The sequence below is a fragment of the Variovorax sp. AB1(2024) genome, assembly GCF_037482385.2.
GTDB lineage: Bacteria > Pseudomonadota > Gammaproteobacteria > Burkholderiales > Burkholderiaceae_C > Variovorax.
Genome location: NZ_JBBHKP020000001.1, coordinates 2,709,381 through 2,824,723, shown reverse-complemented (window position 1 = coordinate 2,824,723; position 115,343 = coordinate 2,709,381). Strand labels below are relative to the sequence as shown.

Genomic DNA, 115,343 nt, shown 5'->3' with positions numbered 1-115,343 from the left:
CTGTCGCTCATCGCCTTCATCGGCGGCGGCATCGTGGGGGCGCTGCTGCTGTTCCTGCGGCTGCGCGGCGGCAGGTTCGCGAACAAGGCCGTGGGCCTGTACGTGCAGCTCTTCCAGGGCACGCCGCTGCTGATGCAGCTGTTCCTGGCGTACTTCGGCATTGCGCTGTTCGGCATCGACGTGTCGGCATGGACGGCCGCCAGCGTGGCGCTCACGCTGTACACCAGCGCCTTCCTCGCCGAGATCTGGCGCGGCTGCGTGGCCTCGATTCCCAAGGGGCAATGGGAAGCCTCGGGCAGCCTGGCGCTGAGCTTCGGCGAGCAGATGCGCCACGTCATTCTTCCGCAGGCCGTGAAGATCGCCATCGCGCCGACGGTCGGCTTCCTGGTGCAGGTCATCAAGGGCACGGCGCTGGCCTCGGTGATCGGCTTCGTCGAACTCACCAAGGCCGGCAGCATGATTTCGAACGCCACCTTCAAGCCCTTCGTGGTGTTCAGCTGCGTGGCCCTGCTTTATTTCGTACTGTGCTTTCCCGTGAGCCTGTACGCCAAGACCCTCGAGAGGAAAACCCATGGCCGCCGTGCTTGACGAATCGCAACAACAGCCCGCCACCTCGGTGGGTGCGCCCATCGTGCGCATCACCGCGCTGCGCAAGTCCTACGGCACCAACGAGGTGCTCAAGGGCATCGACCTGGAAGTCAAGCGCGGCGAGGTGATCGCCATCATCGGCAAGAGCGGTTCGGGCAAGAGCACGCTGCTGCGCTGCATCAACGGGCTCGAGGTATTCCAGGAAGGCTCGCTCACCGTCGACGGCAAGCCGCTGCTGCATGAAAGCGCCATGGCCATGCGCGAGCTGCGCCAGCGCGTGGGCATGATCTTCCAGAGCTTCAACCTGTTCCCGCATCTCACGGTCGGCAAGAACGTGATGCTCGCGCCCACGCTGGTGAAGAAGCGCGCCGGCCTTGAAGCCGCCTCGCAGGCGCGCAAGCTGCTCACGCGCGTCGGCCTGGCCGAGAAGTTCGACGCCATGCCCGACCAGCTCTCCGGCGGCCAGCAGCAGCGCGTGGCGATTGCCCGCGCGCTGGCGATGGAGCCGGCGGTGCTGCTGTGCGACGAGATCACATCGGCGCTCGACCCCGAATTGGTGGGCGAAGTGCTGCGCGTGGTGGAGTCGCTGGCCGACGAGGGCATGACGCTGCTGATGGTCACGCACGAGATGAGCTTCGCGCGCAAGGTCAGCGACCGCGTGATCTTCATGCACCAGGGCCGCGTGCACGAGATGGGACCGCCGGCGGAGCTGTTCGGCAACCCGCAGACGGCCGAGCTGAAGCAGTTCCTGTCGTCGCTGCACGACTGACTGATCGAGGGGCGCCGCGCGGCATGGGCTATCCTCCGCCCATGGCCTGCCTGCACATCGCGTCGATTATTCGCACCATTCCAAAGATGGTGGGTTAGCGCGCGGTTCCTCTACAGACTTCACGCCATGCAACCCGCCCTACGAGGCGGGTTTTTTGTCTCCTGGGGTTTTCTTCAAGACCACGACAGGAGATCGAACGATGTCATCGAACCCCACCCGCCCCGTAGTTCGTACCGTGCTTCACATGGTCTGCGGCAAGATCGCCGCGGGCAAGTCGACCCTCACCCAGCGCCTCGCGGCCGAGCCAAACACCATGCTCATCAGCGAAGACGCCTGGCTCGCCACGCTGTACCCGGGCGAGATCCGCGAGCTGCCCGACTACGTGCGCGCATCCGGCCGGCTGAAGGCGGCGATGGCCGACCACGTGGCGGCACTGCTTGCGGCCGGCGTGTCGGTGGTGCTCGACTTTCCCGCGAACACTGTCGCCAACCGGGCCTGGGCGCGCGGCATCTTCGAGAAGGCCGGCGCAGCGCACAAGCTGCATTTTCTGGACGTGCCCGATGAGGTCTGCAAGCAGCGGCTGCGGGCGCGCAACGCGTCGGGCACGCACGCCTTCGAGACTTCGGACGCCCAGTTCGAGCTGATCAGCAGCCACTTCGTCCCGCCCTCGCCGGACGAAGGCTTCGAGGTGGTGCGCCATGCCTGAGCCGCTAAGCTCAGGCTCCATGCAGATCGAGCAAGCCCGCCCCGAGGAAGCCGCCACCGTCGCGGCCGTATTGAATGAAGCCGCGCAGTGGATCGCCGCCGAAGGCCGTCCGCTGTGGACGGCCAGCGACATCGCCCCCGAGCGCATCCGGCGCGACACCGAGGCCGGCGGCTACTTCATCGCACGCAACAACGGTGAGGTGGCCGGCGTCGTCCGGCTCGACCTCGAAGACCCGCACTTCTGGCCCGAGATCGAAAGCGGGAGTTCAGTGTTCGTGCACAAGCTGGCGGTGCGCAGGGCGTGGGCCGGGCAAGGCGTGCCGGTCGCACTGCTGGGCTTTGCGCGCGAGCATGCGCGCCGACTCGGCCGGCCCTGGCTGCGGCTGGACTGCGTGGCCGACCGTGCGCCGCTGCGTGCGCTGTACGAAGGCTTCGGCTTCTCGCTGCACAGCGTGGTCCACAAGGGCGAGCGCGCGTTCGCCCGCTTCGAGCTGGCCGTGCCGCCGCTCGCCGAATAGCCTTTCGACCGGCGCCGCGCGGCGCCCTGTCTGGCTGCGCGCCGCCGCGCCATGGCGGATTTGTCCGACCGATACCCCGCCCGACTTCTGCTAGCTTCCCGGGCTGGCGGCAAAACGGGTGACAACGGGCGAACGGCCCCAGGCGGTAGAAAGCAGCGCGCATGCTCAACGGCACATCGACAACGGCATATCCCTTCCTGGCGGGCGGCGGCGAACTCGCCGGCCTGATCGCCGGCTTCGACTGGGCCGCCACCGGGCTCGGCCCGCTGGAGACCTGGCCCGGCCACATGCGCAGCGCGGTGTCCATCATGCTCAGGTCGGACGTGGCCATCGCCACGCTGTGGGGCGAGCACGGCGTGCTGATCTACAACGACGCCTACGCCGCGTTCTCGGGCATCCGGCATCCCCAGGTGCTGGGCATGCGCGTGCGCGAGGCCTGGTCGGAGGCGGCGGCCTTCAACGACCATGTGCTGAAGGTCGGCCTGTCCGGGCGGACCCTGAGCTTCCAGGACCAGGAGCTGGTGCTGAACCGCCGCGGCGTGGCCGAGCAGGTGTGGATGAACCTGAACTATTCGCCGCTGCTGGACGACCACGGCAACCCTGTGGGCGTGTGGGCGCTGGTGATCGACACCACCGCCAAGGTGCAGGCCGAGCGCCGGCTGCAGGACGACCGCGCGCGCTTCGCGCAGCTGTTCGAGCAGGCCCCCAGCTTCATGGCCATGCTGGAGGGGCCGCAGCACCGCATCGTGCTGGCCAACCCGGGCTACCTGCGGCTGGTCGGCAACCGGCCGGTGGTCGGCCTGCCGGTGGCCGAGGCGCTGCCCGACGCGGCGGCCCAGGGCTACGTGGCGCTGCTCGACAAGGTGTACCGCGACGGCGAGGCCTTCACCGCGCACGGCTCGCGCTACGACGTGCAGGTGGAGGCGAACGGGCCGGTGCGCGAGTGCTATGTGGACTTCGTGTTCCAGCCGATCCGCGATGCGTCGGGCGCGGTGTCGGGCATTTTCGTGGAGGGCGTGGACGTCACCGCGCGCATGGCCGCGGAGGCCCGGCGCGCGGCGCTCGCCGACTTCACCGACAAGCTGCGGGGCCTGCGCAGCGCGGCCGACGTGGGCCTGGCGGCGGCGGAAATGCTGGCCGCCACGCTCGGCGTGAGCCGCGCGGGCTACGGCAGCGTCGACCACGACACCGGCGAACTGCGGGTGGAACGCGACTGGCACTCGCCCGACTGCGACTCGCTGGTCGGCGCGCTGAACCTGGGCGACTACGGCTCGTTCGTCGACAGCCTGCGCAACGACGAGTTCGTGGCCGTGCCCGACGTGCGGCTGGACCCGCGCACGGCCGCCACCGCCGGCGCGCTGGAAGCACGGCACGCCCGCGCCTTCATGAACGTGCCGGTGGTGGAGCAGGGTCGCCTGGTGGCGCTGCTGTTCGTCAATCACCTGCACGTGCGCGAATGGACGCCCGAGGAAGGCGCCTTCATGCGCGAGATTTCCGCGCGTACGCGCACCGCCGCGGAACGCGTGCGCAGCGAGGCCGCGCTGCGCGAGGCCAACGAGTCGCTGGAGCTGAAGGTGGCGCAACGCACGCAGGAGCTGATGGAGGTCGAGGCCCGGTTCCGCCAGGCGCAGAAGATGGAGGCCATCGGCCAGCTCACCGGCGGCATCGCGCACGACTTCAACAACCTGCTGGGAGGCATGAGCACCAGCCTGCAGGTGCTGGAAAAGCGGCTGCAGCTGCAGAAGTTCGACAACGCCGGCCGCTACATCGGCATGGCGCAGGACGCGGTGCGCAGGGCCGCCTCGCTCACGCAGCGGCTGCTGGCCTTCTCGCGCCGCCAGACGCTGGACCCCAAGCCGACCGACGTGAACCGGCTGGTCGCGGGCATCGAGGAGATGGTGCGCCGCACCGTGGGCCCCTCGGTGGTGGTCGAGGTGGTGGGCGCGGGCGGGCTGTGGCTGACGCGGGTCGACGCCTCGCAGCTGGAGAACGCGGTGCTCAACCTCTGCATCAACGCGCGCGACGCCATGTCGCCGCACGGCGGGCGCCTGACCATCGAGACGGCCAACAAGTGGCTGGACGACCGCAGCGCGGCCGAGCGGGAGCTGCCGCCGGGGCAGTACATCTCGGTGTGCGTCAGCGACACCGGCACTGGCATGACCAGCGAGGTGGCGGCGCGCGCCTTCGACCCTTTCTTCACAACCAAGCCCATGGGCCAGGGCACCGGGCTGGGCCTGTCGATGGTGTACGGATTCGTGCGGCAGTCGGGCGGGCAGGTGCGCATCTATTCCGAGCCCGGCGCGGGCACGACCATGTGCCTGTACCTGCCGCGCTTCGTCGGCGAGGCCGAGGCCGACCTGCCGCTGCCGCAGCCGGCGGCCGATCACCGCGGCGAAGGCGAGGTGGTGCTGGTGGTGGAGGACGAGGCCACCATCCGCGCCATCGTGGCCGAGGAGCTGGAAGACGCCGGCTACCGCGTGGTCTCGGTGGCCGACGGCGCCGCCGCGCTGAGGATGCTGCAGTCGGACGAGGGCATCGACCTGCTGCTGACCGACGTGGGCCTGCCCGGCGGGCTGAACGGCCGCCAGGTGGCCGACGCGGGCCGCGTGACCCGCCCCGGGCTGAAGGTGCTGTTCATCACCGGCTACGCGGAGAATGCGGCCGTGGGCAACGGCCTGCTCGAATACGGCATGGAAGTGATCACCAAGCCCTTCGACGTGGCCGCGCTGGTGGCCAAGGTGCAGGAGATGATCGAGCGCTGAACCCTCCCGGCACAGCACCCGGGCCCGCCCAGGCTGTGGCAAGCTCGCGAGCCGCATGACGAACCGTATGACATTCCGCTTCCCACCCTCCCCGTCGTTCCCGACCCTGTCCGCGCGCCGCCGGATGCTGCGCGCGCTGCTGGGCGCCGCGGCCCTGCAGGCGCCCTTCGCGGCGCTGGCCGGCTTCAACTTCTTCACCAGCGAATACACCGCCACACGCGACGAGCTGCAGGCGCAGATCGCCAGGCGCTTTCCGGTGGCCGAGCGCTACGCGGAGATCTTCATGGTCGGCCTGCGCGATCCGCAACTGGGCCTGGACGCACGCAACAACCGCGCGGCCATCACCGCCACGCTGACCATCGCGAGCCCCCTGCTGGCCGCATCGCCGGTGCAGGGCGTGGTGTCGGTCAGCAGCGCGCTGAAGTACGACGCCGCCACGCGCGCGCTGCGGCTCGACCAGCCCAAGGCCGAGCGGCTCGAGCTGCAGGGCGTCGAGGGACGCGACGCCGAGCGGCTGCAGAAGATCGGCGCGGTGGTCGCGCAGGAACTGCTGCAAGGCCAGGTGCTGCGCAGCTTCACGGCCGACGAGCTGACGGTCGGGCGCAAGACCTACGAGATCGGCGACATCACCGTGTCGGACAACGGCATCAAGGTGCAACTCAAATGAAGATGAAATTCACCCTCCTCGCCGCCACCGCGCTGCTCGCCGCCGGCTGCGCAGCCATCTTGCCCACGGCCAAGCAGCATTTCGACCTCGAGGCCCATCGCGGCGGCCGGGGCCTGGCGCCCGAGAACACGCTGGCCGCGTTCGACAACGCCATCGACCTGGGCGTGACCACGCTCGAACTCGACATCGGGCTCACGGCCGACGGCGTCGTCGTGATCTCGCACGACACCTCGCTCAACCCCGACCACACCCGCGACGCCAGCGGCGCCTGGCTGGCGCCCAGGAGCGGCGCAGCGATCCGCTCGCTCACGCTGGCGCAGCTGCAGACCTACGACGTGGGCCGGCTGAACCCGTCGAGCAACTACGGCAAGCAGTTCGCGCTGCAGCAGCCGCGCGACGGCGAACGCATTCCGACGCTGGCCTCGCTGTTCGAGCGGGTGCAGGCGCGCGGCGCCAATGCGGCCACGGTGCGCTTCAACATCGAAACCAAGATCGATCCGAACAAGCCCGGCGAAACGGCGGCGCCCGAGCCGATGGTGCGCGCGCTGCTGGCCGAGATCGACAAGGCGAAGATGGCCGGCCGGGTGACCGTGCAGAGCTTCGACTGGCGCACGCTGGCGCTGGTCGGCCAGCTCGCGCCGCAGCTGCCGCGCGCCTATCTCACCACGCCGCGCACGCTGCAGGACCCCCGCTGGACCGCCGGCCTGGCACTTTCGAACTTCGCCTCGGTGCCGCAGATGGTCAAGGCCGCGTCGGCCAACGGGACCGGCCCGGTGATCTGGTCGCCGGCCTACGCCGACCTGTCGCCCGCGGTCATCAAGGAGGCGCAGAAGCTCGGCATGACCGTGCTGCCCTGGACCGTGAACCAGCGCGCCGACATGCAGCGCCTGATGGACTGGGGTGCCGACGGCATCATCACCGACTACCCCGACATGCTGCGCGACCTGATGCGCGAACGCGGCCTGGCGCTGCCGCCGCCCGGAAAGGCCGCGCCATGAGCCGCGAAATCGCCACGGCCCAGCTCGACGCCCTGGCCGCGCGCATCGCGGCGCTCGGCGGCAGCGGTGGCGGCCCGGTCACCGCCCTGTCCGACGAGGCACGCGGCAGTGCCGAGCTGCTTGCCGCACTGCCGCCGCGCTACGGCGAGGTGCTGCTGAACCTGCTGGACCGGCTCGAGTCGAGCGCGCTCTTCAGCGAGGAAAGCTGCTCCTTCAGCCAGAAGGACCTGCTCGACAACCTGAAGGTGTGGGCCGACAAGGCCCGTGGCCAGCTGGTGGCATAAGTCGCCGGTTTATCATCCCGCCCCATGCGCACCCTGCTGCTCGCCTTGATGATCGCCCTGCTGCCCATTCGCGGCTGGCTCGGCGACGCCATGGCGGTGGAGATGGTGCGGCACTCGCTGCCGGCGGCCTCGATGGCAACGGCGGCCACCCAAGCCCATTGCCATGAGGCAATGGAGGCGGCGGAAGCCGGCGACGGCATGGACCACATGGCCATGTCCATGGCCGACCACCACGCCGGCTCGCAGCACAACGGCAGCGACAACGACGACGCCGGCCACCAGGGCTGCGGCACCTGCACCGCCTGCCAGGTCTGCCACACGGTGGCACTCGGCGGCATGCCCCTCGTCGACATCGTGCACAGCGCGCCCCAGGCGCCGCCTGCCGCACACGCGACCCGCTTCGCCAGCGCGGAGCCCGCCCCGGGCCTGAAGCCGCCCATTTCCTGATCTCCCTGCCCGTAGTCCGTCCGCAGTGAGCCTGTCCCGGCTCGCGGCGTCCGTCGTATTGCTCATGGAGATCGAGCGTGAACCCCAATATTGGCCGGCCGCCTGCCGGCCGCGATTCCCCTTCTTCCGTTTCATTCGTCCGCACCGCGGCCGCGCTGGCCGCGGCGCTGGTGCTGGCCGGCTGCGCCAGCCTCTCGTCCGACGGCGGCAGCGCCGACGTGCAGGCGCTGACGGCCGGCAATCCGCTCGTGGCCGGCGCCGCGGCCCAGCGTGCGCCCGACGAGGCCTCGCGCAAGCGCATCGGCGAACTGCTCGCACGGCCGCTGGATGCCGAATCGGCCGTGCGCATCGCGCTGGTCAACAGCCCGCGCGTGCAGGACGCCTTCGCCACGCTGCAACTGAGCGACGCCGACCGCGTGCAGGCCGCGAGCCTGCCGAACCCGGTGCTCGCCTTCAGCCGCCTGCGCGAAGGCAGCGAGCGCGAGTTCGAGCGCATGCTGAGCTTCAACGTGGTGGGCCTGCTCACGCTGCCGTGGCAGGCGCGCTGGGCCGGCCAGCGGCATGAGTCGGCCAAGCTGCAGGCCGCGCAGAGCGTGCTGGTGCTGGCCGCCGACACCCGCCGCGCCTGGGTGCGCGCGGTGGCCGCGCAGCAGAGCGTGGCCTACCTGCGCGACGCGAAGGAGGCCACCGAAGCCGGTGCCGAACTCGCGCACCGCATGGCCAGGGCCGGCAACTGGAGCGCTCTGCAGCGCACGCGCGAACAGCTCCTGCTGGCCGACGCCTCGGCGCAGCTCGCTCGCGCGGAACAGTCGGCCGTCGCCTCGCGCGAACAGCTCACCCGGCTGCTCGGCCTGAGCGGCGGCGACACCGCCTACACCCTGCCCGACCGCCTGCCGCCGCTGCCCGATGCGGCGCCCGAACTCGGCGACGTGCAGGCGCTGGCGCTGCGCGACCGGCTCGACGTGCGCTCGGCCACGGCGCAGAACGCGGCGGTGGCCGGCTCGCTCGGCCTCACGCACGCCACCAGCGTGATCAACGCGATGGAGCTGGGCGTGGTGCGCAACACGAAGTTCGACAACGGCGCGGACCGCTCGCGCAGCACCAAGCGCGGCTTCGAGCTCGACCTGCCGGTTCCGGTCTTCGACTGGGGCCAGGCGCGCAACGGCCGCGCCGAGGCGCTGTATCTGCAGTCGGCCGCCCGCGTGCGCGACGTGGGCGTGCTGGCCGCGAGCGAGGCGCGCGAGGCATGGCGGGGCTGGAACACCGCCTATGCCATCGCCCGCCGCTACCGCGACGAGGTGCTGCCGCTGCGCAAGCAGGTCAACGAGGAAATGGTGCTGCGCTACAACGGCATGCTCGCGAGCGTGTGGGAGCTGCTCGGCGAAACCCGCGCCAGCGTGCTCGCGGTGAACGCGGGCATGGAGGCGCAGCGCGACTTCTGGCTGGCGGACACCGACCTGCAACTGGTGCTCACCGGCAGTTCGCCCGGCGGCATGACCGCGCTGCAGACCGCCGCGTCCAGCGAGACGCCAGCGGCGGGAGGCCACTGACATGAACCGTCGCAACTTCTTCGCGGGCGCGGCCACGGCCGTTGCCGCCACCACCGTGAGCCGCGTGGGCATGGCCGCATTGCCCGAGCCGGTGTCGCAAGGCTCGACCGCCACCGCGCCGCCGCTAGAGCCGCCCAACGGCCGGCACTACAACCCTGTCGTCACGCTCAACGGCTGGACGCTGCCGTGGCGCATGAACGCCGGTGTCAAGGAATTCCACCTCGTCGCCGAACCCGTGGTGCGCGAGATGGCGCCCGGCTTCAAGGTCAACATGTGGGGCTACAACGGCCAGTCGCCCGGCCCGACCATCGAGGTGGTCGAGGGCGACCGCGTGCGCATCTTCGTGACCAACCGGCTGCCCGAGCACACCACCGTGCACTGGCACGGCCAGCGCCTGCCCAACGGCATGGACGGCGTGGGCGGCATCACGCAGCCGCACATCCCGCCGGGCAAGACCTTCGTCTACGAGTTCACCGCGCGCCGGCCCGGCACCTTCATGTACCACCCGCACGCCGACGAGATGGTGCAGATGGCGATGGGAATGATGGGTTTCTGGGTCACGCATCCGCGCGAGGCCCGCAGCCATCCGCTGATCGAGCCGGTGCAGCGCGACTTCTGCTTCCTGCTCGGCAGCTTCGACGTGGAGCCCGGCAGCGCCACGCCCAAGGTCAACACCATGACCGACTTCAACATCTGGAGCTTCAACAGCCGCGTGTTCCCAGCCATCGACACGCTGAACGTGCGCCGCGGCGACCGTGTGCGCATCCGCGTGGGCAACCTCACGATGACCAACCACCCCATCCACATCCACGGCCACGAGTTCGAGGTGACGGGCACCGACGGCGGCCCGGTGCCGCGCACCGCGCGATGGCCGGAGGTGTCGGTCGACGTGGCGGTGGGCCAGATGCGGCAAATGGAGTTCATTGCCGACGAGGAAGGCGACTGGGCGCTGCACTGCCACAAGGCGCACCACACCATGGGCCCGATGGGCCACGAGGTGCCGACCATGATCGGTGTCGACCAGAAGGGCGTGGCCGAGAAGATCCGCAAGCTCGTGCCCGACTATATGGTGATGGGCGACAAGGGCATGGCCGACATGGGCGAGATGGAGATGCCCATTCCCGACAACACCGTGCCGATGATGACCGGCACCGGCCCCTTCGGCTCGGCCGAGATGGGCGGCATGTTCACGCTGCTGAAGGTGCGGCGCGACCAGAAGCCGGGCGACTACCGCGACCCGGGCTGGTTCAGGCACCCGGCGGGCACCGTCGCGCGCGAAGTACCGGGGGCGAACGTGCCGCCGGCCACGCGCAGCGCCCCTGCCTCCAAGGGCGGCGGCAACAAGACCGACGCCAGCGTGCGCAAGCCTTCGGGCCACGGCGCGCACGACCACTGATCTCTTTTCCTGGAACCCACCTCATGAACAAGACACTCGCATCCATCGCCGCCTGCCTGGCGCTTGCGGCAGCCGCCACCGCCGCGCAGGCCCACGAGGCCCACGTCGCCAAGCCGCAAGGCGCCGCCACGCCCGCACCCGAACAGAAGCCCTGGGGCATCGCGGGCAAGGCCGGCGCGGTGAAGCGCACCATCGACATCGCGATGGCCGACGACATGACCTTCACGCCCTCCGTCATCGAAGTGCGAGAAGGCGACACCGTCCGCCTGCGCCTGAAGAACCGCGGCAAGGACCTGCACGAACTGGTGCTGGGGACCACCGCCGAGATCGAGGCGCACGCGGCCATGATGAAGAAATTCCCGGGCATGGAGCACGACGAGCCGTGGATGGTGCACGTGCCCCCGGGCAAGACCGGCGACATGGTCTGGACCTTCAACCGCGCCGGCGATTTCGACTTCGCCTGCCTGGTGAAGGACCACTACGAACTCGGCATGGCCGGCCGCGTCCGCGTGCTGCCCGCCGCCGGCAAATCCTGAAGGAGAAATCATGCAAAGAAGAAAGCTGCTGCTGGCATTGGCGTCCACTGCCGTGCCGTTTGCCGCCACGACCGCGATGGCCGCGGCGCCGATGGTCGAGATCTGGAAAGACCCGAACTGCGGCTGCTGCCAGGACTGGGTCAAGCACCTCGACAAGAGCGGCTTCGCCACGCGCGTGCACGACGAAGGCAATACCGCCGCGCGCACCCGCCTGGGCATGCCCGCCAAGCTGGGCTCGTGCCACACGGGCCTCGTCGGCGGCTACGCCATCGAAGGCCACGTGCCAGCGCGCGAGGTGCAACGGCTGCTCAAGGAAAAGCCCAAGGCCGTCGGCCTCGCCGTGCCCGGCATGCCGGTCGGATCGCCCGGCATGGACGGCCCGGCCTATGGCGACCGGCGCGATCCCTACGACGTGCTGCTGGTGCTGGCCGACGGCAGCACGCGCGTCTATCAAAGCTATCGCTGAACCAACCGCCTACCGAAGAAAGCAAACTCATCATGAAAAAACTGTTCACCGCACTCTCCGCCGCCCTGCTCGCCGCAGCCGCCTTCGCGCAGGCTGCATTGCCTTCCGTCGAGGGCGAGGTCCGCAAGATCGACACCGATGCGAAGAAGATCACGCTGAAGCACGGCGACATTCCCAACCTCGAGATGACGGGCATGACGATGGTCTTCCGCGTGAGCGACCCCGCGCTGCTCACCAAGGTGAAGCCCGGCGACAAGGTGCAGTTCACGGCCGACAAGGTCGACGGCGCGCTCACGGTGCTTTCGATAGCGCCGGCGAACTGAGATTCGCCGGCCGGCTTCAGGACTAGAAGCGTCCCGGATCGAAGGGCGCCAGCGGTATCTCCGCCGCAACGCCAGCGAGCAACTGCGCCGCCAGCCGCCCCGTGCGCGCCGAGCCGCACAGGCCCACGTGGCCATGCCCGAAGGCCAGCACGATGTCGGTGCTGGCACCTGACGGGCCGATGCAGGGCAGCCCGTCGGGCAGGCTCGGGCGATGCCCGAGCCAGTGCTTCACGGAAGGCGCGCCCGGCGCGGGCCGTGCAAGCGTCGGAAACATCGACTGCAGATGCTCATGCAGGATTTCGGCACGGCGCCAGTCGGGCTCCGCTTCAAGGCCCGCGATCTCGACCTGCCCTGCCGCGCGCAGGCCGCCGTCCATCCAGTGCGCGATGAGCTTGCCGTCGGCCACCATGGTCGGCGTGCGCGGGCCCGCCTTGGCGTCTTCGACGACCACGTGGTAGCCGCGCTCCGACTCCAGCGGCACCGCGGAGCCAGCGGCCGCGGCCAGCGCGCCTGAGCGGGCACCGGCGCAGATGGCGGCGCCGTCGCAGGCGATTTCGCCGGCCTCGGTGCGCACGGCACGCAGCCGGCCGCCCTCGATGCGAAACCCCGTTGCGCGGGCGGCGACCCGTTCGGCGCCCGCATCGAGCGCATGCTGCGCCAGGGCCGCCACGTAGGCGCCCGGGTTGCGGCAGTGGCCGGCCTCGGGCACGAAGATGCCCAGGGTGTAGCGCGGATCGAGATCGGGTTCGCGGCGGCGCAGTTCGTGCTCCGGCCATTCCTCCCACTGGATGCCGACGCGCCGGCGCACGCGCCAGCCCAGGGCATCGCCGTCGAACTCCGCGCGCGAGCGGTAGGCGTGCAGCAGCCCGCGCCGCTCGATGAGCTGCGGCACGCCCGCTTCGGCAGCCAGTTGCGCGTGCAGCGCGGGCGCGTCGGCCAGCAGCGTGCGCAGTGCGTCGGCGGTGCGCTGCACGCGCGCCTCGGTCCAGCCCGAGGCCAGGTAGCGCAGCAGCCATGGCAGGGCCCGAGGCAGGTAGCGCCAGCGCAGGGCGAGCGGCCCGAGCGGGTCGGCCAGCCAGCCGGGCACCTTGCGCCAGGCCCCCGGCAACGCGGGCGGCACCACCGAATGCGACGACAGCCAGCCGGCGTTGCCGTAGCTCGTGGCATGCGGGCCGCCCGGCTCGCCGGGCTCCACCACCGTCACGCGCAAACCCGCGCGCAGAGCCTCGATGGCGGTGGCGCTGCCTACCGCGCCCGCGCCGATCACCACGACATGACGGCTCCCGCCGTCGGGGGAGAAACTTCTTGCAACTGTCATGGTGCTGATCGTAGAGGGTGCGGTCTCATAATCGGCCGCCATGCCAGCCTCCTCTTCCAACTCTTTCGCCTCTTCCCATTCCGCCGGTTCCATCACCGACGTCGCCGGCATCGAAGTCGGCCATTTCTCCGACACTCGCCGCCCCACCGGCTGCACCGTGATCATGGCGCGCGACGGCGCGGTGGGCGGTGTCGACGTGCGCGGCGCGGCCCCCGGCACGCGCGAGACCGACCTGCTCGCGCCCGGCAACCTGGTGCAGCAGGTGCATGCGGTGATGCTCGCGGGCGGCAGTGCCTGGGGCCTGGCCGCGGCCGAAGGCGCCATGCGCTGGATGGAAGAGCGCGGCATCGGCATGGACGTGCGCTTCGGCACGCTGCCCATCGTGCCCGCCGCCGTGCTGTTCGACCTGCCGATGGGCGATGCGCGCATCCGCCCCGACGCCGCGGCCGGCTATGCCGCCTGCGAGGCCGCGAGCACGGCGCCGCCCGCCGAAGGCAACGTGGGTGCAGGCTCCGGCGCGCTGGTGGGCAAGCTCTTCGGCGTGCACCGTGCGATGAAGGGCGGCATCGGCACCGCGTCGGTCAAGGTCGGCGGCGTCACGGTGGGCGCGCTGATCGCGGTGAATCCGCTGGGCGACGTGATCGACCACAACACCGGCCAGCCCGTGGCCGGCGCGCGCACCGAAGACGGCAAGTCGCTGCTCGACACCCGCCGCGCCCTGCTGCGCGGCGACAGCCCCAAGCCGCTGCTGGCAGGCACCAACACCACCATCGGCGTGATCGCCACCGACGCGGTGCTGACCAAGGTGCAGGCCAACCGGCTCGCCATGGTCGCGCACGACGGGCTGGCGCGCTCCATCAACCCTGTGCACACCATGAGCGACGGCGACACGCTGTTCGCGCTGGCCACCGGCCGCATGCCGCTGGAAGGCAACGCACCGGGCATGACGGTGCTCAGCACCATGGCCGCCGAGGCGGTCGCCATCGCCACGCTGCGCGCGGTGCAGGCGGCGCGCGCGGTGACGGTGGGCGAGCTGCACATTCCCTGCGCGGCGGACATGGCAGCAACGCGCGGCTGACACTTCACGAGAAGACCACCATGGCGTTCCCCCGGACCTTGAAGCTCATCCTGCTGTCGATCCGCGACCTGATCGCCTCGGCGGGGCCGATCGTGTTCATCGTGATCGGCCTGCTGGTCGCCGCCTACTGGTGGCTGCAACCGCAACCGCCCAAGCACGTCACGCTCGCCACCGGCCCCACGGGCAGCGCCTATGCGCAGTTCGGCAAGCACTATGCGGAAGCCCTCAAGCGCGCCGGCATCGAGGTGGAGCTCAAGCCCACCTCGGGCTCGACCGAGAACCTGCAGCTGCTGCGCACCGGCGGCGCCGACGTGGGCTTCGTGCGCGGCGGCAGCGCCGACCCGGTGGCGGACGAGCAGGCCGGCCTGACATCGCTCGGCAGCCTGTTCTACGAGCCGATCTGGCTCTTCTACCGCGCCGATTCGGCACAGAAGATCGACCGCAAGACCGGCACGCTGACATCGCTCACGCAACTGCGCGGCCTGCGCGTAAACGTCGACCTGCCGGGCAGCGGCCTGCCGGACATCATGGAGCGCATGCTCAAGGCCAACAAGCTCGGGCCCGGCGACCTGCTGCTGTCGAACCTCGAGCAGGCCGCCGCCGCCGAGGCGCTGCAGGCGGGGCTGCTCGACGCCATCGTGCTGTCGTCGGCGCCGCAGTCGCCGCAGGTACAGCACCTGCTGCGCTCCGACGACATCAAGCTCATGGACTTCGGCCAGGCCGACGCCTATTCGCGCCGCTTCCCGTTCCTGTCGGCCGTGACGCTGCCGCGCGGCGTGGTCGACCTGTCGAAGGACCTGCCGCCGCACGACGTGTCGCTGCTGGCCGCCACCACCTCTTTGCTGTCGCGCGACGAAACACACCCCGCCCTGCGGCAGCTGTTCGCGCAGTCCGCGCAGACACTGCACAGCGGCGCCGGCTGGTTCAACCGGGCGCGCGACTTTCCCAACACGCGCACCAGCGAGCTGCCGGTGAGCCCCGAAGGCGACCGCGCCATCAACGGCACGCCGCCGGCCTGGCAGCGCTACCTGCCGTTCTGGGCCAGCAACCTGATCGAGCGGATGTGGCTGGTGCTCGGCGGCCTGCTGGTGCTGATGCTGCCGCTGAGCCGCGTGGTGCCGCCGCTCTACCAGTTCCGAGTGCGCCGCCGCGTGTTCCGCTGGTATGCGCGGCTGCGCGACATCGAGGCCAAGGTCGATGCGCACAAGGGCGAAAAGAAGGCGCTGCTGGACGACCTCGACCAGCTCGACCGCACCGTCAACAAGGTGGCCGTGCCGCTGTCGTATGCCGACGAGCTCTACGCGCTGCGCAACAACATCTACGCGGTGCGCAAGCGCGTGCTCGCGCGAGGCATGCCGGAAGCCGAACCGGCGGCGGCCGCAACGAACAATGCCGGGTGACGGCAAGGCGCTTTCGGGCCGTCGCGCCTGCTGGTGGCCCTCTCAGATCAACGACACCGCCGCCCTGCGCGCGGGCTTCAACGAAGCGCTTGACTTGGAGCGCACTCTAATTTCGAGAATCAACGCCATGGAAACCAGCCTGACCATTGCGGAAGTCGCGAAGCGAACCGGCCTCACGGCCTACACGCTGCGCTACTACGAGCGCATCGGGTTGATTGCCGCGGTGCCGCGTGCGCCGGGCGGTCAGCGGCGGTATGCGAGCGCCGACATGGACTTGCTGGATTTCCTGTTGCGCCTGCGCGAGACCGGCATGTCCATCCAGGGCATGCAGGCCTTCGTCAGGCTTCGAAGCCAGGGGGACGCCAGCGTCGGCGAGCGGCGCGAGATGCTCGAGCAGCACCTTGCCGAAGTTCAGGCCCGGGTGGCGGCGCTGCAGCAATCCATGCAGGCGCTGTCGCTCAAGATCGGCCACTACCGCAAGGTCGAGAAGACGAAGAGGCGTCCTCCTCCATCGGGCAAAGCCCGGGAAGGAAAGACGAGCAATGACGAACACACAGAACCAGGGCCACGACGACAACCTGCGCTACACGCGTGGCCTGGCCAAGCTCCAGGAGATCGACGGTGAAGGCGGCGTCAACGTGGTCGAGAGCCTGGCCGGCATCGCGCCCGACTTCAGCCGCCTGCTGATCGAGTTTCCGTTCGGCGACATCTACTCGCGCCCTGGCCTCGACCTTCGCGCCCGCGAGATCGCGACGGTGGCCGCGCTCACCGCCATGGGCAATGCCGCGCCGCAACTGAAGGTGCACATCCAGGCCGCCCTGAACGTCGGCGTGACGCGCGACGAAGTGGTCGAGATCATCATGCAGATGGCCGTGTATGCGGGCTTTCCAGCGGCATTGAACGGCCTCTTCGCCGCACGCGATGTGTTTGCCGCGGACGATGAAAAAAGCGCGCGGCCCCTTGCGGAACCGCGCGCTCTTGCCGAAGCGGCCGAAGCCGCCTGAGCCTTACTTCAGGGCTTTGTAGCGCATGCGCTTGGGCTTGGCGCCTTCTTCGCCAAGGCGCTTCTTCTTGTCGGCTTCGTACTCCTGGTAGTTGCCGTCGAAGAAGGTCCACTGGCTGTCGCCTTCGGCGGCCAGGATGTGGGTGGCGATGCGGTCGAGGAACCAGCGGTCATGGCTGATCACCATGACCGTGCCGGCGAACTCGAGCAGCGCGTCTTCGAGGGCGCGCAGGGTTTCCACGTCCAGGTCGTTCGACGGTTCGTCGAGCAGCAGCACGTTGCCGCCGGCGATCAGCGTCTTGGCCAGGTGCAGGCGGCCGCGTTCACCGCCCGACAGCGTGCCGACCTTCTTCTGCTGGTCGGCGCCGTTGAAGTTGAAGCGGCCCGCATACGCGCGGCTGGCCATCTGGAACTTGCCGACGTTGATGATGTCCAGGCCGTTCGAGATGTCTTCCCACACGGTCTTCTGGTTGGCCAGCTCGTCGCGGTGCTGGTCGACGAAGGCCATCTTCACGGTCTGGCCGATGACGACCTCGCCCGAATCCGGCTTTTCCTTGCCCGCGAGCAGCTTGAACAGCGTCGACTTGCCGGCGCCGTTCGGGCCGATGATGCCGACGATGGCGCCCGGCGGAACGGTGAAGCTCAGGTTGTCGATCAGCATGCGGTCGCCGAAGGACTTGCTCACGTTGTGGAACTCGAACACCTGCTGGCCCAGCCGCTCCGCCACGGGAATGAAGATTTCCTGCGTTTCGTTGCGCTTCTGGTATTCCATGTCGCTCAGCTCTTCGAAGCGGGCGAGGCGTGACTTGCTCTTGGCCTGGCGCGCCTTCGGGTTCTGGCGCGACCACTCCAGTTCCTTCTTCAGCGCCTTGGCGTGGGCTTCTTCGCTCTTCTGCTCCTGCGCCAGGCGTTCGCCCTTCTGCTCGAGCCAGGTGCTGTAGTTGCCCTTCCAGGGAATGCCGCGGCCGCGGTCCATTTCCAGGATCCACTCGGCCGCGTTGTCGAGGAAGTAGCGATCGTGGGTGATGGCCACCACGGTGCCCGTGAAGCGCTGCAGGAACACTTCGAGCCACTCCACCGATTCGGCGTCCAGGTGGTTGGTCGGCTCGTCGAGCAGCAGCATGTCGGGCTTGCTCAGCAGCAGGCGGCACAGCGCCACGCGGCGCTTTTCACCGCCCGACAGCACGCCGATCTTGGCGTCCCAGGCCGGCAGGCGCAGGGCGTCGGCGGCAATTTCGAGCTGGTGTTCGGAATCGGTGCCGGCGGTGGCGATGATGGCTTCGAGCTGGGCCTGCTCGGCCGCCAGCGCGTCGAAGTCGGCGTCTTCGGCGCCGTAGGCGATGTACACCTCTTCCAGGCGCGCCTTGGCGGCGAACACCGCGCCCATGGACTCCTCGACCGATTCGCGCACCGTGTGCTCGGGGTCGAGCTTGGGTTCCTGCTCCAGGTAGCCGATCGTCATGCCCGGCATGGGCAGTGCCTCGCCCTCGAATTCCTTGTCCACACCCGCCATGATCTTGAGCAGCGTGGACTTGCCCGAGCCGTTCAGGCCGAGCACGCCGATCTTGGCGCCGGGGAAAAAGGACAGCGAAATGTCTTTCAAGAGCTGCCGCTTGGGCGGCACGGTCTTGCTGACACGGTTCATCGAATAGACGTATTGAGCCATCTGGGAGTAGTTACCTTGGGTACAAAGATTCGGGGGAAAGCGCGGGCGCCAGAAAAGCACGTTCGGGCGCGGCAAACCACCGATTATCGACTCATGCGACAATAGTCTCAGTTGCCGGGTCCAGTTGCCCGCAACACCGGCTCTCTGCCGGGGACGAAGAAAGCTCCATCCAACAACCCTTTCGCGAGGGCGGACTTTCCGGCTCCCACCCCTGACCTTCATCTGCCTTGACTGGCTCGGCGTCAACAAGACGCCAAGCGGGCCGATGCCACTGCGCCGTGTATGGCGCTTATTGTTTCCAATGAATTTTGACGAACTGAAGCTGGCCCCCGCCATCTTGAAGGCTGTGCACGAGCACGGCTACGACTCGCCCACCCCCATCCAGGCGCAAGCCATCCCCGCGGTGCTCGAAGGTCATGACCTGCTGGGCGGCGCACAGACCGGCACCGGCAAGACCGCCGCCTTCACGCTGCCGATGCTGCACAAGCTCAGCATGAGCCGCAGCGCCACCAACAAGTTCGGCGGCGTCGGCATCCGCGCCCTCGTGCTGACCCCCACCCGCGAACTCGCGGCCCAGGTCGAAGAGTCGGTGCGCACGTACGGCAAGTACCTGCAGCTCGACTCGACCGTGATCTTCGGCGGCGTCGGCATGAACCCGCAGATCAGCAAGCTCAAGAAGGGCGTTGACATCCTCGTGGCCACCCCCGGCCGCCTGCTCGACCTGCAGCAGCAGGGCATGCTCGACCTGAGCCAGGTCCAGATGCTGATCCTCGACGAAGCCGACCGCATGCTCGACATGGGCTTCATCCACGACGTGAAGAAGATCCTGGCCCTGGTGCCCAAGGAAAAGCAGAGCCTGCTTTTCTCGGCCACCTTCAGCGACGAGATCCGCGACCTGGCCGCCACGCTGCTGAAGAACCCGCAGAGCATCCAGGTCACGCCGCGCAACACCACCGTGCAGCGCATCACCCAGGTGATCCACCCCGTGGGCCGCGGCAAGAAGAAGGCGCTGCTCGCGCACATCATCAACGAGAACAAGTGGAGCCAGGTGCTCGTGTTCACGCGCACCAAGTTCGGCGCCAACAGCGTGGCCGAATTCCTCACCAAGAACGGCATCGAGGCGATGGCGCTGCACGGCAACAAGAGCCAGAGCGCCCGCACGCAGGCGCTGGCCGGCTTCAAGAGCGGCGACATCCGCGCGCTGGTGGCCACCGACATCGCGGCCCGCGGCATCGACATCGACGAGCTGCCGCACGTGGTGAACTACGAGATCCCGAACGTCAGCGAAGACTACGTCCACCGCATCGGCCGCACCGGCCGCGCCGGTTCGAGCGGCGAGGCAGTTAGCTTCGTGTGCCTGGACGAAGAAGGCTTCATGCAGGAAATCGAACGCTTCACCAAGCAGACGATTCCCGTTCAGATCGTCGAGGGCTTCGGCCCCGAGGAAGGCGAGCGCGCCGAGCCCATCGCCATGGGCCGCCAGACGATCTGGGGCGGCGCCGGCCGTCCGCCGAGCCGCGACGTGATGCAGGCTGCCGCCAAGGCCGCCCGCACCGAGATGCTGCAACGCATCCGCGAGAACAAGGCCGGCCAGGGTGGCGGCAACGGCGGTGGCGGCGGCAATGGCGGCGGTCAGCGCCGCGGCGGCGGCCAGGGCCAGGGCGGCGGCCAGGCCCGCAATGCCAACGGCGGCGGACAAGGCCAAGGCCCGCGCGGCCCGGGTGCCCGCGCACCGCAAGGCCGCGGCCCGCAAGGTCCGGCACGCGCACCGCACCATGCGCCGCATCAGCATCAGCAAGCCCCTCAGCCGCATGACGAGCGCCAGCCGCGCCATCACGGCAACAGCCACAGCCCGACGCAAGCCAACCAGGTCGCGCACCTGCGTGCCGAAGCAGTCGCAGGCGGCGCGGGCCAGCCGGATCCGTTGCGCACCAGCGTCGACCACATGGGTGGCGGCCGCGGACGCGGTCGTCCGGGTGGCGGCGGCGGTGGCTACGGCGGCAACCGTTCGGGCGGCGGTGGCCGCTCGGGTGGCGGCGGTGGTGGCTATGGCGGCGGTGGCGGCCGTTCCGGTGGCGGCGGTGGCCGTTCCTTCGGCCGCTGAGGCTGGAGAAAGCACACGCATCCGGGCGGCACGCCTGTCCGGAAACAGAGCAAGGGCACTTCGGTGCCCTTTTTCATTGGTGGTGCGGCACCGCCCTTGCCCGGGCCACAATCGTTACGCCATGCAATACATCCCGCCCAACTACGCCACCCTCTTCGTCGCCACCTGCAACCTTCTCAATCTCGCGAACCCGAACCGGACGTACTACGAGAACCAGGACGCCTACAACGAGCGTGAGTACGAGCGAAAGATCGACTGGACCGGCGAGCGCTTCCAGGCGCTCAACGCCGACGTGCTGGCGGTGCAGGAGGTGTGGGACGAGGCGGCACTGAAGGCCGCCATCGCCCGCAGCGGGCTGCGCTACGACTTCGTGTCTGTGCCCGGCGCCGAGAACACGCCGCCGCCCGGCAGCCCCGCCGGCACGCCCGCGAGGCCGGGGGCGCAGGGCACGCCGCGCGTGGGCATCGCGACCCGGCTGAAGGTGGACGAGGTCCGCTCCTTCGTCGACTTCCCGCCAGGCTTCGGCGTCGAGGTGCCGGGCCTGGGCGCGCACACGCGCTTCGAACGCCCGCCCCTGCTGGTCACGGTGCGCATGAAGCACGGCCAGCAGGTGCATGTGCTCACGGTGCACCTGAAGTCCAAGCGCCCGAAGTTCCTGCAGGACGCCCAAGGCAACCACCTGGAGGACCGCGACGACCGCAAGGTGGGCGTGATGGCGTCGCTGCGCTCGCTGCTGATGCGCGGCGCGGAGGCCGCGGCCCTGCGCTGCATCGTCATCGACCTGCTGCAGGGCACGAACGTGCCGCTCGTGGTGATGGGCGACTTCAACGACAACCCGCACAGCGTGACCACGCAGCTTGTGGCGGCCACCTCCGAAGTGGCCTACGACAAGGCCGCGCGCGACGTGGCGCTGTTCAACGCCTACGAGATGCAGGGCGAGTCGGCGCTCAAGAAGGACGTGGCGTACTCGCACATCCACCAGGGCTATCCGGAGGTGCTCGACCAGATCCTGGTGAGCGAGGAATTCGTCGCCACCAGCCGCCACAGCCTGGGAGACGTGCGGCGTGTCGACTACTTCAACGACCACCTGCACGAGGGACGCGACCGCTCGCGCTCCGACCACGGCTTCGTGCGCGCCCTGCTCAGGCTGCGCACGGACTGAACCCGGGCCGCTCGCTCAGCCCATGCGGCGGCCGGTCTGCCGGTCGAACAGGTGCACGCGCGGCGTGTCGATCGCCAGGTTGACGATCTCGTCGGGCCGGGCATCGACGCGGCCATGCACCGCCAGCACCAGGCGGGACTCGCCGACCTGCACCAGCAGTTCGGTCTCCGCGCCCGTGGGTTCGACCACGATCACCTTGGCCGCCACCGACTGCGCTCCGCCGCCGAGCGTGATGTCGCCGGGCCGCACGCCGTAGTGCACCGGCTGGCCATCGGGCGCCGATGTGATGGCCGGCACCGGCCAGCGCGCGCCCTGCGCCTCGACCCAGCACTCGCCGCCCGCGCGGCGCACCGTGCCCTCGATCACGTTCATCGACGGAGAACCGATGAACTGGGCCACGAACAGGTTGTCGGGCCGGTCGTACAGGTCGAGCGGCGTGCCGATCTGCTCGACGATGCCGTCATGCATCACCACGATGCGGTCGGCCATGGTCATGGCTTCGATCTGGTCGTGCGTCACGTAGACGGTGGTGGTCTTCAGCCGCTGGTGCAGCGCCTTGATCTCCGCGCGCATGGCCACGCGCAGCTTGGCGTCGAGGTTGGACAGCGGCTCGTCGAACAGGAACACCTTCGGGTCGCGCACGATGGCCCGGCCCATGGCCACGCGCTGGCGCTGGCCGCCGGAGAGCTCGCGCGGATAGCGGCCGAGCAATGCGTCGAGGTTGAGGATCTTCGCGGCGCGCGCCACGCGCTCTTCGGTCACCGACTTCTCGGCGCTGCGCAGGCGCAGGCTGAAGCCCATGTTCTCGCCCACCGTCATGTGGGGATACAGCGCGTAGCTCTGGAACACCATGGCGATGTCGCGGTCCTTCGACTCGAGGTCGTTGACCACGCGGCCGTCGATCATGATCTCGCCGCCGCTGATGTCTTCCAGGCCCGCGAGCATGCGCAGCAAGGTCGACTTGCCGCAGCCCGAGGGGCCGACCAGCACCACGAACTCGCCGTCGGTGATGTCGAAGCCCAGGCCCTTGATGATCTGGACCTTGCCGAAGGATTTCTGGATATTGCGAAAGGAAACGGATGCCATCGTGTTGTCCCTGAGTCGTTCGTTCAGCTCTTGACGGCGCCGGCGGTAAGCCCGCCCACCATGTAGCGCTTGAAGGTGTAGTAGATCGCCGCGGGCGGCAGCGCGTAGATGAGGCCGGTGGCCATGAGCAGTTCCCACGGCGAGTCGTCGGCCGAGAGGAAGTTGCCGAGCGCCACGGCCAGCGTCACGCTCTTGTCGTTGGACAGCAGCAGGAAGGCGTAGAGGTACTCGTTCCACGCCAGCAGCAGCGAATAGGTGCCCACCGCCACCAGCGACGGCACCATCAGCGGCAGGTAGACCAGGCGGAACAGCTGCAGCGGCGAGGCGCCGTCCATGCGCGCGGCCTCGTCGAGCTCATAGGGCAGCTTGTCCGACGCCTGCTTGAGCACCCAGATGCAGTAAGGCGAGGCGATGGTCACCATTGCCAGGATGAGCGCCCACTGGCTGTTCAGCAGCCCGTAGTTGCCCATGGTCTTGTACATGGGCACGGCCAGGAAGGCCGCCGGAATGAAGTACGTGAACAGCGCCAGGTTCATCACCGTGCGGCCGCCGCGCACCCGCAGCCTGCTGATGGCGAAGGCGGCGGTGGTGGCCACGAACAGCGTGAGCGCGCCCACCGACAGCGCGATCACCAGCGAGTTCCACAGCTGCAGCCAGAAGTGGTCGAGGTAGAAATGCTTCTGCTGGAACACGATGCGGAAGTTGTCCAGCGTCGGGTTCTTGGGCCACAGGTGGCCCGAGGTCGCGGAGTCCTTCGACGAGATCGCGAACAGCACCATGTGGTAGACCGGTATCAGCGTCCACAGCAGCACCGGAATGCCGATGAGCAGCAGCTTGGCCTCGGTCGCCATGGCCTTGGGGGTCCAGCGTTTCATTTCGAGAGCCTCTTCATCATGAAGTACACGAGCGGCAGCACCAGAGGCAGCGCCACCACGATGGATGCCATCGACAGGTCGACCTGGTCGAGCCGCAGGTAGCGGATGCCCAGGGTCGCGAGCACGTGCGTCAGGTCGGCGGGGCCGCCACCGGTGAGCAGGTACACGCTGTTGAAGTCGCCCAGCGTCCAGATCATCGAGAGGATGAGCGAGGTGATGTAGAGCGTCTTGAGCGCGGGCCAGCTCACGAAGCGGAATTTCTGCCACGACGAGGCGCCGTCGACCGAAGCCGCTTCATATTGCTCGGTGGGAATGGCCAGGCGGCCGGCCACGAGGATGAGCGTCCAGAACGGCAGCGACTTCCAGATGTGCACGATCATCGCGAAGGCCAGCGCCAGCGAGGGATCGTTGAGCCAGTTGGGGCCGTCGGCGCCGGTCAGGCGGAAGATGGTGCTGTTGATCACGCCCCACTCCGGGTTCAGCATGAAGCGGATCGACAGGATGGTGGGAATCGAGGGCATGGCCCACGGCAGGATGAAGATCGCCGCGACGATCTTGATCCACCAGCGCGAAGTGACGAAGAAGCCCGACAGCACGAGTGCCACGACCATCTTCAGGTTGATCGCCACGACCAGGAAGATGGCCGTGTTGATCACCGAGCGGAAGAAGATCGGGTCTTCGACCAGCTTCACGTAGCTTTGCGGATGGCGGGCGAGCCAGAGCCCGTAGCCCACCGGGTACAGCACGAACACCACGAACACCAGCAGGTAGGGCACGACCATGACCGCGCCCCAGAACTGCCAGCGCGCATGCCGCGCTCCGGGATTGACGACAGGCGCCGGTGTGGTCGGCGCGGCGGCGGTGGCAGTGGCGCTCATGGTGTGCAGCTGCTGGTGTTGACGGGTGCCGTGCGTGCGCGGCCTACTGACCCGCCACCGTCTTGATGCGGGCGATCATTTCGTCCACGGCCTTGTCCACCGGCACCTTGTCGGTCACGACGCGGCTCATGGCCTTGGCCCAGACGTTCTCGTTGTTCAGCACGGTGAACTTGTAGTTCTTGGTGAATTCGAAGGTCACGGTGCCGGCGGCGTACTGGTTGTAGACCGAGAGGCGATGCGGGTCGGCCTTCCAGAAGTCACGCTGCTGCGCGGCCTTGGTCACGGGGAACCAGCGGCCCAGCGAGCCCTCGACGTAAGGCGTGAGGTTGTCCTCCTGCATCAGGAAGGCGACGAACTCCTTGGCGCGCGCCTTGTTCTTCGCGTCCTTGAACACCACGCCGGTCTTCACCGCGGTGCGGTAGACCATCTTGCTGCCGTCGGGCTTGCTCGGGAAGCCGGCCGTGCGGATGCGCTCGGTGTAGTTCTTGCGCGCTTCCTCGCGCTGCTCCGGCGTGAGCGAGGCGTTGGTCGAGTCGTCGAGCCACTTGGCTGCAATGGAGATGGTCGCGTTGTGCGTCATCACGGTCGTCTTGTTGTGGAACGCGACGTTGTTGTCCGGGTCCTTCCAGCTGGTGGAAGAAGGCGGCGTGCAACCCTTGGTGTAGGGCGCGGTGTAGTCGGTCATGGCGCCGATCAGGCCGGTGCGCACCTTCGGATCGTCGACCAGCAGCTTGCCGTTGTCGTCGACCAGCTTGACGTTGTAGGCGTCCATGAAGGTCAGGAACGAATAGAAGGCGTCGCTCGAATCCACGCCCATGGGCTGGCCGATGCCGAAGGTGCGCTTGCCGCTTTCCTTGCGGCTGGCGGGCTGCACCTTGTCGCACCAGAACGACCAGTACTCCTTCCAGGTGGCCGGGATGTCCGACTCCTTGAAGCCGGCCTCGGCCAGCATGTCGCGCCAGTACTCGATGTGCATCGTCTGCTGCTTGATCGGGAACGCGTAGTAGGCCTTGGCCTTGGTCTGGTCGTTGTAGAGGTACGTGGTTTCCAGCGTGTTGGGCGCGAAGCGGTCCTTCATGGGCGTGAGCACGCTGCTGATGTCCTCCAGCTTGCCGTCGTAGGCCCACTTGCCGGTGACCTGGAAGTCGTACACGTCGGCGTAGGCCACGTCGGGAGGGCTGCCCGAGTCGAGCGCGGACACGGTCTTGGGGATCATGTCCTGGATCGGGTACTGCGACAGCTCGATCTTGACGTTCTTGTTCTTCTCCTCGAACTTCTTGATGGCGGCGAACAGTGCGTCGTCCTCCGCCTTGTAGAAGCCCTTGACCCACCAGACGGTGAGCTTCTCCTGGGCGGCGGCATTGCCCGCCGCTATGAGGCCCAACGCGACCAGCGTCGGCGCGATCAGCGATTTGACGAGTTTCATGCTTGTTGTCTCCTTCTCTTCTTCGGTGGAATCGGCTCGGGCGCGAGCCAGGGGTGAAAGAACCGGATGCGAACTGCGGGAAAACGCGTGGTCGGCGCCGAAGCTGCTAGCTGGCCTTGAGCCTGGGCGGCGGCCGGCTCAGGCGCGGCAGCCTGCGGCGCGAGCCGAGCACGTCCTCGATGTCCTGCCGCGCGCCGTCGATGAGGCGGATGATGGCCAGCTCGGCCTTCGCGGGGTCGTGCGCGATGACGGCGTCGAGCACCGCGCGGTGCAGGGGCAGCGACAGCGCGGGACCGTCGGGCTTGGTGGTCGATATCTCGAAGCTGGTGCGAAGCAGCGCGTTGAGCACCTTGCTCATCTGCGAGAGCATGCGGTTGCCGGCGGCGGAAAGCAGCCCGTTGTGAAAGCGCAGGTCGAAGGCGACGTACTCGCCGCCGTTCTCCACGGCCTCTTTCATGCCCGCGTAGGCGGCCTCGATCTCCTCGATGTCTTTCGCGCTCGCACGTTCGGCGGCAAGCCGCACGGCCGCGGGCTCGACCACGCGGCGCAGGTCCTGCAGGTCGCGCAGGAACTCGGGCGTGAGGCCGGCGCGCGCCTGCCAGGTGATGACGTCGGGGTCGAACCAGTTCCACTTGTCCTTGGGCAGCACGCGCGTGCCGACCTTCGGGCCGGTGACGATCAAGCCCTTGGCCGCCAGCGACTTGATGGCCTCGCGCACCACGGTGCGGCTCACACCGAGTTCCTCGCCCAGCACGGGCTCCGCGGGGATCGACGCACCGATGGCGTAACGCCCCGACACCACGGCTTCACCGAGCAGCTCGAGCGTTCGACCGTGGATGTTCTTGATCATGAGCGATGTGAATTCCGGTATCCCGCCAATCCAAAAAACAGAGGCTCTGGCAGGCTCTCCGCGCTTATCATATGATGATTGAAACTGCAGCCCGGCAGGACAAACCCTGAGGTTTGTCACCACAAAAACGGTACTCGGAGACAAACCCCATGAGCACGATCCCCAAGAAGAAACCCGGCGAACTTCGCAGCCAGCAATGGTTCGGCCGCAACGACCGCGACGGCTTCATCTACAGAAGCTGGATGAAAGGCAAGGGCGTGCCGCACGACCAGTTCGACGGTCGTCCGGTCATCGGCATCTGCAACACGTTCAGCGAACTCACGCCCTGCAACTCGCACTTCCGCACGCTCGCCGAGCAGGTGAAGATCGGCGTGTACGAAGCAGGCGGCTTCCCGCTCGAGTTCCCGGTGATGTCGCTCGGCGAAACGCTGCTGCGGCCCACCGCCATGCTGTATCGCAACCTCGCGAGCATGGACGTGGAAGAAAGCATTCGCGGCAACCCGCTCGACGGCGTGGTGCTGCTCATGGGCTGCGACAAGACCACGCCCGCGCTCATGATGGGCGCCGCCAGCGTCGACCTGCCGACCATCGGCGTGTCGGGCGGCCCGATGCTTTCGGGCAAGTGGCGCGGACAGGAGCTCGGCTCGGGAACCGGCGTGTGGCAGATGAGCGAACAGGTGCGCGCCGGCACGCTCAAGCTGCAGGAGTTCTTCGAGGCCGAGAGCTGCATGCACCGCAGCCATGGCCACTGCATGACGATGGGCACCGCGAGCACCATGGCCAGCATGGTCGAGTCGCTGGGCATCGGCCTGCCGGGCAATGCGGCCTACCCCGCCGTGGACGGCCGCCGCAACGTGCTCGCGCGGCAGGCGGGCCGGCGCATCGTCGGCATGGTGCATGAAGACATGAACATGTCGAAGATCCTCACGCGCGAGGCCATCGAGAACGCGATCAAGGTCAACGCGGCCATCGGCGGCTCCACCAACTTCGTGATCCATCTGCTGGCCATTGCGGGCCGCATGGGTGTCGAGCTCACGCTCGACGACTTCGACCGCCTTGCCGCCGAGCTGCCTTGCCTGGTGAACCTGCAGCCGTCGGGCCAGTACCTGATGGAAGACTTCTGCTACGCGGGCGGCCTACCGGTGGTGATCAAGGAAATCGCCGACCACCTGCACAAGGATGTTCTCACCGTCACAGGCCAGAGCCTGTGGGAGAACGTGAAGGACGCCGAGAACTTCAACCCGCAGGTCATCCGCACCCAGGCCGAGCCCTTCAAGGACAAGGCCGGCATCTGCGTGCTGCGCGGCAACCTCGCGCCCAACGGCGCGATCATCAAGCCCAGCGCGGCCACGCCGGAGCTGCTGGTGCACAAGGGCCGCGCGGTGGTGTTCGAGAGCGCCGAAGACCTGCACAAGCGCATCGACGACGAGAGCCTGGACATCGACGAGCACTGCGTCATGGTGCTGAAGAACTGCGGCCCCAAGGGCTACCCCGGCATGGCCGAGGCAGGCAACATGCCGCTGCCGCCGAAGGTGCTGCGCAAGGGCATCACCGACATGGTCCGCATCAGCGACGCACGCATGAGCGGCACGGCCTACGGCACGGTGGTGCTGCACACGGCTCCCGAGGCCGCGGCCGGCGGACCGCTGGCGTTGGTGCAGGACGGCGACATCGTCGAACTCGACGTGCCGAACCGCAGGCTGCATCTGCATGTGAGCGACGAAGAGCTGGCGAAGCGGCGCGAGAAATGGGTTGCGCCCAAGGCACCGCTGGATTCGGGGTACTGGAAGCTGTATGTCGACACGGTACTGCAGGCCGACCAAGGGGCCGACCTTGCTTTCCTGCGTGGGCGTCGCGGGTCTTTCGTGCCGCGCGACAATCACTAGCCACTAGGATTCAGGCTGGTTGCTGTTCGGGGGTGCGATCGCGCCGACGGGGTGCCTTGCTCCGCGAATGTCCCCCGGGGCTTCGCCCCTCCTCCTTTATTTCGCTGCGGGGAGTACCCGGCGGCCTGTGTGCACGCCCTGAACAAAAACACGACAAGACAGACAAGGACAAATGAAGAGACTGGTAGCCATCGACTGGGGCACGAGCTCCCTGCGCGGCGCCTTGCTGGATACCGACGGCAAGGTGCTGGAAGAACGCAGCGACGCGCGCGGCATCCTCACCGTGCCTGAAGGCGGATTTCCCGAAGTCTTCGAGACGCTGTTCGGCGACTGGATGCGAGCCGAAGGCACCCGCTGCCTCATCTCCGGCATGGCCGGCAGCAAGCAGGGCTGGGTCGAGGCGCCCTACTGCGCCTGCCCCGCGGGGCGCGTCGAAGTGGGCCGCAAGATCATCGACATCCACGCCATTCCCGGCAAGCGCATTGCGATCGTTCCCGGCCTGAGCGACGAGCATGACGGCGTGCCCGACGTGATGCGCGGCGAGGAAGTGCAGATCTTCGGCGCCATGTCGATCACCGGACTGGACGACGGCGTCTTCGTGCTGCCCGGCACCCACAACAAGTGGGCCACGGTCAGGAAGGGCCGCGTGACGGGCTTTCGCACCTACATGACGGGCGAGTTCTATGCATTGCTGAGCCAGCACTCGATCCTCGCCCGCACGCTCGACGCCGCTGCGCCGCTCGACGAAGCCGCCTTCCTGGAAGGCGTGACCCGCTCGGAGAACGGCCACGGCCTGCTGCACAACGCCTTCGGCGCGCGCACGCTGGCGCTGTTCGAGCGCATGCCGAAGCAGGAGCTTGCAAGCTACCTCTCGGGCCTGCTCATAGGCGAAGAGCTGCGCACGCAGTCGTTGCAGGCGGTCGGCGAAGTGGTGCTGATCGGCTCGCCCGCCCTCACCCAGCGCTACACGCTCGCGCTGCGCGCCACCGGCGTCACCACGCGCACGCTGGGCGCAGAAGCCACCTGGGCCGGACTGCACGCGCTGTCCGGCTTTCTCGACACCGACAGAACTGCAGCCGCATGACCACTCCCCTAGAAAAATTCAACGCCGCGATGCGCGAGCTGCCCCTGGTGGCGATATTGCGCGGCCTCACGCCAGCGGAAGCGGCGAACGTCGGCGACGCCATCGTCGAGCCCGGCTTCCGGCTGCTCGAAGTGCCGCTCAACTCGCCGCAACCGCTGGAGAGCATCGCGCTGATGCGCAAGCGCTTTCCGCAGGCGCTGGTCGGCGCCGGCACGGTGCTCGGCGCCCAGCAGGTGCGCGACGTGCACGCGGCCGGCGGCGAGCTGATCGTCTCGCCCAACTACAACGCCGATGTCATCGCCGAAGCCGCACGGTTCGGCATGGTCTGCCTGCCGGGCGTGATGACGCCCACCGAGGCCTTCGGCGCGCTGGCGGCCGGCGCCACCGGGCTCAAGCTGTTCCCGGCCGAGCTGGCCTCGCCCGCCGTGGTGAAGGCGCTGCTGGCGGTGCTGCCGGCCGGCACGCCGGTGATGCCCGTGGGCGGCATCACGCCCATGAACATGGCCGAATGGCGGGCGGGCGGCGCGGCCGGCTTCGGCATCGGCTCCGCGCTCTACAAGCCGGGCAAGCAGGCCGCGGCGGTGCGCGATGACGCGAAGAAATTCATCGCGGCCTGGACCGGAGTGATCCAGGCCTGACCCCCGGCCAACCCACAAGAACCAGGAGAAACCCCCACGATGTCCGCCGATTCCGATTACGCCAGCCCCGCGGTCCGCAAGCTGCGCGAAGACCTCTCGCTGGCCCTTCGCGCCGCCGCGCACCACGGGCTTTCCGAGGGCGTCTGCAACCACTTCAGCGTGATGCTGCCGGGCGCGCAGGACCGCTACCTCATCAACCCGCGCGGCCTGCACTGGAGCGAGATCGGCCCGGACGACATCGTGCTCATCGACGTGCACGGCGAAGTGCTCGCCGGCCGCCACCGCGTGGAGCCCACCGCCCTGTTCATCCACGGCGCGGTGCACCGGCTCACGGGCCATGCGGTGGTGCTGCATTGCCACATGCCCTACGCGACGGCGCTCACGATCACGGTCGACCGCGCGCTCGACCCGACCTCGAGCCAGAACGCGATGCGCTACATGAACCGCATCGCCATCGACGCCGAATACAACGGCCTGGCGCTCGACGATGCCGAGGGCGAGCGCATCGCCCGCGCCATGTCGGGCAAGGACGTGGCCTTCCTGGCGAACCACGGCGTGATCGTGGCGGGAGGCACCATCGCCCACGCCTATGACGATCTCTACTACCTCGAGCGCGCCTGCCTGCACCAGGTGATCGCGCAATCGACTGGCCGCCCGCTGGCGCCGGTCGATGCGAAGCTGGCCGCGCACGTGGCGGCACAGATCCAGGGCGAACGCGAACAGTCGGACCTGTTCTTCGAGGCGCTGCGCCGCATGCTGCCGGCGCCGCGCGGCTGAGCGTCCGGCCTACGTGCCATGGGGCCGAAGGCCTGCCCGCGGAGGTGATCCGCGGCGCAAATCTGCTTCAAAATTGTGTCCAGCTCGCGCTGCGTCCTACGCGCACGGGCTTACAGCTCTTCATCCGATTTCGCTCCAGCCTTACAAGAACTTCACACTGGGCCGCGAGGATGAGGCTTCGAAAACACAAGTGGGGATCAGAGATGAAAAAGCTTACTTTGGCATTCGGTGCAGCAGCCTTGTTGTCGCTGGCCGCATTCACCGCACCGGCCCAGGCACAGCCCGCCGGCAGCTTCATCCAGGCGCAGGTCTACGTGGTGCCGCCACCGCCGCCGCGCCCGCGCTACTACGCACCGCCGCCTCCGCCGCGCTACTACCACGCCCCGCGGCACTACCACGGCAATGACCGCTACTACCGCGACCGCCGCTGGGACGACCGCCGCCATGGTCGCCGCGACAACGACGGCGACGGCGTGCCCAACCGGTACGACCGCCGGCCGAACAATCCGTATCGCTACTGAGGGCCCGAGCCCTTATCGGGCAGGCGCCGCCGCATAGGGCGGCGCATCGCTCGACAGGCCCTGCTTGAGCTGCCGGGAGACCGCGTCGGCCAGCACCTCGACCTTGCCCGCCTCCACGCCCTCCAGGGCCTGCCGCGCGACGTCGTCGGGCGAGGCCTTGGAACCAGGCACGTGCGCGGCCATGTCGGTGTCCATGAAGGCCACGTGCAGGCTCGTGACCTGCGTGCCCTGCCCCGCCAGTTCGTTGCGCAGGCCGTTGCTCAGCGACCATGCGGCCGACTTGGTGGCGCTGTAGGTCGCCACGCTCGGGAAGGTGGTCCAGCTCAGGGCCGACAGCACGTTGACCACGGCACCGCCGCCGTTGGCCGCGAGCACCGGCGCAAAGGCCTGAGTCATCGCCCAGGGACCGAAGAAATTCGTTTCGAATTCCGCGCGCGCCGCAGCCATTGCATCGGGCGAACCCAGCAGGCTGGAGCCGCGCGAAATGCCCGCGTTGTTGACCAGCAGCGATACATCGCCGCAGGCGCGCACGGCCGCCTCGATCTGCGCGGGCTGCGTCACGTCGAGCGCCACAGGCGTCACGCCGGGCAGCGTGACGGAGCTGGGGTCGCGCGCCGCGCCGTAGACCTTGCGCGCGCCCGCGGCCAGCGCCGCCTTCGCAAAGGCGAGGCCGAGGCCGCGATTGGCGCCAGTGATGAAGACGACCGAGTCCTTGATCTGCATGATGTGCCTTTGTGTAGAGAATCGTCAGAAGAAATTGCGGCTTCGCTTCAAGCCTGCGCCACGCGGCGCAGCAAGCCGCTGGTGGTGCGCGGCCAGCCCACCCGGCCGAACCACGCACCGCCCGCGATGGCCGATGCGATCACGATGCCGTAGACCACCAGCGCAACGCCTTGCGCCGCGAACACGCCCGTGAGCCCGCCGCCCCAGCGCAGCGCCAGCCACCCGCCAGTGCCGGCCACCGCGAGCCGCGCGATGTTGCCGAGCACCGGCCACAGCAGCCGGCCCGCGCCCTGCGATGCGAAATACAGCACCAGCCCGACGCCGAAGAAGCCGTAGAGCGGCCCCACCACGCGCAGGTAGTGCGCGCCGGTCTCGAGCATTGCAGGGTCATTGCCGAACAGCAGCAGCCACGGACGCGGGAACAGCGCCGCCGCGAGGCCGATGGTCTCGGTCAACGCAAAGGCCAGCGCCGCGCCGGCCCAGGTGGCGCGCAACGCGCGTTCGCGCTGGCCCGCCCCCATGCAGGTGCCGACCATCGCGACCAGCGGTGCGCCGAGGCCGAACACCAGCGGCACCAGCAGGTACTCGAGCCGCGAGGCCGTGCCGTAGCCGGCCAGCGCGCCCGAGCCGAAATGCCCGGTGAGCGCGGTCGCGATGCCGATGGAAAGATTGGTGGCCACGGTGGACACCGCACCCACCAGCCCGATGCGCAGAATGTCGCGGAACAGCAGCCAGCGCAGCTTGAGCGCGGCCAGCGTGGGCCGCAGCAGGCTGCGCGGCGAACGCAGGTAGACGATGAGCGCGATGGAGCCGAGCAGGTAGTACAGCAGCAGCGCCATCGCGCCGCCGGCGATGCCCATGCCGGGCAGCGGGCCGATGCCGAAGATCAGCAGCGGCGACGCCGGAATCAGGAAGACCACGCCCACCACCGTCACGTTGGCCGGCACCGACATGTTGCCGGTGCCGCGGATGATGGCCGATAGCGAGTTGAACAGCCACACCAGCACCGCGCCCGAGAACACCCAGTGCGAGTAAGTGAGCGCGGCTTCGAGCGCCGGCCCCGTGCCGCCCATGACCCCGTAGAGCCAGCGCCCGCCCAGTATCAACGCGAGCGTGAAGCACAGGCCGAAGCCCAGCGCGATGACGATGGCGTGCCACACCAGCGCATCGGCATCGGCGCGGCGGCGCGCGCCGAGCGCACGGGCGATGGACGAGGCGATGCCGCCGCCCATCGCGCCGCTGGAGGTCATCTGCATCAGCATGACGATGGGGAACACGAGCGCCATGCCCGCGAGCGCGTCGGTGCCGAGCTTGCCGACGAAGTAGGTTTCGATCAGGCCGACGGAGGCCTGCGCCACCATCACCAGCACGTTGGGCGCGGCCAGGCGCAGCAGCGTGGGAACGATGGGCGCCTCGAGCAGGCGGCGGGTGCGCGGGTCGAGTTCGGCGGTGTTGCCGGGAGCGGTCATGGCGGGGCCTCGATGGGTTCGGGTCAGGCGCGTGCCGCGGCGGGCGTCACGGGTGTGCCGGCCTTGGCGGCCGGGCGGCGGATCATCATCACGATCAACGCGGCCACCAGGCAGGCCGCGCCGGCTGCATACAGCGCGGGCGTGTAGGTCAGCAGCAGCGTGCGTGCGAAGCCGGCGCCGTAGGCGGCCGTGGCGGCGCCCAGCTGGTGCGCGGCAAAGACCCAGCCGAACACCAGCCCCACCTTGGCGGGACCGAAGGCGGCGCCCGCGAGCTTGACGGTGGGCGGCACGGTGGCGATCCAGTCGAGGCCGTAGAACATCGCGAAGATGCCCAGGCCGTAGATGGTGAACTCCGAATGCGGCAGCCAGAACAGCGAGAGCCCGCGCAGGCCGTAGTACCAGAACAGCAGCTTGCGGTTGTCGTAGCGGTCCGACAGCCAGCCCGAGAGGATGGTGCCGACGAAGTCGAAGGCACCCATCATCGCCAGCACCGACGCGGCGGGCACGGCGCCCATGCCGTTGTCGCCGCACAGCGAGATGAAGTGCGTCTGCACGAGGCCGTTGGTGCTCAGGCCGCAGATGAAGAAGGTGCCCGCCAGGATCCAGAAGGTGCGGTTGGTCGAGACTTCCTTCAGCACGCGGAACGGCGTGGCGAAGTTCATGGCGGGCGCGGCGGCGGCGGGCGCGGCCGGCTGCGTGCCGGGCTTTTCACCGTAGGGCAGCAGGCCGATGTCGGACGGACGGTTGCGCATCAGGCACAGCGCCAGCAGGCCGATGAGGATGCTGCCGATCACGATCGGCACGATGGCCGAGCGCCAGCCCCAGTGCTCGATCATCCAGGCCGCGAAAGGCAGGAACGCCAGCTGTCCCGTGGCCGAGCTGGCCGTGAGCATGCCGATGACGAGGCCGCGCCGCGCCACGAACCAGCGGTTGGCCACCACCGCGCCGAGCACCAGCGCTGTCATGCCGGTGCCCAGGCCCAGCATCAGGCTCCACAGCACGAACAGCTGCCACAGCTGCGAAGCCATGGTGACGAGCGCCATCCCCAGGCCGACCAGCGCGAGGCCGGTGCAGATGACCGCGCGCAGGCCGTAGCGCTCCATGAGCACCGCAGCGAACGGGCCCATCAGGCCGAACAGCGCGAAGCGCAGCGCGAGCGCCGACGAGATCTGCTCGGTGCTCCAGCCGAATTCCTGGCCGAGCGGCTTGAGCATGGCCCCCGGCAGGCCCAGCGCGGCCGACATGGTCAGCATGGTCAGGAAGGTGATGGCGGCGACGATCCAGCCGTAGTGGATGCCGCGGCGCTGCAGCCATGCGGAAACTTGGGTTGCGAACATGGGACCTCGGATGTTGGAATGCGATGTAGAGGACGAAGAAAAAAACGGGGGCAGCGCGCGGCCATGCGCGTGATGTAAATGGGTGGGGAAAAAGCGGTGGGTGGGGGAATCAGTCGTCGGCGTCGGGTGCGTCGTCGGCGCCCAGCAGTTCCATCGACTCGTCGATCAGCAGGTGCAGCGCCAGCACGCGCTCCACGCCCAGCAGCGCATTGAGCTTCTGCTGCGCGGTCTTCCAGTGGCCCAGCGCCTCGCGCCGCTTGGCTTCGCCCTCTGGCGTGACCTGCACCAGCCGGCTGCGCGCATCGGCACCGGCGGTCTGCGCCACGAAACCCGCGGCGATCAGCGGCTGCAGGTTGCGGCTGAGCGTGGAGGCGGTCATCTTGAGTTCGGCAGCCAGGTCGACCGGGCGGCAGGGGCCGATGCGGGCCAGGTTCGACAGCAGCGAGTATTGCGTGGTCTTGAGGCCGCTTTGCGAAACCTCGGCGTCGTAGTGCTGCGAGAGGCGGCGCGACAGCTGGCGCACCTTGAAGCTGGTGCAGCCGCGGGGCTTGGTGGGGATGTCCATGGGATATTATTGTATGTGCAACTATTGCATATGCAATCAACACCGCTCCGCAAAGCCCCCAGAAGGAACACAGGCATGACACAGAACCCCAACCAGCTCGAAGGCTGGATCGCCGAAGAACGCCGCATCACCGAGCGCCTGGACGCCGGCCCCGGCCCCGGCCTCGCCCGCCCCGAGCAGATCGCGGGCAAGACCGGCCTCGAAGTGATGCAGGCCATGCTGGCCGGCGAGATTCCGTACGCGGCCATCGCCAAGACCCTGGACTTCACGATCGTGGAAGTGCGCGCCGGCGTGGCCATCTTCCAGGGCACGCCGCTGCCGCAGCACCTGAATCCGCTGGGCACCATCCACGGCGGCTGGGTCGCGACCATGCTCGACTCCGCCCTGGGCTGCTCGGTGCACACCATGATGCCGCCCGGGCGCGGCTACACGACCGCCGAGCTGGGCGTGAACTACGTGAAGGGCCTGACGCCCAAGGTTCAGCGCGTGCGCGCCGAAGGCAAGGTGATCCATTGCGGCAAGCAGCTGGCCACCGCCGAGGCCCGCCTGTACGGCCCCGACGGCACGCTGTACGCGCACGCAACCACCACCTGCCTGGTGTTCGAGCTCCCGCCGGCGCGCTGACCCCGACCTGCCCGGAAGCGGAGTAGGCCTTCGACCTGTAAGTCCAAAGGCGTCGGCCTTCGCACGCCCAGTGATAATTATTCTCATCGCCGCCGCTGCCGAGGCAACAGGCGCCGACGTTTCCAGAATATTTCACAGCCGCTTCCCGGAGGATTTCTTCATGTTCACCGAACGCAAAAGCGTCCGAGGCCGCGCCGCGCGCGCACTGTTCAGCGCCAGCGCCGCCTGGCTGGCCGTTGCCGCCCTGCCCGCGCAAGCCGCGACCGACGAACTCACGCTCTACACGACGCGCGAGCCGGCGCTGATCCAGCCGCTCATCTCGGCCTTCAGCGCGCAGAGCAACATCAAGGTCAACACCGTGTTCGTGAAGGACGGCCTGCTGGAACGCGTGAAGGCCGAAGGCGTGCGCTCGCCGGCCGACGTGCTGATGACGGTGGACATCGGCAACCTCATGGACCTGGTGGACGGCGGCGTGACGCAGCCTGTGAAGTCGGCCGCCCTCGAATCGGCCATTCCCGCCAACCTGCGCGGCGCGGACGGCCAGTGGTTCTCGCTCTCGATGCGCGCGCGCGTGCTGTACGCCGACAAGAGCCTGCCGATCAAGAGCTTCCGCTACGAAGACCTGGCCGACCCGAAGTACAAGGGCAAGGTCTGCATCCGCGCCGGCCAGCACCCGTACAACACCGCGCTGGTCGCCTCGCTGATCGCGCACGACGGCGAAGCCAAGGCCGAGCAGTGGCTGCGCGGCGTCAAGGCCAACCTGGCGCGCAAGGCCACCGGCGGCGACCGCGACGTGGCGCGCGACATCCTGGGCGGCATCTGCGACGTCGGCCTGGCCAACTCCTACTACGTCGGCCAGATGAAGAGCGCCAAGGAAGGCACCGACGCGCGCAAGTGGGGCGACGCCATCAAGGTGGTGCGCCCGACCTTCGCCAACGCCAGGAGCGGCGGCACGCACGTCAACATCAGCGGCGCGGCCGTGGCCAGGAATGCGCCGCAGCGCGCCAACGCGGTCAAGCTGCTCGAGTTCCTGGTGTCGGAACCGGCCCAGGCGCTCTACGCGCAGGCCAACTACGAATACCCGGTGCGCAAGGGCGTGGCGCTCGACCCGATCATCGGCCAGACCATCGGCGAGCTGAAGGTCGATCCGCTGCCGCTGACCGAGATCGCCAAGTACCGCAAGCAGGCCAGCGCGCTGGTCGACAAGGTCGGCTTCGACCAGTGACTTCGACGGAGCCGGGCAATCCTTGCCGGCAATTGACTGAATGAGCTTCCTGCGGCGCCGGCCGCCGGGCCTGCACGCCGCGGGCCCGGCCTGGCGCTGCGCGTCTTTCCTGATCGCCGTCGGCGTGCTCGCCCCGGTGGTCTCGCTCGCGTGGATCGCATTCGGCTCGGGCGTCGGGCATTGGGGGCCGTTGCTCGCGCACGTGCTGCCGCAGGCGGCGCTCAACACGGCCTTGCTGCTGGCCGGCGTCGGCACGCTGGTGCTGCTGATCGGCACCGGCTGCGCATGGCTGGTCACGGCGCACGACTTTCCCGGACGCGGCGTGCTGCACTGGGCGCTGCTGCTGCCGCTGGCGATGCCGACCTACATCGTCGCCTTCGCCTACCTCGACCTGCTGCATCCCATCGGCCCGGTGCAGGGCGCCATTCGATGGATGCTGGGCTTCGACAGCCCGCGCCAGTTCCGCCTGCCGGACCTGCGCTCGATGCCCGGCGCGATCTTCGTGCTGGGCTTCGTGCTGTACCCCTACGTCTACATGACGGCGCGCGCGATGTTCATGACGCAGCCGGCCCACCTGATGGAAGCCGCGCGCATGCTCGGCGAGAACCGGCGCGGCGCATTCTTCCGCGTGGCGCTGCCGCTCGCACGGCCGGCGCTGGCAGTGGGCCTGAGCCTGGCACTGCTCGAGACGCTCAACGACATCGGCGCCTCGGAATTCCTCGGCGTCAACACGCTCACCGTGGCGGTCTACACCACGTGGATCACGCGCTCCGACCTCGCAGGCGCCGCGCAGATCGCATGCGCCATGCTGTTCATGGTGGTGGCGCTGGTCTGGCTCGAACGCAACGGCCGGCGGCACCAGCGCTTCGGCTCCGCGCAGCGCATGCGCGCCGTGCAGCCACGCCGTCTGCGCGGGGCCGCGGCATGGGCTGCGACCGCCGCCGCCGCGCTGCCGGTGCTGATCGGCTTCGTGGCCCCGGCGCTGTACCTCGTCTGGGAAAGCGCCAAGCGGCTGCGCCAGGGCGGCGGTATCTCGCAGGGGCTGCTCGCGAGCCTGGGCAACACGCTGGCGCTGGCGGCGGGCGTCACCCTGACGGCCGTGGCCGCGGGGCTGGTGGTCGCATGGACCGCGCGCACGCAGGGCTCCGGCATCAACCGCGCGCGCTGGCAGGCGCGCGTCGCCACGCTGGGCTATGCGGTGCCGGGAACGGTGCTCGCCATCGGGCTGCTGACGCCCGCGCTGACCCTCGACGCGGCGCTGGCCACCGCCTTCGGTTGGCAGGGCCTGCCGCTGATGGCCGCCGGCGTGGTGCTGGTGGTGGCCTGCACGATCCGTTTCCTGGCGATGCCGGTGGGCGGCATCGAGGCGGGTCTTTCGCGCATTCCTCCGGCCATCGAGCAGGCCTCGCGGCTGCTCGGCGAAACCACGGGTGGCACGCTGCGCCGCGTGCACCTGCCGCTGCTGCGCCCCGCGCTCGCGGCCGGCGCGCTGCTGGTGTTCGTCGATGCGATGAAGGAATTGCCCGCCACGCTGCTGCTGCGGCCCGCCAATTTCGACACCCTCGCCACCTGGCTCTACGCCGAGGCCGCGCGCGGCACCTACGAGGAAGGCGCGATTGCCGCGCTCGGCATCGTGCTGGCCGGCCTTCTGCCGGTGGTGCTGCTGGCGCGCAACCAACTGGGTACGCCCGCTGCCACTTTCAGTCCGGATGCCCCATGAGTTCTTCGCTGCACCTCGATTCGCTCAGCCTCGCCTACGACACGCCGCGCGGCCCGCACACGGTGGTCGACGGCTTCTCGCTCGCGCTGGACGCGGGCGAAATCGCCTGCCTGTTCGGCCCCTCGGGCTGCGGCAAGACCACGGTGCTGCGCGCGATTGCGGGCTTCGAGCCGGTGCGCGCCGGCACCATCCGGCTGGGCAGCGTGCTGCTGTCGTCCAGCCAGGTTCATCTGCCGCCGGAGCAGCGCCGCGTGGGCATGATGTTCCAGGAGTACGCGCTGTTCCCGCACCTGTCGGCCGCGAAGAACGTGGCCTTCGGGTTGCGCCGCATGCCTCGCGCCGCGCAACATGAGCGCGTGGCCGAAATGCTTGCGCTGGTCGGCCTGGCAGACGCGGCGGAGCGCTATCCGCACGAGCTTTCCGGCGGCCAGCAGCAACGCATCGCGCTGGCCCGCGCGCTCGCGCCCTCGCCCGCCCTGCTGCTGCTAGACGAGCCTTTCTCCAACCTCGACGGCGGCACGCGCGAACGCCTGACGGCACAGGTGCGCGGCATCCTGAAGCAGGCGGGCCAGACGGCGATCCTGGTCACGCACAACGAGACCGAGGCGCAAGCCATGGCCGACCGCATCGGCGTGATGCACGGCGGGCGCATCACGCACTGGCAAGGCACCGCGGTGGCTTAGCACAAGGGCGTCTTTTCTCGAATGGGCTTTTCGGGAAAAGGTTGTTCGGCCCCGCAAGAATCGCGGCGAGCCGAAACACCTCTTCGAGAACGGAAAGCCCCATGTCCCCGACACTCACCCTCGTCAGCCACCTGCTGTGCCCGTACGTCCAGCGCGCCGCCATCGCGCTGCATGAAAAAGGCGTGCCCTTCGAGCGCGTCATGATCGATCTCGCGAACAAGCCCCAGTGGTTTCTCGACATCTCGCCGCTGGGCAAGGTACCGCTGCTGAAGGTGCGCCGGCCCGACGGCTCCGAGGCCGTGCTGTTCGAGAGCAACGTGATCTGCGAGTACCTCGAAGAAACGCAGCCCGGCGCGCGCCTGCACCCCGAAGACCCGCTCGCGCGTGCCCAACACCGCGCTTGGATGGAGTTCGGATCGGCCATCCTCGCCGACCTCTGGGGCTACGAGACCACTCAGGACGCCGCCGTGTTCGAGCAGAAGCGCCTTGCACTCGCAGCGAAGTTCGAACGCTTGGAAGCCACGCTCGGCGACGGCCCCTATTTCGCGGGCAGCAGCTTCAGCCTGGTCGACGCGGTTTTCGCGCCGGTGTTCCGCTACTTCGAGGTGTTCGACGCGATCAGCGACTCGCGCGTGTTCGACGGCAAGCCCAGGCTCAACGCATGGCGGCAGGCACTCGCGGCTCGCCCCAGCGTGCGCGATGCGGTGGTGCCCGAGTATCCGCAGCACCTCATGGCCTTCCTGCAAAAGCACCAGGCCCACCTGCTGACCCTGGCGGCTTGATCGCCGCGCGCGGAGGCCGACAATAGCGGCCTCCCCCTTCATGACTACAAGGCACCACGAGATGCGACTTCTTCACACCATGCTGCGCGTCGGCAACCTCCAGCGCTCCATCGACTTCTACACCAAGGTGCTCGGCATGAACCTGCTGCGCACGTCGGAAAACCCCGAATACAAATACAGCCTCGCCTTCATCGGCTACGGCAAGGGCAACCCCGACCAGGCAGAGATCGAGCTGACCTACAACTGGGGCACCGAGAGCTACGAACTCGGCACCGCCTACGGCCACATCGCGCTCGGCGTGCCCGACGCCTACGCGGCCTGCGAAAAGATCAAGGCGGCGGGCGGCAACGTCACGCGCGAAGCCGGCCCCGTCAAGGGCGGCACCACCGTCATCGCCTTCGTGACGGACCCCGACGGCTACAAGATCGAGCTGATCCAGCGCGACGAAGGCGCCGCCGGCGGCGGCCTGCGCTGAACCCGGGCGTAGCTGCGCCATGCCAGGCACGAAGAAGGCCACAGGCACGATCCGCCATGTCGCGCTGCTTCGCGGCGTGAACGTCAACGGCATCACGATCAAGAGCGCCGAACTGAAGGCGCTCTTCGTCGAACTGGGCTTCGGCGCGGTGCGCACCGTGCTCGCCAGCGGCAATGTGCTGTTCGACACCGACGAAAGCGACGACGACGCATTGCGCACCCGCATCGAGCAGGCCCTGCGCAAGCGCTTCGGCTACGACGCATGGATCGTGCTGCTCGCGCAGAAGACCATGGCAGCCATGGCCGCGGACTACCCCTTCGAACGCATCGACGACGAGCGGCATCCATACCTGGTGTTCGGCTCCGACGCCGCCATGCTCGACGAGATCATCGAGAAGGCCGGCACCGTCGATGCCAAGGTCGAGCGCCTGAAGCGCGGCAAGGGCGTGCTGTATTGGGAATGCCCGCGCGGCGAAAGCACCGACACGCCAGTCGCCAAGCTGCTGGCGAAGACCCGCTACAAGTCGAGCACCACCGCGCGCAACCTGCGCACGGTCGAGAAGCTGCTCACGGACTGATCAGCAGCCCAGCAGGTCGGCCAGCTCATTGATGTCGCGCGCATGCAGATGGTTGTCCGGCTGCGGCGACACGTCCTTCGGCCTGGCGCGGCCGAACTCATGCGGGCGCTCGATGTACGCCGTCTTCAGGCTGCAGGTGCGCGCGGCGGCCAGGTCGTCGTGGTGCGCCGCGGCCAGCATCACTTGGCCGGGCGTGGCGTCGAACACGCCCGCCACGCCCAGGTAGGTGCGCGGGTCGGGCTTGTAGGCCTTGAACACCTCGGCCGACAGCACGCAGTCCCAGGGCAAGCCGGCGCGCTTGGCCATTTCGGTGAGCAGGCCGATGTTGCCGTTCGACAGGGTGCAGATGGTGAATTTCTTCTTCAGGCGCGTGAGTCCGGCCACCGCGTCGGGCCAGGCCGGCAGCCGGTGCCACGCGCGGCTCAGTTCGCGCTTGGCGGCGGTGTCGAGGCGGTCGGCCAGGCTGAAGTCGTGCAGCACCTGTTCGAGCATGCTCAGGTGCAGCTCGTCGAGCAGGGTGAAGCCGCCCTCGCCCGCGGCGATGCGCTCCATCACCGCCTTCATCGCGGGCTGGTAGCCCGCGCGCCACGCCAGCGCGAACGCGGCGCCATCGACACCCGGCAGCGCGCTCTCGGCCTCGGCCGCAATGCCGCTGTGCCAGTCGACCACCGTGCCGAAGACGTCGAACGCGATGACCTTGAGGTCGCTCGCGTCGAACCCGGCGCGCATGGTCAGCGCGGCAGCTGGCTCGCGGCGCGTGCCAGCTGCTCGATGCGGGCCCAGTCGCCGTCGCGGATGGCGTCGGTCGGCACGATCCACGAACCGCCCACGCAGGCCACGTTCGACAGCGCGAGGAACTCCGCCGCGTTGCCCGCGTGGATGCCGCCCGTGGGGCAGAAGGTGACGTCTCCGAACGGGCCTTGCCAGGCCTTCAGCATCGGCAGGCCGCCCGCCTGTAGCGCGGGGAAGAACTTCAGCTGGGTGTAGCCGTCTTCCTGCGCGGTCATGATCTCGCTGCCGGTGGCCACGCCGGGCAGGAGCGGCAGGCCGAGGTCGTGGCAGGCCTTGCCGACGGAGCGCGTGTAGCCCGGGCTCACGCCGAACTTTGCCCCGGCCAGCGCCGACGCCTGTGCATCGGCCGCGCTGCGGATGGTGCCCGCGCCGGCCACGGCCTCGGGCACTTCCTTGGCGATGGCCTCGATGCACTGCAGCGCTTGCGGCGTGCGCAGCGTGACCTCGAGCATGCGGATGCCGCCGGCGACCAGGGCGCGCGCGAGCGGAATCGCGTCTTTCACGTCGTTCAGCACGATGACCGGGATGACGGGTGCGTCACGCATCACGTCGAGAGGGGTGAGTTTGTCTGTCATCTCATGGCTCCATAGATTTCGTACAGCCCGCAGCCTGGAACTGCGCAGGGCTCGATTCCAGAAACACCGCGGAACCGGCTTTGCCGGGCCGCTGGTGTTGCCCCCGGTAGGGGGAAGGCGAAGCGACACGAAGTGCGCGCAGCCTGGGGGCGAGCCTGATCACAGCCATGAGCAGGCTCCTTCTTCTGCAGTCAATGCGTTTCTGCGCATGCCGGCGAACAGCTCGCGACCTAGGCCGCGTCCGTCGGCGTTGCGCTGTGCTTCGGGCAGCGTCGCGATTTCGCGCGCGGCCCATTCGTCTTCGGGCAGCAACACGGCGAGCGTACCCGCCAGCGAGTCCAGCCGGATCACGTCGCCGTCGTGCACCTTGGCGAGCGGGCCGCCGGCGGCCGCTTCGGGTGACACATGGATGGCGGCCGGAATCTTGCCCGACGCGCCGCTCATGCGGCCGTCGGTTACCAGCGCCACGCGGAATCCCTTGCCCTGCAACACCGACAGCGGCGGCGTGAGCTTGTGAAGCTCGGGCATGCCGTTGGCCTGCGGGCCCTGCCAGCGCACCACGCAGACCACGTCGCGCTCAAGCTCGCCGGCGGTGAAGGCCTTGTGCAGCGCCGCCTGCGAGTCGAACACGCGCGCGGGTGCTTCGATGACATGGCGGTCGTCCGGCACCGACGACACCTTGATGACGCTGCGGCCCAGGTTGCCGCTCAGCAGCTTCAGGCCGCCGGTGGCGCTGAAAGGGCTGCTCACCGGCCGCGCGACGGCGTCGTTCTTCGACGGTGCGGCGGAGGTCCAGCGCAGCTGCTCGCCTTCAAGCTCGGGGACGTTGGCGAATTCGCGGATGCCGCCGGCGCGCACGGTGAGCACGTCGCCGTGCATCAGGCCGGCGTCCACCAGTTCGCCGATCACGAAGCCGGGGCCGCCGGCCGCCTGGAATTCGTTCACGTCGGCGCTGCCGTTGGGGTACACGCGGGTCAGCAGCGGAATGATGTCGGAGAGCCTGGAGAAGTCGTCCCAGTCGATCACGATGCCGGCCGCGCGCGCCACGGCCACCCAGTGGATCAGGTGGTTGGTGGAGCCGCCCGTGGCCAGCAGCGCGACCATGGCGTTGACGATGCAGCGCTCGTCGACCATCTCGCCGATGGGCGGGCACTGGAAGGCAGCCTCGCCGGCCTTGCCCAGCACCGTGCGCACGGCCTCGCGCGTGAGCGTTTCGCGCATCGCGTCGCCGGGCTGGATGAAGGCCGTGCCGGGCACGTGCAGGCCCATGGCCTCGAGCAGCATCTGGTTGCTGTTGGCGGTGCCGTAGAAGGTGCAGGTGCCCTGCGTGTGATAGGCCGCCATTTCGGCGTCGAGCAGCCCCTGGCGGCCGACGAGCCCCTGCGCCGCCTGCTCACGCACCTTCGACTTGGCGCCGTTCGACAGGCCCGAGGGCATGGGGCCGGCGGGCACGAACACGGTCGGCAGGTGGCCGAAGTGCAAGGCGCCGATCAAGAGGCCCGGCACGATCTTGTCGCACACGCCGAGCATCAGCGCGGCGTCGAACATGTCGTGCGTGAGCGCGATGGCGGTGCCCATGGCGATCACGTCGCGGCTGAACAGGCTCAGCTCCATGCCGGGCGTGCCCTGCGTGACGCCGTCGCACATGGCCGGCACGCCGCCGGCCACCTGCGCGGTGGCACCGAGGCGGCGGGCCTCCTGCTTGATGATGTCGGGGTAGCCCTGGTACGGCGCGTGGGCCGAGAGCATGTCGTTGTAGGCGGTGACGATGCCGATGTTGGGTGCGCGCTCGGCCACCACGCGGAATTTGTCGTTGGCCGGAATGCCGGCCACGGCGTGCGCCACGTTGGCGCAGCCCATGCGGTCAGAGCCGCGGTCTCGGTTGCGGATCTCGGCCAGCTGGGAGAGGTAGGCGCTGCGCGGCCCATGGCTGCGCTCGCGGATGCGATCGGTGACGTCGCGGACGGTGGGGTGTGTGCTGCTGCTCATGGGGATAGTGGCTCTTGCTGCGTGTCGCCGGGGCGACTGTGGGCCTGGAGGCCCATGGTACCAAGCCGGGCGCCGCGGGCTGATGAAATCAGGACGCCGGGCGATACGAATTTACTCAGTCATGCCCCACGAGGCGGCGCGCATGAAAAAAGCCCGGCGGACCGGGCTATTTTTGGCTTGCGAGGGTGGCAAGGCGGTCAGTCGACCAGCTTGACTTCGACGCGGCGCGCTTCCGCGTTGTTGCCGGTACCGGCGGTGACTTCGGGCTTGTGCAGGTCGACCTTGGCGGCCGGAACGCCCAGGCCCACGAGCACGTCGCGCACCATTTCGGCCCGCTTCCTGGCGAGCTGTTCGTTGATGGCAGCGTCGCCGGTGGTGTCGTGGAAGCCGGAGATCACCGCCTTGCGGCCGCTTTCCACGCCCTTGATGACCGCGGCCAGCGCCTCGGCGGCGCCGGGCGCCAGGTCGGCGCTGCCGGTTGCGAAGTAGAAGTTCACCACACCGTTGACCACGCGGATGCTGGCGCCGTCGGGGATCGTGACCGTCACCGTCTCGGTCACTTCGGCCAGCTTGGGCTCCGCGCCGGGCGCGGGCGCCGAGATCACCACCGCCGGCGGCTTGGCGGCGGCCAGCGCGGCGGCCGGGCTGTGCGACTTGTGCCAGAGCACGATGCCGATCACGAAGAAGATCACGAGAGCGATCAACGCCATCAGGAAGCCGAGGATGAAATTTTGCTGGCTGTCGTCGTCGCTCATTGCGGGTCTTGCTCCGTAGGAAAGGGGACGGTAAATAATGGTGCGGTGAACCATGATCACGAAATTGTAGGCTCCGGCCCCGGCACGCCCGTGTCGGACCCGGCGCCAAATCCCGGTCCGCCGGGACTCGACCCCATGCCCAAGCCCCTGCGCGACCCGCAACCGATGCTCGAACGCGCCATCGCCGACTGGGGCGGGCATGAGGATCTGTGGCTGTTCGGCTACGGCTCGCTGATCTGGCGGCCCGAGTTCGACTTCATCGAGCGGCGCCCGGCCTGGGTGCGCGGCTGGCACCGGGCGCTGAAGATGTGGAGCCGGGTCAACCGCGGCAGCGTGCAGGTGCCCGGCCTCGTGTTCGGCCTGCTCTCGGGCGGCAGCGTGCGGGGCATGGTGTTCCGGGTGCCGAAGGCCGAAGGGCTCGATACCTTGCGACGGCTCTGGCTGCGCGAAATGCCGACCGGCGTGTACGACCCCAAGTGGCTGCGCTGCGGCACGGCCGAAGGCCCGGTGCGGGCGCTGGCGTTCACGCTGTCGCGGCGCAGCCCCAATTTCACGGGCGAACTCAGCGACGACCACTACCGCCACATCTTCGCCAACGCGGTGGGCCGCTACGGCACTTCGCTCGACTACGCCCAGCAGACGCTGGCGGAACTGCGCCGCCACGCCATCCACGACGCGGCGCTGGCCCGGCTGGTGGCGCTGGCCTCGGCGCAAGAGCAGCAAGAGCAGTCCGCCGCCGATTGCGGCGCGCCGCAGCCTCCGGTATATGTTCCAGGGTCTGCAGACAAACCCTCCCACCCCTCTTCCGGACCGTCCAAGGAAAACACATGAACCATCGTCGTCTCTCCGCCATTGCCGCCGCCCTGGCCGCCAGCGCCGTACTCGCCGCCTGCGGCAGCATGGGCGGCAAGCCCAGCACGGTCGTGGAGCTGGTGCCGACCGGCGCGATCACGCCCAACCCGACCCGCGGCACGGTGACCTTCACCGCGCTGGACCACGGCGTGCGCGTGTCGGGCGAGGTGCGCGGCTTGGTGCCGGGCAGTGAGCACGGCTTCCACATCCACGAAAAGGGCGACTGCGGCAACAACGGCGATGCCTCCGGCGGCCACTTCAACCCCACAGGCGCCACGCACGGCAAGTTCGCCGCGCCGGGCAGCCATGCCGGCGAACTGCCGAGCCTGGTGGCCGACGCCGGCGGCGTGGCGCGCTTCAGCGTGGAAGACCACTCGATCTCGCTGACCGACGGCACCCCCAACAACGTGATCGGCCGCGCGCTCGTCGTTCACCGCGACCGCGACGACTTCACGACCCAGCCTTCGGGCAATTCCGGTCCGCGCATCGCCTGCGCAGTGATCACGCGCTGAGCCTGCCCGGCCCGGCGAGCCAGAGCGCCTCGGCGTGCGCCAGGGCCTCTGGCGTGTCGATGTCGGTCACCACGCCGATGTCGTGCACCGGCAGGTCGAGCACCGAATCCGCCGCGCGCATCGCGCGCAGAACGGGCGATGCGCCAAGGGGCCCTTCCAGCGCCGCGAGCTGCGCATGGCAGGCGGCCCCGAAGCCGACCGGGTGGCCGCGCTCTCCGCGGTATTGCGGCTGCACCGCCCCCACGCCGGTGCCCAGCGCGGCCGCCACAGCCCGCAGCGTTTCGGCCCGCACCAGCGGCAGGTCGCCCGGCAGGATCAGCCAGCCGGCGGCATCGGGCGTGGCCCGCACCGCCGCCGCGATCGAATCGCCCATGCCGGGGTGCCCGGCATCTTCCAGGTGCCACGGCAGTCCGCTGGCGCACACCGCGTCCAGCGTGCGGGCCAGCACCGGCTTGCCGGCCAGCGGCGCCTGAAGCTTGGAGCCCGTGCCGCCGGCCGCGATGAAGCGTTCGCCGCGGCCCGAGGCCAGCACGATCACCACCGGGGAATTCGCCTTGTTGGTCGTCATGGGCGGAGTATGTGCGCAACAATCCTGTCATGACTTCCCCTCTTTCCAATGACGCGCTGGCCGCGCTGCGCAAGAGCTACGAGCGCGCCGAACTCGGCGAGGCCCACAGCGAAGGCGATCCGCTGAAGCAGTTCGAACGCTGGCTCACCGAGGCCATCGACGCGCAGGTGCCCGAGCCCAACGCGATGACGCTGTGCACCGTGGGCAGCGACCTGCGGCCGTCGAGCCGCATCGTGCTCATCAAGGGCTGCGACGCGCGCGGCATCGTCTGGTACACCAACTACGAGAGCCGCAAGGGCCGAGAGCTGTCGGGCAATCCGTATGCGTCGCTGCAGTTCCATTGGGTCGAACTGGAGCGCGTGGTGCGCATCGAGGGCCGCGTCGAGAAGGCCGGCGCCGACGAGAGCGACGCCTACTTCGCCAGCCGCCCGCTCGATTCGCGCATCGGCGCCTGGGCCAGCCCGCAGAGCGAGGTGATCAGCGGACGCGACGTGCTGGTGAAGAACGCGGCCCTGTTCGCCGCCAGGCACCTGCTATCGCCGCCGCGCCCGCCGCATTGGGGCGGCTACCGGCTGGTCCCTGATCGCTGGGAGTTCTGGCAGGGCCGCAAGAGCCGGTTGCACGACCGGCTGCGCTACCGGCTCGAAGGCGCGGACTGGGTGCGCGAGCGTCTCGCGCCCTGAGCCGCATCGCCAGGCCTTGCTTCAGGGCAGCCACTGCACCCAGACCATCACCAGCGTCAGCGTGCCGAGGGCCAGCACCGTCGACACCGCGACGCTGGCCGTCACCAGGTCTTCGGCGGTGCGATAGCGCTGCGAGAACAGGAACACGTTGGCGCCGATCGGCAGCGCCGCGGCCACCACCATCACCGTGAGCGGAATGCCGCGCACACCCAGCGCCCAGCCGATGGCGGCCACCAGCAGCGGGTGCAGCAGGTTCTTCACCAGCGCCTGCGTCAGCGCGCCGCGCCAGTGCCGCCCGATGGGCGTGAGCGCAAGCGTGATGCCCACCATCACCAGCGCCACCGGTCCGAAGGCCTGCCCCAGCAGCTGGATCGGCTTGTCGATGACCTCGGGCATCACGAGCCCGGTCTGCGCGAACAGCAGCCCGGCCAGGATCGGCAGCGGCACCGGATGGATGATGGCGTTGCGCAGCGCGCGCAGCACGGTGCGCGCCATCGAATGTTTCTGCGCGCCGCCGTCGGCCGCGTGCTCGCGCGCCACCGCCAGCTCCAGCACCACCGTGGCGCTGGTCAGCAGCACCAGCGAGTGCAACGAAATGAGGGTGAGCAGCACCACCATGCCGTCTTCGCCGTAGGCCAGGCCGATCAGCGCGATGCCGATCATCACGGTGTTGCTGTAGGTGTTGGCGAGCGCTATCACGGCCGCCGTGCGATTGAAGCCGCGCAGCGCCATCGTGCCCGCGAACAGCAGGCCCGAGGCGATGAAGTACGCCGCCACCGGCTTGAGGCTCAGCTGCTCGACGTGCACCGTGCTCATCGCACGGAACAGCAGCGCGGGCGCGAGCAGCAGGAAGATGAGGTTCGACAGGTCCTTCACCGCATTGCCGCCGATCCAGCGGCGCCTTCCGGCAAGGTACCCCGCGGCGATGAGCAGGACGACGGGAAGAAGCGAGGAGATGACGAACGAATTCACCCGGCGAGGATAGCCGAGCGTTTTTGCTCCTTCCCCCTCCGGGGGAAGGCTGGGATGGGGGCAGGCGGCGCTTGTACGAACCACGGCTTCATCCCAAGCCGCTAGCCCCCACCCCTGCCCTCCCCCAGAGGGGGAGGGAGCGAGGCAGGGTCAGAACGTCACGCGCAGCCCGACCTTCAGCGTCCGCCCCGGCAGCGGGGCATTCGGGTACACCGTGGTCGTGAGGATCGATGTCGGGCTGTAGGCGAGCTTGTTGGTGATGTTGTCCACGCGCGCATACCAGGTGAGGTTCGCGCGCTGCACCTTCATGCGGTACGTGATGGCCGCGTTCCACAGCGTGTACGCATCGGTCTCGCGCGCGCCCACGTTGGGCACCCGGTGCTGCGCGGCGTTGTAGTCGAAGCCCAGTCGCGCGGTCCACGGGCCGTTGCCGTAGGCCAGCGTGGCGCCCAGGCGCAGCGGCGCGATGCGCGGCAGCGGCTCGCCGGTGTCGAGGTTCTTCGCGCGCACGATGTCGCCGCGCCACTCCAGGTCGAGCGTGCCGGCGTCGGCCATGCGTGCGAAGCCGTCGGCGCCCAGCAAGCGCAGGTTGCCGTTGGCCTCGATGCCGGTGAAGCGCGCGCGCACGCCGCCGTAGAGGTATTCGGCGAGCGTGTCGGGCGTGCCGGGCTCGGCCACGTTGCCTTCCGAGTCCAGCTCGCGGCCCGAGGCGGTCAGGCCGATGTAGTTGCGAAAGCGCGTGACATAGGCGTTCACGCGGGCCGTGTTGGGGCCGTCTTTCCACTGCGCGCCTAGGTCGAAGCCGGTCGACTTTTCCTTCTTGAGCGTCGGGTCGCCCACTTCCCATGCAGCCGTGGCCACGTGCGGGCCGTTGGCCAGCAGCTCGTAGTCCTTGGGCGCGCGCTCGGTGTAGGCGATGTTCGAGGTCAGTTGCCACTGCGGCGCGAGGTTGACCAGGGCACCGAACGCGGCGCTGTGCGGGTTGAAGGTGCGCTCGCCGACGGCGAAGCGCGTCACGCTCGGGTCTTCCGGGTAGCCGAGCGAACGCACGCGGACCCGCTCGGTGCGCGCGCCGAAGCTCAGGCGGCCCCACGAGGTGCCGTATTCCTCGTGCAGGAACAGCGCGGTCGAACGCGTGCGGCTGTGCGGCGCGAAGGCTTCCTCGCCGTCGGCTGCGAAACGGTTGGTCTCGCTGCTGAAGCCGACCAGGCCCTCGAAGTTGCCGATCTTCCGGTGGCGCGCCTCCAGGCGCAGGTCGTTGCTCACGTTGGAGAATGCGGTGCCCGGCTCGCGGCCCTCGAACTCGGTGTGGCGGTAGTTGGTATGGCTCAGCTTCGCGTGGATGCTGCTGATGAAGCCGCCCGGACGCCACTCGCCTTCCAGCGCCTGGCGGTCGGACTTCATGCCGATGGTCACGTCGTCCTCGGCCACGGTGCCGTAGGTGCTGCGGTAGGTGCTGACCGACGCGCCGACCCAGCCCTGGTCGAAGAACACCGTGCCGCCGAACGCGCCGCCGTGCGCCTGGTTGGCGGAGTTGCAGATCCTGCGCGCCATCCACGGCGAGCCCGGCTTGCTGCACTCAAGGGTGATGGGCACCGACACGTCTTTCGAGTCGCGGTTGAAGGCATCGACGTGCACCGCGATGCGGTCGTTGCCGCCCTCGAGCAGCACGCCGCCGCTCTTTTCCTTGTTGCCGGTGGCATAGCCCAGGTCGGCACGGCCGCCGAAGCCGTTGATGGGCTCGGACGGAATGCGGTTGTCGATCACGTTGACCACGCCGCCGACGGCGCTGCCGCCGTACTGCAGCGCCGAAGGGCCGCGCAGCACCTCGATGCGCTCGGTGACCAGCGCATCGACCGGCACCGCGTGGTCGTAGCTCAGCGCAGAGGCGTCGGGCGCGCCGCCGCCGTTCTGCAGGATGCGGATGCGGTCGCCGTCCTGCCCGCGGATGCTGGGCCGGCTCGCGTTGGGGCCGAAGTAGCTGCTGCTCACGCCCGGCAGGTTGTTCAGCGTTTCGCCGAGGGTCGATTCGGAGCGCAGCAGCAGCTTGTCGCCCGACAGCGAAGTCGTCGGCGCGATGAGGTCGCTGGCGCCGAGCGGATTGCCGGTGACGGTCACTTCGCGAAGGCTCGCGTCATCGGCGGTGGAAGGCGCAGGCGCGGTCTGCGCGTTGGCCGCACCCGCCAGCGCGGCGAGCGAAAGAACGGCAGCGCCGATGGCGTTGCGACGGAAATTGGGGATCATGAAAAACACTCGTTGAAATCAAGGGGCGACCGGCCGCCACCCGCGCGAGGCAGGTGGAGGCAGCGTCGGAACACGTGAGAAATCAGCGAGCGAAGGGTGGACCGCGTGCATCGAACAGCACGATCCAGCGGGCGATGGCTTCGCCCTGCAGGTAGGCGAAGGTGGCCGACGGCAGCACCATCGGCAACACCACCAGCGGCACGCCGGGCATGCTGAAGCCGTGCGACAGACGGTCGTACAGACGGCACTCGGCGTCGGTCTTGTCGCCGAACAGCGCATGGATCCAGCCATGCCGCTGCGCCGGCTCGTGCCTTGCCGAGGGCTCGGCCGCGACGGTCGCAGCCGCCACGGTCCACGCGCGGTCGCCCGGCACGTGGAGCGTGGCATGCACGAGGCCGAGCGTAGCCGTCACCCACACTGCGAAGAGCAGCATGAGTGCGACGGTGCGCGACAGCCTCGGGTTCATCATGCGTGCCAAGCCTGCATCAGAAGTGCGTGGTCATGCTCACGTACAGGCTGCGCCGCGTGCCGTACTGCGGCGCACCCACGCCCACGCCGGTGCCGTCGCGCAGCAGGTAGCTCTTGTCGAACAGGTTCAGGATGGCGATGCGCCCGACGATGTCGCCGCCCGACGGCTCCTTCCAGGTGTGCGAGTAGGCGGCGTTGACCACGGCGTAGTGCGGCAGCGCCGCGCTGTTGGGCGCGCCGCCGTCGGGCGTGCGGCGCAGGCCGCTGCCGAAGATCAGGTCGCCGCTGACCTGGTTGTCGCCGAAGCGGTAAGCCGCCCCGCCCGATAGCGTGTAGGTCTGGTCGTGGTCCAGGTACACGTAGTGGTTGGCGATGTAGCTCAGCTCGTCGGCGCCGAACAGCGACTGGCTCGACACGATGTTCTTGCCCATCGCCTTCTGGTAGGCGAAGTTGGCGTAGGCCGACCAGTGGTCGTCGTTGTAGCGCGCCGACAGCTCCAGCCCGCGCGCGAAGCCCTTGGCGTAGTTGAACGGCGACAGGATCAGCGCCTGGCCGAACTGGCCTTCGTCCAGCAGGTTGGAGATGTTCTTGTAGTACACGTCGGCCGACAGCGACAGGTTGTCGTTCACCTTGTGGTCGAGGCCCAGGTCGAAGTAGTGGGTGCGCTCGGCCTTCACCGGGTCGGAATTGGCGATCTCGGGCTGGTTGGTGGTGCCGGCGTAGAGGTTGATGCTCTGCTGCGAAGCCAGCTCCTGCGGCGGTGGCGTGAAGTAGCGCGCATAGCCCGCGTGCAGCGCCGTGTCCTCCGAGAGCTTGTACGCCAGGTTCAGCCGCGGGCTCCACTGGTGCTCCCTGGTGAACGCGTCGACGCTGTCGTAGCGCAGGCCGTAGTTGAAGGTCAGCCGGGGGTCGATGCGCCATTCGTCCTGCACATACAGGCTGGCGAGCTGGCCGACCTTGCCGGAGTTGTCGTTGATGAGCACCGGCGTGTTGCCGGCCTGCGCGCCGCTGTCGTCGACCGGGAACACGTTCACCGCATTGATGCTGCGCGTGCTCTGGCGCGTGTAGGCGCCGCCGAAGCGCAGCGTGTGGGCGTCGTTCAGCTTGTACGACGCATCGGCCTGCAGGCCGTTCGACGAGTTGGAACGCAGGGTGTCCGACGCCACGCCGTTGTAGATCAGGTCGCCCACGGCGTCGGGCAGGTAGTGCAGGTTCGAGTACTGGTGGAAGGCCGAGATCTGGAAATCCAGCGCGCCCACGGTCTTCTGGTAGGACAGCGCGACGAAGCGCGTGGCCTCGGTCTGGCGCTCGCGCACGTCGGAAGACGGCAGGCCGTTGTAGCCCGTGCCCAGGTCGCTGTAGCCGGCCAGCGAGAAGGCCGGTGTCTGGTTCGGGTTGGTCGGGATCTGGAACTTGCCGTTGTAGGTGCCGAACATCAGGCCCAGGCGGGTGTCGGCGTCGAGGTAGTAGCTCAGGTTGCCGAAGGTCTTGCCCTGCCGCGTGCGGTCGTTCTGTGCGTTGAGCGTGGGCTGCGGGTTCTCGATGCCGTTGGTGTTGGACACCAGGCTGCCCGACAGGTAGTAGCTCAGGTTGCCGGTGGTGCCGTAGACGGACCCGCTTTCTTCCAGCGTGTTGTGGCTGCCGAAGGTGAAGCCGAGCGAGCCGCCGGGCTTGCCGAAGCCCTGCTTCGTCTGGATGTCGACCACGCCGGCGGTGCGCAGGCCGTACTGCGCCGGCAAGGCGCCGGTCAGGAAGTTGACCGAGTCGATGTAGCGCGTGTCCAGCGACTGGCCGAAGCCCGAGATGCCCTCGGGCAACTGCACGCCGTTGACGCGGTACTGCACGTTGCCGTGGTCGTCGCGCACGTGCAGCGAGCCGGAGGCCTTGGAGTCCTTGGCCACGCCGGGCAGGGTGAGCAGCACGTCGTCCAGCGGCGTGGCGTCGCCCTTGCCGAGCGCGTCGATGGCCGCGCGGTCGATGCGATAGACGGTCGCGCCGACCTCGGGCGAGAGCTCCATGCGCGCTTTCTTGAGGCGCTCGGACTGGATCTCCACGGTGGACAGCGTTCCCTCGGCGCTGCTGGGCGCGACGGTGGTCGTGGTGGTGGTGCTCGCGTCCTGGGCGAAGGCCGACCAGGACAGCAGGGAAAGAACGGCAATGCCAACGGCACTGCGACGGAAATTGGGAATCATGAATGGGCACTCGTTGAATCGATGAACGATCCGCAGCCGCCCGCTCGATGCGGGCAGCTACGGCCGGAACACGGAGGGATTCAGCGAGTGGAAGGCGGACCGCGCGCGTCGAACAGCGCGATCCAGCGGGCGATGGCCTCGCCCTGCAGGTAGGCGAAGGTGGCCGAGGGCAACAGTATCGGCAGCACCACCAGCGGCACGCTGGGCGCCGTGGAGCCGTGCTCCAGCTGGTCGTACAGCCGGCACTCGGCATCGGTGTGCTCGCCGAACAGGCTGCCCAACCCATGGGCCGCATGCTTGTGCACGCCGCTCTGCGATGCCTGCTGCACCTGCACCGCCGCCGCGCCCTGCGAGAGGCCCGGCACGTGCAGCGACCGGTGCATGACCCCGAGCGTGCCCGCGATCCACAACGCGAACGCCAGCGCGACGATCAACGCGCGCGACGAACGGGAGGGCGACTGGCGGGCGATGTGCACGGGTCGGGGGCCGATCAGGCGATCAGGCCTTCAGGCGCGAAGCGAAGGTCTTCTGGAACTTCTCGACCTTCGGGCCCACGACGAACGCGCAGTAGCCCTGGTTCGGGTTGTTCAGGAAGTAGTCTTGGTGGTAGGCCTCGGCCGTCGAGTAGTTGTCGAGCTTCGCGACTTCGGTGACGACCGGCGAGCGGTAGGTCTTGCTGGCCTCGATTTCGCGGATGACCTCTTCGGCCACCTGCTTCTGCGCGTCGTCGGTGTAGTAGATGCCGCTGCGGTACTGGGTGCCGACGTCGTTGCCCTGGCGGTTGAGCGTGGTCGGGTCATGCACCACGAAGAAGATCTCGAGGATCTCGCGCAGGCTGATCTGGGCCGGGTCGAATTCGAGCTTCACCACCTCGGCATGGCCGGTGCGCCCGGTGCAGACCTGCTCGTAGGTCGGCTTGACGACCTGGCCGTTGCAATAGCCCGACTCCACGTCGAGCACGCCCTGCACCCGGTCGAACACCGCCTCGGTGCACCAGAAGCAGCCGCCACCGAGCACGATGGTTTCTGTGGGCGACGATGAAGAGGTCATTGCACTGCTCCGGAAGGTTGGAAAAAGACGAACCCGATATTGTCGCGGCTTGACGTGACAGATGCCGCTCACTACATTACTAACCCGCGAGTCATTAAAATCATGCCCACGCCCCGATCCTTTGTCGACAAGATCTGTCCGGTCCGCGCCAAGCGCGAACGCCGGAAAGAAGCGCGCCCCGGCGAATTGCTGGCAGCCGCGCTCGACCTGTTCGTGGAAAAGGGCTTCGCCGCCACCCGCTCAGAAGAAGTGGCGGCAAGGGCCGGTGTTTCCAAGGGCACCCTCTTCCTGTACTTCCCGAGCAAGGAAGAGCTGTTCAAGGCCGTGGTCATGGAGAGCCTGGGCGGCCGATTCAATGAGTGGAACGCCGAATTCGAGGCGTTCGAGGGCACCTCGGCCGAAATGCTGCGCTACTGCATGAACGTGTGGTGGGAACGCGTCGGCATGACCAAGGCCTCGGGCCTGACCAAGCTGATGATGTGCGAGGGCTCCAACTTCCCCGAGCTCGCGGAGTTCTACCGCCGCGAGGTGGTGCGCCCCGGCCACGACCTGCTGCGGCGCATCCTGCAGCGCGGCATCGACCGCGGCGAGTTCGCCAAGGTCGACATCGACCACGCGATCTACTCGGTGGTCGCACCCATGGTCTTCCTCATGCTCTGGAAGCATTCGGCCATGGTCTGCGTCGACGGCGCCGCGACGCTCGACCCCGAGAAATACCTCGCGACGCAGGCCGAAACCGTGCTTTACGGCCTCACCGTTCGCCCCGGAGACAAGGCATGAAGCATCTCGCAAGGCCGACCGGGCCGCGGGTGTCATCGGCGCCACCTAAAATTGAAGGTTTGTCCTGAGCCCACTAGGAAAGCCACGCCATGAACCCCACCCCCACCCTCGAGCGCTTGCGCTTCAACATGATCGAACAGCAGATCCGCCCCTGGGATGTGCTGGAGACCGACATCCTCGAACTGCTGGCTGAAATCCACCGCGAGGACTATGTGCCCGACGAGCACCGCACCCTGTCGTTCTTCGACATGGAACTGCCGCTGCTGGACGGCTCCGTGCCCGGCGAGATCATGCTGTCGCCCAAGGTCGAGGCCCGCACGCTGCAGGACCTGCACATCCAGAAGCACGAATCCGTGCTCGAGATCGGCACCGGCTCCGGCTTCATGGCCGCCCTGCTCGGCGCCCGCGCCGCCCAAGTGCTGTCGCTCGAAATCAACCCCGTGCTGGCCGCCCGCGCCGCCGAGACGCTGCGCCGCAACGGCGTGACCAACGTCGAGGTGCGCCACGCCGACGGCTCCGTTCCCCTGGCCAGCGGCCCGAGCTTCGACGTGATCGTGCTCAGCGGCTCGGTCGCGCGCATTCCGCAGAACCTGCTGGGTTCGCTGAAGGTCGGCGGCCGCCTCTCGGCCATCGTGGGCGACGAACCCATGATGCGCGCCCACTTCGTCACGCGCACCAGCGAAAGCAAGTGGGACACCATCCAGCCCTGGGACACCGTGGCCCCGCGCCTGCTGAACTTCCCCGAGCCCTCGCGCTTCTCGTTCTGAGCGGACGGCAGCCATGATCGACCAAGTCCGCCCCGCCGACCTCGCCGCCTGGTTCGCCCAGGATGCCGACGCCGCCCCGGTTCTGCTCGACGTGCGCGAGCCCTGGGAGCTGCAGACGGCGAGCGTCGCGCCCCAGGGCTTCACCCTGGTCGCGATCCCGATGAACGAGATCCCCGGGCGCCTGGCCGAGCTGGGCGAAGGCAAGCGCATCGCCTGCCTCTGCCACCACGGCGCGCGCAGCCAGCGCGTGGCCGCCTTCCTGAGCCAGAACGGCTTTGCCGACCTGGCCAACGTGGCCGGGGGCATCGACGCCTGGTCCTCGCACGACCCCACGGTCCCGCGCTACTGATTCTTTCTCCAAGGACGTTCAATGCCTTCCAGGCCCCGGCTCTCGCCATTTTCCGCAGCGCTCGCAAGCACCTTCGCAGCACTGCTCGCATTGCCGGCCCAGGGCCAGACACTGAACGAACTCTATGACGCCGCCCGCAGCTACGACGCCACCTACCAGGGCGCGCGGGCCCAGTACGACGCCAACGTGGCGCGCGCCGCGCAGGCCAAGGCGGGCATCCTGCCGGCCGTGGGCCTCACGGCCGGCGTGACGCGCAGCGACATCGAGATCGACACTCTCACGGGCGCCGGGCGCGGCACCACCACCCCGCGCGACTTCAATACCCAGAACGTCGGCATCAACGCCACGCAGCCGCTGTACCGCCCGGCCAACTGGGCCACCTACGAGCAGGGCAAGCGCCAGGCCGACATCGCGCAGGCGGTGTTCACCATTGCGGAGCAGGACCTGATCGTGCGCGTGAGCCAGGCCTACTTCGACGTGCTCGCGAGCCAGGACAGCCTGGCGCTCGTGCGCGCCCAGAAGGTGGCCGTGGCCGAGCAGCTGGCATCGGCCAAGCGCAACTTCGAGGTCGGCACCTCGACCATCACCGACTCGCGCGAAGCGCAGGCCCGCTACGATCTGGTGATCGCGCAGGAAATCGCCGCCGAGAACGACCTGCAGGTCAAGAAGGTGGTGCTCGACCAGCTGGTCGGCCGCCCCGGCAGTGTGCCGGTGCCGCTGGCGGTGCCGGTGGTGCTGCCCACGGCCATGCCCGCGGACATCAACGCCTGGGTCGCGCAGGCCGACGAAGCGCACCCCGCGATCAAGCAGGCGCGCCTGGGCGTCGACGTGGCCGGGCTCGAAGTGGAGAAGGCCAAGGCCGGCCACAAGCCCACGCTGGACGCCAACCTCGGCTACAACGTCACGCGCAATCCGACCGGCACCACCACCAGCACGGTGGGCACGCGCGCAAACGCGGCCACGGTCGGCGTCACCTTCAACCTGCCGCTGTTCGCCGGCTTCGCGACCGAGAACCGCATCAAGGAAACGCTGGCGCTCGAAGACCAGTCGCGCAGCGTGCTCGAAGGCACGCGCCGCAACGTGGCGCAGGCCACGCGCGCGGCGTACCTCGGGCTGGTCTCGGGTGCGGGGCAGGTGAAGGCGCTGGAGGCCGCCGAATCTTCCAGCCAGAGCGCGCTCGATGCGAACCGGCTGGGCTACCAGGTGGGCGTGCGCATCAACATCGACGTGCTGAATTCGCAGAGCCAGCTGTTCCAGACCAAGCGCGACCTCGCGCAGGCGCGCTACAACGTGCTGCTGGGCAACCTGAAGCTGCGCCAGGCCAACGGCACGCTGACCACCGACGACATGAATGCGATCAACGCCACGTTGGCCAGCAACGCCGGCGTGCCGGCGGTGCCCTCGGCCACCGCGCCCGACCGGTTGCAGCAGCAGCAGCAACCGGTGGTGCCGCCGAGCATTCCCGTGATTCCGCCGGTGCCGGTGCAGCCGTTCAATCCGCCCGCACCGACGATGCCGACGCCGCCCGTGCCGCCGGTGATCCTGAATCCGCCGGTTCGCTGAGGCATTCGTCTTTCTCCCTCCCCTTCCGGGGGAAGGAGCAATGCGGGCCCGGTCAGTCCAGCGTAGGTTCCGCGCGCGGCGGCTGGTCTTCTTCCAGCGGCGCGTTCACGGTGTCCACGGGATCGGCAGCCTGCGCGATCGCCAGCACCGCTGCCGCCGTGCGCTCGGCCGCTCCGCGGTTCGACGACGCAAAAGCCTGCGCGGCCTGGGCCATCGCCGCGCGGCGCTCGGGGTTCTCGACCAGCTTCAGCGCCGCCGTCACCGCCTGCTCCATGCCCTCGACGCGCAGCGATGCGCCCGCGGCCAGAGACAACTGCGCCGCCTCCGCGAAGTTGAAGGTCGACGGCCCCATGACCACCGGGCAGCCACAGGCCGCAGGCTCGATGAGGTTCTGCCCGCCCAGCGGCTCGAAGCTGCCGCCGAGCAGCGCCACGTCGGCCAGGCCGTAGTAGAGCGCCATCTCGCCCAGCGAATCACCGAGCCAGATTTCCGATTCGGCCGGCTGCCCCGCCGCGCTGCGCCGCGCCACCGCGAAGCCTTCGGCCTCGATCAGCGCCGCCACCTCGTCGAAGCGCTGCGGATGGCGCGGCACGATCATCCATTGCACCTCGTGCACACGCTTGGCGATGGAGCGCACCGCGCCCTGCTCCGGCGGCACCGGCGAGGTCGCGCCGAAACGCTTGAGCACTTCGAGCAGCATGCGCTCTTCGCCGTCGCGCGAACTGGCGAGCACGACCATCGGCCGCGGCAGGTGCTCGCGCAGCGACATGGCCGTGGCGAGCTGCCGGGCGTCGGGCGTGGCGTCGAACTTGAGGTTGCCGTACACACCGGCCACCTTGGCGCCGAGCGACACGAGCCGGTGCGAATCGGCCTCGGTCTGCGCCCACACGGCGGCAAGGGCCGAGTAGGCGGGCCGCGAGAGCCAGGCAAGGCGCTCGGCGGCCGCCAGCGATTTTTCATTCAGGCGCGCATTGGCCAGCACGAGCGGAATGCGGCGCTCGGCGCAGGCGGCGGCCATCTCGGGCCAGACCTCGGTTTCCATCAGCACGCCGATGCGCGGCTGGAACTTGTCGAGAAAGCGCGCCACGGCGCCCGGCGTGTCCCACGGCTGCCAGACCTGGGTGTCGCCCGGCTCGAGCAGCTTGGCGCCCTCCTCGCGGCCGGTGGCGGTGCCGTGCGTGAGCAGGATCGGCACGCCCGGATACTGCCGCCGCAATTCGGCAATGAGGATGGCGGCCGCGCGCGTCTCGCCGAGCGAGACCGCATGCACCCAGCACTGGGCATGGCCGGTGATGGACTCGTCGTAGCGGCCGAAGCGCTCCTCGACGGCCACGCCATAGCCGGGCTCGGCCACGGCACGGCGCCGCAGCTTGCGGCGGACCAGCGGTTGCACAGCGGTGGTGAAGACGCCGTAGAGGCGCAGCAGTAGCGAACGCACAGGCTCAGTGGGCGGCTGCCGCCAGTTGGGCGTCGGGCTTGGCGGTACGCAGCAGCGCCAGCATCTCGGCCTCGATGCGCTTGAGCGCGGCATCGGTCTGGCCTTCGAAGCGCAGCACCAGCACGGGGGTGGTGTTCGACGCGCGGATCAGGCCGAAGCCGTCTGGCCAGTCGACGCGCAGGCCGTCGATGGTCGACACCTTGGCCGGCGCCGCGAAATCGGCGCTCTTCACGAGCTTGTCGACCACCGCGTGGGGCTCGCCCTCGGCGCAGGCCACGTTGAGCTCGGGCGTCGAGAAGCTGGTGGGCAAGGCATTGAGCACCGCGCTCGCGTCGGGGCTCTTGCTCAAAATTTCCAGCAGCCGGCAGCCCGCATAGGTGCCGTCGTCGAAGCCGAACCAGCGCTCCTTGAAGAAGATATGCCCGCTCATCTCTCCGCCCAGCGGCGAATCGACTTCCTTCATCTTCGCCTTGATGAGCGAGTGCCCCGTCTTGTAGATCATGGCCTTGCCGCCAGCCGCCTCGATGGCCGGGGCCAGGCGCTGCGAGCACTTCACGTCGAAGATGATGGTGCCGCCCGGCACGCGCGACAGCACGTCCTGCGCGAACAGCTGCATCTGGCGGTCGGGGAAGATGTTCTGCCCGTCCTTGGTGACGATGCCCAGGCGGTCGCCGTCGCCGTCGAAGGCCAGGCCCAGCTCCGCGTCGCCCGAGGCCAGCGCGGCCATCAGGTCCTTGAGGTTCTCGGGCTTGCTCGGATCGGGGTGGTGGTTGGGGAAGTCGCCATCGACCTCGCTGAACAGCTCGGTCACTTCGCAGCCTATGGCGCGGAAGATGGCCGGCGCGGTGGCACCCGCGATGCCGTTGCCGGAGTCGACCACGATCTTCATGGGCCGGGCCAGCTTGATGTCGCCGGCGATGCGCTTCACGTAGGCCTCGGTCACGTCGACCTTGCGAACGCTGCCGCCGGGGGCGAGCTGCGCGGTGCCGGCTTCCATGGTCTTGCGCAGGCCCTGGATCTCTTCGCCGTAGATGGCGCGGCCGGCCAGCACCATCTTGAAGCCGTTGTAGTCCTTGGGGTTGTGGCTGCCCGTGACCTGGATGCCGCTGGAGGCCAGCGTGTGGGCCGCGAAGTACAGCATGGGCGTGGTGACGGCGCCCACGTCGATCACCTCGATGCCGGTTTCCACCAGGCCCTTGATCAGCGCTTCGACGAGCATCGGGCCCGACAGACGGCCGTCGCGTCCAACGGCCACCGACTTTTCACCGGCGGCGCGGGCGGCGCTGCCGAAGGCCCGCCCGAGTGCTTGCGCCACTTCGGCGTCGAGAGTGACCGGCACGACGCCGCGAATGTCATAGGCCTTGAAGATCGACGCGCTGAGCTGCATGGAATGCGGTTTCCTGCTGGTTTTGTAAACGGGCCATTGTAGGCAACGCCCCGGGGTGCCACATGTCCGAAAACGGCCAGTTGAAACGAGTCGAAACCGTATCATTTCCCCATGCCTTCCACCCACGCCCCCACCGAAGCGCTCGAGAGCGACGCCTGCTACCTGGCGATGAAGACGCACGACGCGCGCTTCGACGGGTCGTTCTTCACCGCCGTGACCTCCACCGGCATCTATTGCCGGCCGGTCTGCCGCGTCAAGCTGCCGCGGCGCGAGAACTGCCGGTTCTTCCGCCACGCAGCGCAGGCGGAGGCCGCGGGCTTCCGTCCCTGCCTGCGATGCCGTCCGGAGCTGGCGCCGCGCGCGGCCAGCTGGTCGACCGAGGACGCCTCCCGCATCCTCGCGCTGCAGGCCGCGCGGCTGATCGACGAGCCCGATGCATGGTCCGAGGACGGCCCCGGCGCGGCGCAGATCGCGGCCCGCCTGGGCGTGAGCGACCGCCATCTGCGCCGCATCTTCGAGGCGCAGTTCGGGGTGTCGCCGCTGCAGTACCTGCAGACGCGCCGCCTGCTGGCCGCCAAGCAATTGATCGCCGACACCCGCCTGCCCATGACGCAGGTCGCACTGGCCAGCGGCTTTGCGAGCGTGCGGCGCTTCAATGCCGCATTCGTGGAGCACTACGGCCTCAACCCGAGCGCACTGCGCCGTGCCGGCGGCGCGGCCGTGGAGAACGGCGCGGGCCGGGCCATCGAGGTGCGGCTGGGCTTCAGGCCGCCCTACGACGACAACGCCATGCTCGGCTTCTTCGCGCGCCGTGCGCTGCGCGGCATCGAAGTGGTGGCCACGGTCGACGGCAAGGAGCCGGCCAAGGGCAGCACGCCCGCCTATGTGAAGCTGGCGCGCACCCTGCGCATCCAGCAGGGCGGGCAGGCGCATGCCGGCTGGCTGCAACTGCGCTTCGACCTCGAGCGCGAACAGGCGCTGCTGTCGGTCAGCGACTCGCTGGCCGCTGTGCTGCCTATCGTCATCAGCCGCGCCCGCGCGCTGTTCGACCTCGACGCAGAGCCGATGGCCATCAACGCCGCGCTGCATGCGGCCTTCCCGCACGGCGACGGCCTGCGCGTGCCCGGCGCGGTCGACGGCTTCGAGCTGGCGGTGCGCGCGGTGCTGGGCCAGCAGATCACGGTGGCCGCGGCGCGCACGCTGGGCTCGCGGCTGGTGGCGGCATTCGGCGAAACCATCGCGACGCCCATCGAAGGACTCGACCGGCTGTTTCCCACGCCGGCCGCAATCGCCCAGGCGAGCGGCGACGCGCTGGGCCAGCTCGGCATCGTGCGCCAGCGGCAGGCCGCCCTGCAGGCCATCGCCCGCGAGGTCGCGGACGGCAGGCTGGCGCTGCATGCGGGAGCCGACGTGCCCTCGACCATCGCGGCGCTGCAGGAACTGCCCGGCATCGGCGCCTGGACCGCGCAGTACATCGCGATGCGCGCACTGCGCTGGCCCGACGCCTTCCCGGCCGGCGACGTCGCGCTGCAGAAGGCGCTGGGCGTGACCACCGCCCGCGCCGCCAGCGAGGCCTCGCAAGCCTGGCGCCCCTGGCGCAGCTATGCGGTGCTGCGCGCATGGCACGCGCCTTCGGCGCCCTCCACTGCTACCGCGGCCACGGCTGCGTCTCCCCTCATCACCACGGCAGGCCTCACCGCCTGAAATGCCATGAAGTTCAAGAGCAAGCTCATCTACACGTCGCACATCGACACGCCGCTGGGCGGCATCACGATGGCGGCCACCGACCAGGGCCTGGCCGGCGTCTGGTTCGACCAGCAGCGCCACTGGCCCGACACCACGGGCTGGATCGCCAAGGACGACCACCCCGCGCTGGTGGAAGCGGCCGCGCAGCTGCGCGACTACTTCGCCGGCAAGCGCGACCACTTCGACATGAAACTCGACCTCTCGCACGGCACCGCGTTCCAGCAGAGCGTGTGGCAGCAGCTGCTGACCATTCCGGCCGGTGCCACGCTCACCTACGGCACGCTGAGCGCCAAGCTCGGCAACCCTACCGCGGTGCGCGCCGTGGGCGCGGCCGTGGGGCGCAACCCGATCAGCGTGATCGTGCCCTGCCACCGCGTGCTGGGCGCCGACGGTTCGCTGACCGGTTACGCTGGCGGGCTCGAACGCAAGACGGCCCTCCTCGAACTGGAAGGCGCGCTGTAAGGCAACCACCAGGAAGAACGAAAAAAGCCGCATGAGCACAACGAACAACAACATTCCCGCCAAGGCCGTCGCGCCCGCCAACTCCGCAGCATGGCTCGTCGACCTGGTACTGCTGGGGGCACTCTGGGGCGCATCCTTTCTCTTCATGCGCATCGGGGCGGCGGAGTTCGGCGCCCTGCCGACGGCGGCCGTGCGGGTGGCGATCGCGGCGCTGTTCCTGCTGCCCATCGCACTGCTGCGCGGACAGGGCCCGGCCATCGCAAAGCACTGGAAGGCCAGCTTCGCGGTCGGCGTCTTCAACTCGGGCATGCCGTTCGCACTCTTCTGCTTCGCGCTGCTGACCATCAACACCGGCCTGGCCGCGGTGCTCAACGCCACCACGCCGATGTTCGGCGCACTGGTGGCCTGGGCCTGGTTCCGCGAACGGCCCGCGGGCTCGCGCATCGTGGGCCTGGTGATCGGCTTTGCCGGCGTCGCGATGCTCGCGAGCCGCAGCGCCGGCCTGCATGCGGGCGCCACCGGCCATTCGGCGCTGTGGGCCGTGCTCGCCTGCCTGGGTGCGTGCCTGTGCTACGGCATCTCGGCCAGCGCCACGCGCCGCCACCTGGGCGGCGTGCCGGCCCTGACCACGGCCACCGGCAGCCAGATCGGCGCCACGCTGTTCCTGGCCATCCCCGCCTTCTGGCTGTGGCCTGCGCAGATGCCGAGCCTGCGCGCATGGCTCGCCCTGCTGGCGCTGGGCATCGCCTGCACGGGCATCGCCTACATCCTGTTCTTCAGGCTGATCGAACGCGCCGGCCCCGCACGCGCACTGACTGTGACCTTCCTGGTGCCGGTGTTCGCGCTCTTCTACGGCGCGGTGTTCCTCGACGAGCGCATCACGCAGTGGATGCTGATCTGCGCGGTCGTCATCGTTTGCGGCGTGGCGCTGTCGACCGGCATCGTCAAGCTCGGCCGGCTGCGCAAGGCCCCGGCCTGAGCATCCCGCCGCACGCTCAGGAAAAGGCGCTGGCCACCACGTTGACCGACAGGGCCAGCACCAGCATGTTGAAGGTGAACGACAGCACGCTGTGGATCAGCGTGATGCGGCGCATTTCCTTCGACGTGGCCTGCACGTCGGAGACCTGCGAGGTCATGCCGATCACGTAGGAGTAGTAGAGAAAGTCGAAGTAGTCGGGGGCGTCGTCCTTGCCCGGAAAGTCGAGGCCGCCGTCGGGCCTGCCGCTCTTCTGGTCGATGTAGTAGCGGTGCGCGTAATGGAACGCGTAGATCGAATGCATCATCAGCCACGACCCAGCGAGCGCCACCAGCCCGAGCGCGACGTGGGCGGCACGCTCCCAGCCGTCGAGCTGCTTGACCTCCTGCAGCAGCATGGCGATGGCCACCACGCTCACGCCCACTGCCACAAGCATCGACACCAGGATCACCACGTTGGGCTGGTCCAGCGACTGCGCGCGCTCGCGCGTGCGGCGCGCGTCGAAGGTTTCGGCCAGCCACCAGGTGAGCACCTGGTAGACCAGCACGCCGGCACACCATCCGGCCAGTCCGCGCGCCATGCCGCTCATGGGCCATGGCACCAACGCGACCGCGGCGCCCGTGAGACTGCCGTAGAGAAGACGCTGGGGCCCGGTGGTGGTGGAGAGGTGTTCGCGCATGCGGCGACTGTAGCGCCGCACACGTGCCCGTGACGGCAAAAAACTCGCGCATTCGGCGACCATCAAGAAAGTCCTACACACGCAGCCGCCGAGCGCGCATGTAATTGATCACGCGCTTCCACTACCTTGCCGGCCGCCCTAAGAGAGCTGCCTTGGAATGCGCATGCGCGAGGCTTTTCTTTTCCATCTGAAGGATCCATTTTCATGTTGCAGCTTCATTCCCGTCCTTTCGACTGGACCGTCCGCTTCGGCGCCATCGGCGCGCTCATCGGCACAGGATTCCTGTTCGCCGCCGCGCCCGCACTCGCCGATCCGTCGCCGGCGCTCGACCGTTTCAGCTTCTCCGTGGGCGGCTACAACGCCGACCCCAAGTTCAACGCTTCCGTCAACTCGCCCTACGGCTCGCTGCAGTCGGGCGACATCAAGCCCGGCCGCGTGACCATGCCGCGCGTCAGCGCCGACGTGCTGCTCGGCGACAGCCAGGGCATTTCCTTCGATTACTACCAATACAAGCGCGACTACTCGGGCGGCATCGCGAGCAACAACAGCTTCGGCAGCTTCGGCTCGCTCAACACCTTCGGCAACGCCAACATCAGCACCAAGCTGGACTTCGCCAAGCTGTCGTACAAGTGGTGGATCGGCAGTGGCAACACGGTGCTGGGCCTGGGTGCCGGCGCGGCCTATTACCGCGCAACGCTGGGAGCGAGCGCCAGCGCAGTGGTCAACGGACAGGTCGGCACGTACAGCCAGAGTTCGAGCGACAACGCGATCGCGCCGCTGCTGGAAATCGGCGTGCGCCATGCCATCACGCCGGACCTCCGGCTGTTCGCAGACGCCTCGGGCGTGTGGAAGAACGGCGGCCGCTTCCACGGCAACATCTACAACGCCTCCGCGGGCGTCGAGTGGTTCCCGGTGAAGAACGTCGGCTTGGTGCTCGCCTACAACGTGACCAACATCGACCTCACCCGCGACGCCGACTTTGCGGACACGCGCCTGAAGGTGCGGCTGCAAGGCCCGTCGGCTTTCCTGAAGGCCCGCTTCTAGGCAACGCCCCAGCGGCTGCGCACAGCCAGTCTTCGCAAGACGCGACGCGGGGGCCAGCCTTAGGCTGCGCCCCAACGAACGAAGAACGGAGACACAAGCATGCCTGCAGCCACCACCACGGCCGTCACCGGCCTCGCGCCCTCGTCGGCCCAGCACCTTCACGCGCGCATTTCACGCGTAACCCTGGGCGACGTGGTCCATCGCTCCGCGCGCCGCTTCGGCGAGCGCACGGCGCTGATAGAGGGCGAGCATCGCCTCTCCTACCGCGCGCTCGACGCGGCGTCGAACCGCTTTGCGCACCACCTGCTGGGCCTCGGCCTCGCCAAGGGGGCGCGCGTGGGCATGCTGTGCAACAACTCGACCCAGATGGTGATCGCCATGCTGGGCATCCAGAAGGCCGGGCTGGTGTGGGTGCCGATCAACACCGCGCTGGCGGTCGACGCCATCGGCTACATCCTTGCGCACGCCGAAGTGCGGCACGTGGTGATCGACACCGCGCTGCACGCGAAGCCGGAGCTGCGTGAACTGCTGCAGGCCACGGGCGTGTCTCCCCTGCTGTGCGTGCTCGACGGCGACACGCCGCCGCCGGGCCTGGCGACGGTGCCGCAGGCAATCGCGCAAGGGCCCGAGACGCTGCCCGACGTGGACATCGACAGCACCGACCTCGCGCTCATCATGTACACCAGCGGCACCACCGGACGCCAGAAGGGCGTGATGCATTCGCACGCTTCGGTGCATTCGGTGCTGCTCAGCAACATGGTCGAATGGGGCAGCAGCCCCGAGCGCGCCGATGTGTGGAGCAGCGTGCTGCCGCTGTTCCATTGCGGGCAGCATACGGTGCTGATGTCGGCGCTGTCGGTGGGTGGCGCGGTGGTCGTGCTGCGCGGCTTCGACCCCGGCGCCATGCTGGCCGCCATCGAGCGCCACAGGATCACCGTGGCCGTGGGCCTGCCGATGATGTACGGCGCGCTGCTGGCCCATCCGCAGCGCGCCACACGCGACTTGTCGAGCCTGCGGCTGTGCGTGTATGCGATGGCGCCGATGTCGCGCACGCTGCTGCTGCGCCTGCTCGACGAGTTCTGCCCCAGCTTCGCGCTGGTGTCGGGCCAGACCGAGATGTATCCGGGCGCCACCATCTTCGAGGCGAGCGAGCAGCGCAAGCGCTTCGGCTCCTACTGGGGCGTGGGCACGCTGGTGAACGAGGTCGCGGTGATGGGCGACGGCGGCGAACTGCTGCCCCCAGGGCAGGTCGGGGAGATCGTCTTTCGCGGGCCCAACGTGATGCTGGGCTACTACAAGGACCCGGAGGCCACCGCCAATGCCCAGCGCTTCGGCTGGCACCACTCCGGCGACCTCGGCAGGATGGACGACGACGGCCAGCTCATCTTCCTCGACCGCCTGAAGGACATGGTGAAGTCGGGCGGCGAGAACGTGCCCTCCATCAAGGTCGAGGAAGTGCTGCTGCGCCACCCGGGCGTGATGAACGCCGCCGTGGTGGGCCTGCCGCACGAGCACTGGGGCGAGGCCATCACCGCCTTCGTGACGCGCCGCCCCGATGCGCCCGCGGACTTCGACGAAGCCGCGCTCACGGCGCACTGCAAGGAGCACCTGGGCGGCTTCGAGGTGCCCAAGCAGATCATCTTCCTGGCGGCATTGCCGATGACGTCCACCGGCAAGATCCAGAAGTTCGAGCTGCGCAAGGCGCACCAGGACAACTACACGCGCGGCTGACCGGCGGCCTGCAGCAGCGTCGCGCGCACGTCTTTCTTCAGCACCTTGCCCACCTTGGAGCGCGGCAGGTCGAGCCACACCTCGATCTGCTTGGGCGCCTTCACGCTGCCTATGCGCGACTTGGCGAAGGCCTTGATCTCTTCCACGTCGACCTGCCGCCCGGCATGCAGCTGAAGCACGGCCACCACGCGCTCGCCCCACTTCTCGTCGGGCAGGCCGACCACCGCGCTGTCCTGCACGTCGGGGTGCTGCATCAGCGCCTGCTCCACCTCGGCGGAGTAGACGTTGAAGCCGCCGGAGATGATCATGTCCTTGGCACGGTCGACGATGTACAGGTAGCCGTCGGCATCGAGGTAGCCGATGTCGCCCGTGTGGTGCCAGCCGAAGCGGCTCGCTTCCTCGGTGGCGCGCGGGTCCTTGTAGTAGCCCTGCATCACGAGCGAGCCGCGCACCACGATCTCACCGCTCTCGCCGGCGGGGAGCAACGCGCCATCGCCGTTCATCACGCCCACCTGCACCAGCGGGCCGGGCCGGCCGGCCGATGAAAGCCGATGGCGCGCCACGGTGCCGTCGGCATTGAAGTGCTCGCGCGGCGACATCATCGAGATCATCATCGGCGCCTCGGTCTGGCCGAAGAGCTGCGCCATGACGGGGCCGATCTTGTGCAGCGCCTCCTCGAGCCGCGCGGCCGACATGGGCGCAGCGCCATACCAGAAGCATTGCAGCGAATCGAGCTGCGCCGAGGCGAGCAGCGGATGCTGCAGGAGCATGTAGATGAGCGTGGGCGGCAGGAAGGTGTGGGTGATCTGGTGCGACTCGATGAGCCCGAGGAACTCGCCCAGGTCGGGCCTGGGCATGATCACCACCCGCCCGCCGAGCGCCATCACCGGCAGGCACAGCACGCCGGCCGCATGCGTGAGCGGCGCAAGCGCCAGGTAGGCGGGCCGGCCTTCGAAGGGATAGCCCATGAGCGTCAGCGCCGACATCGCCTCGAGGTTGCGGCCCGACAGCATCACGCCCTTGGGCTGACCGGTGGTGCCGCCGGTGCCGGCGATCATGGCCACGTCGTCGGGCGGCGAGATGTCGATGGGCGAGTCGTCCAGCCCTTCGAGCCAGTCTTCCAGCGAGGGCGCGAAGGGCTGCCGCCCGTCGAGGCAGACCAGCGCCCGCAGCCTGGGCAACTGCGGGCGCATCTGGCCGACCATGTCGGCGTAGTTGCCGTGGAAGAGCAGGCACGTGCAGTCGAACGCATCGAGCACGAAGGCGTTCTCGCTCGCCTCGTTGCGTGGATTGACCGGGCACCACACGCAGCCCGCGCGCGAGATGCCGAACACCGTGGCGAAAGCCGTCGCGTCGTTGCTCGAGAGCACGGCCACCTTGTCCCCCGGCCGCACGTCGGCGCGCTGCAGGCCGCGTGCCACGCGCCAGCTGATGCGCTGCACCTGGGCATAGCTCAGGTCGGTGGCGCCCAGGGTCAGGCACGGCGCATGGGCACCCAGCTGGGCGCCCTTGTCGAGGTAGTCGACGAGGCGCATGGCGTCAGCCCAGCCGCGTGAGCGCCGGCTCCTGCACCAGCCCGAAGCTGCGCAGCGCACCCAGCAGCTCGCGGTGCCCGAAGGCCTGGCAACCCGAGGCGAAGCCGGCCCGCCTGGGCGGCTGCTGCAGCAGCGAGGCGGCGGCATAGGCCTGCAGCAAGCCGGTCTGCTTGTAGTTGCAGTTGCCGAAGATCACGCAGTGCACACGGCCCAGCGGACCGGAGGCATGCACCGAATCGACGGACTTGTTGATGCGCGGGTTCTCGCGCGGGGGCATGGTGTTCATCACGCCCGCCGCCGTCTTGGCCAGCGCGGCATAGCGGTCTTCGTCGTTCATGCCCTCGGTGGCCTTGAGCGCGGCGGCGACGATCTGCGGCACGCCCTGCATCAGCGCCTTGTTGAAGACGCCGCCGAGCACCTTCACGTTGGCCACGCGCGGATCGCGCTTGAACCACACCGGGTGCGACGTGCCGCCCCACGGCAATGCCAGCGCCGCCTCGTGCTGGCCCGGAATCGACAGGTGGTACAGGCCGGCGTCGGGTTGCCATTCGACGTACTCGTTCTGCTCCAGGTAGTAGGCCTTGGACGTGGCCGCATTGACCAGGATGGTCTGGGTCGACGCGATGGTGGGGCTGCCGCCCCAGAACACGGCGATGTCCAGCGTGTCGAGCCCCGGCGTCTCCAGGCACAGTTGCGCCGCGATCTCGCCGGTGGTGTACATCTGCGCCAGGCCCGGCGAGAGCAGCAGGCCGGCCTTGGCGAACCTGTCGCCCCATTTGCGCTCCAGCGTGATGAGCCAGTCCTGCTCGCCGGTGGTGTCGGTGTAGTGGCATCCGGCGGCCAGGCAGGCTTCGACGACCTCGGGGCCGAACTTGGCGAAAGGCCCCACGGTGTTCAGCACCACCGATGCGCCGGTGAAGAGCTCGGTGAGCGCGCCCACCGAATGCGCCACCTCCACCACCTCGTAGTTCGCGGTCTCGATGCCGGGCACGTTGGACTTCATCGCCGCTTCCACCTTCTGCGCGCTGCGGCCCGCTGCAACGAAGGGAATGTTGTACTCGCGCAGGTACTCGCAGATCAGGCGTCCGGTGTAGCCGGAGGCGCCGTAGACGACGACGGGTTTCTTCTTGCTGCTGCTCATGTTGTGTCTCCTTGATGCCGTGTGCTCACATGCCCATGCCGCCGTCCACCGCGAGGCCGGCGCCGGTGATGAACCGCGCTGCGTCGCTGCAGAGGAAGACCACCACGTCGGCCATGTCGCCGACCTCGCCCAGGCGCCCGAGCGGCGTCTGGCCGACCACGTCGCCCACGGCCGCTTCCACGCTGGGCGCGAGCCCAGCGGCCACGATGTCGTTGGCGAGCTTCATGCCCATGTCCGTGGGCACCAGCCCGGGGTAGATGCAGTTCACGCGCACGCCGTAGCCCAGCTTGCCGGACTCCATGGCGGCCACGCGCGTGGCGCGGTCGACCGCCGACTTGGTGGCCGAGTAGCCGGCGATGGCCGGGAAGGCGATGGTGGCCGCGACCGACGCGATGTTGACCACCGCCCCGCCGCCGCCCGCGCTGCCGCCCGCGCTGCCGCCGGGGCGCATCGCGCGGAAGGCGTGCTTCATGCCGAGCAGCGTGCCGGCCACGTTGACGTCGAGCATGCGGCGCAGGTCGTCGCCGTCGACATCGATCACCAGCGAGGTGATCTCGATGCCCGCGTTGTTGACGAGGATGTCGAAGCCGCCGAGCTCCTTCACCGTGGTCTCGGTGGCCGAGGCCCAGTCGCCGTCCTTCGTGACGTCGAGCGGAACGAAGCCCACCTTCGCGCCTGAAGAAGAAAGCCGGGTGGCGGTCTCCCGCCCGAGGTCGGCGAGCACGTCGCCGATCATCACGGACGCACCGGCCGCCGCCAGCGCTTCGGCAATGCTCGCGCCAATGCCGCGCGCGCCGCCCGTCACGAGCGCACGGCGCCCTTTCAAGTCGAACTTGGCCATCACTTGTCTCCTGTGGATATGTTTGTGAGATGGAGCGGCCATGCTAGAAATCGACTTGACACGTGTCAAGGATTTATTTGACGAGTGTCAAGAATCCATAGAATGGCATGCGTGACATGCCGGATGCGGGTTCTCCCGCTTGCGTGCTATGGTTTGCAATCAACACGGATACAGGGGGCCGGCATGCAAGCGGTCCGTTTTGAAATGACGACAGAACAACGCTCAACAAAGAAGCAAGCGGAGCGCGTGCCCAAGGCAAGGATCGACAAGTTCTCGGAGCGGCGTGCGGAACTGGGCGAGGCCGCGCTCACCACATTGGCCGCGCTGGGCTACGCGCGCACCAGCCTGCGCGAGATCGCGCAGAACTCCGAGTTCTCGCACGGCGTGCTGCATTACTACTTCAGCGACAAGATCGACCTGATCATCTGCAGCGTCAAGCAGTACAAGGCGCGCTGCGTCACCCGCTACGACCATGCGGTCGACAGCGCGAACACCTGCGACGAGCTGATGGAAGGCTTCCTGCAGAGCCTGGCCGACACGCTGCGCGACGAAGGCCATGTGCACCGCCTCTGGTACGACCTGCGTTCGCAGGCCCTGTTCGAGGAGGCGTTCCGCTCCGACGTCGTGCAGATCGACAAGAGCCTGGAAGACATGATCTGGCGCATCATGAGCCGCTTTGCCGAGCTGTCCGGCGAAGACCCCGGCTTGACGCCCTCGGCCACCTACGCGCTGTTCGACGGGCTGTTCCAGCAGGCGCTGCTCAAGCATCTTTCGGGCGACGCCGGCGCGGTGGCAGCGATGCAGGCCGACGTGCGGCAGTCCATCGTGCGGCTGTTCTCGCTGCAGGCCAAGCCCGCGCCGGCAGCACGCAAGCGCGCTCAACGCGTGTAAGGCGATGCGATCGCACGTGCGATCATCTTTTTCAGGACCTCACGTGCGCCTTCGCGTCTTCCGTACATGCCTCCCTTCAACACCGCCTACCGGCGGACCTTGCTCGCCGGCCGACTCACACTGGGCCTGATGACGCCCGTGGCCCGCGCCAACGGCGCCATGGCCGACCCCGAGGCGGAGCGCGAGGTTGCCGCCCTCGCCGACCGGCTCGGCTTTGCCGCGCTGTGGACGCGCGACGTGCCGGTGATGGTGCCGCAGGGCGAAGAAATATCGGTGCTCGACGAACCCTTCGTGTGGCTCGCGATGCTGGCGGGCGCCACGCGGCGCATCGCGCTCGGCACGGCCGCGGCGGTGCTGCCGCTGCGCCATCCGCTGCATGTGGCCAAGGCGGCGCTGTCGCTGAACCGGCTGTCCGGCGAGCGCTTCATCCTCGGCCTGGGCTCGGGCGACCGCGAGGCCGAATTCGCCATCTTCAGGCAAGACATCGCGCTGCGCGGCGACGCTTTCCGCGAGCGCTGGAACCTGGTGCGCTCGGCGCTCTCGCCCGATGAAGCCGGCCGCGCCGCGCTGCGCGAAGCCACCGGCGGCCACGACCTGATGGCGCCGCCCGACGAACGCATCGGCATGCTGGTGGTGGGCTCGGCACGCCAGTCGCTGCAATGGACCGCCGCCAATGCCGACGGCTGGGCCACCTACCACCGAGACGAGGCACGCCAGCAGGGCCGCATCGGCCTGTGGCAGACCGCGCTGCGCGAACGCGCGGACGGCGAGCCCAAGCCTTTCGTTCAGTCGCTGCAGATCGACCTGCTCGAAGACCCCGCCGCGCCGGCCGAGCCCATCGAGCTCGGCCTGCGCACCGGGCGCGACGCGCTGGTGGCCTATCTCGACCGCATGGAAGACGCCGGCGTGGCGCATGTGCTGATGAACGTGGTGCGCGGCCCCCGGCCCGCCACGGAGGTGGTCGAGGAACTGGGGCGCGAGGTGTTGCCGCGGCTGCAAGGCCACGCACGCACGCCGGCGGCCTGACCCGTGCAGAATCCGGCGCTTGCAGTTTCCGTGAACCCAAGGACACCACCCATGACCGATCTCTCGAGCTTCCCCATCACGACGAAATGGCCCGCGCAGCACCCTGAACGGCTGCAGCTGTATTCGCTGCCCACGCCCAACGGCGTGAAGGCGTCGATCATGCTGGAGGAAACCGGCCTGCCCTACGAGCCGCACCTCGTGAGCTTCGAGACCAACGACCAGATGTCGCCGGAGTTCCTCTCGCTCAACCCGAACAACAAGATCCCCGCCATCCTCGACCCCGAAGGCCCGGGCGGCAAGCCGCTGGCGCTGTTCGAGTCGGGCGCGATCCTGCTGTACCTGGCCGAGAAGACCGGCAAGTTCATTCCGCAGGACGCCGCCGGCCGCTACCAGACCCTGCAGTGGGTGATGTTCCAGATGGGCGGCATCGGCCCGATGTTCGGCCAGCTCGGCTTCTTCAACAAGTTTGCCGGCAAGGACTACGAGGACAAGCGCCCGCGCGACCGCTACGTGGGCGAATCGAAGCGCCTGCTCGGCGTGCTCGACAGGCACCTCGCGAACCGCGAATGGATCATGGGCGACAGCTACACCATCGCTGACATCGCCACCTTCCCGTGGATCCGCAACCTCGTCGGCTTCTACGAGGCCGGCGAGCTGGTGGGCTTCAACGATTTCGCGAACGTCGCCCGCGTGCTCGAAGCCTTCGTGGCGCGGCCCGCCGTCGTCAAGGGACTGGGCATTCCCAAGCGCGGCTGAACGGGCCGCGCTCATCGGCGCACTCATGTCACCAGCCGACGCCACCCTTCACCTGCCTCCAGGCGAAATTCATCTCTGGTTCTGCCGCCACGGCGAATCCGGCGAGCCGGCGCTGGAGGCGGCCTGCCGTGCGCTGCTGGAGCCTCACGAACTTGCGCGGACCGCGCGCTTCCACTTCCAGCGCGACCGGCATCGCCACCTGCTGACGCGGGTGCTGGTGCGCACGGTCCTGTCGCGCTATGCGCCGGTGCAGCCGCAGGACTGGCGCTTTGCCGAGGGCAGCTTCGGCCGCCCTTGCATCGCAGAGCCGATGACGCAGGCCGTCAGCGGGCTGGATTTCAACCTGAGCCATACGGACGGGCTGATCGTGCTGGCGCTCGCGCGGAACCTCGAGATGGGTGTCGATGCCGAGAACCTCGCCCGCACGGCCTCTCTGGAGCTCGCCGACCACTTCTTCTCGCCGGCCGAGGCGAAGGCGCTGGCCGCGGTGCCGCCCACGCGGCGCGCGCATCGCTTCTTCGAGTTGTGGACCTTGAAGGAGAGCTACATCAAGGCGCGCGGAATGGGCCTGCAGATCCCGCTCGACAGCTTCGGCTTCGCGCTGGACGATGCCGACGACCGCATCGGATTCGCGCTGTGGGGTGACGCGCGCGGCGACAACGCACCACATCGGCACTTCTGGCAACTGAGGCCCACGCCCGAGCACCTGGTTGCCGTCTGCGCCGCCACCGACGGCAGCGGCATGCGGCTGGTTTGCCGCGACATCGCGCCTCTGCAATGGGAGAGGCCCCTCGATATACGGGCGGTGCGCAGCGGGGGATCGGCGGGCATCTAGAATTCCGCCCCTCTCCCCGATCCCGCACCCATGAACATCGTCGTCAACGAAGAACTCAAAGCCTACATCGACCCACTGACGCCGGAGGAGTACGAAGCGCTGGAACGCAGCATCCTGGCCGAAGGCTGCCGCGACGCGCTGGTGCTGTGGGGGGACGTGCTGGTCGACGGCCACAACCGCTACGGCATCTGCCAGAAGCACGGCCTGCCGTTCCAGACCGTGCAGAACACGCGCTTCAAGAGCATCGACGACGTGCATCTGTGGATGATCGACCAGCACCTCGGCCGGCGCAGCATTTCCGATTTCCTGCGCGGCGTGCTCGCCTTGCGCAAGAAGGACATCGTGGACCAGCAGCGCGCCCGCATGGCCTCCGCCGCCCCGGCGCCGGCGGGCGATGCGCCCTTCGACGTCGATCCGCCGGCCGACACGGGCGCCGAGGAAGGCGCCGTGCCCCTGCCGCCGCCCGCGCCGCTGAACAGCCGCGAGGCCATTGCCAGGGCCGCACGGCTGAGCAGCAGCCAGGTCGTGATGATCGAGAAAATCCAGAAGCAGGCCGCGCCTGAACTGGTGGCGGCCGTGAAGTCGGGCGTGATTTCCATCAACACCGCCGCGGCAGTGGCCACCTTGCCGGCCGAAGAACAGGTGTCCGCGGCGAATGCCGGCAAGGACGAACTCAAGCAGGCTGCCAAGCGCGTGCGCGAGTCTAAGAAAAAACCTCGTGAGGAGCCCGCTGAAACCGCGGCCGGCGACGATGAATCGTCCTCCGACGCGGACACGGTGCGGCTGCTGAAGGAGCGCGTCCTTCAGCTGACTGCGGAGAACGACGCCCTGCGCAAGCAAGTGGCCGAGCTGCAGGCGCGGCTCGGCCAGTAACTGCTTTTAGCGAGCGGTCAGCTTACAGCTGGATTTCGGTGATCTTCGCGCCCGACAGCGAGACGCCGGCTTCCAGGCCAACGTTGGTCATCACGAAGCCCACGACCGGCTGGCGCAGGGTGTTGGTGTCGACGCTGCCGTTGGCACCGATGGTTGCAACGGCCACGGTGGCGTCGGCGCCGGCCGTCCAGCCCTTGCTGTTGCGGAACTTGTCCAGGGCAGCCTGCGTGGTGAACACGTAGACCACGGCCTTCGACTGCGCACCGGCCTGGAAGCCCAGCGAGCCCGAGGTGGTGCTGTAGTACGACTGGGTGCGCCCGTTCACGCGCAGTGCGCCGCGGCCGTATTCGGCGCCCACGCCCATGCTGGCACCCACCACGGCGGGGAACACCAGCACGCCGCTCGAACGCGCGACCAGCTCGCGGGAGCCCTTCACGGAGTCATACAGCTTGGACAGCGAGGCGTCGACCTGCGCGTCGATCGAAGTGCGCGACGACGTGCTGCTGGCCTGATCCTGCGGCTTCGTGGTGGTGCAACCGACAAACGCGATGCTGGCCAGGGCGACAGCAGACGAAACGGCAAGCGTGCGGAGATTCAGGGTGTTCATAGCGTCTTCCTTTGGAAAAACATGGTTCGGCGAAGAAATCTCTGCCTCCCTCGGCAGATGAGCCATGCTAAATCGGCAAAACCGGGGCAAATGGGGCTTGAGGAATCCGCCTACGCGAAGACACGGTGTCGGTGAACGAATCCGGTGCTCGGCGCAACAACTTCGCCCGTAATGTTGTGTTTTTATTTGCAACAGGTGTTATATTTTTATCGTCACACATATTGATACAACCCTTTCCTGCGAGCCTGAGTTGCATCCAAACCGGCACATTCGCCCCATGCTGACGCCCTTGGTCGAGGCGCATCGCAGTCACGCATACCTGCCATGACGAGCGCCGCCACTCCCGCGATCAAGGGCCAGCGCGCCTTGCTGAGCTTCAGCGTCGAGGGGTTGCCGCCCCGCGAAGAACTGCTTCTCAAGTCCCTGGTCCGCCTGCTGGACCACCGCACCCACCAGCACTGGGCCTGGAAGGCCGGCCAGGCAGACCTCCGGGTGGTGGGCGGGCAAGCCAGCGCAGAAGCCGACGATCCGGCGCCGGCCGTGCCGGTACTGGCCATCGGCCAGCCTGATCCGCAGCGCGGCGGCCATTTCCTGGCGCTGCCGCTGCATGCCGACGAGTTGGAGAACACGCTCAACCGGCTCGGCGCGATGGTCGTCCACGCACGCGGCCTCGGGATCGCGGCGCCCGACACCCACATCGCCGACGACGAGGAATTCCGCCTGCTGCGCTGGCCGCCCGCCGCCTTGCTGGAGACGCCCGCGCGCGTTCGCCTGGCCACCCTCATGACCGGCCGGCCGACCTCCCTGCTGCTGCTGCGGCAGCGCTCGGGCCTCGCGCCGCAGGACTGCCTCGATTTCCTTTCAGACCTGCGGCGCGCCGAGTTGCTCGAAAGCGCCCGCCAGCCTGCGCCCGCCGCCGCCGCCACGCTGCCGGTCGCGCTTTCCACGCCGTCCGCGCCCGATTCGGTTCTGCCGATCGACAGCCGTCCGCAGGCCCTGGCGCGCGACCCCGTGCAACCCGGCCTGCTGGCGCGCATCCGCAGCCGCCTCGGCCTGCTGACGACCGGGCACAAATGACTGTCGAACACAAGATCCTCTTCACCGGCACCATGGGCGCCGGCAAGACCACCGCCATCGGCGCCGTGAGCGAGATACCCCCGGTCAGCACCGACGTGCGCAACAGCGACACCTCGGTGGCCAAGGCCACCACCACGGTCGGCCTGGACTACGGCGAACTCACGCTCGACAACGGCGAGAAGCTGCGCCTGTACGGCACGCCCGGCCAGATGCGCTTCGACTTCATGTGGCGCATCCTGGCGCGCGGCGCGCTCGGCCTGGTGATCCTGGTGGACAACAGCCGCCCCGACCCGCTGGCCGACCTGGACATCTACCTCGACGGCTTTGCCGAACTCATCGCCAGGACCGCCTGCGTGGTCGCCGTGGGCCGCATGGATGCCCACCCCCAGCCCGACATCGACGCCTATGCGCAGCGTATGGAATCCCGGGGCGTGCTCTGCCCCGTGCTGCCGGCCAACGTCACCGACGCACGGCAGGTGGTCGAGCTGCTGGAGTTGCTGCTGCTGCAGCTCGAAACCTGAGCCCCGTCCTTCACCCTCGAGTCCTCATGCAAATAACGCCAAGAATCAAGCTCGCCGCCGAAGCCGCCATCGACACGCTGATGCACGAGATCAAGGGCGTGAAAGCGGTCGTGATCTCGACCGAGGACGGCCTGGAACTGGCCGCGCGCGTGGAGAACACCGCGCAGGTGGCCCGCCTCTCGGCCATTGCCAGCTCTCTGGCGGCGCTGGGCGCGGTCGCGGGCGAGGAAAGCAACCTCGGCGCCTGCGACAACGTGACCATCGAAGCGACCCACGGCCACATCCTGATGCTGCAGGCGCGCCACCCGGAGATCACCCTCATCGTGAGCGTCGTCACGGGCAAGGACGCGATCATCGGCCAGGTCCTCTACTTCGCGAAGCAGGCAACGCTCTCGCTGCAGCAGGCCTGAGGGCCCGCCCCGGCCGCACCGGTTCGACTCCGGCAGCCGCCCACCTCTTCGCCCGGGTGGCTGCCGACTTTCAGGGGCGAGGTACTAGGAAAGATTCCGATGGCAAATATCAAGCAATCCATGGACGACCTGATGACCTGCGACGGCGCGCTGTGCGCGGCACTGGTCGACTCCAGCAGCGGCATGATCCTGGGCCAGATCGGCTCGGGCGTCGACCTGGAAGTGGCGGCGGCGGGCAACACCGAAGTGGTCCGCGCCAAGCTGCGCACCATGCGCGACCTGGGCCTGAACGACGTCATCGAGGACATCCTCATCACCCTGGGCAGGCAGTACCACATCATCCGGCCGATGCAGAAGAAGGAAGGCCTGTTCGTCTACCTCGTGCTCGACAAAGCCAAGTCGAACCTAGCGCTGGCCCGCCGCAAGACGCTGGACGTGGAGCAGAACCTGGCCGTCTGAGCGCGGGGCACATGCGCCGAACAGCGCAATGTTCGCGCAATGCTGATTCATAGCATCGCAGGTCTGGCACGGGCGGCTCGCTGCAGCCGCCCGACATCCGGCATCCGACCCGACCCTGCGAACTCCGATGACATCCGATCCTGCAAGGCCGCCGCGCTATTCAGCCGCGGGCGGCTCCCCGAGCCAATCGAACACCGCCGCGCCGCGCGCGCGATACCCGGCAGTGCCCGGGTCCGCGCAAGCCACTCGGCGCCTTGAACTGCTCGACGCGCTGCGCGGCTTCGCGCTGCTCGGGGTGCCGCTGCTCGACGCGAGGTCGATCACCCTCTTCGCGCTGCTCTGCGGCGTCGGCTTCGCAATGCAGTCCGGCGGCACGCGGCCCTGCAAACGGCGCATGCCGGTGCTGCAGCAGTCGGTGGCGCACCGGCGCTTCTGGGTCCGACTGTTGCGCGCGAGCTTCGGCGTCGGCGTGGTCGCGGGCACGCTGCTGATGCTGCAGCACGGCGACAACCGCGTCGCTGCCTGGCTGCACGGCGGCGCGGGCCTCGTCCTTGCGCGCGTGCTGCGCGAGATCGCGCCGCTGGCACTGTGCCTTTTCTGCGTGGCGGGCTTCGTGCTGCTGTTCCAGCAAGCCGCGTGGCGCCGATGGTTGTGCAAGCTGGCGCCGATGGGCCGCATGGCGCTGACCAACTTCATCGCACAGACGCTGGTCGGCCTTGGCTTGTTCCACGGCATCGGGCTGGGCCCGGGGCCGCGGTTCGGCCCCCTGGGGGTTGCGCTCGCCGGTCTCGCGATCTTCGGGCTGCAGGCGCTTTTCAGTTGCTGGTGGGTTGGCCGCTACCGCTTCGGCCCGGCCGAATGGGTGTGGCAAAGCCTGGTCCACGGCAAGCCACAACCGATGCGCCTGCGCGCGCCGCCGGCCGCTCAGGGCGGCGTGGCGTTGGTGATGCGGTCCGTAGCCGGCGGGGCCAACGGGCTGCCGGCCTTGATGTAGGCCTCGAGCGCGTCCACGTCCTGGTCGCCGCCGAGCGTGTTCGTGCCCTGGTTGAACACGGTGAAGTTGTCGCCGCCCGTGGCCAGGAAGCTGTTCATCGTGACGCGATAGCTGGTGGCGTCGGCCATCGCGGTGCCGTTGAGGGCCATGTTGGTGATGCGCGAGCCGGCGGGCTGCGCGAGGTTGTAGGTGTAGGTGAAGCCGGCCGACGGCAGCAGCACCCTCGGCGCCGCGGTCGTGTTGGCGCCGCTGTTGAACTGCTGCTCCAGCACCGCCCGGATCTGCGCGCCGGTCATGGTCTTGACCACGAGGCTGTTGCCGAAGGGCTGGACCGCGAAAATCTGCCCGTAGGTCACGCTGCCGTCGGAAGCGGGCGCGAGGTCGGCGCGAACGCCGCCCGGGTTCATGAAGGCGATCTGCGCGGCGCCCTTGTCGGCCGCCTTGGTCGCGGCCAGCTGCGCGTCGGCGATCAGGTTGCCCATCACGCTTTCCCGCGACGACGTCTGCGTGCGCGTGGCAGTGGCGGTGAGCTGGCCCACCACGCGCTGCACCAGCGGCCCCGCGATGGTGAGGTACTGGCTGATCAGCGCAGCCACTTGCTGGTTCTTGCCGAACACGGGGTACTGGTCGGTCACCGCATAGGTGGTGGCGCCGCTGGTGTAGCCCTCGCCCTGCACGATCACGTTGTCCGCCGCCTTGGCCGTGACCTTGCGCGTGCGGGTGTCGATCGTCAGGTTGATGTCGGTGAGCAGCGTGCCGTACTGGCCGGCGCTGGTCAGCAGGAAGGGCTTGGCCGGGTTGGTCTTGCCGTAGTCGCACACATAGGAACGGTGCGTGTGGCCCGAAATGACGACGTCGACGGCGGCATCGAGCTTGTTGAGGATGGGCAGGATGTCGCCGCTCAGGCCAGTGCAGCTCTTGTCGTTGTAGCCCACGGTGGTGGTGCCGCCTTCGTGGATCACCACCACCACGGCGTCGGCGCCCTGGGCCTTCAGCTGCGGGATGAGCGCATTGGCGGTGTCGGCCTCGTCCTTGAAGCTCAGGCCGGCGACGCCGGCGGGCGTGACGATGTTGGGCGTGCCCTTCAGGGTCATGCCGATGAACGCCACCTTGACCGTGGCGCCGTCCTTGGTGAAGCTCTTCATGCCGGTGGCGGGGAACAGCGTGTTGCCGTCGGTCTTCACCGTGTTGGCCGACAGGAAGCCGAAGTTCGCACCCGGGAAGTTCTTGTTGACGCGGCAAGGCTCGAGCGCGGTGTTCTTCGCGCAGCCGCCGTTCTTCATGCGCAGCAGTTCGGTCTGGCCCTTGTCGAACTCATGGTTGCCGACCGCGTTGAAGTCGATCTTCATGGCATTCACCGCCTCGATGGTCGACTCGTCCAGGAACAGCGCGGACACCAGCGGCGACGCACCGATCATGTCGCCGGCCGACACCACCGCGTTGTTCGGGTTCTTCTCCTTGAGCGCCGCAATGGCCGAAGCCATGTAGGCCGCGCCGCCGGCCGGCACCGCAACCGTGCCGCCACCCTTGGCAGGCGCGGAGATCGTCAGCTTCGGGGGCTCGAGGTTGCCGTGCAGGTCGTTGAAGGCAATGAGCTTGACATCCACGGTGCCAGGCACCGCGAGCGCTGGCGCAGGCGCAGGTGCCGGCGGATTCGAAGCGGTGGGCGCCGGCAGCGGCAGGAGGCTGTTCGAATTGTTGCTGCCGCCGCAGGCGGTCAGCGTGGCGAGTACGACGCCCGCCAGGGCGAGCTGTTTCAATGATGGTTGCATGGCACCTCTCCTCTGTTTTGAGTGCAGCCGATGCTGGTGAAGGCGCATGACGGCGCCGTGAATCCCTTCGGCTCTTGGAGGTTTCGGAGCTTTCTCGAAACTCAGGGCAGTTGGACCACGCGGGCCGATACACCTGGGCCGAAGGCGGCTTGCAACAACGACAGCGCCTGTGCGCTGCGCGTGTCGACGAGCGACTGCACCGCGAGCCGCGCCTCGGCAGGCTGCCGCTGCAGGTGCCAGCCCTCCTGTCCAAGACGGATGAGCCGCGCGAGCGCCGCCGGGTCGGCCACGACGAGCCCTGTGGGTTTGATGTCGAGCCAGTCGGTCACCTGGTCGGTCTCCCCGCCCAGACGCTCGGCCGCGGCTTGTGCCAACGCATGCTGCGTGGCCGAGTCGCGCACCGCGCCCTGCAGCACGATGCCGCCGCCATGCCAGCGGATCTCGAGCAGCGGAACCGATGCGGCGTCGCTCACGCTGGCGACTTTTTCAGTCGCGGGGCTCCATGCGGCTAGCACGACCGACACGACAGCCAGCAGGCAGGCGGCCAACGCAACGACTCGATGCAGCGGCTTCATCGCATTTTCTCGACTTCAATCCCTAGGGAAGACGAGCGCGAGCGTGCCACGCGGCACATGACGCCGATATGACCACCGCGAACGGCGGTCAGGCCTACACGATTCGTCGCGGTGCGACGCCCCCTCCTGCGCACAGGCGCGGTAAGCTGATGGCTCCGCCACCCCAGCCCAAGGAATGCACCCCATGCCAGCGAACGCGAAAGTCACCGGAGATGTCGAGTACAGGGCCGGCGATGGCCCCCTCATCCTGATTCCCCAGGGCCCGATCGAGGTCCAGTTGGCACCCGACAGCGCAGTGCTGAGTTGGGGTGACGGCGGAAGCGCACAGACGACGGCGATTCCCATCGCCGAATACCAGCGCTATCTCGATGAAGGCGTGATCCAGCCGGACTGAGCCGAGCCTGGGCACAGGCGGCAGTGCCCCAGAGCGTTGCCTTCAAGATCTTCAAGAGCCTTTTCGTCGACAGCCGCCGTCGACGAAATCTCCGTCACCTTCACGCCGATGCGCTTCCCAACGCGCCTTGCGCCCTCCATCGCCTGATCCCCCGAGTCAGGCCTGCACGCAGCCTGAAACCTGAGCAACGGTAAGCAATTGCCGTTCGCGCGGACTGCTCGCGTTTGCACTCAAGACCAATCACGCCCTCTCGTCGGCAAAAACGCGCCGGATAGTTCGCGGCGCCCGTCGGCTCGACGTGAAATTTTTCGCGCCTGTCCTTGAAATTGAGCGCGCCAATCTTTCACTGCGTTCTTTGAATATTTCAAAAATTGCAATGAACGTGCAATAAATAATTCAGGGAGCGCTCAGCATCAGTTTTGTTTCGTGCTCTTTTTCACGATTACTTTGAATCGCACCCCCACAAGAATAAATTTGGTGGTCGCGATTGTCATCTGCCTTCAATGATTGAAATATTCAGAACGCAATGTAACCCACTACATTGCGCTGTCCGAACGATCTGAAAGGGTGTGCCGATCTCGCTCGGAAGCCCAGCCCGAGGGCAACCCCTGGTTGGCAGCAGCACATATCGCACCCATTCAATTGCGTTCAAAAGAAGTAATTGATCTCGGATTTAAAAAGCAGGGAATAGAAGATGTTTTCGTTGGAAGTAATTGCTAAGCGTGGTGGAGAAGTCAGCCAAATCCTGGTGAACGAGGTCTCCTTGAAAGCGGCCTCGGTCGTTCGAATTGGCCTGTCGAGTGACAGGATCAAAGGCATGCGTCGTGTCGGCAATGATCTGGTCGTGACCGCTGTTTCGGGCGAGGTCATCACCATTCATGACTTCTTCACCGCTTTCGACGGAAACAGGAACGACCTGGTACTGAACGACGATCAAGAGGGCATGTGGCTCGCCGAAATCAGCGACAACCAGGGCGACCTGGCGGTGGAGTACTTGGATATCGATTCCATCGAGCCATTGCTGCTGCACCAGGACTTCGAGCTCGGCCTCGTGCCTTTTCTGGTTGGCGGCGCTCTGGCGGGAGGAGTTGCCTTCGCCAGCAGGGGCGACGACTTTCAGGCGTTCGTCTTCCCCTCTGCGCTGCCGGCACCGGGCGACACCATTCCGCCCGCGGCTCCCACGATCAATCCGACCAACGGCAAGCTGATCACAGGCTTGGCCGAAGCCGGCTCCGTGATCACCATCAAGGACGACTCGGGCAACATCATCGGCAGCACCACCGCCGCGTCCGACGGCACGTACACCATCGCCCCGGCGAATCCGCCGAAGGACGGCACGGCTCTGCACGCCGTCGCCACCGATGCAGCCGGCAACGCCAGCCCCGAGGCCACGGCCGCGGTCGACGGCAAGCCGCCGGTCATCGGCATCGCCATCCTCAATGACGCCAACAAGGATGGCTTCATCAACGCCAGCGAGAAAGGCGCCGATGTGACGGTGCAGGTCACGCTGGTGTCCGGCGCGACCGCGGGCGACGTCATCACACTTGCTGCAGGCACGGCCTCGTCCAGCATCACCCTGACCGCAGCGGACGTCGCCAACGGCTTTGTCAACGCCTCCTTCGCCAATCCGGTGGAAGGCGACGCGATCAGCGTGAGCGCAACCAGCCGCGACATGGCCGGCAACGTTTCCCCACCGGTGACGACAGGAAACGTCCGCCTCGACACCAGCGCTCCCGGCGCGCCTGCCATCGGTGCTGCCTCGGACGACATGGGCCCGGTGCAGGGGCCGCTCGCCAGTGGCGGCATCACCGACGACACCACGCCCACCCTGACCGGCAGCGGCGCAACGCCGGGCGACGTCATCAAGGTCTACGACAACGGAAGCGCCATCGGCAGCACGACGGTCAGGGCCGACGGCGGCTGGAGCTTCACGCCGCCCAAGCCTCTGCCGGAGGGGACGCATCGGCTCACCACCACCGCCGTCGACCCCGCCGGCAACGAGAGCAGGCCTTCGGCCGCCTTCACGGTCGAGGTGGACACCACGCCGCCTGCGGCGCTGGAAGCCTCCGTCATCCAGGTGCTGGACGACATAGGCGCCGTGCGCGGCCCCATTGCGGCGGGTGCGCAGACCGACGACAGCAAGCCGGAATACGTGGGCAAGGCCGACCCGGCGCAAGTTTCGAGCGTCAGGGTCTACGACAACGGCACGCTGATCGGCAGCACGGCGGTGAACGCCGACGGCACCTGGCGCTTCACGCCCGCACTGCCCCTGTCCACCGGTGCGCACAGCTTCACCGCGCAAGCGGTCGATGTGGCAGGCAACGCCAGCCCTCTCACACCGGCGTCCACCTTCACCCTGCTGGGTGATGCCCCTGCCGCGCCGGCCATCGTCGGCGTGAGCGACAACAAGGGCAGCATCAACGGGAACATCGCCAAAGATGCCAGCACCGACGACAACACCCCCACGCTGAGCGGCACGGGCACCGTCGGCACGGTCGTCACCGTGTACGCCGACGGCGTGGCCGTGGGTTCGGCCAGCGTGGCCGCCAACGGCACCTGGAGCGTCACGACCGATCCTTTGACCGGCGACGGCGTCAAGAACCTGAGCGCCATCGCAGTCGACGGCGCGGGCCAGGCCAGCCCCGCAACCGGCGACTACCCGATCGTGCTCGACACCACGGCGCCGGCGACACCGGCCACCCTCGTGGCCACGGACGACCAGGGCGCAGTCACCGGCGCCATCCTCGCCGGCGGCTCCACCGACGACGCATCGCCCACCTTCAGCGGCACCGGCGCCAGGACCGGGGACATCGCCAAGCTGTATGACGGCGCCACCCCCATCGGCAGCACCGCGGTCAAGGCCGACGGCAGCTGGAGCCTCACGCCGGACAAACCCCTGGGCCAGGGCGCGCACAGCATCACGCACACGCTCACCGATGCCGCGGGCAACACCAGCGCCGCCAGCGCGCCGCTGGCTTTCACGGTCGACACATCGAATGTTGTGGTCAGCGTCGGCCACGCGGTGGACGACCAGGGCAGCAAACAAGGCAACCTCGCTCCAGGGGCTCTCACCGACGACACCACTCCCACGCTCGTGGGCACGGCAACGGCCATGGCCGTCGTGACCGTCACGGAAAACGCGACTGTCATCGGTTCCACCACGGCGGATGGCAACGGCAACTGGCGTCTCACGCTGCCGGCACAGGCCGAAGGCACGCACAAGTACACGGCCACCGCGGTGAACGCGGCAGGCACCAAGGGCGAAGCCTCGCTCTCGCTCACCATCGACACGACGGCACCGACCGCGCCCTCCATCGCCAAGGCCATCGACGACGTCGGTTCGGTGCAGGGCCCGTTGACGAGCGGCAGTTCGACCGACGACACCACGCCCACGCTGACCGGCAGCGGCGCAACGCCAGGCGACGTCATCAGGGTCTACGACAACGCCAGCCCCATCGGCAGCGCGACGGTGCTGGCCGATGGCAGCTGGAGCTTCACGCCGACCACGCCGCTGGCCGAAGGCACGCATCGCCTCAGCACGTCGGCCATCGATGCCGCCGGCAACGAAAGCCCGCGTTCGGGCGACTTCACGGTCGACGTGGACACCACGCCGCCCTCGCGGCCGGACGCCTCGCTCATCCAGGTGCTGGACGACGTGGGCGCCGTGCAGGGGCCCATCGCCTCCGGCGCACAGACCGACGACAGCCGGCCGACCTACACCGGCAAGGCCGACCCCGCGCAGGTGTCGAGCATCAACGTCTACGACAACGGCTCGCTGATCGGCAGCACTGCCGTGAACGCGGACGGTACCTGGCGCTTCGAGCCCGCGCTTCCGCTGTCCACGGGCGCGCACAGCCTCACCGCGCAGGCCGTGGATGCGGCGGGCAATGCCAGCGCCCTCACGCCCGCTTCGACCTTCACGCTGCTGGGCACCGCGCCCGCGGCACCGGCCATCACCGGCGTGAGCGACAACAGGGGCGGCGTGACCGGCAACATCGCCAAGGACACCAGCACCGACGACAACACCCCCACGCTCAGCGGCACCGGCTCCGTCGGCACGGTCGTGACCGTGTACGCCGACGGCGTTGCCGTGGGCTCGGCCAGCGTGGCCGCCAATGGCACCTGGAGCGTGACCACCGACCCGCTGGGTGCCGACGGGGTCAAGAACCTGAGCGCCATCGCGGTCGACGGCGCGGGCCAGGCCAGTCCTGCCACGGGCATCTATCCGATCGTGCTCGACACCGCGCCTCCCGCCACCCCGGGCGTGGTCGTGGCAACGGACAAGGTTGGCGCGGTGCAAGGCACGGTCGCGTCCGGCGGCACCACGGACGACGTCTCGCCCACTTTCAGCGGCAGCGGCGTCAAGGCCGGAGACACCGTCAGGGTGTACGACGGCGCCACCCTCATCGGCAGCGCCACGGTCGCGACCGATGGCGGCTGGAGCGTCACGCCCGCCGCGTCCTTGGGCGCGGGCCTGCACAGCATCACGCAAACGGTCACCGATGCCGCGGGCAACACCAGCGCCGCCAGCGCGCCGCTGGCTTTCACGGTCGACACCTCCGACGTCATCGTCAGCGTCAAGCAGGCCCAGGAGCGCACGTCGGGGCGCGGAGCAAGGCAGATTGCCGGGCTCACCAACGACACCACACCGACGCTCGCGGGCAAGGCCACGGCCGGCGCGGTCGTCACGGTCACCGAAGGCGCTGCAGTTCTCGGCTCCGCCACGGCGGACGCCAGCGGCAACTGGAGCCTCACGCTGCCGGAACAGGCCGAGGGTGCACACGAATACAAGGCCACCGCGGTGAACGCCGCCGGCACCAACGGGCAGGCCATCCTCGGCCTGACCATCGACACCACGCCGCCGAAGATTCCTGCCATCGACCAGGCCACGGACGACGTGGGCACGTTGCAGGGCCCCCTCGCGAACGGAGGCGCCAGCGACGACACCACGCCCACGCTCACCGGCAGCGGCGCAACCGCCGGCGATGCCATCACGGTCTACGACAACGGCAGCGCCGTCGGCAGCACCACGGTCAAGGCCGACGGCAGCTGGAGCTTCACGCCCACCACGCCGCTGGCCGAGGGAGCGCACCGGCTCACGACCACGGCCACGGATCCCGTGGGCAACGAGAGCAAGCCGTCGAGCGACTTCGTGATCACCGTGGACACCGTCGCTCCGGCCACGCCGGTCGCGGCAACCGGCTATGCCGACAACGTCGGCGCCATCCAGAACCCGGCCAGCACCGCCAGGATCACCGACGACACCACGCCGGGCATCAACATCGGGACGCTGCTCAACGGCCTCACGCCCTCGCTGTATGTCGATGGCACCAAGGTCGCCTCGACCTATGACCCGGTCGCAGGCACGCTGACGCCCAATGTCCCGCTCGGCGACGGCGCGCACCAGCTCGGCTACACGCTGACCGACGCCGCCGGCAACGAGAGCATGCAGGCGCCCGCGCTCGCCGTCACCGTCAGCACGAACGCTCCGGCCGCGCCTGTTGCGGCAAGCGGCTATGCCGACAACGTGGGCGCCGTCCAGAGCCCGAACAGCACCGCGCCGGCCACCGACGACGCCACGCCGGGACTCAACATCGCACCGGTGCCATCCGGCTCCACGCCTTCGCTGTACGTCGACGGCACCAAGGTCGCCGCGACCTATGACCCGGCCCTCGGCACGCTGACGCCGGATGCCCCGCTCGCAGAAGGCGCGCACCGCCTCAGCTACACGCTGACCAATACGGCCGGCAACGAGAGCGCCCAGGCGCCGGCGCTTGCCGTCGTCGTCGACAAGACCGCCCCGGTCGCGCCGGTCATGCCGACGAGCTATGCCGACGACATCGGCACCGTACGGAACCCGGCCAGCACCGCGCCGAGCACCGACGACAGCATGCCCGGGCTCAACATCGGCACGGTACCCGCCGACACGACGCCTTCGCTGTATGTCGACGGCACCAAGGTCGCAGCGACATATGACCCGGCCGCAGGCACGCTGACACCGAACGCGCCGCTGGCCGAGGGCTCGCACCGCCTCAGCTACACGCTGACCGATGCGGCCGGCAACGAGAGCGCGCCTTCGGGCGCTCTCGTGGTCAGCATGGACATCACGCCGCCCCCGGCGCTCGACGCTTCGGTGCTGCAGGTGCTGGACGACGTGGGTTCGACGCAGGGCCCCATCGCTTCCGGGGCACAGACCGACGACAGCAAGCCCACCTACGCGGGCAAGGCGGACACTGCACAAGTGGCCAGCGTGAATGTCTACGACAACGGCATGCTGCTGGGCAGCACGGCGGTCAACGCCGACGGCACATGGCGCTTCACGCCGGCGCTGCCCCTGGCAACCGGCCCGCACAGCTTCACCGCGCAGGCCGTGGATGCAGCAGGCAACGTCAGCGCCGCCACGCCCGCCTCCACCTTCACCCTGCTGGGCGACGCGCCCGCGGCCCCCGCCATCACCGGCGTGAGCGACGACAAGGGCAGCGTCAGCGGCAGCATCGCGCAGAACGCGAGCACCGACGACAACACGCCCACGTTGAGCGGCACCGGTACCGTCGGCACGGTCGTCACCGTCTATGCCGACGGCGTGGCCGTGGGCTCCACCAGCGTGGCCGCCAACGGCACCTGGAGCGTGACCACCAGCCCGCTGAGCGGCGACGGCGTCAAGAACCTCAAGGCCATCGCCGTGGATGGCGCCGGCCAGGCCAGCCCGGCCACGGGCGACTACCCGATCGTGCTCGACACCACGGCGCCGGCCACTCCGGCCACCGTCGTGGCCACGGACGACCAGGGCGCTGTCACCGGCGCCATCCCCGCCGGCGGCTCCACCGACGACGCCTCGCCCACCTTCAGCGGCAGCGGCGCCAGGGCCGGCGATACCGTCAAGCTGTATGACGGCGCCGCCCTCATCGGCAGCACCGCCGTCAAGGCCGACGGCACCTGGAGCCTCACGCCCGAGAAGCCACTTGCCAAAGGCGCGCACAGCATCACGCACACGCTCACCGATGCCGCGGGCAACACCAGCGCCGCCAGCGCACCGCTGAGCTTCGCGGTCGATACCTCCGGCGTCGTCGTCAGCATCACCCACGCGGTGGACGACCAGGGCAGCAAGCAGGGCAACCTCGCCCCGGGCGCCGTCACGGACGACACCACGCCCACCCTGGTGGGCACGGCAACGGCCGGCTCCATCATCACGATCAGGGAAGACTCGAGCGCCCTGGGCTCCACCACGGCGGACACCAACGGCAACTGGAGCCTCGCGCTGCCAGTGCAGGCCGAAGGTGCGCACAGGTACACCGCCACCGCCGTGAACGCCGCCGGCACCAAGGGCGAAGCCACGCTGGCCCTGACCATCGACACCACCGCTCCCAACGTGCCCACCATCGCCAAGGCCACGGACGACGTCGGCTCGGTGCAAGGCCCGCTCGCGACCGGCGGTGCCAGCGACGACACCACGCCCACGCTCTCCGGCGCAGGAGCGACGCCCGGGGACGTCATCAAGGTCTACGACAACGGCAGCCCCATCGGCAGCACCACGGTGCAGGCCGACGGAAGCTGGAGCTTCACGCCCACCACGCCGCTGGCAGAAGGCACGCACCAGCTCATCACCACTTCCATCGACCCCGTGGGCAACGAAAGCAAGCCTTCGGGATCATTCGTCGTCAACGTAGACACCACCGCGCCAGGCACGCCAGTCGCGGCAACCGGCTATGCCGACAACGTCGGCGCCATCCAGAGCCCGGCCAGCACCGCCAGGATCACCGACGACACCACGCCGGGCATCAACATCGGCACGGTGGACGCAGACCTCAAACCCTCGCTGTATGTCGACGGCATCAAGGTCGCCTCGACCTATGACCCGGTCGCAGGCACGCTGACACCGAACGTCCCTCTCGGCGACGGCGCGCACCAGATCGGCTACACGCTGACCGACGCCGCCGGCAACGAGAGCAAGCCGGCGCCCGCACTCGCCGTTACCGTCAGCACGAACGCTCCGGCCGCTCCGGTTGCGGCAAGCGGCTATGCCGACAACGTCGGCGCCGTCCAGAGCCCGAACAGCACCGCGCCGACGACCGACGACACCACGCCCGGCATCAACATCGGCACCGTGACCAAAGACTTCACGCCCGCGCTGTATGTCGACGGCACCAAGGTCGCGTCGACCTACGACCCGGTCACCGGCACGCTCACGCCGACCACCGCCCTGCCCGAAGGTGCGCACCAGATCAGCTATACGTTGACCGATACCGCCGGCAACGAGAGCAAGCCGGCACCGGCGCTGTCCCTGGCAGTCGACAAGAGCGCTCCGGCCATTCCGGCCATTGGCGCCGCGTCCGACAACATGGGCTCCGTGCAGGGCCCGCTCGCCAACGGAAGTTCCACCGACGACACCACGCCCACGCTCTCCGGCAACGGCGCAACGCCGGGCGACGTCATCAAGGTCTATGACAACGCCACCCCCATCGGCAGCACGACGGTGCAGCCGGACGGTAGCTGGAGCTTCACGCCGGCCACCCCGCTGACCGAAGGCACGCATCGACTCACCACCACGGCCGTCGACCCGGCCGGCAACGAGAGCGCGCCATCGGGTGCCTTCACGGTCAGCGTGGACACCACCGCGCCCGCGACGCTGGACGCCTCGAAGATCCAGGTGCTGGACGACGTGGGCGTCGTGCAGGGCCCCATCGCCTCGGGCGCTCAAACCGACGACAGCAAGCCTGAATACGTCGGCAAGGCAGACCCGGCCCAGGTCGCCAGCGTCAACGTCTACGACAACGGCAAGCTCATCGGCAGCACGGCGGTCAACGCCGATGGCACATGGCGCTTCACGCCGGCGCTGCCCCTGACGACCGGCCCGCACAGCCTCACCGCGCAAGCCGTGGATGCAGCAGGCAACGTCAGCGCCGCCACGCCCGCCTCTACCTTCACCCTGCTGGGCGACGCGCCCGCGGCTCCCGCCATCACCGGCGTGAGCGACGACAAGGGCAGCATCAGCGGCAGCATCGCGCAGAACGCGAGCACCGACGACAACACCCCAACGCTCAGCGGCACCGGCACCGTCGGCACGGTCGTCACCGTCTATGCCGACGGCGTGGCCGTGGGCTCGACCAGCGTGGCCGCCAACGGCACCTGGAGCGTGACCACCAGCCCGCTGAGCGGCGACGGCATCAAGAACCTCAAGGCCATCGCCGTGGACGGCGCCGGCCAGGCCAGCCCGGCCACGGGTGCATATCCGATCGTGCTGGACACCACGCCGCCAGCCACGCCCATTTCGGTCGTGGCCACGGACGACCAGGGCGCGGTCACCGGCGCCATCCCCGCCGGCGGCTCCACCGACGACGCCTCGCCCACCTTCAGCGGCAGCGGTGCCAAGGCCGGCGACGTCGTCAAGGTGTACGACGGCGCCGCACTCATCGGCAGCGCCGCTGTGGCGAGCGATGGAAAGTGGAGCCTCGCGCTCAGCACACCGCTGGGCGATGGCGCGCACAGCATCACCCACACCCTCACAGACGCCGCGGGCAATACCAGCGCAGCCAGCGCCCCTCTGGCTTTCGCGGTCGACACCGCGAATGTCGTCGTCAGCGTCGGCCACGCGGTGGACGACCAGGGCAGCAAGCAGGGCAACCTCGCTCCCGGCGCACTCACGGACGACACCACGCCCACGCTCGTGGGCAAGGCAACGCGCGGTGCCATCGTGACCGTCCATGAAGAATCGGTCGTGCTCGGCTCCACCACGGCGGACACCAACGGCAACTGGAGCCTCACGCTGCCGGCGCAGGTCGAAGGTACGCACAAGTACACGGCCACCGCGGTGAACGCGGCGGGCACCAAGGGCGAAGCCTCGCTCTCGCTGACCATCGACACCACCGCTCCCAACGTGCCCGCCATCGGCAAGGCCACCGACGACGTCGGTTCCGTGCAAGGCCGGCTCATGACTGGCGGCTACAGCGACGACACCACGCCCACCCTCTCCGGCGAAGGGGCGACGCCCGGCGACGTCATCAAGGTCTACGACAACGGCAGCGCCATCGGCAGCACCACGGTCAAGGCCGACGGGAGCTGGAGCTTCACGCCGACCACGCCGCTGGCAGAAGGCACGCACCAGCTCACCGCCACGGCCATCGACCCGGTCGGCAACGAGAGTCCGCGTTCGGGCGCCTTCGTCGTGAATGTCGACACCACCGCGCCAGGCACGCCGGTCGCGGCAACCGGCTATGCCGACAACGTCGGCGCGATCCAGAATCCGGCCAGCAATGCCGCGACCACCGACGACACCACGCCCGGACTCAACATCGGCCCGGTATCCGCGGACCTCACACCCTCGCTGTATGTCGATGGCGTCAAGGTCGCCTCGACCTATGACCCGGTCGCAGGCACGCTGACACCGAACGTCCCGCTCGGCGATGGCGCGCACCAGATCGGCTACACGCTGACCGATGCCGCCGGCAACGAGAGCGGGCAGGCCCCTGCGCTGTCCGTCGCCGTCCGCACTGGCGCGCCAGGCGCGCCGTCCACTCCGGCAGGCTACGCCGACAACGTCGGCGCCATCCAGAGCCCGGCCAGCACCGCGCCGACCACCGACGACGCCACGCCCGGCCTCAACATCGGTCCGGTGTCCAGCGGCTTGACGCCGTCTCTGTACGTGGACGACGCCAAGGTCGCTGCGAGCTATGACCCCGTGAGCGGCACGCTGACACCGAACACCCCCCTGGCCGAAGGCGAGCACCGGATCAGCTACACGCTGACCGACACGGCCGGCAACGAGAGCAGGCAGGCCCCGGCACTCGTGGTCACGGTCGACAGGACCGCGCCGACGGCACCGAAGGTCCCGGCGAGCTATGCCGACAACGTCGGCACCATCCAGAGCCCGGCAAGCACCGCCGCGACCACCGACGACGCGATGCCCGGCATCAACATCGGCACGGTGGCGTCCGGCTCGACACCGTCGCTGTATGTGGACGGAGCCAGGGTCGCCGCAATCCACGACGCCGCGAGCGGCACGCTGACACCGAGCGCGCCCCTGGCCGAAGGCTCGCACCGCCTCAGCTATACGCTGACCGATGCGGCCGGCAACGAGAGCCCCCAGTCGGGCGCCCTCGTGATCGACGTGGACACCACGGTGCCCGCGACGCTGGACGCCTCGAAGATCCAGGTGCTGGACGACGTGGGCGCCGTGCAGGGGCCCATCGCCTCGGGCGCCCAGACCGACGACAGCAAGCCTGAATACATCGGCAAGGCAGACCCGGCCCAGGTCGCCAGCGTCAACGTCTACGACAACGGCAAGCTCATCGGCAGCACGGCGGTCAACGCCGATGGCACTTGGCGCTTCACGCCCGCGCTGCCCCTGACGACCGGCCCGCATAGCTTCACCGCGCAGGCCGTGGATGCAGCGGGCAACGTCAGCGCCATCACGCCCGCATCGACCTTCACCCTGCTGGGCGACGCGCCCGCGGCTCCCGCCATCACCGGCGTGAGCGACGACAAGGGCAGCGTCAGCGGCAGCATCGCGCAGAACGCGAGCACCGACGACAACACGCCCACGTTGAGCGGCACCGGTACCGTCGGCACGGTCGTCACCGTCTATGCAGACGGCGTGGCCGTGGGCTCGACCAGCGTGGCCGCCAACGGCACCTGGAGCGTGACCACCAGCCCGCTGAGCGGCGACGGCGTCAAGAACCTCAAGGCCATCGCCGTGGACGGCGCCGGCCAGGCCAGCCCGGCCACGGGCGACTACCCCATCGTGCTCGACACCACGGCACCGGCCACTCCGGCCACCGTCGTGGCCACGGACGACCAGGGCGCTGTCACCGGCGCCATCCCCGCCGGCGGCTCCACCGACGACGCATCGCCCACCTTCAGCGGCAGCGGCGCCAGGGCCGGCGATACCGTCAAGCTGTATGACGGCGCCGCCCTCATCGGCAGCACCGCCGTCAAGGCCGACGGCACCTGGAGCCTCACGCCCGAGAAGCCACTTGCCAAAGGCGCGCACAGCATCACGCACACGCTCACCGATGCCGCGGGCAACACCAGTGCCGCCAGCGCACCGCTGAGCTTCACGGTCGATACCTCCGGCGTCGTCGTCAGCATCACCCATGCGGTGGACGACCAGGGCAGCAAGCAGGGCAACCTCGCCCCGGGCGCTGTCACGGACGACACCACGCCCACCCTGGTGGGCACGGCAACGGCCGGCTCCATCATCACGATCAGGGAAGACTCGAGCGCCTTGGGCTCCACCACGGCGGACACCAACGGCAACTGGAGCCTCGCGCTGCCGGTGCAGGCCGAAGGTGCGCACAAGTACACGGCCACAGCGGTGAACGCGGCAGGCACCAAGGGCGAAGCCACGCTGGCCCTGACCATCGACACCACCGCTCCCAACGTGCCCACCATCGCCAAGGCCACGGACGACGTCGGCTCGGTGCAAGGCCCGCTCGCGACCGGCGGTGCCAGCGACGACACCACGCCCACGCTCTCCGGCGCAGGAGCGACGCCCGGGGACGTCATCAAGGTCTACGACAACGGCAGCCCCATCGGCAGCACCACGGTGCAGGCCGACGGCAGTTGGAGCTTCACCCCCACCACGCCGCTGGCAGAAGGCACGCACCAGCTCACCACCACTTCCATCGACCCCGTGGGCAACGAAAGCAAGCCCTCGGGCTCGTTCGTCGTCAACGTCGACACCACGCCACCCACCGCCAAGGCCACGCTCAGCGCGATCGGCACCGACACCGGCACGAGCAGCAGCGACTTCGTCACCAGCGATCGCACGCTCGTAGCCACGGTCACAGTCGACAAGGCCATGGAGCCCGGCGCCACGGTGCAGATATCCCTGGACAACGGAAGGACCTGGAACAAGGCCTCGCTGGTCGGCGGCGATAACTACCAGTTCGACAACACCGCCACGGCCCTGGCCGATGGCAGCCACACGTTCCTGGCACGCGTGGTGGACGCCGCAGGCAATGCGGGCTCGCCCACCTCGCAAGTCGTCGTCATCGACACCAGCGCACCGACTGCCGACAACGCCGTCGCCATCACCGCCTACATCGACGACGTCGCGCCCAACACCGGCGAGTACGGCACCGGCACCAGCACGAACGACACGACGCCGACGCTCAAGGGCACCGTCTCTGGCCTGAAGACCGGCGACGTCGTCCAGATCTACGAAGGCACCACGCTGCTGGGCACGGCCACCGTGTCCGGTTCCGCCTGGACCTTCGCCACGCCGGCTCTGGCCGACGGCAGCACCCACAGCTACACGGCGGCAATCGCCGATGCCGCGGGCAACAGGGGCACGGCCTCGGGAGCCTTCTCGCTGACGGTGGACACCACCGTGCCGACGCAGGCCGTCACCATCGTTTCCTACACCGACGACATCGGCACCAACCGGGGCGACTTCGCCAGCGGCACGAGCACCGACGACACCGCACCGGTGCTCAACGGCAAGCTGAGCGAGGCCATCGGCGCCACCGACGTGGTTCGGATCTACGAAGGCACGACCCTGCTGGGCACCGCCACCGTCACGGGCACGAGCTGGATCTTCGCCGTTCCGGCCCTGGCCAGCGGCAGCACCCACAGCTACACCGCGGCAATCGCCGACGCGGCGGGCAACGTCGGCGCAGCCTCCCCGGCCTTCACGCTGACCGTGGACACCACGCCGCCAGCACAGAGCGTGACCATCACCGCCTACACCGACGACGTCGGCACCAACCGGGGCGACTTTGCCAGCGGCACCACCACCGACGACATGACCCCGCTGCTGCGCGGCACGCTGAGCGAAGCCATCGGCGCGACCGACGTGGTGCGGATCTACGAAGGCACGGCGCTGCTCGGTACCGCCACGGTCACGGGCACCAGCTGGACCTTCGCCACGCCCGCGCTGGCCAACGGCAGCACCCACACCTACAAGGCGGTGGTAGCCGATGCGGCAGGCAACCAGGGCGCGGCTTCGAGCGCCTTCACGCTGACCGTGAGCACGTCCGCGCCCGCGCAGACCACGACCATCACCGCCTACACCGACAACGTCGGGCCCATCCAGGGAGACTTCGCCAGCGGCACGAGCACGGACGACACCACGCCCGTGCTTCGCGGAGAACTGGGCACGGCCATCGGCGCCACCGATACAGTGCGCGTCTACGAAGGCACCACGCTGCTGGGCACCGCCACCGTGACCGGCACCCGCTGGAGCTTTGCCACGTCCACGCTGGCCGAAGGCAGCACGCACAGCTACATGGCGGTCGTCACGGATGCCGCCGGCAACGAAGGCGCGCCCTCCTCGCGCTTCACGCTGACGGTCGACACGACCGCGCCGACGCAGGCGGTGGCCATCACGAGCTATCTCGACAACCAAGACCCGCAGCAAGGCACATTCGCATCCGGCAGCAAGACCAACGACACCGCGCCGCAGCTCAACGGCACGCTCGCAGGCACGCTGGGCGCAGGTGAAGTGGTGGCGCTGTACCGCGACGGCGTGCGCCTCGGCGCCGCCACCATGACGGGCGCCGCGACCTGGACCTTCCAGGACACCGGCCTCGTCGACGGCACCAGCTACAGCTACACCGCGCGCGTCGAGGATGCGGCGGGCAACCGCGGCGGCGCCTCGGCAGTCTTCACCCTCGTCGTCGACCAGAGCGCTCCCTCGGCGGCACCGTCCATCGACAGCATCACGGACGACGTGATGCCGGTCACCGGGCCGATCACGTCCGGCAGCACGACCAACGACACCCGCCCCGAGCTCAAGGGCTCCGGCGCGGAGCCGAACGGCACCGTGAGGATCTACGACAGCGGCAGGCTGATCGGCACTGCCACGGCCGACGGCACGGGCACATGGAGCTTCACCCCCGCGGCGGGATCGGAGCTCTCCAACGGCGCGCACAGCCTGACGGTGAGCAACGTCGATACGCCTGGCAACGAAGGGCCGAAGTCGGTCCCCGTGACCTTCACCGTCGACACGGTGGCGCCAGCCACGCCGCCCTCCATCGACAGCGCCACGGACGACGTCGCACCTGTCGTCGGCCCGATCAGCGCGGGCAGCACGACCAACGACGCGCGCCCCGAGCTGAAGGGCACGGGTGCCGAGCCGAATGGCACCGTCAGGGTCTACGACAACGGCGCGCTGATCGGCTCCGCCACGGCAGACGGCACCGGCAAATGGAGCTTCACGCCCGAGATGGGCAAGGAACTCGCCAATGGCGCGCACAGCCTGGCGGTGAGCAGCGTCGACGCGGCCGGCAACGAAGGGCCGAAGTCGGCACCGCTGGCGTTCACGGTCGACACCGTCGCTCCAACGGCGGCGCCCTCGATCGACGCCCTCATCGACGACACGGAGCCGGTCACCGGCCCGGTCACCCCCGGCGGCACGACCAACGACACCCGTCCCGAGCTCAAGGGCGCGGGGGCGGAGCCCAACGGCATCGTCAGGGTCTACGACAACGGTGCGTTGATCGGCAGCGCCACCGCGGACGCGGCGGGCAAGTGGAGCTTCACGCCCGAGGCTGGCAAGGAACTGGCCAACGGCGCGCACAGCCTGGCGGCGAGCAACGTCGACGCCGCGGGCAACGAAGGGCCGAAGTCGGCACCGACGGCTTTCACGGTCGCCACGGTTGCGCCCACTGGTGCGCCTTCCATCGACAGCGTCACGGACGATGTCGCACCGGCCACCGGCCCGATCGTCTCGGGCAGCACGACCAACGACACCCGTCCCGAGCTGAAGGGCTCGGGCGCGCAGCCGAACGGCACCGTCAGGATCTACGACAACGGCGCGCTGATCGGCTCCACCACGGCGGACGCCTCGGGCAAGTGGAGTTTCACGCCCGAAGCCGGCAAGGAACTGGCCAACGGCGCGCACAGCCTGACGGTGAGCAACGTCGACGCGGCCGGCAACGAGGGGCCGAAGTCCACGCCGCTGGCCTTCACGGTCGACACGGTCGTTCCCTCCACGACGCCGTCCATCGACAGCGTCACGGATGACGTCGCGCCGGTTACCGGCCCGATCACCTCGGGCAGCACGACGAACGACGCCCGCCCCGAGCTGAAGGGCTCGGGCGCGGAGCCGAACGGCACCGTCAGGGTCTACGACAACGGTGCGCTGATCGGCACCGCCGCGGCAGACGCCTCGGGCAAGTGGAGCTTCACGCCCGAGGCTGGCAAGGAACTGGCCAATGGCGCGCACAGCCTGGCGGTGAGCAACGTCGACGCCGCAGGCAACGAAGGACCGAAGTCGGCGCCCGTGGCCTTCACGGTCGACACCGTCGCACCCTCCACGGCGCCGTCCATCGACAGCGTCACGGATGACGTCGCGCCGGTCACCGGCCCGATCATCCCGGGCGGCACGACCAATGATGCCCGCCCCGAGCTGAAGGGCTCGGGCGCGGAGCCCAATGGCACCGTCAGGATCTACGACAACGGCGCGCTCATCGGCACCGCCACGGCGGACGCCTCGGGCAAGTGGAGCTTCACGCCCGAAGCCGGCAAGGAGCTGGCCAACGGCGCGCACAGCCTGACCACGAGCAATGTCGATGCTGCGGGCAACGAGGGGCCGAAGTCGGCACCGCTGGCCTTCGCAGTCGACACGGTGGCTCCCTCCTCGGCACCTTCCATCGACAGCTTGATGGACGGCGTCGCGCCGGTCACCGGCCCGATCGCCTCGGGCAGCACGACCAACGAAACCCGACCTGTGTTGAAGGGCGCGGGAGCGGAGCCCAACGGCACGGTCAGGATCTACGACAACGGCACGCTGATCGGCTCCGCCAGCGCCGACGGCGCGGGCAACTGGAGTTTCACGCCCGAAGCCGGCAAGGAGCTGGCCAACGGCGCGCACAGCCTGGCGGTGAGCAACGTCGACGCGGCCGGCAACGAAGGGCCGAAGTCGGCACCGCTGGCGTTCACCGTCGACACCGTGCCACCGCCCGTGGCCACCCTGGGCCTGGACAACTACTTGGACAGCTTCGCCGCTGCAGGCACGCTGGCCGCCAATCAATCTTCCGACCGCTACAGCAACGACAACACCTTCGATCTCGTTCTGACCGGCGCCGACACCTCGGCCGCGAGCTATGAGGTGTCCACCGACGGCGGCACGGTCTGGAAGGCAACCACGGCTGCGCAAAGCAACCTGTCCGACGGAAAGTACCTGTTCCGCGCAACCCTCACCGATGCAGCCGGCAACAGCACGGCCGCGGCCAGCCTCGTCGCCGTGACCGTGGACCGGACCGCCCCCGGGCTCGATCTGCAGCGCGTCGGCGGCAGACTGGTAGCGGGCAAGACCGAAGCCGGCGCGCTGGTCGCGATCGACGTGGGCAACAACGGGTCTGTCGAGGCGAGCGTCACCGCCGATGCCGACGGCAACTGGACCTGGACGCCATCGACGTCGATCGCCGCCAACACGGTCGTCTCCGCCGTCGCCTACGACCTTGCCGGCAATGCGTCGAGCAAGGGCTCGCAAGCCGCCGACACGACCCCACCCGAGGTCACCATCCAGAAGAGCGACGGCACCCGCTTTTCGGGAACGACCTCGGACGCCGACACGCCAACGGTTTCGCCCACCTCGACGAGGCCGATCACCGTGACGCTCAGCGTCGACAGGAACGCCGACGGCGTGATCGACTACATGCTCCCCTTCACGGCCACGGTCACCGCCGACGGTGCGTGGAGCATCGACGCGTCGTCCGCGCCGGTGAATATCGGCGCGATCGTCACGGCCGTGGCACGCGACTACAACGGCAACGCCTCCGCGCCGGCAGTGGTGACGGTGGGCGGCGGCACCAGCCGGATTTCCGGCACCACCAAATCCGACAACTTCGGCTACGACGTGCAGGCCATCGGCGACTTCAACGGCGACGGCTACAACGACTTCGCGGTCGTGGCGCCCCATGGATCGTCGGCCGAGCGCAGCGCGAACAAGTGGAGCGTCAACATCCTCTACGGCAGCAAGCAAGGGCTGCCGGACCTGAGCAGTGTTTCGAACCTGCCTGGAACCGACGGACTGAAGATATTCACTTCGGGCGATATCTCCGACTCGAACATCCTGACCGCCGTCCAGGGCTATGGCGACGTGAACGGCGACGGCTATTCGGACGTGATCCTCTACGACGACAACCTGAACAGCGCCTGGGTCATCTTCGGGAGGTCTTCCGAGGGTGCAGGCTCCGCTCCGGTGAACGTGGATGTGCGCACCATCATCTCGTCCGGCGGCGACAGCAACGGCGTTGCGATCGTGCAGCGCGAGGGCGGGTCGACCTGGTTCGGCGCGGCCGGCGCGCTCGTGGACGTGAACGGCGACGGGTACGCGGACATCATCATGCAGGACTGGCAGCGGGGCACCGGCTCGTCGGGCACGGCCATCCTCTATGGTCACACCGGCGCAGCGGGCTCGGCAGCCTGGTCCAACTACTACGTCGGCTTCACCGGTTCGAGTCCGGCGAGCTATGTCTCGGACAACCGAAACTCATCGACGGAAAGCACCCGACCGCACACGATCATCTACAACGACAACACGAACGGCTACCCCACCAACGTGATGAACATCGGGGACATCAACGGCGATGGCTACGCGGACTTCGCCTACGGCATGTACAACGCCAGGAATCCAGCTGGCAACATCGATAACGCCGGCGCCATCCAGGTGATCTACGGCACGTCGAAAGGCTTCCCGCAGGATTACAGCCTGCAGACCGACTACACGAACATCAGCAATGGCTTCCGCGTCTACGGCGAACAGGCGAACCAGTACCTGGGCACCTACATCGATCCGGAACCCTACGGCTACCTGTCGAACACGGGCATGCCCATCTCCTCGGGCGACGTCAACGGGGACGGCATCGCGGACATGATCATCGGATCGCCGCAATTCGGGCCGGACGCTGGAGAGCAACGAGGGCCGGGCCGCGTCTACGTGGTCTACGGCAAGGCCGGCGGAGCGGCCTCGAACGTCAACCTCGCCAACCTCTCGTCCGCCGATGGCTTCGTCATCACGGCGTCGGACAGCACGGCGGATGCGATGTTCGGCAACGGGACTTCGGTGGGTGACTTCAACGGCGACGGCATCGACGACATCGCCATCGGCGCGCCACTGGCCGACGTGGGCGGCATCAACAACGGTGCCGTCTACATCCTGTACGGCCAGCAAGGCGGCTACTCCGGGTTCCAGAGTGTCACGGCGGCCTACAGGGGTACCCAATCGGCAACGGTATTCGACGCCAACTATCGCCAGAACGGCGACGCGAACTCCGGGTCGATGCTGGGCGTGAACGTGGCGCTGTCCGACCTGAACGGCGACGGACAGGCCGACCTGGCCCTCGGTTCCCCATACCACGACATGCCGTGGTCGGCGGCGACGGGCTACCTGGAGGTGGTCTATGCGGACGCATTCAACTTCACCAACCTGCTGACGGTCGGCGACGACGTCATCAAGGCCACCGATGGCCGGGACAGGCTTTCCGGCGGCGCCGGCAACGACGTCATCACGGGCGTGCGCACAGGCGACAGCGCCTACGGCGGCGCGGGCAACGACAGGATCCACATCGAAGAAATCAACGGCGTTGTTCGGGTGGACGGTGGCCTGGGCATAGACACCCTGGTGGTCGATGCCTCCAACATCACGCTGGACCTGGCGGCGCTTGGGCTGAAGGTGAAGGGCTTCGAGAACTTCGATCTCGGCACCGGCGCAGCCAACAAGGGCAATGCCCTCAAGCTGCGGCTCTCCGACGTCCTGAACCAGCAGAGCAGCACGGGCACGGTGAATGGCACGGGCCAGGGTCATCTGCGCGTTACCGGCGATTCAGACGATACGGTGCAGCTGCTGCATGGTTCGGACAAGTGGAGCAACACCGGATCCAGGACGGTCGATGGAGTGAACTACAACATCTATCACAACAGCACCATGGATTCGGCGAACACGCTGGGAGATATCTGGATCCAGCAGGGCATCTCGGTCATCTGAACGAAGAAAGGAGCCCCTTTCGGGGGGCCCTTCTTTTCGACCATGTCCATGGAACCACTTGCATGCTGAATCTTCGCAACATGTCCCGCGCCGTCGTCGTCGGCGGCGGGACCGCGGGCTGGTTCGCAGCCCTGACATTGCGCCGCATGTTCGCGCGGCAGGTCGAAGTCCGGGTGATCGAATCGCCCTACATCGGCATCGTCGGCGTGGGAGAAGGCAGCCTGCTCAACCTGGTCGAGGCTCTGCACCGATGCGGCATCGACCTGGACGAGTTCGTGCGGGAAACCGGCGCGGCCTTCAAACTTGGCTTTTCCTATGAAGGCTGGCGTACCGGCGCCGAGGACGACCGCTATTACCACCTCTTCGGCCGGCCCGGCCTGCCGGAGACGGACTGGATCGAGCGCGGCTTCCACCCATTGTTCTCGGGCATGGTGCACGAGGGCATCGGCCTGCACCACTACATACCGGGCTTTGCAGAGATCGCATCGAATGCGACGCAGCAGGAGACCGCGGCCATGCTGCGGCAAGGGCCGGGCTCGGGCCTGTCGGCCTCGTTCCATTTCGACAGCCACAAGCTGGCGGACTACCTGCGCCGCGTGGCGGTATCGCGCGGCGTGATGCACCAGCAGGCCCGTGTCGATGAGCTGGTGTGCGACGAGCAGCGCATGGCACGCAGCCTGAGGCTGGACGATGGAGAAATCGTCGGCCTCGACCATCGGACTGGCCTCAGGTTTCGTGGAACCGCTGGAGGCGACCTCCATCGGCCAGATGCTGGAGCAACTGCGCAACTTCGAGCGCATCGTCACCGCCAGCAACGGCGTGGTGTCAGGCTTCCTGATCGAAGGCTTCAACGAGGCCAACGCGCGATGCTGGTCCGGCATCCGCGATTTCCTGCGCATGCACTACGACTGCCCACGGCGCGACACCGCCTTCTGGCGCGATGTGGGGGCCCTGCCCCTGCCGGCCAGCTACGCCGAGCTCAAGCAGTGTTTCCAGCAACGCACGCCGCGGCTCGTGGACGTGCAGGACTACGCCATCCATGGATGGCAGAGCATCTTCCACGTCATCAACTGGCTGTTCGTGGCGGCGCCATTGGGCGTGGTACCGCCCGAAGCGGCAACTGCCGAGCTGGCCAGTCTTCCGGCCGTGAGCCGTCGGCGCGTCGCAACGCGCATGGCCGAACTGCGCAGGAGCTCAGATCTTGCTTGAGGCCATGTACGGTTTCGACGCGATCGCCGCGTCATCGGGACGAAAGCTGCAAAGCATGAGATTCGTCTCGGCCAGCTTCGCGATCTGCGCGGACGACATGTTGGCAAGGAGTTCCGCCAGATCCTTGCCGATGCCCAGGCGGCGCATCGCCACCGCCTCGTCCTGCTTCACCAGCTTCTGCGCCAGGAGCATGTACATCAGGTTGAAGTCGCCAATTTCCTTCTGCAACTGCCTGTCTACGCCACTCAGGTTTTCAAGGGACATCGTGTTTCCTCCAGATCTGGTTGGGGAAGGCCGCGCGAGACGACCCTCCAGCGGCCGGCTGCAATCTCCGCGGCATAGGGGGCGGGGATGCTGACGCTGTAGCGGCCGTTCCTGACGACGGCGCAATAGGTGCAAACGGCCCCGCCCGAGGCGTCGTGCAGCGTCCAACGGACCGGCGTGCCATCGGGAGCGGAGTGCGCAACCTCCATGGAGGGCGAGCCGATGTTGGCGCCCACGTGGGCATAGCGCGGATCCACCGTCATCGGCACATGCGCGGGAAAAGGCTGGCTGCCGGACAGGTCGAACCACTCGTCGTGGCTGAGCATGCTGGTCGCCGCCACCTTCCAGATGCGGTGGCGCAGGAAATGCTGGTCGGCGTAGCGCGACGAGAACGGCCGGCTCTTCAGGTATGCGCGCATGTCGCCCGCCATGTCCGTGAAGACGCCCCGGCACGCACCCCACATGCCGGCCAGCATCAGTTCGGTGTGCGAGTGGTAGTCGCGCATGACATGGAACCAGCGGTCGGAGGCGCACCATGCACGCACCGCCGCCTGGTCGCGCGTGGACAACAACGAGTCGGCGTCGCGAAACTGCACGCGATCGACACCGGGATCGTCGAGCGCGAGAAATCGCCACATGGTGCCCGGCAGGTCGTGACCGCCGATGGAGCGCACATCGACGACGGACGCGCCCTCCGCCAGCAGCCGCTCGCAGACGGACCTCGGCACCGAGGCATCGACGTAGAAGCGGCAGACCCACGCAGGAAAGAACTCGCGCGCGGCCCGCACATTGAGCACCGCCATCTCGCAATAGCGCGGATCACCGCCGAACAGGCTGAACGCAATGACGTTGCGCTCGCGACGCATTTCGTCGAAGCGCGGCAGCACGGGCGATTCGGCGGTTGCGGCTGTCGTTTCTTCCGCCGCCTCCAGGATCTTCAGCTCGAGGGATATGGTGCCGAACTCTCGCACTTCCCTCCACTTTCCCAGTTGCCCCGCCGCCTCCGCGAGGCCGTCATAGACGTTCGGAGTCTTCAGGTACTCGACGACACCGTGATAGATGTCGTATGCCTGCATCGCCCGGCCCAGCCGCATCTGGCACAGTGCCACGTCGGCCAGGGGCTGCGGGCTGCGGGTTGCCTCCCATGCCTGCGTAGCGAACTTCAAAGCCCGCATGAAGTCGCCTTGCGCGAAAGCGGCTCGGAACTCATCGCCCAGCAGGTTCAAGGCCTGTTGCGTGATGGCGGGCCCGCGGCGCGGAATGGGCACTCTTCTCATACGGGTCTTTCAGCGCTCGCGCAAGGCTTCGCGCGCCTTGTTCAGCGGCTTGAGCAGATAGTCCAGCACCGACTTGCTGCCCGTGTGGATGTCGACGTTCGCGATCATGCCGGGCACGATCGGAAAGCTCTCCCCGCTCTTGTTCTTCAGCTGGTCGGCGTCGGTGCGGATGTACACGCGGTAGTAGTACACGTCGCGCTTCACGTCGTCCTGGATGGTGTCCGGCGAAATCGTCGTCACCCGACCCGGCAGGCTGCCGAAGATGGCGTAGTCGTACGCCGTGACCTTCACCGCCGCTTCCTGGCCCGGATGGATGAAGGCGACGTCGCGAGGCGATATGCGCGCTTCGACCAGCAGCTTCTCGTCGAGCGGCACGATCGCCATGAGCCTGCCGCCCGGGGGCAGCACGCCGCCCACCGTGGTCACCGCAATGTCCTTCACGATGCCGCGCACCGGCGACGCGAAGGTCAGGCGCGTGAGAGAGTCGGAGCGCCCGCGCGTGACCGAGCGCTGCGCCTCGATCTCGGCGTTGGCCCTGGCCAGGTCTTCGCGTGCCTTCACGTAGTACTGGCTCTTGAGGTCGGCCGCCTTGGTTTCGGCTTCGTTGATCTGCCGCTTCAGGCGCAGCACCTCGACATCGCTTGCGGCGCCGCGAGCCACCAGCGGCTCGGTCAAGGCCAGCTCCCTGCGCATCAGCGCCAGCGCCTGCGTCACGCCCGAAAGGCTGCTCGCGAGCTGGTCGCGGCGCGACTGGTAGAGCGCGGTCTCCGTGCGCACCAGGTCGGCGTCGGAACTCACTTCGGGCGGAAACACCAACGGAGTGCCTCCCACCTCGGCCGTGAGCCGCGCCGACGTGGCAAGCGCGGCGCGCACGCGCGAAGCGCTTTCCTGAACGGTCGACTCGGTCTTCGTCCTGTCGAGTTGCGCGAGTACCTGCCCCTCCTCGACGATGTCGCCCTCGCGCACCTTCAGGTCGACCAGGATGCCGCCCTCGAGCGACTGGATCATCTGCTCGCGCGACGACGGCACCACCTTGCCCGCGCCGGTGGACACTTCGTCGAGCCTGAAGAGCCAGGCCCACGCCAGCAGCGCGAGCAGCAGCGCCGCAATGATCCACACGAGCAGCGATGCGCGCGGCAAAGGAGGCTCGGGTGGCGAATAGTAGGCGGCGGGTGCGGTCCTGGAGCGTTCCGTGGGCTGGAAAGGAGACTTCGCGCGTGGCGGCTTCGCCCCCGAAGCAAGACCGGGCGGCATCGTCATGCCGACCGTGGTGGCTGGCGCCTTCACCCGCATTTTCTCAGGCGTTGCCATGTGAGAGCCTTCCAAGAACCTGTTCCTTCGAACCATCCATCACGATGCGGCCGCCATCGATCACCACGATGCGGTCCACCCACTGCAGCACCGGCATGCGATGCGTTGCCACCACCAGCGTGCGCGGCCCCATCCAGTTGCCGACCAGATCGATCACGTGCCGTTCGGTGACCTCGTCGAAATGCGCGGTCGGTTCGTCGAGCAGCACGATCGACGGCTGCCGGATCAGCGTGCGCGCGAGCAGCAATGCCTGCCGCTGCCCGCCGGACAGACCCAGGCCGCCCTCGTGAATGAGTTCGTCCAGCCCCTCGGCGCGCGACTGGAGAAATGGCAAGGCACCCGCCATCGCGATGGCCTCGAACACTTGGTCGTCGGTGGCCAGCGGCATGCCCATGGTCACGTTCTCGCGGATGGAGCCGTGGAAGAGCCGCGCGTTCTGCGTGAGCAGACCGACGTCGCGGCGCAGGTCGGCCGGGTCGATCAGCGAGAGGTCGAGCGAATCGAGCGCCACGTGGCCCTGCTGCGGCGACTGCAGGCCGGACAGCAGTTGCAGCAGCGTGGATTTGCCCGCGCCCATGCGGCCCAGCAACGCGACCTTCTCGCCTGCCTGAATCTGCAACTGCGCGATTGCGAGCGCCGGGCTCTTGTCGTCCTTGCCATAGCGAAACTCGACGCCGGCCAGTGCGTAGTGCCCGTGCAGCGCCGGCGCATGCACCAGCCGCGTGCCGTCGGCCTGGTCGACCGGGCGCTGCATGAGCTGGTCGAGGCCGGCGCGCGCCACCTTGGCCTGCTGCCAGCGCGCGAACACGCTCGACAACTGCGCCAGCGGCGAGATCATGCGAGACGCGAGGATCGACGAGCCCACCAGCGCGCCCGTCGTCATGTCGCCGCGCATCACGAGGAAGCAGCCCGCCAGCAGCACCACGGCATACACGATGGTCTGCACCTCTTGCGTCCACGTCATGAGCATGCTCGTGAGAAAGCGTTGCCGCATGCTGACGCCGGCGGACACGTCGTTGACGTGGTTCCACTGGTTCTGGAAGCGCGGCTCGGCGCGCATGAGCTTGATGTCCTCGATGCCTTCGACCGCCTCGACCAACAGGGCGTTGCGCAAGGCCGATTCGCGCATGCCTTCGCTCGCCAGGCGCGCCAGCGGCTTCTGGATGAGCAGGCCCGGAATGACCAGCAACGGCACCGCCGCCAGGGCAACCAGCGCAAGCGGTCCGGCCACCAGCCAGAGAACGACCAGGAACAGCAGGAAGAACGGCAGGTCGGCCACGGCGGAGATGGTGGTGGAGGTGAGCAACTCCCTCACCTGCTCCACCTCGCGCACCTGCGCGATGAAGGAGCCCGTCGACTTCGAACGCGCATTGGTGCGCAGACGCAGCGCATGGCCGAACACGACGTCCGACACCTTGAGGTCGGCGCGCTTGCCGACCACGTCGGAGATGTGGGTGCGCGACACGCGCAGCATGAACTCGAAGGCCACCGCCAGCATCACGCCACCGAAGAGCACCCACAGCGTGGGCTCCGACTGCGCGGGCACCACGCGGTCGTAGATCTGCATCGAGAAGATCATCGACGCCAGTGCCAGCACGTTCGCGAACATCGAGGCGAGCATGATGTCGCCGTAGCGCCGCCAGTCGCGCAGCGCGATGGTCCGGAACCAGTTGGCCTTGTAGGGCTTGATGTAGTCGTCCACGCGCGCATCGGGCACGGCGGTGTTGGGCCGCAGCACGGCCACGCGTTTCGCGCGGCGGCGCAGCTCGTCGAGCGGCAGCGCCGTCTCGAGGCCATGGTCGCCCCCGAGCAGCACGCCCAGTTGGCCACGGCCGTTGGAGGCTCGCACCACGCCGACCTCGCCGTTGTCGAACTCCACCACCAGCGGCAGGCGCCATGGGTCGAGCAGCGTTTCGGAGAATTCGCCCAGCCGCACCGTCAGGCCGAGCTGGCGCGCCATGTGATCGAGCAGCGTGTCCAGCGGCGCGCCGCGCTCCCAGGCCAGCGAGACGCGCACGTTCTCCTCTGAAGCGCCTATGCCGTAGTGGCGGGCGACGAAAAGCATGGCGTCGAGCCAGCTCGTGTACTGCGAAGGCAACTTCATGGAAGCACCTCGATCCCCTGCACGGTGGTGTTGTTCAACCCGTAGTACGCGCGGGACTGCCCGGTGGCGCCTATGTAGCCGACGCGGCTGGTCCAGAGCTCGTGCAGCACGGCCTCTTCGTCGGCTGCGGCCTGGTGGATCTCCTGCTCGGCATTGAGCAGGTCGAGAATGGAACGGGTACCGAGCGTGTACTGCTCGCGGTAGAGATCGCGCGCCTCGGCGATGCTTCGGCGTCGGTCGGCCAGCACGCCCAGGCGCGCCTGCGCGCCGATGACCTGCTCGCGGAAGTTGCGTACCTGGTCGCCGGCGTTGAGGCGGGCGGTCTCGATGCGCATGCGCGCAGCCTGTTCGGCAGCGACGGCGGCGTTGACCTGCGCTTCGAGCGCACCACCCTGGTAGAGCACGCTCGACAGGTTGAGCATGACCGAGTGGGAGCCGCCGCTGCGCTCCGGAACACCGGAGTTCATGCCGCCCATGGGCCGGTTGACGGAAGCGTCGAGGCTGAGCGTGGGATAGCGCTGGGCCCTGGCGACTTCGAGCTGGGCGGTGGCGACACGGCGTTCGGCTTCGGCGGCCAGCACCTCGGGCATGAGGCTGGTGTCGGGCTGCATGTCGACGCGCAGTTCACTTGCCAGGTGCTCAGGCAACGGTGCCATGCGCGGCGGCACGGAACGCCCCAGCAGCGTACCCAGGCGCTCGCGCCACTGCGCCAGCTGCGACTTCACCTGCAGCAGGTTGGCACGCGCACTGTCCACGCGCGACTCGGCCTGGATCGGATCGGCCTTGGTACTGAGGCCCGCGGTGGCGCGCAGCTGTGCGGTCTGCAGCACTTTCTCGACCGCCTGCACCTGCTCCTGCGCAATGGCGACGAGCGATTGGTAGCGGTGCGTCATGACCACGGCTTCGGCCGCCTGCTGCGCGACGGCGTCGATCTGCTTGAGGATCGTCGCCTGCTGGCGCTGTACCTGCGCCTCCGACTGGCCGACCGCACCCGAGACCTTGCCGAAGTCGTACAGCATCTGCGACACCGAGGCGGTGGCGAGACCGCCATTGCTGCGCCCCTGGCCGACGGAGCCGCGGTCGTTGACGCCCGCGCCCACACCGACACGCACCAACGGGTAATAGCCGGCGCGTGCCACGTCCACGCCGCCCGACTGCTGCGCCAGCACGGCGATGGCGTCGGAGATGGACGGATGGCGCGCCACCGCCTGCCGCACGGCGTCGGCAAGTTCCAGCGGCGTCGTGGTTTCGGCAGCCTCGGGCAATGCGGGGCCGGGCTTGACGCCCAGTTCCTTGGCCAGCGTGCTCGGAGCGAGGCGCCGGGACAGCTTTAGCTCGCCGTCGCTGCTTTGCGCGAAGGCGGGCGCACAGGCCGCGAGCAGGCAGGCCGCAGCCAACCGAGGTCGAATGAGTTTTTTGTTCATGTTGTTTTTTCAGGCAGACAGGAGCGACACGGCCGGAGCCCCGCCGCCCTGTTCCGCCAAGGGTTGCGTCAGACCATGACGAGCTGCTGGTTGGAGAGCAATGTGGCCAAGTCCACCCGCAGATCCCGCAGGGTCAGAAGCGGAGCGAAGTCGTGGCCGTTGCCCGCACCGTCGCGGTCCACCGAGATCACCGTGTCGCGCCCGTTGACCACCGAGACCTTCAGGTAGCTGGCTTCGTTGCCCGGCGTGAAGCCGACCAGCAGTTCACGCAGGTCGATGCGGTCTGCATTCGGCCAGGCCACGAAAGCGCCGACCTCGAACCCGTAGACGTCGTCCGCGCCATTGCCGCCTGTGGCGTCGCTGGCTGAGAGCAACTTGTAGAGCAGCGTGTCGCGGCCTCCGCCCATGAGGGTGAAGGTGTCGTTGCCGCCACGGCCCTCGAACTGGTTGTCCGCCGCGTTGTCGACGAAGATGTCGGAACTGCTTCCGCCCGCCAGGCCCTCGATATTCCTGAAAGTCGCCGTGCCGAAGCCGGTGTTCTGTGCGCCGGTGATGCTCAGATCGATGGTGAGCGGCGTGTCGCCCGCCAGCTTGTAGTCGACGATGTCCATGCCGCCGGTGTTGCTCCAGGCCTTGACGCCCGACACCGTGACCGTGCCGCCGCCGCCTTCGTACTTGTCGTCGCCCCGGGTGGCGAAGAATGTGTCGTTGTAGCCGGTGCCGACGATGCCATTGCCGATGTTGGCATTGGCGACGTTGATGCCGGATTCGGTGGTCAGCACGAAGGCGTGGTTGGCCTCGCCGGCTTTCAGGCCCGCCCAGGCGGCATTGACGACCTCGATGGTGTTGCCACCCAGCTCGTCCTTGCCACCCACGTCCGCGGCACTGCCGTTGGCGATGCGCATGAGCGCCAGCGTGTAGGTCTCCTTCGCGTCAAGCCCGTAGAAGTCGACGATCGCCGAGCTGTCGTTGGTCTGGTTGCCGGACTGCGGATTGATGATCTGCGTGGAAACCAGCTTGCCTGACGAATCGAAGAGCTGCACGGTGTTGCCATACAGCGCGTTGATGCCCTGCGCATCGAGGATGCGGAAATGCAGCGAAGTGCCGTCCGCCACCGTGGTGGTGTTGGTGATGAACCGGGTGTTGCCTTTCTGGGTGAACACCAGCAGATCCCGGTCGCCATCCCAATCCGTGTCGGCCGCAATTGCTCCGGTGACGGAATCGCTGAGCTCGGGCCTGTAGTCCCAATCGCCGATCGTGTTGGTCCCTCCCAGCAGATTGTCTCTGACGAACTCGAGCGTCTTTCCCGAGCTTTTGTTCGTGTAGAGATTGATCGGCCCCTTGTTGCCGTCCTTCGTGACTCCGCCAAGGTCACCGAAACCCGGCAACTCGATGGCGTCCATCTTGCCGTCGCCATCCCAATCGACCGCGAGCGAAGGACCACCTTGCACCAAGCGTCCGCCATCTGTCACGCCGAACGTATACATGCCCGACGGCGTGGTGCCGATCTTGTCGAGATCCGGATCGTTCATCTCCAGGTGGCCGCGGCCGTCGTTCAAGAGGATGCGGCTTTGATACTGCTCATCGGGTGTTTTTCCGTAGCCGCGCCCCATGAACAGGTCCATGTAGCCGTCGCCGTTGAAGTCGGCCCAGGTCATGGAGATTCCGTTGCCGAAAAAAGCGAACTGATTGGCAATGTTCTGGAACGCGTTCTCGATGATCTGCGTGTTCTCCCAGGTCCCGTCGCCCTTGTTGCTTGCAACGACCAGGCGGTGCGGCTCCTTGCTTTGCTTCGTCTCCGCCAAGGCGGGATCGGCCGAGGGGCCGCCGATCTTGGTGGTGTAGGCCGTCGCGTGGTAGACGAGATCGATCGTGCCGTCGTTGTTCAGGTCGACGCCCGACAATTCGGTGTCGAAGGGGGCGTTGCCGGCGTTGGTCGATTTCGCAGCGCCGCTCCCCACAATGTTGGTATAGCCTGTATCTCTGGCCATCTTGCGGATGTTGCCGTCCGTGTTCAACACGATCTGGGAGTCGTTTCCTTCGACACTGGTACCGCTTCTGCGAGGCTGGTCTCCATAGGCCACGCTGACGAAGCCGGTGCCTGTCTTGTCGAAGGCAACCACGCCGCTGAACGAGCTGTTTACGTTCGAGTCACCGCCTGCGGGACCAAGGGTTTTGTCCTTGTAGTTGTAGTCCCGCCCGCCCACCTGGAGTGCGGTATAGCTGCTGCCATCGAAGATGAATGCCTGCTGGCCATCGCTGGGTGTGCTGTCTTCCGTGAACAGGTCCATGTGCCCATCTCGGTTGACGTCGATGAACGTGGCATTCTGGACAAAGTTGTTCCCCTTGTATGTCGGGTTGTAGTCTTCGCTGAAGACTGACTTTTCGGCATTGCTCTTCAACGCTGTCAGCTTGAAGCTGCCGAGCGTGGCGTTGTTGGTTCCATCGGCATCCAGCATCGTCTGGTTGCTGTGGATGCGCCACATGCCGTTCTCGCCCACGGTGTAGGCAGTTCCCTTCTGGTGCGGATCGCTGGCCGCGGATCCGACAGTCACCTTGGGCTCCTCGGAGACGATCAACTCGCCGGCTGTGTCGTCGGTCGTGATCTGCGTGCCGGAAGCGCTCTTGACGACAGCCTTGACGTCGTAGCTTCCACGCTGCATTGCCGCCGGCACCTGCACGTACCAGATGCTGTGCTGTGCATCGATTTGCACGCTGCCGTCCACCGAGCTGTAGGTCTTGCCGTCGATGGTGACCTCGATGTACTGGCCATCGACCAGCTTGAAGGGCATCGTGCCGTTCACCAGTGGTGTCGGGTCTACGGTGTTCTGGCTGTCGACAGTGAGGGCGTAGTCCGCAGTCAGGCTGAAGTCGCTCGACATGGCGCCTTCGGTGCCGGCCGCGCCGGTCACGACGGCCCGGTAGGTATGGCTCGAGCCGTCCGCGAGAAACCCGAGTTCGTAGGTCCAGTTAGTGCCGTCTACTGTTGCCGTGCCCAGCAACTGCGAGCCTTCGTAGATGCGCACTACGTCGTTGGCGCCGATGGCGGCGCTCATCTTTCCTTTGAGAACCGGATGGGGGTCATCTGTGCGCGTGCCGCTGCCGAAATCGCCCTGGCCGACGCCGACATCATCGGTGTAGCTCGTGATCTCCACCGTGTGCATCGGCACGGCATTGCCCAGCGTGACAGCGTGGGTGCTGGTCGCCTGATTCTGAGCAAGGTCTTGCACCTCGGCCGTGATGGTGACGGTGCCGTTGGTCAGTCCGCTGATGTCGGCCGCGGCGGCAGTCCAACTGCTGCCGGAGACGGTCGCTGTGGCAGTCACGCTGTTCGTGCCGTCGCTGAAGGTGACTTTGACGATCTGGCCGCTCTCGACGTTGGTGGTCGTCCCCCGGACCACCACTGCGTCGTCTTCCTTGGCGCTGACCTGGTCGTCTCCCGCCACCGGCTTTTCGATGGTGATGAGCGGCGCCGTGCTGCTCACGCCGTAGCCATGGTTCTTCGAGCCACTGGCCGTGTTGCCCGCCGCATCGTGGCTGACAACGCTGGCAGCGACGGTGCGGCCGGCGTCGGCCGCCAGGTCGCTGCCCGCCACGTCGACTCGCCAGTTACCGCTTGCATCCACGGCGCTGCTGTAAGCGACGCCATTGACCTGCAGCGTGACAACGTCGCCCGATTGCGTGCCGGCGGTGGTGCCGGACACGGCAACGGCGCCACCGGCCTCGGCCATATTGACGACGTTGTCGGAGGTGATGGCGGCAACGCTGATTGCGGGCGCCGCCAGCGTGGTGTCAAGCACCGCGCTGTCGGTCGCGGCCGGCGTCGAGACATTGCCTGCGAGATCGCGGCTGGTCGCGCTGACGCTGATCGCTGCGCCTTCCACCGGGTTGTCGAACGCGACGTCGAGGAAGCCATTGGCTACATCCGACGCAGTCAGCGTGACGCTGGCGGTTTTGCTGCCATCGGTGAGGCTGATGACATCACCCACGGCCGCACCGGACACGAGCGTAACCTTCACGCTCACTTCGACGCCCTTCTCGCTTGCGTTGATGAAGCCGTCATTGTTGGCGTCGTTGACGATGGCGATGCTGATGAAGGGCGGCTTGCTGTCGACGCTGGCCGTGGCTTCGATGCTCGCGTTGCCAGCGTGATCCGTCGCGACCACATGCAGCACCGTGCCGTGTGCCAGAGCAGTTGCCGGGGTGATGCTGTACCTGTCGTCGGCCGCCGCGGTGGCGCTTCCGATGGCATTGCCTGCATCGTCCCTGATCGTGACCAGAGTGCCGGCTTCCGCCGTACCGGTGATGAAGCTGCCGCTGGTCGGTTTGACGATCGGTGCGACGGGCGCCTTGCCATCCACGATGATCTTGGTTTCAGAACTCGCATTGCCCGCGCGGTCGATGGCTGCGATGCTCAGCTCGACGCCGTCGGAAAGCGACGTTGCCGGAGTGACCCTGTACGAACCATCGCCCGCAGCAGTCGCACTGCCGATGACCGTGCCGGAACCATCCTTGATGGTGACGATGGCCCCTGCTTCGGCGCGGCCTGCGACCTGCTTGCCATTGCTCGGTTCGACTGTCGGCGCGGGAGGCTCCTTGCGG

The 115,343-nt window shown here is 68.2% G+C and carries 94 protein-coding genes and 1 pseudogene (2 of these 95 cut by a window edge); 58 read left to right on the top strand and 37 right to left on the bottom strand.

All coding sequences use genetic code 11. The features are described from left to right. The 14 genes from WIX39_RS13090 to WIX39_RS13025 all read left to right on the top strand — a co-directional run. Positions 1-588, top strand: partial view of an amino acid ABC transporter permease gene (locus WIX39_RS13090; RefSeq protein WP_409195167.1) — the 3' portion only. The gene continues 66 nt to the left of window position 1, outside the view; the window shows 588 of its 654 coding nt (coding positions 67-654); the start codon falls outside the window, past its left edge; the stop codon is at positions 586-588. Further along, positions 572-1,357: an amino acid ABC transporter ATP-binding protein gene (locus WIX39_RS13085; protein ID WP_409195166.1), complete on the top strand. Its 786-nt coding sequence runs from the start codon at positions 572-574 to the stop codon at positions 1,355-1,357. Before WIX39_RS13090 ends, WIX39_RS13085 begins: the two co-directional genes overlap by 17 nt. A 199-nt stretch (positions 1,358-1,556) precedes the next feature. Beyond that, entirely contained in the window at positions 1,557-2,063 is a 507-nt protein-coding gene (locus WIX39_RS13080; RefSeq protein WP_409195165.1) for an AAA family ATPase, read from the top strand. Positions 2,064-2,082: 19 nt separating this feature from the next. Then, positions 2,083-2,580 (top strand): GNAT family N-acetyltransferase, encoded by a 498-nt coding sequence (locus tag WIX39_RS13075; RefSeq protein WP_409195164.1) that lies wholly within the window; start codon positions 2,083-2,085, stop codon positions 2,578-2,580. A 161-nt stretch (positions 2,581-2,741) separates the two neighbouring features. Then, positions 2,742-5,342, top strand: a complete 2,601-nt coding sequence (locus WIX39_RS13070; protein ID WP_409195163.1) for a PAS domain-containing protein — start codon at positions 2,742-2,744, stop codon at positions 5,340-5,342. A gap of 67 nt (positions 5,343-5,409) precedes the next feature. Further along, positions 5,410-6,009 carry a DUF1439 domain-containing protein gene (locus tag WIX39_RS13065; RefSeq protein ID WP_409195162.1) on the top strand — a complete coding sequence of 200 codons (600 nt, stop codon included), beginning with the start codon at positions 5,410-5,412 and terminating at the stop codon, positions 6,007-6,009. A gap of 2 nt (positions 6,010-6,011) precedes the next feature. Next, on the top strand, positions 6,012-7,007 hold the full coding sequence (locus tag WIX39_RS13060) for a glycerophosphodiester phosphodiesterase (RefSeq protein WP_409195161.1): 996 nt from the start codon (positions 6,012-6,014) through the stop codon (positions 7,005-7,007). Further along, entirely contained in the window at positions 7,004-7,291 is a 288-nt protein-coding gene (locus WIX39_RS13055) for a hypothetical protein (RefSeq protein WP_155742692.1), read from the top strand. The genes WIX39_RS13060 and WIX39_RS13055 overlap by 4 nt, the downstream gene beginning before the upstream one ends. A 24-nt stretch (positions 7,292-7,315) precedes the next feature. After that, on the top strand, positions 7,316-7,738 hold the full coding sequence (locus tag WIX39_RS13050) for a hypothetical protein (protein WP_409195160.1): 423 nt from the start codon (positions 7,316-7,318) through the stop codon (positions 7,736-7,738). A 77-nt stretch (positions 7,739-7,815) separates the two neighbouring features. Further along, the gene (locus WIX39_RS13045) at positions 7,816-9,288 is read left to right on the top strand and encodes a TolC family protein (RefSeq protein ID WP_409195159.1); all 1,473 of its coding nucleotides are present in this window, start codon (positions 7,816-7,818) and stop codon (positions 9,286-9,288) included. Between the two features lies 1 nt (position 9,289). Further along, positions 9,290-10,684, top strand: coding sequence for a multicopper oxidase family protein (locus WIX39_RS13040; protein WP_409195158.1), 1,395 nt, complete (start codon positions 9,290-9,292; stop codon positions 10,682-10,684). Between the two features lie 23 nt (positions 10,685-10,707). Continuing rightward, a complete protein-coding gene (locus tag WIX39_RS13035; protein ID WP_409195157.1) occupies positions 10,708-11,220 on the top strand; it encodes a cupredoxin domain-containing protein in 513 nt (170 codons plus the stop codon). A gap of 10 nt (positions 11,221-11,230) precedes the next feature. Further along, positions 11,231-11,686, top strand: a complete 456-nt coding sequence (locus WIX39_RS13030) for a DUF411 domain-containing protein (RefSeq protein ID WP_081271476.1) — start codon at positions 11,231-11,233, stop codon at positions 11,684-11,686. Positions 11,687-11,718: 32 nt separating this feature from the next. Continuing rightward, a complete protein-coding gene (locus tag WIX39_RS13025; protein ID WP_093078801.1) occupies positions 11,719-12,009 on the top strand; it encodes a copper-binding protein in 291 nt (96 codons plus the stop codon). Between the two features lie 22 nt (positions 12,010-12,031). Here WIX39_RS13025 and WIX39_RS13020 read toward each other — a convergent pair whose 3' ends face one another. After that, the gene (locus WIX39_RS13020; protein ID WP_106935108.1) at positions 12,032-13,327 is read right to left on the bottom strand and encodes an NAD(P)/FAD-dependent oxidoreductase; all 1,296 of its coding nucleotides are present in this window, start codon (positions 13,325-13,327) and stop codon (positions 12,032-12,034) included. A 40-nt stretch (positions 13,328-13,367) separates the two neighbouring features. On the opposite strand from WIX39_RS13020, the gene WIX39_RS13015 reads away from it, so the two are divergent. The 4 genes from WIX39_RS13015 to WIX39_RS13000 are packed head-to-tail and all read left to right on the top strand — an operon-like array spanning position 13,368 to position 16,809. Continuing rightward, positions 13,368-14,405: a P1 family peptidase gene (locus tag WIX39_RS13015; protein WP_106935109.1), complete on the top strand. Its 1,038-nt coding sequence runs from the start codon at positions 13,368-13,370 to the stop codon at positions 14,403-14,405. A 20-nt stretch (positions 14,406-14,425) separates the two neighbouring features. Then, complete coding sequence (locus WIX39_RS13010; protein WP_081271472.1) at positions 14,426-15,805, top strand: TAXI family TRAP transporter solute-binding subunit; 1,380 nt, start codon at positions 14,426-14,428, stop codon at positions 15,803-15,805. Further along, on the top strand, positions 15,795-16,430 hold the full coding sequence (locus WIX39_RS13005; protein WP_409195156.1) for a MerR family transcriptional regulator: 636 nt from the start codon (positions 15,795-15,797) through the stop codon (positions 16,428-16,430). The genes WIX39_RS13010 and WIX39_RS13005 overlap by 11 nt, the downstream gene beginning before the upstream one ends. After that, positions 16,348-16,809: a carboxymuconolactone decarboxylase family protein gene (locus WIX39_RS13000; protein ID WP_409195155.1), complete on the top strand. Its 462-nt coding sequence runs from the start codon at positions 16,348-16,350 to the stop codon at positions 16,807-16,809. The genes WIX39_RS13005 and WIX39_RS13000 overlap by 83 nt, the downstream gene beginning before the upstream one ends. A 3-nt stretch (positions 16,810-16,812) precedes the next feature. On the opposite strand, the gene ettA is transcribed toward WIX39_RS13000, so the two are convergent. Next, on the bottom strand, positions 16,813-18,474 hold the full coding sequence (ettA, locus tag WIX39_RS12995; RefSeq protein WP_081271470.1) for an energy-dependent translational throttle protein EttA: 1,662 nt from the start codon (positions 18,472-18,474) through the stop codon (positions 16,813-16,815). Positions 18,475-18,775: 301 nt separating this feature from the next. Here ettA and WIX39_RS12990 point away from each other — a divergent pair, with 301 nt between their 5' ends. Both WIX39_RS12990 and WIX39_RS12985 read left to right on the top strand, forming a co-directional pair. Beyond that, positions 18,776-20,578 (top strand): DEAD/DEAH box helicase, encoded by a 1,803-nt coding sequence (locus tag WIX39_RS12990; RefSeq protein ID WP_409195154.1) that lies wholly within the window; start codon positions 18,776-18,778, stop codon positions 20,576-20,578. Positions 20,579-20,699: 121 nt separating this feature from the next. Continuing rightward, positions 20,700-21,740, top strand: coding sequence for an endonuclease/exonuclease/phosphatase family protein (locus WIX39_RS12985; RefSeq protein ID WP_106935111.1), 1,041 nt, complete (start codon positions 20,700-20,702; stop codon positions 21,738-21,740). Between the two features lie 15 nt (positions 21,741-21,755). Here WIX39_RS12985 and WIX39_RS12980 read toward each other — a convergent pair whose 3' ends face one another. From WIX39_RS12980 to WIX39_RS12960, 5 genes are all read right to left on the bottom strand, one after another. Continuing rightward, positions 21,756-22,826 carry an ABC transporter ATP-binding protein gene (locus tag WIX39_RS12980; protein WP_409195153.1) on the bottom strand — a complete coding sequence of 357 codons (1,071 nt, stop codon included), beginning with the start codon at positions 22,824-22,826 and terminating at the stop codon, positions 21,756-21,758. Positions 22,827-22,849: 23 nt separating this feature from the next. After that, positions 22,850-23,701: a carbohydrate ABC transporter permease gene (locus WIX39_RS12975; protein ID WP_081268034.1), complete on the bottom strand. Its 852-nt coding sequence runs from the start codon at positions 23,699-23,701 to the stop codon at positions 22,850-22,852. Continuing rightward, positions 23,698-24,579: a carbohydrate ABC transporter permease gene (locus WIX39_RS12970; RefSeq protein ID WP_409195152.1), complete on the bottom strand. Its 882-nt coding sequence runs from the start codon at positions 24,577-24,579 to the stop codon at positions 23,698-23,700. The genes WIX39_RS12975 and WIX39_RS12970 overlap by 4 nt, the downstream gene beginning before the upstream one ends. A 43-nt stretch (positions 24,580-24,622) precedes the next feature. Continuing rightward, on the bottom strand, positions 24,623-26,005 hold the full coding sequence (locus WIX39_RS12965; protein ID WP_081268032.1) for an ABC transporter substrate-binding protein: 1,383 nt from the start codon (positions 26,003-26,005) through the stop codon (positions 24,623-24,625). A gap of 106 nt (positions 26,006-26,111) precedes the next feature. After that, positions 26,112-26,855, bottom strand: coding sequence for a FadR/GntR family transcriptional regulator (locus WIX39_RS12960; RefSeq protein WP_081268031.1), 744 nt, complete (start codon positions 26,853-26,855; stop codon positions 26,112-26,114). A 149-nt stretch (positions 26,856-27,004) separates the two neighbouring features. On the opposite strand from WIX39_RS12960, the gene WIX39_RS12955 reads away from it, so the two are divergent. The 5 genes from WIX39_RS12955 (at position 27,005) to WIX39_RS12935 (ending at position 31,761) form a co-directional block, all read left to right on the top strand. Beyond that, positions 27,005-28,741, top strand: a complete 1,737-nt coding sequence (locus WIX39_RS12955; RefSeq protein WP_081268030.1) for an IlvD/Edd family dehydratase — start codon at positions 27,005-27,007, stop codon at positions 28,739-28,741. A gap of 172 nt (positions 28,742-28,913) precedes the next feature. Continuing rightward, entirely contained in the window at positions 28,914-29,825 is a 912-nt protein-coding gene (locus WIX39_RS12950; protein WP_409195151.1) for a 2-dehydro-3-deoxygalactonokinase, read from the top strand. Beyond that, positions 29,822-30,463 (top strand): 2-dehydro-3-deoxy-6-phosphogalactonate aldolase, encoded by a 642-nt coding sequence (locus WIX39_RS12945; protein WP_409195150.1) that lies wholly within the window; start codon positions 29,822-29,824, stop codon positions 30,461-30,463. The genes WIX39_RS12950 and WIX39_RS12945 overlap by 4 nt, the downstream gene beginning before the upstream one ends. A gap of 39 nt (positions 30,464-30,502) precedes the next feature. Next, positions 30,503-31,240, top strand: a complete 738-nt coding sequence (locus WIX39_RS12940) for an aldolase (protein WP_081268027.1) — start codon at positions 30,503-30,505, stop codon at positions 31,238-31,240. A gap of 203 nt (positions 31,241-31,443) precedes the next feature. Next, positions 31,444-31,761, top strand: coding sequence for a hypothetical protein (locus WIX39_RS12935; protein WP_106935116.1), 318 nt, complete (start codon positions 31,444-31,446; stop codon positions 31,759-31,761). A gap of 12 nt (positions 31,762-31,773) precedes the next feature. Here WIX39_RS12935 and WIX39_RS12930 read toward each other — a convergent pair whose 3' ends face one another. The 4 genes from WIX39_RS12930 to WIX39_RS12915 form a co-directional block, all read right to left on the bottom strand. Continuing rightward, positions 31,774-32,484 carry an SDR family oxidoreductase gene (locus WIX39_RS12930; RefSeq protein WP_409195149.1) on the bottom strand — a complete coding sequence of 237 codons (711 nt, stop codon included), beginning with the start codon at positions 32,482-32,484 and terminating at the stop codon, positions 31,774-31,776. A gap of 47 nt (positions 32,485-32,531) precedes the next feature. After that, positions 32,532-33,953, bottom strand: coding sequence for an MATE family efflux transporter (locus WIX39_RS12925; RefSeq protein WP_409195148.1), 1,422 nt, complete (start codon positions 33,951-33,953; stop codon positions 32,532-32,534). Positions 33,954-33,976: 23 nt separating this feature from the next. After that, complete coding sequence (locus tag WIX39_RS12920) at positions 33,977-35,290, bottom strand: MFS transporter (RefSeq protein ID WP_409195147.1); 1,314 nt, start codon at positions 35,288-35,290, stop codon at positions 33,977-33,979. A 109-nt stretch (positions 35,291-35,399) separates the two neighbouring features. Beyond that, positions 35,400-35,855, bottom strand: coding sequence for a MarR family winged helix-turn-helix transcriptional regulator (locus WIX39_RS12915; RefSeq protein WP_409195146.1), 456 nt, complete (start codon positions 35,853-35,855; stop codon positions 35,400-35,402). Positions 35,856-35,930: 75 nt separating this feature from the next. Here WIX39_RS12915 and WIX39_RS12910 point away from each other — a divergent pair, with 75 nt between their 5' ends. From WIX39_RS12910 to WIX39_RS12880, 7 genes are all read left to right on the top strand, one after another. After that, positions 35,931-36,479 carry a PaaI family thioesterase gene (locus WIX39_RS12910; RefSeq protein WP_409195145.1) on the top strand — a complete coding sequence of 183 codons (549 nt, stop codon included), beginning with the start codon at positions 35,931-35,933 and terminating at the stop codon, positions 36,477-36,479. Positions 36,480-36,639: 160 nt separating this feature from the next. Continuing rightward, entirely contained in the window at positions 36,640-37,704 is a 1,065-nt protein-coding gene (locus WIX39_RS12905) for a Fe(3+) ABC transporter substrate-binding protein (RefSeq protein ID WP_409195144.1), read from the top strand. Positions 37,705-37,744: 40 nt separating this feature from the next. Then, the gene (locus WIX39_RS12900) at positions 37,745-39,424 is read left to right on the top strand and encodes an ABC transporter permease (RefSeq protein ID WP_409195143.1); all 1,680 of its coding nucleotides are present in this window, start codon (positions 37,745-37,747) and stop codon (positions 39,422-39,424) included. Continuing rightward, positions 39,421-40,107 carry an ABC transporter ATP-binding protein gene (locus WIX39_RS12895; RefSeq protein ID WP_409195142.1) on the top strand — a complete coding sequence of 229 codons (687 nt, stop codon included), beginning with the start codon at positions 39,421-39,423 and terminating at the stop codon, positions 40,105-40,107. Before WIX39_RS12900 ends, WIX39_RS12895 begins: the two co-directional genes overlap by 4 nt. A gap of 101 nt (positions 40,108-40,208) precedes the next feature. Further along, positions 40,209-40,889 (top strand): glutathione S-transferase family protein, encoded by a 681-nt coding sequence (locus WIX39_RS12890; RefSeq protein ID WP_409195141.1) that lies wholly within the window; start codon positions 40,209-40,211, stop codon positions 40,887-40,889. Between the two features lie 61 nt (positions 40,890-40,950). Beyond that, positions 40,951-41,364: a lactoylglutathione lyase gene (gene gloA / locus WIX39_RS12885; protein WP_081268016.1), complete on the top strand. Its 414-nt coding sequence runs from the start codon at positions 40,951-40,953 to the stop codon at positions 41,362-41,364. 19 nt (positions 41,365-41,383) lie between these two features. Continuing rightward, positions 41,384-41,941: a DUF1697 domain-containing protein gene (locus WIX39_RS12880; RefSeq protein ID WP_409195140.1), complete on the top strand. Its 558-nt coding sequence runs from the start codon at positions 41,384-41,386 to the stop codon at positions 41,939-41,941. Here the strand turns inward: WIX39_RS12880 and WIX39_RS12875 are convergent, their stop codons facing one another. The 4 genes from WIX39_RS12875 to WIX39_RS12860 all read right to left on the bottom strand — a co-directional run bounded on the left by WIX39_RS12875 (position 41,942) and on the right by WIX39_RS12860 (position 46,052). Continuing rightward, positions 41,942-42,670, bottom strand: a complete 729-nt coding sequence (locus tag WIX39_RS12875) for a haloacid dehalogenase type II (protein ID WP_409195139.1) — start codon at positions 42,668-42,670, stop codon at positions 41,942-41,944. Between the two features lie 2 nt (positions 42,671-42,672). Then, a complete protein-coding gene (gene eda, locus WIX39_RS12870) occupies positions 42,673-43,308 on the bottom strand; it encodes a bifunctional 4-hydroxy-2-oxoglutarate aldolase/2-dehydro-3-deoxy-phosphogluconate aldolase (protein ID WP_409195138.1) in 636 nt (211 codons plus the stop codon). Positions 43,309-43,467: 159 nt separating this feature from the next. Continuing rightward, positions 43,468-45,297: a phosphogluconate dehydratase gene (edd, locus tag WIX39_RS12865; protein WP_409195137.1), complete on the bottom strand. Its 1,830-nt coding sequence runs from the start codon at positions 45,295-45,297 to the stop codon at positions 43,468-43,470. Positions 45,298-45,494: 197 nt separating this feature from the next. Beyond that, a complete protein-coding gene (locus tag WIX39_RS12860; RefSeq protein WP_081268011.1) occupies positions 45,495-46,052 on the bottom strand; it encodes an OmpA family protein in 558 nt (185 codons plus the stop codon). Positions 46,053-46,187: 135 nt separating this feature from the next. Here WIX39_RS12860 and WIX39_RS12855 point away from each other — a divergent pair, with 135 nt between their 5' ends. Together WIX39_RS12855 and WIX39_RS12850 are read left to right on the top strand one after the other, a co-directional pair. Then, positions 46,188-46,883 (top strand): gamma-glutamylcyclotransferase, encoded by a 696-nt coding sequence (locus WIX39_RS12855; protein ID WP_409195136.1) that lies wholly within the window; start codon positions 46,188-46,190, stop codon positions 46,881-46,883. Further along, complete coding sequence (locus WIX39_RS12850) at positions 46,880-47,416, top strand: superoxide dismutase family protein (protein ID WP_081268009.1); 537 nt, start codon at positions 46,880-46,882, stop codon at positions 47,414-47,416. The genes WIX39_RS12855 and WIX39_RS12850 overlap by 4 nt, the downstream gene beginning before the upstream one ends. Here WIX39_RS12850 and WIX39_RS12845 read toward each other — a convergent pair. Further along, complete coding sequence (locus WIX39_RS12845; RefSeq protein ID WP_409195135.1) at positions 47,406-47,984, bottom strand: nucleotidyltransferase family protein; 579 nt, start codon at positions 47,982-47,984, stop codon at positions 47,406-47,408. The genes WIX39_RS12850 and WIX39_RS12845 overlap by 11 nt on opposite strands. Positions 47,985-48,013: 29 nt before the next feature. On the opposite strand from WIX39_RS12845, the gene pdxH reads away from it, so the two are divergent. Then, positions 48,014-48,667, top strand: coding sequence for a pyridoxamine 5'-phosphate oxidase (gene pdxH / locus WIX39_RS12840; RefSeq protein WP_409195134.1), 654 nt, complete (start codon positions 48,014-48,016; stop codon positions 48,665-48,667). A gap of 21 nt (positions 48,668-48,688) precedes the next feature. Here the strand turns inward: pdxH and WIX39_RS12835 are convergent, their stop codons facing one another. The 6 genes from WIX39_RS12835 to msrA form a co-directional block, all read right to left on the bottom strand. After that, complete coding sequence (locus WIX39_RS12835; protein ID WP_081268007.1) at positions 48,689-49,639, bottom strand: AEC family transporter; 951 nt, start codon at positions 49,637-49,639, stop codon at positions 48,689-48,691. A 150-nt stretch (positions 49,640-49,789) separates the two neighbouring features. Continuing rightward, a complete protein-coding gene (locus tag WIX39_RS12830; protein ID WP_409195133.1) occupies positions 49,790-51,883 on the bottom strand; it encodes a TonB-dependent receptor in 2,094 nt (697 codons plus the stop codon). Positions 51,884-51,965: 82 nt separating this feature from the next. Beyond that, positions 51,966-52,352, bottom strand: coding sequence for a hypothetical protein (locus WIX39_RS12825; protein WP_409195132.1), 387 nt, complete (start codon positions 52,350-52,352; stop codon positions 51,966-51,968). A gap of 16 nt (positions 52,353-52,368) precedes the next feature. Further along, entirely contained in the window at positions 52,369-54,543 is a 2,175-nt protein-coding gene (locus WIX39_RS12820; protein WP_409195131.1) for a TonB-dependent receptor, read from the bottom strand. Between the two features lie 80 nt (positions 54,544-54,623). Further along, a complete protein-coding gene (locus WIX39_RS12815; RefSeq protein WP_409195130.1) occupies positions 54,624-55,019 on the bottom strand; it encodes a hypothetical protein in 396 nt (131 codons plus the stop codon). 22 nt (positions 55,020-55,041) lie between these two features. Further along, positions 55,042-55,593 carry a peptide-methionine (S)-S-oxide reductase MsrA gene (msrA, locus tag WIX39_RS12810; RefSeq protein ID WP_409195129.1) on the bottom strand — a complete coding sequence of 184 codons (552 nt, stop codon included), beginning with the start codon at positions 55,591-55,593 and terminating at the stop codon, positions 55,042-55,044. A 102-nt stretch (positions 55,594-55,695) separates the two neighbouring features. Here msrA and WIX39_RS12805 point away from each other — a divergent pair, with 102 nt between their 5' ends. From WIX39_RS12805 to WIX39_RS12790, 4 genes are all read left to right on the top strand, one after another. Next, entirely contained in the window at positions 55,696-56,373 is a 678-nt protein-coding gene (locus tag WIX39_RS12805; RefSeq protein ID WP_409195128.1) for a TetR/AcrR family transcriptional regulator, read from the top strand. Between the two features lie 89 nt (positions 56,374-56,462). Then, positions 56,463-57,140: a protein-L-isoaspartate O-methyltransferase family protein gene (locus WIX39_RS12800; protein WP_081268001.1), complete on the top strand. Its 678-nt coding sequence runs from the start codon at positions 56,463-56,465 to the stop codon at positions 57,138-57,140. 13 nt (positions 57,141-57,153) lie between these two features. Next, positions 57,154-57,489, top strand: a complete 336-nt coding sequence (locus WIX39_RS12795; protein ID WP_081268000.1) for a rhodanese-like domain-containing protein — start codon at positions 57,154-57,156, stop codon at positions 57,487-57,489. Positions 57,490-57,510: 21 nt separating this feature from the next. Further along, on the top strand, positions 57,511-59,052 hold the full coding sequence (locus tag WIX39_RS12790) for a TolC family outer membrane protein (RefSeq protein ID WP_409195127.1): 1,542 nt from the start codon (positions 57,511-57,513) through the stop codon (positions 59,050-59,052). Positions 59,053-59,104: 52 nt separating this feature from the next. Here the strand turns inward: WIX39_RS12790 and WIX39_RS12785 are convergent, their stop codons facing one another. Both WIX39_RS12785 and WIX39_RS12780 read right to left on the bottom strand, forming a co-directional pair. Further along, complete coding sequence (locus tag WIX39_RS12785) at positions 59,105-60,490, bottom strand: 3-deoxy-D-manno-octulosonic acid transferase (protein WP_081267998.1); 1,386 nt, start codon at positions 60,488-60,490, stop codon at positions 59,105-59,107. A 4-nt stretch (positions 60,491-60,494) separates the two neighbouring features. Next, positions 60,495-61,877 carry a phosphomannomutase/phosphoglucomutase gene (locus WIX39_RS12780; protein ID WP_409195126.1) on the bottom strand — a complete coding sequence of 461 codons (1,383 nt, stop codon included), beginning with the start codon at positions 61,875-61,877 and terminating at the stop codon, positions 60,495-60,497. Between the two features lie 111 nt (positions 61,878-61,988). On the opposite strand from WIX39_RS12780, the gene WIX39_RS12775 reads away from it, so the two are divergent. From WIX39_RS12775 to WIX39_RS12765, 3 genes are read left to right on the top strand one after another with little or no spacing between them, the layout of a single operon-like run. Further along, complete coding sequence (locus WIX39_RS12775; protein WP_409195125.1) at positions 61,989-63,581, top strand: DNA-3-methyladenine glycosylase 2 family protein; 1,593 nt, start codon at positions 61,989-61,991, stop codon at positions 63,579-63,581. Positions 63,582-63,587: 6 nt separating this feature from the next. Further along, positions 63,588-64,085, top strand: coding sequence for a methylated-DNA--[protein]-cysteine S-methyltransferase (locus WIX39_RS12770; protein ID WP_409195124.1), 498 nt, complete (start codon positions 63,588-63,590; stop codon positions 64,083-64,085). Positions 64,086-64,116: 31 nt separating this feature from the next. Then, positions 64,117-65,064, top strand: coding sequence for a DMT family transporter (locus tag WIX39_RS12765; protein WP_409195123.1), 948 nt, complete (start codon positions 64,117-64,119; stop codon positions 65,062-65,064). 16 nt (positions 65,065-65,080) lie between these two features. On the opposite strand, the gene WIX39_RS12760 is transcribed toward WIX39_RS12765, so the two are convergent. Next, entirely contained in the window at positions 65,081-65,740 is a 660-nt protein-coding gene (locus WIX39_RS12760) for a DUF1345 domain-containing protein (protein WP_081268039.1), read from the bottom strand. A 204-nt stretch (positions 65,741-65,944) separates the two neighbouring features. Between WIX39_RS12760 and WIX39_RS12755 the strand changes: the two genes are divergently transcribed. Both WIX39_RS12755 and WIX39_RS12750 read left to right on the top strand, forming a co-directional pair. Beyond that, entirely contained in the window at positions 65,945-66,784 is an 840-nt protein-coding gene (locus tag WIX39_RS12755; RefSeq protein WP_106935142.1) for a hypothetical protein, read from the top strand. Between the two features lie 99 nt (positions 66,785-66,883). Continuing rightward, positions 66,884-68,515 (top strand): class I adenylate-forming enzyme family protein, encoded by a 1,632-nt coding sequence (locus WIX39_RS12750; protein ID WP_409195122.1) that lies wholly within the window; start codon positions 66,884-66,886, stop codon positions 68,513-68,515. Here the strand turns inward: WIX39_RS12750 and WIX39_RS12745 are convergent. Genes WIX39_RS12745 through WIX39_RS12735 form a run of 3 tightly spaced genes read right to left on the bottom strand, consistent with a single transcriptional unit; the run spans position 68,500 to position 72,032 of the window. Then, positions 68,500-70,050, bottom strand: a complete 1,551-nt coding sequence (locus WIX39_RS12745; RefSeq protein ID WP_409195121.1) for an AMP-binding protein — start codon at positions 70,048-70,050, stop codon at positions 68,500-68,502. The genes WIX39_RS12750 and WIX39_RS12745 overlap by 16 nt on opposite strands. 4 nt (positions 70,051-70,054) lie before the next feature. Further along, positions 70,055-71,191 (bottom strand): DUF5938 domain-containing protein, encoded by a 1,137-nt coding sequence (locus WIX39_RS12740; protein ID WP_106935145.1) that lies wholly within the window; start codon positions 71,189-71,191, stop codon positions 70,055-70,057. A 25-nt stretch (positions 71,192-71,216) separates the two neighbouring features. Beyond that, on the bottom strand, positions 71,217-72,032 hold the full coding sequence (locus tag WIX39_RS12735) for an SDR family NAD(P)-dependent oxidoreductase (RefSeq protein WP_409195120.1): 816 nt from the start codon (positions 72,030-72,032) through the stop codon (positions 71,217-71,219). A 204-nt stretch (positions 72,033-72,236) separates the two neighbouring features. Here WIX39_RS12735 and WIX39_RS12730 point away from each other — a divergent pair, with 204 nt between their 5' ends. The 5 genes from WIX39_RS12730 (at position 72,237) to WIX39_RS12710 (ending at position 76,413) form a co-directional block, all read left to right on the top strand. Continuing rightward, positions 72,237-72,923 (top strand): TetR/AcrR family transcriptional regulator, encoded by a 687-nt coding sequence (locus WIX39_RS12730; RefSeq protein ID WP_106935147.1) that lies wholly within the window; start codon positions 72,237-72,239, stop codon positions 72,921-72,923. A 66-nt stretch (positions 72,924-72,989) separates the two neighbouring features. Beyond that, entirely contained in the window at positions 72,990-73,949 is a 960-nt protein-coding gene (locus WIX39_RS12725) for a TIGR03571 family LLM class oxidoreductase (protein ID WP_409195119.1), read from the top strand. A 51-nt stretch (positions 73,950-74,000) separates the two neighbouring features. After that, positions 74,001-74,705, top strand: a complete 705-nt coding sequence (locus tag WIX39_RS12720; protein WP_409195118.1) for a glutathione S-transferase N-terminal domain-containing protein — start codon at positions 74,001-74,003, stop codon at positions 74,703-74,705. A 25-nt stretch (positions 74,706-74,730) separates the two neighbouring features. Beyond that, positions 74,731-75,540: a 4'-phosphopantetheinyl transferase family protein gene (locus tag WIX39_RS12715; RefSeq protein WP_409195117.1), complete on the top strand. Its 810-nt coding sequence runs from the start codon at positions 74,731-74,733 to the stop codon at positions 75,538-75,540. 30 nt (positions 75,541-75,570) lie between these two features. After that, positions 75,571-76,413 (top strand): plasmid replication/partition related protein, encoded by an 843-nt coding sequence (locus WIX39_RS12710; protein ID WP_409195116.1) that lies wholly within the window; start codon positions 75,571-75,573, stop codon positions 76,411-76,413. A 22-nt stretch (positions 76,414-76,435) separates the two neighbouring features. Here WIX39_RS12710 and WIX39_RS12705 read toward each other — a convergent pair whose 3' ends face one another. After that, positions 76,436-77,020 (bottom strand): BPSL1445 family SYLF domain-containing lipoprotein, encoded by a 585-nt coding sequence (locus tag WIX39_RS12705; RefSeq protein ID WP_081267983.1) that lies wholly within the window; start codon positions 77,018-77,020, stop codon positions 76,436-76,438. A 324-nt stretch (positions 77,021-77,344) separates the two neighbouring features. On the opposite strand from WIX39_RS12705, the gene WIX39_RS12700 reads away from it, so the two are divergent. The 5 genes from WIX39_RS12700 (at position 77,345) to WIX39_RS12680 (ending at position 80,481) form a co-directional block, all read left to right on the top strand. Further along, a complete protein-coding gene (locus WIX39_RS12700; protein WP_409195115.1) occupies positions 77,345-78,097 on the top strand; it encodes a hypothetical protein in 753 nt (250 codons plus the stop codon). Further along, positions 78,094-78,618 carry a GTP-binding protein gene (locus WIX39_RS12695; protein WP_409195114.1) on the top strand — a complete coding sequence of 175 codons (525 nt, stop codon included), beginning with the start codon at positions 78,094-78,096 and terminating at the stop codon, positions 78,616-78,618. The genes WIX39_RS12700 and WIX39_RS12695 overlap by 4 nt, the downstream gene beginning before the upstream one ends. Positions 78,619-78,644: 26 nt before the next feature. Beyond that, on the top strand, positions 78,645-79,028 hold the full coding sequence (locus WIX39_RS12690; protein WP_106935154.1) for a roadblock/LC7 domain-containing protein: 384 nt from the start codon (positions 78,645-78,647) through the stop codon (positions 79,026-79,028). A gap of 99 nt (positions 79,029-79,127) precedes the next feature. After that, positions 79,128-79,487, top strand: coding sequence for a hypothetical protein (locus tag WIX39_RS12685; RefSeq protein ID WP_081267979.1), 360 nt, complete (start codon positions 79,128-79,130; stop codon positions 79,485-79,487). Positions 79,488-79,614: 127 nt separating this feature from the next. Then, positions 79,615-80,481: a DUF418 domain-containing protein gene (locus tag WIX39_RS12680; protein WP_409195113.1), complete on the top strand. Its 867-nt coding sequence runs from the start codon at positions 79,615-79,617 to the stop codon at positions 80,479-80,481. Here the strand turns inward: WIX39_RS12680 and WIX39_RS12675 are convergent. After that, the gene (locus tag WIX39_RS12675; RefSeq protein ID WP_409195112.1) at positions 80,412-82,253 is read right to left on the bottom strand and encodes a bifunctional metallophosphatase/5'-nucleotidase; all 1,842 of its coding nucleotides are present in this window, start codon (positions 82,251-82,253) and stop codon (positions 80,412-80,414) included. The two genes, WIX39_RS12680 and WIX39_RS12675, sit on opposite strands and share 70 nt — an antisense overlap. A gap of 101 nt (positions 82,254-82,354) precedes the next feature. After that, positions 82,355-82,828: a hypothetical protein gene (locus tag WIX39_RS12670; protein ID WP_409195111.1), complete on the bottom strand. Its 474-nt coding sequence runs from the start codon at positions 82,826-82,828 to the stop codon at positions 82,355-82,357. 184 nt (positions 82,829-83,012) lie between these two features. On the opposite strand from WIX39_RS12670, the gene WIX39_RS12665 reads away from it, so the two are divergent. The 4 genes and pseudogenes from WIX39_RS12665 (at position 83,013) to WIX39_RS12650 (ending at position 104,361) form a co-directional block, all read left to right on the top strand. Then, positions 83,013-83,222 carry a hypothetical protein gene (locus tag WIX39_RS12665; RefSeq protein WP_081268037.1) on the top strand — a complete coding sequence of 70 codons (210 nt, stop codon included), beginning with the start codon at positions 83,013-83,015 and terminating at the stop codon, positions 83,220-83,222. A 694-nt stretch (positions 83,223-83,916) separates the two neighbouring features. Continuing rightward, positions 83,917-103,152, top strand: coding sequence for an Ig-like domain-containing protein (locus tag WIX39_RS12660; RefSeq protein WP_409195110.1), 19,236 nt, complete (start codon positions 83,917-83,919; stop codon positions 103,150-103,152). Positions 103,153-103,214: 62 nt separating this feature from the next. Continuing rightward, a pseudogene (locus WIX39_RS12655) lies at positions 103,215-103,805 on the top strand (tryptophan 7-halogenase); the annotation flags it as partial. Positions 103,806-103,842: 37 nt separating this feature from the next. Next, positions 103,843-104,361 (top strand): tryptophan 7-halogenase, encoded by a 519-nt coding sequence (locus WIX39_RS12650; protein WP_409195109.1) that lies wholly within the window; start codon positions 103,843-103,845, stop codon positions 104,359-104,361. On the opposite strand, the gene WIX39_RS12645 is transcribed toward WIX39_RS12650, so the two are convergent. From WIX39_RS12645 to WIX39_RS12620, 6 genes are all read right to left on the bottom strand, one after another. Continuing rightward, positions 104,347-104,625 (bottom strand): flagellar transcriptional regulator FlhD, encoded by a 279-nt coding sequence (locus tag WIX39_RS12645; RefSeq protein WP_106935159.1) that lies wholly within the window; start codon positions 104,623-104,625, stop codon positions 104,347-104,349. The genes WIX39_RS12650 and WIX39_RS12645 overlap by 15 nt on opposite strands. Continuing rightward, positions 104,607-105,851, bottom strand: coding sequence for a tetratricopeptide repeat protein (locus WIX39_RS12640; RefSeq protein WP_409195108.1), 1,245 nt, complete (start codon positions 105,849-105,851; stop codon positions 104,607-104,609). Before WIX39_RS12640 ends, WIX39_RS12645 begins: the two co-directional genes overlap by 19 nt. A 60-nt stretch (positions 105,852-105,911) precedes the next feature. Further along, the gene (locus WIX39_RS12635) at positions 105,912-107,042 is read right to left on the bottom strand and encodes an HlyD family efflux transporter periplasmic adaptor subunit (protein ID WP_409195107.1); all 1,131 of its coding nucleotides are present in this window, start codon (positions 107,040-107,042) and stop codon (positions 105,912-105,914) included. Between the two features lie 157 nt (positions 107,043-107,199). Beyond that, positions 107,200-109,317, bottom strand: coding sequence for a type I secretion system permease/ATPase (locus WIX39_RS12630; protein ID WP_409195106.1), 2,118 nt, complete (start codon positions 109,315-109,317; stop codon positions 107,200-107,202). Beyond that, the gene (locus WIX39_RS12625; protein ID WP_409195105.1) at positions 109,314-110,741 is read right to left on the bottom strand and encodes a TolC family outer membrane protein; all 1,428 of its coding nucleotides are present in this window, start codon (positions 110,739-110,741) and stop codon (positions 109,314-109,316) included. Before WIX39_RS12625 ends, WIX39_RS12630 begins: the two co-directional genes overlap by 4 nt. Positions 110,742-110,809: 68 nt before the next feature. Beyond that, positions 110,810-115,343, bottom strand: partial view of an Ig-like domain-containing protein gene (locus WIX39_RS12620; protein WP_409195104.1) — the 3' end only. 4,961 nt of this gene lie beyond the right edge of the window; only the last 4,534 of its 9,495 coding nucleotides appear in the window; its start codon lies off the right edge, out of view — the gene reads right to left on this strand; its stop codon occupies positions 110,810-110,812.

Coding starts and splice junctions, on each gene's coding strand:
- WIX39_RS13085 (WP_409195166.1), top strand. CDS start 572: ATGGCCGCCGTGCTTGACGAATCGCAACAACAGCCCGCCACCTCGGTG.
- WIX39_RS13080 (WP_409195165.1), top strand. CDS start 1,557: ATGTCATCGAACCCCACCCGCCCCGTAGTTCGTACCGTGCTTCACATG.
- WIX39_RS13075 (WP_409195164.1), top strand. CDS start 2,083: ATGCAGATCGAGCAAGCCCGCCCCGAGGAAGCCGCCACCGTCGCGGCC.
- WIX39_RS13070 (WP_409195163.1), top strand. CDS start 2,742: ATGCTCAACGGCACATCGACAACGGCATATCCCTTCCTGGCGGGCGGC.
- WIX39_RS13065 (WP_409195162.1), top strand. CDS start 5,410: ATGACATTCCGCTTCCCACCCTCCCCGTCGTTCCCGACCCTGTCCGCG.
- WIX39_RS13060 (WP_409195161.1), top strand. CDS start 6,012: ATGAAATTCACCCTCCTCGCCGCCACCGCGCTGCTCGCCGCCGGCTGC.
- WIX39_RS13055 (WP_155742692.1), top strand. CDS start 7,004: ATGAGCCGCGAAATCGCCACGGCCCAGCTCGACGCCCTGGCCGCGCGC.
- WIX39_RS13050 (WP_409195160.1), top strand. CDS start 7,316: ATGCGCACCCTGCTGCTCGCCTTGATGATCGCCCTGCTGCCCATTCGC.
- WIX39_RS13040 (WP_409195158.1), top strand. CDS start 9,290: ATGAACCGTCGCAACTTCTTCGCGGGCGCGGCCACGGCCGTTGCCGCC.
- WIX39_RS13035 (WP_409195157.1), top strand. CDS start 10,708: ATGAACAAGACACTCGCATCCATCGCCGCCTGCCTGGCGCTTGCGGCA.
- WIX39_RS13030 (WP_081271476.1), top strand. CDS start 11,231: ATGCAAAGAAGAAAGCTGCTGCTGGCATTGGCGTCCACTGCCGTGCCG.
- WIX39_RS13025 (WP_093078801.1), top strand. CDS start 11,719: ATGAAAAAACTGTTCACCGCACTCTCCGCCGCCCTGCTCGCCGCAGCC.
- WIX39_RS13020 (WP_106935108.1), bottom strand. CDS start 13,327: ATGACAGTTGCAAGAAGTTTCTCCCCCGACGGCGGGAGCCGTCATGTC.
- WIX39_RS13015 (WP_106935109.1), top strand. CDS start 13,368: ATGCCAGCCTCCTCTTCCAACTCTTTCGCCTCTTCCCATTCCGCCGGT.
- WIX39_RS13010 (WP_081271472.1), top strand. CDS start 14,426: ATGGCGTTCCCCCGGACCTTGAAGCTCATCCTGCTGTCGATCCGCGAC.
- WIX39_RS13005 (WP_409195156.1), top strand. CDS start 15,795: ATGCCGGGTGACGGCAAGGCGCTTTCGGGCCGTCGCGCCTGCTGGTGG.
- WIX39_RS13000 (WP_409195155.1), top strand. CDS start 16,348: ATGACGAACACACAGAACCAGGGCCACGACGACAACCTGCGCTACACG.
- ettA (WP_081271470.1), bottom strand. CDS start 18,474: ATGGCTCAATACGTCTATTCGATGAACCGTGTCAGCAAGACCGTGCCG.
- WIX39_RS12990 (WP_409195154.1), top strand. CDS start 18,776: ATGAATTTTGACGAACTGAAGCTGGCCCCCGCCATCTTGAAGGCTGTG.
- WIX39_RS12985 (WP_106935111.1), top strand. CDS start 20,700: ATGCAATACATCCCGCCCAACTACGCCACCCTCTTCGTCGCCACCTGC.
- WIX39_RS12980 (WP_409195153.1), bottom strand. CDS start 22,826: ATGGCATCCGTTTCCTTTCGCAATATCCAGAAATCCTTCGGCAAGGTC.
- WIX39_RS12975 (WP_081268034.1), bottom strand. CDS start 23,701: ATGAAACGCTGGACCCCCAAGGCCATGGCGACCGAGGCCAAGCTGCTG.
- WIX39_RS12970 (WP_409195152.1), bottom strand. CDS start 24,579: ATGAGCGCCACTGCCACCGCCGCCGCGCCGACCACACCGGCGCCTGTC.
- WIX39_RS12965 (WP_081268032.1), bottom strand. CDS start 26,005: ATGAAACTCGTCAAATCGCTGATCGCGCCGACGCTGGTCGCGTTGGGC.
- WIX39_RS12960 (WP_081268031.1), bottom strand. CDS start 26,855: ATGATCAAGAACATCCACGGTCGAACGCTCGAGCTGCTCGGTGAAGCC.
- WIX39_RS12955 (WP_081268030.1), top strand. CDS start 27,005: ATGAGCACGATCCCCAAGAAGAAACCCGGCGAACTTCGCAGCCAGCAA.
- WIX39_RS12950 (WP_409195151.1), top strand. CDS start 28,914: ATGAAGAGACTGGTAGCCATCGACTGGGGCACGAGCTCCCTGCGCGGC.
- WIX39_RS12945 (WP_409195150.1), top strand. CDS start 29,822: ATGACCACTCCCCTAGAAAAATTCAACGCCGCGATGCGCGAGCTGCCC.
- WIX39_RS12940 (WP_081268027.1), top strand. CDS start 30,503: ATGTCCGCCGATTCCGATTACGCCAGCCCCGCGGTCCGCAAGCTGCGC.
- WIX39_RS12935 (WP_106935116.1), top strand. CDS start 31,444: ATGAAAAAGCTTACTTTGGCATTCGGTGCAGCAGCCTTGTTGTCGCTG.
- WIX39_RS12930 (WP_409195149.1), bottom strand. CDS start 32,484: ATGCAGATCAAGGACTCGGTCGTCTTCATCACTGGCGCCAATCGCGGC.
- WIX39_RS12925 (WP_409195148.1), bottom strand. CDS start 33,953: ATGACCGCTCCCGGCAACACCGCCGAACTCGACCCGCGCACCCGCCGC.
- WIX39_RS12920 (WP_409195147.1), bottom strand. CDS start 35,290: ATGTTCGCAACCCAAGTTTCCGCATGGCTGCAGCGCCGCGGCATCCAC.
- WIX39_RS12915 (WP_409195146.1), bottom strand. CDS start 35,855: ATGGACATCCCCACCAAGCCCCGCGGCTGCACCAGCTTCAAGGTGCGC.
- WIX39_RS12910 (WP_409195145.1), top strand. CDS start 35,931: ATGACACAGAACCCCAACCAGCTCGAAGGCTGGATCGCCGAAGAACGC.
- WIX39_RS12905 (WP_409195144.1), top strand. CDS start 36,640: ATGTTCACCGAACGCAAAAGCGTCCGAGGCCGCGCCGCGCGCGCACTG.
- WIX39_RS12900 (WP_409195143.1), top strand. CDS start 37,745: ATGAGCTTCCTGCGGCGCCGGCCGCCGGGCCTGCACGCCGCGGGCCCG.
- WIX39_RS12895 (WP_409195142.1), top strand. CDS start 39,421: ATGAGTTCTTCGCTGCACCTCGATTCGCTCAGCCTCGCCTACGACACG.
- WIX39_RS12890 (WP_409195141.1), top strand. CDS start 40,209: ATGTCCCCGACACTCACCCTCGTCAGCCACCTGCTGTGCCCGTACGTC.
- gloA (WP_081268016.1), top strand. CDS start 40,951: ATGCGACTTCTTCACACCATGCTGCGCGTCGGCAACCTCCAGCGCTCC.
- WIX39_RS12880 (WP_409195140.1), top strand. CDS start 41,384: ATGCCAGGCACGAAGAAGGCCACAGGCACGATCCGCCATGTCGCGCTG.
- WIX39_RS12875 (WP_409195139.1), bottom strand. CDS start 42,670: ATGCGCGCCGGGTTCGACGCGAGCGACCTCAAGGTCATCGCGTTCGAC.
- eda (WP_409195138.1), bottom strand. CDS start 43,308: ATGACAGACAAACTCACCCCTCTCGACGTGATGCGTGACGCACCCGTC.
- edd (WP_409195137.1), bottom strand. CDS start 45,297: ATGAGCAGCAGCACACACCCCACCGTCCGCGACGTCACCGATCGCATC.
- WIX39_RS12860 (WP_081268011.1), bottom strand. CDS start 46,052: ATGAGCGACGACGACAGCCAGCAAAATTTCATCCTCGGCTTCCTGATG.
- WIX39_RS12855 (WP_409195136.1), top strand. CDS start 46,188: ATGCCCAAGCCCCTGCGCGACCCGCAACCGATGCTCGAACGCGCCATC.
- WIX39_RS12850 (WP_081268009.1), top strand. CDS start 46,880: ATGAACCATCGTCGTCTCTCCGCCATTGCCGCCGCCCTGGCCGCCAGC.
- WIX39_RS12845 (WP_409195135.1), bottom strand. CDS start 47,984: ATGACGACCAACAAGGCGAATTCCCCGGTGGTGATCGTGCTGGCCTCG.
- pdxH (WP_409195134.1), top strand. CDS start 48,014: ATGACTTCCCCTCTTTCCAATGACGCGCTGGCCGCGCTGCGCAAGAGC.
- WIX39_RS12830 (WP_409195133.1), bottom strand. CDS start 51,883: ATGATCCCCAATTTCCGTCGCAACGCCATCGGCGCTGCCGTTCTTTCG.
- WIX39_RS12825 (WP_409195132.1), bottom strand. CDS start 52,352: ATGATGAACCCGAGGCTGTCGCGCACCGTCGCACTCATGCTGCTCTTC.
- WIX39_RS12820 (WP_409195131.1), bottom strand. CDS start 54,543: ATGATTCCCAATTTCCGTCGCAGTGCCGTTGGCATTGCCGTTCTTTCC.
- msrA (WP_409195129.1), bottom strand. CDS start 55,593: ATGACCTCTTCATCGTCGCCCACAGAAACCATCGTGCTCGGTGGCGGC.
- WIX39_RS12805 (WP_409195128.1), top strand. CDS start 55,696: ATGCCCACGCCCCGATCCTTTGTCGACAAGATCTGTCCGGTCCGCGCC.
- WIX39_RS12800 (WP_081268001.1), top strand. CDS start 56,463: ATGAACCCCACCCCCACCCTCGAGCGCTTGCGCTTCAACATGATCGAA.
- WIX39_RS12795 (WP_081268000.1), top strand. CDS start 57,154: ATGATCGACCAAGTCCGCCCCGCCGACCTCGCCGCCTGGTTCGCCCAG.
- WIX39_RS12790 (WP_409195127.1), top strand. CDS start 57,511: ATGCCTTCCAGGCCCCGGCTCTCGCCATTTTCCGCAGCGCTCGCAAGC.
- WIX39_RS12780 (WP_409195126.1), bottom strand. CDS start 61,877: ATGCAGCTCAGCGCGTCGATCTTCAAGGCCTATGACATTCGCGGCGTC.
- WIX39_RS12775 (WP_409195125.1), top strand. CDS start 61,989: ATGCCTTCCACCCACGCCCCCACCGAAGCGCTCGAGAGCGACGCCTGC.
- WIX39_RS12770 (WP_409195124.1), top strand. CDS start 63,588: ATGAAGTTCAAGAGCAAGCTCATCTACACGTCGCACATCGACACGCCG.
- WIX39_RS12765 (WP_409195123.1), top strand. CDS start 64,117: ATGAGCACAACGAACAACAACATTCCCGCCAAGGCCGTCGCGCCCGCC.
- WIX39_RS12760 (WP_081268039.1), bottom strand. CDS start 65,740: ATGCGCGAACACCTCTCCACCACCACCGGGCCCCAGCGTCTTCTCTAC.
- WIX39_RS12755 (WP_106935142.1), top strand. CDS start 65,945: ATGTTGCAGCTTCATTCCCGTCCTTTCGACTGGACCGTCCGCTTCGGC.
- WIX39_RS12750 (WP_409195122.1), top strand. CDS start 66,884: ATGCCTGCAGCCACCACCACGGCCGTCACCGGCCTCGCGCCCTCGTCG.
- WIX39_RS12745 (WP_409195121.1), bottom strand. CDS start 70,050: ATGCGCCTCGTCGACTACCTCGACAAGGGCGCCCAGCTGGGTGCCCAT.
- WIX39_RS12740 (WP_106935145.1), bottom strand. CDS start 71,191: ATGAGCAGCAGCAAGAAGAAACCCGTCGTCGTCTACGGCGCCTCCGGC.
- WIX39_RS12735 (WP_409195120.1), bottom strand. CDS start 72,032: ATGGCCAAGTTCGACTTGAAAGGGCGCCGTGCGCTCGTGACGGGCGGC.
- WIX39_RS12730 (WP_106935147.1), top strand. CDS start 72,237: ATGACGACAGAACAACGCTCAACAAAGAAGCAAGCGGAGCGCGTGCCC.
- WIX39_RS12725 (WP_409195119.1), top strand. CDS start 72,990: ATGCCTCCCTTCAACACCGCCTACCGGCGGACCTTGCTCGCCGGCCGA.
- WIX39_RS12720 (WP_409195118.1), top strand. CDS start 74,001: ATGACCGATCTCTCGAGCTTCCCCATCACGACGAAATGGCCCGCGCAG.
- WIX39_RS12715 (WP_409195117.1), top strand. CDS start 74,731: ATGTCACCAGCCGACGCCACCCTTCACCTGCCTCCAGGCGAAATTCAT.
- WIX39_RS12710 (WP_409195116.1), top strand. CDS start 75,571: ATGAACATCGTCGTCAACGAAGAACTCAAAGCCTACATCGACCCACTG.
- WIX39_RS12705 (WP_081267983.1), bottom strand. CDS start 77,020: ATGAACACCCTGAATCTCCGCACGCTTGCCGTTTCGTCTGCTGTCGCC.
- WIX39_RS12700 (WP_409195115.1), top strand. CDS start 77,345: ATGACGAGCGCCGCCACTCCCGCGATCAAGGGCCAGCGCGCCTTGCTG.
- WIX39_RS12695 (WP_409195114.1), top strand. CDS start 78,094: ATGACTGTCGAACACAAGATCCTCTTCACCGGCACCATGGGCGCCGGC.
- WIX39_RS12690 (WP_106935154.1), top strand. CDS start 78,645: ATGCAAATAACGCCAAGAATCAAGCTCGCCGCCGAAGCCGCCATCGAC.
- WIX39_RS12685 (WP_081267979.1), top strand. CDS start 79,128: ATGGCAAATATCAAGCAATCCATGGACGACCTGATGACCTGCGACGGC.
- WIX39_RS12680 (WP_409195113.1), top strand. CDS start 79,615: ATGACATCCGATCCTGCAAGGCCGCCGCGCTATTCAGCCGCGGGCGGC.
- WIX39_RS12675 (WP_409195112.1), bottom strand. CDS start 82,253: ATGCAACCATCATTGAAACAGCTCGCCCTGGCGGGCGTCGTACTCGCC.
- WIX39_RS12670 (WP_409195111.1), bottom strand. CDS start 82,828: ATGAAGCCGCTGCATCGAGTCGTTGCGTTGGCCGCCTGCCTGCTGGCT.
- WIX39_RS12665 (WP_081268037.1), top strand. CDS start 83,013: ATGCCAGCGAACGCGAAAGTCACCGGAGATGTCGAGTACAGGGCCGGC.
- WIX39_RS12660 (WP_409195110.1), top strand. CDS start 83,917: ATGTTTTCGTTGGAAGTAATTGCTAAGCGTGGTGGAGAAGTCAGCCAA.
- WIX39_RS12650 (WP_409195109.1), top strand. CDS start 103,843: ATGGAGAAATCGTCGGCCTCGACCATCGGACTGGCCTCAGGTTTCGTG.
- WIX39_RS12645 (WP_106935159.1), bottom strand. CDS start 104,625: ATGTCCCTTGAAAACCTGAGTGGCGTAGACAGGCAGTTGCAGAAGGAA.
- WIX39_RS12630 (WP_409195106.1), bottom strand. CDS start 109,317: ATGAAGTTGCCTTCGCAGTACACGAGCTGGCTCGACGCCATGCTTTTC.
- WIX39_RS12625 (WP_409195105.1), bottom strand. CDS start 110,741: ATGAACAAAAAACTCATTCGACCTCGGTTGGCTGCGGCCTGCCTGCTC.